Source organism: Flavobacterium esculini, from assembly GCF_048284325.1.
In the GTDB taxonomy this organism is placed as follows: Bacteria; Bacteroidota; Bacteroidia; order Flavobacteriales; family Flavobacteriaceae; genus Flavobacterium.
Genome location: NZ_JBLVPI010000006.1, coordinates 115,344 through 220,678, shown reverse-complemented (window position 1 = coordinate 220,678; position 105,335 = coordinate 115,344). Strand labels below are relative to the sequence as shown.

The 105,335-nt window shown below is 35.2% G+C and carries 64 protein-coding genes and 1 pseudogene (1 of these 65 only partly in view); 33 read left to right on the top strand and 32 right to left on the bottom strand.

Translation table 11 applies throughout. The annotated features are described in order from the left end of the window. A partial coding sequence (locus ACNQGG_RS07585) for a hypothetical protein (RefSeq protein ID WP_417962705.1) occupies positions 1–3,010 on the bottom strand: 3,010 nt, incomplete at its 3' end. A 576-nt stretch (positions 3,011–3,586) separates the two neighbouring features. Here ACNQGG_RS07585 and ACNQGG_RS07580 point away from each other — a divergent pair. After that, positions 3,587–4,651 (top strand): glycosyltransferase, encoded by a 1,065-nt coding sequence (locus ACNQGG_RS07580; RefSeq protein WP_417962703.1) that lies wholly within the window; start codon positions 3,587–3,589, stop codon positions 4,649–4,651. Between the two features lie 119 nt (positions 4,652–4,770). Here ACNQGG_RS07580 and phoU read toward each other — a convergent pair whose 3' ends face one another. The 8 genes from phoU to ACNQGG_RS07540 form a co-directional block, all read right to left on the bottom strand. Beyond that, complete coding sequence (gene phoU / locus ACNQGG_RS07575; RefSeq protein ID WP_417962701.1) at positions 4,771–5,448, bottom strand: phosphate signaling complex protein PhoU; 678 nt, start codon at positions 5,446–5,448, stop codon at positions 4,771–4,773. 69 nt (positions 5,449–5,517) lie between these two features. After that, positions 5,518–6,276 (bottom strand): phosphate ABC transporter ATP-binding protein PstB, encoded by a 759-nt coding sequence (gene pstB / locus ACNQGG_RS07570; RefSeq protein ID WP_417962699.1) that lies wholly within the window; start codon positions 6,274–6,276, stop codon positions 5,518–5,520. 44 nt (positions 6,277–6,320) lie between these two features. Further along, positions 6,321–7,265, bottom strand: coding sequence for a phosphate ABC transporter permease PstA (pstA, locus tag ACNQGG_RS07565; protein WP_417962697.1), 945 nt, complete (start codon positions 7,263–7,265; stop codon positions 6,321–6,323). Between the two features lie 2 nt (positions 7,266–7,267). Then, positions 7,268–8,515, bottom strand: coding sequence for a phosphate ABC transporter permease subunit PstC (gene pstC / locus ACNQGG_RS07560; protein ID WP_417962695.1), 1,248 nt, complete (start codon positions 8,513–8,515; stop codon positions 7,268–7,270). A 74-nt stretch (positions 8,516–8,589) separates the two neighbouring features. Further along, positions 8,590–9,423, bottom strand: a complete 834-nt coding sequence (locus tag ACNQGG_RS07555; RefSeq protein WP_417962693.1) for a phosphate ABC transporter substrate-binding protein — start codon at positions 9,421–9,423, stop codon at positions 8,590–8,592. 262 nt (positions 9,424–9,685) lie between these two features. Continuing rightward, positions 9,686–10,978, bottom strand: coding sequence for a porin (locus tag ACNQGG_RS07550; protein WP_417962691.1), 1,293 nt, complete (start codon positions 10,976–10,978; stop codon positions 9,686–9,688). Between the two features lie 157 nt (positions 10,979–11,135). Continuing rightward, a complete protein-coding gene (locus ACNQGG_RS07545; protein WP_417962689.1) occupies positions 11,136–12,248 on the bottom strand; it encodes a sensor histidine kinase in 1,113 nt (370 codons plus the stop codon). Positions 12,249–12,315: 67 nt separating this feature from the next. Beyond that, positions 12,316–12,999, bottom strand: a complete 684-nt coding sequence (locus tag ACNQGG_RS07540) for a response regulator transcription factor (RefSeq protein ID WP_035669540.1) — start codon at positions 12,997–12,999, stop codon at positions 12,316–12,318. 224 nt (positions 13,000–13,223) lie between these two features. On the opposite strand from ACNQGG_RS07540, the gene ACNQGG_RS07535 reads away from it, so the two are divergent. From ACNQGG_RS07535 to ACNQGG_RS07520, 4 genes are all read left to right on the top strand, one after another. Further along, the gene (locus tag ACNQGG_RS07535) at positions 13,224–16,001 is read left to right on the top strand and encodes a TonB-dependent receptor (protein WP_417962687.1); all 2,778 of its coding nucleotides are present in this window, start codon (positions 13,224–13,226) and stop codon (positions 15,999–16,001) included. Positions 16,002–16,139: 138 nt separating this feature from the next. After that, positions 16,140–17,342, top strand: a complete 1,203-nt coding sequence (locus ACNQGG_RS07530; protein WP_417962685.1) for a hypothetical protein — start codon at positions 16,140–16,142, stop codon at positions 17,340–17,342. 108 nt (positions 17,343–17,450) lie between these two features. Next, positions 17,451–17,789 (top strand): T9SS type A sorting domain-containing protein, encoded by a 339-nt coding sequence (locus ACNQGG_RS07525; RefSeq protein WP_416856159.1) that lies wholly within the window; start codon positions 17,451–17,453, stop codon positions 17,787–17,789. Between the two features lie 157 nt (positions 17,790–17,946). Then, positions 17,947–18,927, top strand: coding sequence for a LuxE/PaaK family acyltransferase (locus ACNQGG_RS07520; protein WP_417962683.1), 981 nt, complete (start codon positions 17,947–17,949; stop codon positions 18,925–18,927). Positions 18,928–18,960: 33 nt separating this feature from the next. On the opposite strand, the gene ACNQGG_RS07515 is transcribed toward ACNQGG_RS07520, so the two are convergent. From ACNQGG_RS07515 to tyrS, 6 genes are all read right to left on the bottom strand, one after another. Beyond that, complete coding sequence (locus ACNQGG_RS07515; RefSeq protein ID WP_417962681.1) at positions 18,961–21,306, bottom strand: glycoside hydrolase family 2 protein; 2,346 nt, start codon at positions 21,304–21,306, stop codon at positions 18,961–18,963. Positions 21,307–21,324: 18 nt separating this feature from the next. Beyond that, positions 21,325–22,407, bottom strand: coding sequence for a glycoside hydrolase family 53 protein (locus ACNQGG_RS07510; protein WP_417962679.1), 1,083 nt, complete (start codon positions 22,405–22,407; stop codon positions 21,325–21,327). A gap of 194 nt (positions 22,408–22,601) precedes the next feature. Next, positions 22,602–24,056, bottom strand: a complete 1,455-nt coding sequence (locus ACNQGG_RS07505; protein WP_417962677.1) for a RagB/SusD family nutrient uptake outer membrane protein — start codon at positions 24,054–24,056, stop codon at positions 22,602–22,604. An 18-nt stretch (positions 24,057–24,074) separates the two neighbouring features. After that, the gene (locus tag ACNQGG_RS07500; protein ID WP_417962675.1) at positions 24,075–27,209 is read right to left on the bottom strand and encodes a SusC/RagA family TonB-linked outer membrane protein; all 3,135 of its coding nucleotides are present in this window, start codon (positions 27,207–27,209) and stop codon (positions 24,075–24,077) included. A 545-nt stretch (positions 27,210–27,754) separates the two neighbouring features. Continuing rightward, the gene (locus ACNQGG_RS07495; RefSeq protein WP_417962672.1) at positions 27,755–31,834 is read right to left on the bottom strand and encodes a hybrid sensor histidine kinase/response regulator transcription factor; all 4,080 of its coding nucleotides are present in this window, start codon (positions 31,832–31,834) and stop codon (positions 27,755–27,757) included. Between the two features lie 331 nt (positions 31,835–32,165). Continuing rightward, positions 32,166–33,458 (bottom strand): tyrosine--tRNA ligase, encoded by a 1,293-nt coding sequence (gene tyrS, locus ACNQGG_RS07490; RefSeq protein ID WP_417962670.1) that lies wholly within the window; start codon positions 33,456–33,458, stop codon positions 32,166–32,168. 89 nt (positions 33,459–33,547) lie between these two features. On the opposite strand from tyrS, the gene ACNQGG_RS07485 reads away from it, so the two are divergent. Next, positions 33,548–34,549, top strand: a complete 1,002-nt coding sequence (locus tag ACNQGG_RS07485) for an NAD-dependent epimerase/dehydratase family protein (protein ID WP_417962668.1) — start codon at positions 33,548–33,550, stop codon at positions 34,547–34,549. On the opposite strand, the gene ACNQGG_RS07480 is transcribed toward ACNQGG_RS07485, so the two are convergent. From ACNQGG_RS07480 to ACNQGG_RS07470, 3 genes are read right to left on the bottom strand one after another with little or no spacing between them, the layout of a single operon-like run. Beyond that, positions 34,550–35,002: a DUF4296 domain-containing protein gene (locus tag ACNQGG_RS07480; RefSeq protein WP_417962666.1), complete on the bottom strand. Its 453-nt coding sequence runs from the start codon at positions 35,000–35,002 to the stop codon at positions 34,550–34,552. A 9-nt stretch (positions 35,003–35,011) separates the two neighbouring features. Next, entirely contained in the window at positions 35,012–36,352 is a 1,341-nt protein-coding gene (locus ACNQGG_RS07475; protein ID WP_417962664.1) for a dihydroorotase, read from the bottom strand. A gap of 12 nt (positions 36,353–36,364) precedes the next feature. Next, positions 36,365–37,090: a polyprenol monophosphomannose synthase gene (locus ACNQGG_RS07470; RefSeq protein ID WP_417962662.1), complete on the bottom strand. Its 726-nt coding sequence runs from the start codon at positions 37,088–37,090 to the stop codon at positions 36,365–36,367. Positions 37,091–37,195: 105 nt separating this feature from the next. Here ACNQGG_RS07470 and ACNQGG_RS07465 point away from each other — a divergent pair, with 105 nt between their 5' ends. The 3 genes from ACNQGG_RS07465 (at position 37,196) to ACNQGG_RS07455 (ending at position 39,344) form a co-directional block, all read left to right on the top strand. Continuing rightward, positions 37,196–37,867 (top strand): DUF4271 domain-containing protein, encoded by a 672-nt coding sequence (locus tag ACNQGG_RS07465; protein WP_417962660.1) that lies wholly within the window; start codon positions 37,196–37,198, stop codon positions 37,865–37,867. 13 nt (positions 37,868–37,880) lie between these two features. Beyond that, complete coding sequence (locus tag ACNQGG_RS07460; protein ID WP_417962658.1) at positions 37,881–38,630, top strand: uroporphyrinogen-III synthase; 750 nt, start codon at positions 37,881–37,883, stop codon at positions 38,628–38,630. 243 nt (positions 38,631–38,873) lie between these two features. Continuing rightward, on the top strand, positions 38,874–39,344 hold the full coding sequence (locus ACNQGG_RS07455) for an Lrp/AsnC ligand binding domain-containing protein (RefSeq protein WP_143387568.1): 471 nt from the start codon (positions 38,874–38,876) through the stop codon (positions 39,342–39,344). Between the two features lie 89 nt (positions 39,345–39,433). On the opposite strand, the gene ACNQGG_RS07450 is transcribed toward ACNQGG_RS07455, so the two are convergent. Both ACNQGG_RS07450 and ACNQGG_RS07445 read right to left on the bottom strand, forming a co-directional pair. Beyond that, on the bottom strand, positions 39,434–40,120 hold the full coding sequence (locus ACNQGG_RS07450) for a zinc metallopeptidase (protein WP_417962656.1): 687 nt from the start codon (positions 40,118–40,120) through the stop codon (positions 39,434–39,436). Positions 40,121–40,323: 203 nt separating this feature from the next. Beyond that, positions 40,324–43,338: a leucine--tRNA ligase gene (locus ACNQGG_RS07445; RefSeq protein WP_417962654.1), complete on the bottom strand. Its 3,015-nt coding sequence runs from the start codon at positions 43,336–43,338 to the stop codon at positions 40,324–40,326. A gap of 311 nt (positions 43,339–43,649) precedes the next feature. Between ACNQGG_RS07445 and ACNQGG_RS07440 the strand changes: the two genes are divergently transcribed. From ACNQGG_RS07440 to truB, 6 genes are all read left to right on the top strand, one after another. After that, a complete protein-coding gene (locus tag ACNQGG_RS07440) occupies positions 43,650–43,997 on the top strand; it encodes a winged helix-turn-helix domain-containing protein (protein WP_416856139.1) in 348 nt (115 codons plus the stop codon). Positions 43,998–44,049: 52 nt separating this feature from the next. After that, on the top strand, positions 44,050–46,617 hold the full coding sequence (locus ACNQGG_RS07435) for a TonB-dependent receptor (protein WP_417962652.1): 2,568 nt from the start codon (positions 44,050–44,052) through the stop codon (positions 46,615–46,617). A gap of 130 nt (positions 46,618–46,747) precedes the next feature. Further along, on the top strand, positions 46,748–47,623 hold the full coding sequence (locus ACNQGG_RS07430; RefSeq protein WP_417962650.1) for a cell division protein FtsX: 876 nt from the start codon (positions 46,748–46,750) through the stop codon (positions 47,621–47,623). 71 nt (positions 47,624–47,694) lie between these two features. After that, a complete protein-coding gene (locus ACNQGG_RS07425) occupies positions 47,695–47,937 on the top strand; it encodes a DUF3098 domain-containing protein (RefSeq protein WP_039108616.1) in 243 nt (80 codons plus the stop codon). Continuing rightward, positions 47,938–48,738, top strand: a complete 801-nt coding sequence (locus ACNQGG_RS07420) for an undecaprenyl-diphosphate phosphatase (RefSeq protein ID WP_417962648.1) — start codon at positions 47,938–47,940, stop codon at positions 48,736–48,738. It begins immediately after the preceding gene. Next, the gene (gene truB, locus ACNQGG_RS07415) at positions 48,738–49,436 is read left to right on the top strand and encodes a tRNA pseudouridine(55) synthase TruB (protein WP_417962646.1); all 699 of its coding nucleotides are present in this window, start codon (positions 48,738–48,740) and stop codon (positions 49,434–49,436) included. Before ACNQGG_RS07420 ends, truB begins: the two co-directional genes overlap by 1 nt. Before the next feature lie 361 nt (positions 49,437–49,797). Here the strand turns inward: truB and ACNQGG_RS07410 are convergent, their stop codons facing one another. After that, positions 49,798–50,400 carry a thioredoxin family protein gene (locus tag ACNQGG_RS07410; protein WP_417962644.1) on the bottom strand — a complete coding sequence of 201 codons (603 nt, stop codon included), beginning with the start codon at positions 50,398–50,400 and terminating at the stop codon, positions 49,798–49,800. 105 nt (positions 50,401–50,505) lie between these two features. Between ACNQGG_RS07410 and ACNQGG_RS07405 the strand changes: the two are divergent. The 3 genes and pseudogenes from ACNQGG_RS07405 (at position 50,506) to frr (ending at position 52,695) form a co-directional block, all read left to right on the top strand. Next, positions 50,506–51,285 (top strand): annotated as a pseudogene (locus ACNQGG_RS07405) (patatin-like phospholipase family protein). Between the two features lie 68 nt (positions 51,286–51,353). Continuing rightward, positions 51,354–52,061, top strand: coding sequence for a UMP kinase (gene pyrH / locus ACNQGG_RS07400; protein ID WP_417962642.1), 708 nt, complete (start codon positions 51,354–51,356; stop codon positions 52,059–52,061). A 70-nt stretch (positions 52,062–52,131) separates the two neighbouring features. Then, entirely contained in the window at positions 52,132–52,695 is a 564-nt protein-coding gene (frr, locus tag ACNQGG_RS07395) for a ribosome recycling factor (RefSeq protein WP_417962640.1), read from the top strand. Positions 52,696–52,837: 142 nt separating this feature from the next. Here frr and ACNQGG_RS07390 read toward each other — a convergent pair whose 3' ends face one another. From ACNQGG_RS07390 to ACNQGG_RS07340, 11 genes are all read right to left on the bottom strand, one after another. Continuing rightward, a complete protein-coding gene (locus ACNQGG_RS07390; protein WP_417962638.1) occupies positions 52,838–53,278 on the bottom strand; it encodes a LexA family protein in 441 nt (146 codons plus the stop codon). Further along, the gene (locus ACNQGG_RS07385) at positions 53,269–54,543 is read right to left on the bottom strand and encodes a Y-family DNA polymerase (protein ID WP_417962636.1); all 1,275 of its coding nucleotides are present in this window, start codon (positions 54,541–54,543) and stop codon (positions 53,269–53,271) included. Before ACNQGG_RS07385 ends, ACNQGG_RS07390 begins: the two co-directional genes overlap by 10 nt. A 387-nt stretch (positions 54,544–54,930) precedes the next feature. Then, positions 54,931–56,679 (bottom strand): RagB/SusD family nutrient uptake outer membrane protein, encoded by a 1,749-nt coding sequence (locus ACNQGG_RS07380; RefSeq protein ID WP_417962634.1) that lies wholly within the window; start codon positions 56,677–56,679, stop codon positions 54,931–54,933. A 28-nt stretch (positions 56,680–56,707) separates the two neighbouring features. Then, positions 56,708–59,899, bottom strand: a complete 3,192-nt coding sequence (locus ACNQGG_RS07375; RefSeq protein ID WP_417962632.1) for a SusC/RagA family TonB-linked outer membrane protein — start codon at positions 59,897–59,899, stop codon at positions 56,708–56,710. 20 nt (positions 59,900–59,919) lie between these two features. Next, a complete protein-coding gene (locus tag ACNQGG_RS07370; RefSeq protein ID WP_417962630.1) occupies positions 59,920–61,401 on the bottom strand; it encodes a fasciclin domain-containing protein in 1,482 nt (493 codons plus the stop codon). Positions 61,402–61,441: 40 nt separating this feature from the next. Beyond that, a complete protein-coding gene (locus ACNQGG_RS07365) occupies positions 61,442–63,244 on the bottom strand; it encodes a fasciclin domain-containing protein (RefSeq protein WP_417962628.1) in 1,803 nt (600 codons plus the stop codon). An 11-nt stretch (positions 63,245–63,255) separates the two neighbouring features. Continuing rightward, complete coding sequence (locus tag ACNQGG_RS07360; RefSeq protein ID WP_417962627.1) at positions 63,256–64,767, bottom strand: RagB/SusD family nutrient uptake outer membrane protein; 1,512 nt, start codon at positions 64,765–64,767, stop codon at positions 63,256–63,258. A 19-nt stretch (positions 64,768–64,786) separates the two neighbouring features. Beyond that, a complete protein-coding gene (locus tag ACNQGG_RS07355) occupies positions 64,787–68,065 on the bottom strand; it encodes a SusC/RagA family TonB-linked outer membrane protein (protein WP_417962625.1) in 3,279 nt (1,092 codons plus the stop codon). Position 68,066: 1 nt separating this feature from the next. Continuing rightward, positions 68,067–70,280 carry a fasciclin domain-containing protein gene (locus ACNQGG_RS07350; RefSeq protein WP_417962623.1) on the bottom strand — a complete coding sequence of 738 codons (2,214 nt, stop codon included), beginning with the start codon at positions 70,278–70,280 and terminating at the stop codon, positions 68,067–68,069. Positions 70,281–71,215: 935 nt separating this feature from the next. Continuing rightward, a complete protein-coding gene (locus tag ACNQGG_RS07345) occupies positions 71,216–71,932 on the bottom strand; it encodes an NUDIX hydrolase (protein ID WP_417962621.1) in 717 nt (238 codons plus the stop codon). Positions 71,933–71,954: 22 nt separating this feature from the next. Further along, positions 71,955–72,674, bottom strand: a complete 720-nt coding sequence (locus ACNQGG_RS07340; protein ID WP_417962619.1) for an NUDIX hydrolase — start codon at positions 72,672–72,674, stop codon at positions 71,955–71,957. 381 nt (positions 72,675–73,055) lie between these two features. On the opposite strand from ACNQGG_RS07340, the gene ACNQGG_RS07335 reads away from it, so the two are divergent. The 15 genes from ACNQGG_RS07335 to ACNQGG_RS07265 form a co-directional block, all read left to right on the top strand. Beyond that, positions 73,056–74,549 (top strand): xylulokinase, encoded by a 1,494-nt coding sequence (locus tag ACNQGG_RS07335; RefSeq protein WP_417962617.1) that lies wholly within the window; start codon positions 73,056–73,058, stop codon positions 74,547–74,549. Then, positions 74,549–75,871 carry a xylose isomerase gene (xylA, locus tag ACNQGG_RS07330; protein WP_417962615.1) on the top strand — a complete coding sequence of 441 codons (1,323 nt, stop codon included), beginning with the start codon at positions 74,549–74,551 and terminating at the stop codon, positions 75,869–75,871. The genes ACNQGG_RS07335 and xylA overlap by 1 nt, the downstream gene beginning before the upstream one ends. Before the next feature lie 49 nt (positions 75,872–75,920). Continuing rightward, positions 75,921–79,013, top strand: a complete 3,093-nt coding sequence (locus ACNQGG_RS07325; protein ID WP_417962613.1) for a SusC/RagA family TonB-linked outer membrane protein — start codon at positions 75,921–75,923, stop codon at positions 79,011–79,013. Between the two features lie 11 nt (positions 79,014–79,024). Further along, entirely contained in the window at positions 79,025–80,614 is a 1,590-nt protein-coding gene (locus ACNQGG_RS07320) for a RagB/SusD family nutrient uptake outer membrane protein (RefSeq protein ID WP_417962611.1), read from the top strand. A gap of 20 nt (positions 80,615–80,634) precedes the next feature. Further along, the gene (locus tag ACNQGG_RS07315) at positions 80,635–81,504 is read left to right on the top strand and encodes a hypothetical protein (protein ID WP_417962609.1); all 870 of its coding nucleotides are present in this window, start codon (positions 80,635–80,637) and stop codon (positions 81,502–81,504) included. A 207-nt stretch (positions 81,505–81,711) separates the two neighbouring features. After that, complete coding sequence (locus ACNQGG_RS07310) at positions 81,712–84,204, top strand: glycoside hydrolase family 2 TIM barrel-domain containing protein (protein ID WP_417962607.1); 2,493 nt, start codon at positions 81,712–81,714, stop codon at positions 84,202–84,204. Between the two features lie 151 nt (positions 84,205–84,355). Continuing rightward, a complete protein-coding gene (locus ACNQGG_RS07305; RefSeq protein ID WP_417962606.1) occupies positions 84,356–86,755 on the top strand; it encodes a glycoside hydrolase family 31 protein in 2,400 nt (799 codons plus the stop codon). 83 nt (positions 86,756–86,838) lie between these two features. Continuing rightward, entirely contained in the window at positions 86,839–88,842 is a 2,004-nt protein-coding gene (locus tag ACNQGG_RS07300) for a glycoside hydrolase family 97 protein (protein ID WP_417962604.1), read from the top strand. A 148-nt stretch (positions 88,843–88,990) separates the two neighbouring features. Further along, entirely contained in the window at positions 88,991–90,583 is a 1,593-nt protein-coding gene (locus tag ACNQGG_RS07295; protein WP_417962602.1) for a GH39 family glycosyl hydrolase, read from the top strand. Positions 90,584–90,610: 27 nt separating this feature from the next. Beyond that, positions 90,611–92,845, top strand: a complete 2,235-nt coding sequence (locus ACNQGG_RS07290) for a glycoside hydrolase family 3 C-terminal domain-containing protein (protein WP_417962600.1) — start codon at positions 90,611–90,613, stop codon at positions 92,843–92,845. Between the two features lie 57 nt (positions 92,846–92,902). Further along, entirely contained in the window at positions 92,903–94,411 is a 1,509-nt protein-coding gene (locus ACNQGG_RS07285; RefSeq protein ID WP_417962598.1) for a cellulase family glycosylhydrolase, read from the top strand. A 225-nt stretch (positions 94,412–94,636) separates the two neighbouring features. Beyond that, positions 94,637–96,586, top strand: coding sequence for a sialate O-acetylesterase (locus tag ACNQGG_RS07280; RefSeq protein WP_417962596.1), 1,950 nt, complete (start codon positions 94,637–94,639; stop codon positions 96,584–96,586). Positions 96,587–96,866: 280 nt separating this feature from the next. After that, positions 96,867–99,272 carry a glycoside hydrolase family 95 protein gene (locus ACNQGG_RS07275; protein ID WP_417962594.1) on the top strand — a complete coding sequence of 802 codons (2,406 nt, stop codon included), beginning with the start codon at positions 96,867–96,869 and terminating at the stop codon, positions 99,270–99,272. 411 nt (positions 99,273–99,683) lie between these two features. Next, on the top strand, positions 99,684–101,528 hold the full coding sequence (locus ACNQGG_RS07270) for an NPCBM/NEW2 domain-containing protein (RefSeq protein ID WP_417962592.1): 1,845 nt from the start codon (positions 99,684–99,686) through the stop codon (positions 101,526–101,528). 385 nt (positions 101,529–101,913) lie between these two features. Further along, positions 101,914–105,335: the 5' portion of a DUF4450 domain-containing protein gene (locus tag ACNQGG_RS07265; protein ID WP_417962590.1), read on the top strand. The gene runs 280 nt beyond the window's last position; 3,422 of the gene's 3,702 nt are visible here — the first part of the coding sequence; it begins with the start codon at positions 101,914–101,916; its stop codon lies beyond the right edge, outside the window.

The window sequence follows — 105,335 nt, the reverse complement described above, 5'->3', positions numbered from 1 at the left end:
CTGGTTGCGCATTCACCACAATCGAACTACTGTCTAACGAAGTACATCCTGAAACATTGGTCAACGTAAATGTATATGAATTAGCATTGGCTGTTACCAATCCCGTTCCTGAAATACTCACGACACTTGGCGTGAAAGTATAGGTGTTAGCGGCATTATAGGAAGCTATTTGGAATGAACCCGTAGCCACGGAACAGGTTGGTTGTGTTACCGCTCCCGCTGTCGGGGCGGCTGGTGTAACTGGTTGGGCATTGATTACTGTCGTTGTTGCTGCGGAATTACATCCACCTGTACTTTTGATAATAACATTGTGACTGCCTGTTGCTAACCCTGATTTGATGTTGCTGGCTTGAAAGGTGCTTCCATTATCAAAGCTATAGGTTTCGCCCGCTGTTTGTACCGCAACGGTTATCGTTCCTGTGGCTGTCGCACAAGTAGGTTGAGTTACTGCCGTTGCCGGTGTTGTGGGAGCAACATCTATCGTTACTGTAACAGAATTTAATAAGCTTACCGTACAGGAATTCCCTAATCTAATTGCTTTTATTGTAAGAGTAGTTGCACTGGTTAATGCAGCCGAAGTTAAAATTATACTACTTCCGGTTCCTAATTTGGATGACCCACTTATTGAAACTCCATTAAATAATTGATAAATAATTCCGCTTTCCGAGCTTTGAACTGTTACTGCGACGGTTGAACCTGGACAAATTAATGTTGAAGCCGGTGTAACTATTAAACTATTTGAAGGGTTAACACATACAACAGTTACCCCTGCCGAAGGATTCCCTTCACAATTAGTACCAGTAGCGGCTTTTGCAGTAACTACACCACCAGTATATAAATAGCAAGCGGTATCTAAACTACCAATTGTCCAAACTCCGCCTGAAACAGTTGTTGTTCCGCCAATTTGAAATCCATCAACATATAAACTGACAACATCTCCATTTGTACCTGTACCACTAACTGATGCAGAACATTCGTATATTGTAGTAGTGGTAATTGCTACTATATTTGATGATTTTGTACCAACAAATACCGAATTCGAAGCATCACTCAATGACAAACAACTTCCAGATGCTTTTGCGGTAATTGTACTTCCTAAAGCAATACTAATCCCCGTTGAAGCCGTCCAAGTTCCATTAGCTAGAACCGTAGTTGTCGAACCTTCTGCAACCCCATTTTCATACACTCGAATTATTGTACCTACAGCTTCTACAGATGTTCCAGAGACAGATATTACAGCAGCATTTGTACATATTGGTCCATTGATAACTGGAGTGATTCCTTTTCTTTGTATTACGACAGTAACCGATCCCACAGAGATACATTTACCTGAAATTATAGCAACTACAGATAGCGTTTGACATTCACGACCAGAAAGAGACAAGCTACCAATTGTCCATGCCCCACCTGATGTTGTGGTCGTGGTTCCAAGCTGCATTCCGTTTGACATTAAATTTACGGTAACTCCAGAAACATTGTCAGGAGCATTCATTGAACCCGAAATAGAAGTCGTTGAAGTAGAAATTGGTGCTGTTATTACAGTTGGATTTGCTGTAGCTGTTGCCGAAGAATATTGACAATCGTATGTCTTAGAAGACTCGCATTTTCCTGGTTCCTGATAGGTGAAAAAATACACTGTATTCCCAAAACAGTTTCCTGTTTGGCATTTAAACAGCACGTGTTGACCAACCGAAGTAGTGGTTACAGTATTTAAATTATTTGGTGATTCTAAAACCAAAGCTATTGGATCAATAAGAACTCCATTTGCATTATAACATCTCACAATAGTTCCTATTGGGCGACTTACTGTAAGATCATATCCTTTATTACCAGATATTTTTACAATATCTCCCGCTGCTGGCACCGTTGTTACGGAAGAACAACTAACTACCGTTACTGAATTACAATTTCCTATTGAAACTCCTTTACTTGGGGCCGTCGCCGTCGCCGTAATCACATTATTAGTAACAAGAGCAGGACTGATAGAACTTAGTATCCAAATGCCCGCACTTACCGCGGTTGAACCAATAAAAACTTCATCCTTATAAACATCTATAATTGTTCCATTAGCTTCCGTTGAAGTACCAGAAATTGATGTTGCTCCTGTGTTAATATTATTTATTCCCGGACAAACCGAACGATCTGGACAGATTACACCTGGTGCGCAAGGTGTATAATTATCAACAATATCTCCAAAACAATTTTCTAGAATACTACCGCAACTTGCATCATCTATACCTGCCAAATCAGAAGCTGACGATGAATTACATAAGGTGGATTTATTGGCAGCCATATTATCTACAATTGCCATTCGCATTTTTGTAGCTGGAGTTACACCAAATTGAGTTGTTAAATCACTAAAATTTAAAAAGAAATCATAAAAATAATCTGGATTACCACAACTCGTTGTAAGAGCTATTGATTTCTGATAATTAGTTGTTCCCACATATGAAATAACCGGAGTACAATTCATATTATTTACATCATATACAAAAACTCCAAACTTTGTGGATAATACAATCTCGATTTCAAAACCTGGGTTTGAACTTGAATAATTTGGATCTGCATTAGGCCCTGTCCCTCCAAATTTACCATCAGTATCAATGAGAATACTATAGCTTTTTGCATTGGGTGCTGTATTACCCATTCTCATCCTAAAAAGCCAATTGTTACTAGCGTCAACATATGACTGAACTGGATCTTGATCTCCCTGATCAACAAAATCAGTAAAACCGCAATCTGGCCCGGGTCCAAGATCACTATTTGGCTCAACCATTGGAAAAATAAGCGATGAGTATGGAATCTCACTCTGCAATTGATCGTCAGTTGTAAATCCAACACTAGTTAGAGACACGTAGCCATCTCCATTTGGATCAAGCACTGTAGCTCCTAAACCAGTTGCTGGTTCATATATAATTCCTGGCGTTTGTCCATTAACACTATTGAAAGTCAGTATAAAAAGTAGTGTGAAAAGAGAAAATATTTTTGTTATTGAGAATTTTGCATTCATACAGATATATTTGGAAAAGAAGATTTTGGGGACACATCGAAAAAATTCAACTAGCTTTCATTTACTGGCGAAGAACGAATCAAGGAAGATAAAAATAGCAACAAACTTAATTGCATTGTTTTTGAAATGAATAAACACTTAAAACTTTCTGAAATAAATTTTGTAGTTTTAATAATCATAATTAAACTATTATATTTAATTTAAGGCAATTTTATATTTTAATTAACCCCAAGATTAAAACTATTTTAAATACATCTGTATTTTAAAACAGATAGTAATTTATATTGTTATTCAAAAACTCAATTGAAAAAATGCGGCAAAAGTAACAATATTATTCCTACAAACTGATTATTTTCATAAATAATCGTTAAAATGCTTTTTTCATCGTTAATCTTCACTTTTTTAATTGATATCGATACAAATGACAACATCAAAAAAATAAAATTAACAGTATCAAAAAACAAATAAAAAATCCTGCAATATTTCAGATAAATTAATCTTTTGGTGCTATTTACTTAATACATCCAACACATTGTTTTATGTATCTTTCCGCTTAAAAAAATTACATAAACTACAATGGAATTTAGCACTACTCAAAAAAACATACTTGTTGCTCCATTAAATTGGGGACTGGGTCATGCTACCCGATGCATCCCTGTCATTAAGGCTTTACAAGACAATAATTACATCCCAATAATCGCTTCTGATGGTATTGCATTGGAGTTATTACGAAAAGAATTTCCATATCTAAAAACGCTTGAATTACCCTCATATGAAATAGAATATTCTAAAAATGGTAAAAATTTCAAATGGAAATTATTGCAAAATTGTCCGAAAATGATTGAAGCTATTTGGGCCGAAAAAAAATTAGTAAAAAAATGGATTAAGAAATATTCCATTGAAGGTGTAATATCTGATAACAGGCTTGGTATATTTAGTAAAAAGGTACCCTCAGTATTTATGACTCATCAATTGAATGTGATGACCGGGAATACTACTTGGATTACCAGCATGCTCCATATACATATCATAAAAAAATATACTGAATGTTGGGTCCCGGATTTAGAAGGAATTCCAAATTTGACGGGCAAATTAGGACATTTAAAAAAGGCTGATTTTGTGACAAAATACATTGGGCCTTTAAGCCGATTGCATAAACGTGAGACTCCCAAAAAATATGATTTGATGGTTATTTTATCTGGACCAGAACCACAACGTGGGATGCTGGAAGATAAACTAAAGATTGAAGTATTGAAATATAATGGGAATGTGGTTTTTATAAAAGGGACGATAGAAAAAGACCAAATAAAGGAACAAATTGAGAATATCACCTATTATAATTTTATGAATACGCGACAACTTGAACAAACTTTTAACGAAAGTAATACTGTACTGTGCAGGTCAGGATATACAACTATTATGGATTTAGCCAAGCTGAATAAAAAGGCTTTTTTTATTCCTACTCCTGGTCAATACGAACAGGAATATCTAGCAAAAAAATTAAAAAAAGAAGGATTGGTCCCGTATGCGGAACAAAACAATTTTAGAATCGAAAACCTTGAAGAAATTGAGTTGTACAAAGGACTGCCACAATTAGATACTGCATTAGACTGGAAAGCATTGTTTCAGGTTTTTGAATAGTATCAATAATTCCAATTTCTTTACAATAAAAAACACCCTAATTATAATACTTTCAAAGTATTATAATTAGGGTGTTTTTTATTGTAAAGAAATCTATAACTTAATTAGATTATCTTGGATTAATCCTCTGATTTTTTTTCTCCAAATTTCTCGTGTTTGATGATTTTAGCATTTATCATAAAATAAACATACTCTGCGATATTAGTACAATGTTCAGAAATACGCTCTAAATGCTTTAAAACAATCACAAGATTTGTTCCCGAAACTACCGTCTTAGAATTTGACTTCATTTCATTGATGATATTGTGTATCGCTTCATCACATTCATTTTTTATGGTATTGTTCAAAACAAAAATCTCCCCAATCGTATTTTCATCACGAGACAAGAAACATTCATTCGTTTTTATAGTAATCACCTCAACCTGTCTGGCTATATCCGTAATATTAAACTTAACAATTAAGTCATGTTTATCTTTAATATTCTTCGATTTTTTTATGATACTTATCGCCAAATCACCTATTCTCTCTATCTCATTGCTAATTTGCATAGCTGACATAATAAAACGCAAATCAGAAGCTACTGGCTGTTGCAAAGCAAAAATACTTTGGCAAATTTCATCAATCTTCACATCTAATTTATCAATCTTATTTTCTGTTTTTTTTATTTCCTTACCTTCAGCGAGAGGTTCTGACAGCAAAGAATTTACGGATCCACTCACTTGATTTTCTGCAAGTTTACCAATTTTAATGATTATATTCTTTAGTTTTTCTAGTTCTATTTCAAAGTGTGATGCCATGTTTTTTTATTTAAAAATTAAAAGATCAAAATACGCTTTTAGAAAGTCTATTTCTATTTATATTAACTTTTATCCAAATCTTCCTGTGATATAATCTTCAGTCTGTTTTTGTTCTGGTTTGGTAAATATAGTATTAGTTTTACCCATTTCAATCAATTCACCCATATAAAAAAATCCTGTATAATCACTAGTTCTCGCTGCTTGCTGCATGTTATGGGTAACAATAATTATTGTGTACTGCTCTTTCAACTCATGAACTAATTCTTCTATTTTTGATGTAGATATCGGATCCAATGCACTCGCAGGTTCATCCATAAGAATAATATCCGGGCTTACCGCCAAAGTTCTGGCAATACACAAACGCTGTTGTTGTCCACCTGAAAGACCCATTGCTGAATCATCCAAACGATCTTTCAATTCATCCCAAATAGCAGCCTGACGCAATGAAGTTTCTACGATTTCGTTTAACTGCGCTTTGTCTTTTATCCCATTTATTTTAGGACCATAGGCAATATTTTCATAAATAGATTTTGGGAAAGGGTTTGACTTTTGAAAAACCATTCCGATTTTTTTTCTAATATTTACTACATCTACATCCTTATTGTAAATATCTACACCTTCTACAAGCATGCTACCCGTAATTTTCACACTCGGAATAAGATCATTCATTCTATTGATACATCTTAAAAAAGTAGATTTACCACAACCAGAAGGACCTATTAATGCCGTCACTTTATTCGCCGGAATTTGCATTGAAATTTCCTTTAAGGCTTTCTTATCGCCATAATACAATGACAAATCCTTAACCTCTATTTTTACATCTCTCATGTTTTCTTTATTAAATCAAAAATAATTGCTGTTGTCTTTTAAGACTATTTTACTCTTCTTCTAATTCTTGATCTGATAATTACTGCCACAAGATTTAATGATAAAGTAAGAATTAATAATACTAATGTGGTTGCGAACTGTATAGGCATAGTTTTCTCTACGTCAGAAGATTGTGTGGACATAATATAAACATGGTAACCCAGATTCATAAATTGATCACTCAAAGACTCTGGCAAAGTGGCTAAATAATAGGCCGCACCAGTAAATAAAATAGGAGCTACTTCTCCTGCACCTCTACTTACTGCAAGAATAGTCCCTGTCATAATTCCAGAAATAGAACCTGGAAAAACTACTTTTTTTATGGTTTGCCATTTTGTTGCTCCTAATGCTAAACTGGCCTCACGCAACTCACGCGGAATCGTTTTCAATGCTTCTTCCACAGAAACGATAATTACTGGAAGTGTGAGTAATCCCATAGTCAAACTTGCCCAAAGAATATTAGGCTGTCCCCAATGCAATTCACCATCATTGAAAGCAGAATCCATTCCCGACCCAACAAATTGGATAAAAAATCCAAGTCCGAAAAGACCAAAAATAATAGAAGGTACTACTGCCAATGTGCGAATTGAAAATCGTACTGCTGCAGCAAATTTTGAATTTTCTTTGGCATATTCCGTTAAATAAATGGCTGTTATTGTACCAAAAGGAACTGCCGCTATCGACATAACAATTACTAATATAAAAGTCCCTATCAACGCAGGAAAAATACCCCCTTTTGTCATTCCGTCCGTTGGAAAAGAACTTATAAATTCCCATGAAAATTTTTCACGCCCTTGGTAAATAATAATACCTAAAATTATAAACAAGATAGCAATAATTAAAAGAACTGCGATTTGTGTCAATCCTACAACTGCATTTTCTTTAATATTCCCACCCGTTTTTTTAGTCTTATAAAACGAGTCTTCTGATACACTGATTGCTTTTTCCATGTTTATTTACCTTGGAATTTTTTAATTAATTTTCCTTTAACATAAAATTCTGCCACTGCATTTAATATAAATGAAAAAATGAAAAGCAAAGACCCAATAAAAAACAACACACTGTAATGGGTTTCCCCAAAAACAGTCTCTGCCATTTCTGAACCAATTGTTGCCGCAAAAGTACGTACACTTTCAAAAGGATTTGCTGACAAAAGTGCTGCGTTCCCTGTTGCCATCAATGCAATCATGGTTTCCCCAAAAACCCTACCTATACCTAATAATATAGCCGCAAAAATACCTGGAGTTGCAGCAGGAAGAATCACAAAAAATGCAGTTTGTGCCTTACTCGCTCCTAGCGCTAAACTGGCCTCCGTAAATGTTTTAGGGACTGCCGATAGTGCATCTTCTGAAATGGTATAAATAATTGGAATAGCTGCTAATGCCATAGCAACACCTCCAATAAAAGCATTCAATCGAGAATCATACCCAAAAATATCCTGAAAAAAAGTGGCCAAAACCATCATTGCAAAAAATCCAATCACCACTGATGGAAATGCCGCTAACATTTCGATAATAGGCTTTATGATTTCCTTTCTCCTATTAGACGCAAAACAAGAAGTATAAACCGCTGCTAATATTGCCAAAGGTCCTGCAATCAACATCGCAATTATAGTAACTTTTAAAGTTCCAACAAGTAATGCCAACAAACCAAAACGTGGATTATCAGAAACAGGAACCCATTCTGTGGAGAAAAAAGTACTCCAGGTTCTATCGGCTCCTTCTTTATTTTCTGTAACTTTTTCATCAATAATAATCTCCTTACCCGTTGCTGTTTCTGGGTTCAAATCTTCAGTTGGAGTCCCATAAGTTTCAGGCTCTAGTTCTTCCGAAGTTTGTGTTTCTTGAGTTACTGGATTTAAATCTTCAGTAGGCTCTCCATAGGTTTCAGGCTCTAGCTCTTCTGCAGGCGTTCCGTATGTCTCTGGCTGTATTTCTTCTGTTGAAGTTTCTGCTCCGTCGTAGCTTTCTGCTTTTACATCCGAAGTAGTTTGTATTTCAGTTTTTATTTTGTCTTTTTTACCAAAACTAAATAACGGCATTGATTCCTTAAAGACAAAAATAAATATCAAAAAGATAATGGCTATCGACAAAAAAGCTACAAAAGAAATAACTTTTTCGGCAAGGAACTCTGAAAGTCTAAATTGTTTTTTCAAACTCTCTTTGGTGAAAATTTGTTTACTTGGAAGTGGAGAATTCATTTAATTAATTTAAGAATTCATAAATTTAAAAAAATATCCCTCCATAATTAAATAGAGGGATATTTTTATAGTTTTTATTTTACAGGAAAATATCCTACTGTTGTAATCATCTTTTGACCCTCCGGACCCAAAATCCAATCTATAAAAGCCTTAGTATCACCTGTTGGCTTAGATTTTAAATACATATACAAGTATCTTGAAATTGGATATGTTTTGTTTTTTATGGTTGCAGCAGTTGGCAAATATCCCTTGCTTTTAGCATCTTTCTTTACTTTACAATCTTTTACACCTTCCGCATAAGCAGCTCCGCCATATCCAATACTATACTTGTCTTTTTTTACTGCATTCACAATAGCTGCTGTCCCAGGTAAGGTTTGACAAGTAGGTGAAAAATCAGTTTTAACTACATGCTCTTTAAAAAATTCAAAAGTACCTGAACTACTTTCTCTACCATACAATTGTATTTTGGCATCAGCTCCACCTACTTGTTTCCAGTTGGTTATTTTTCCGGAAAAAATATCACCTAACTGCTGTATTGTCAATTCTGAAACCGTATTTCCTTTATTAAGAAAAACAGATAAACCATCTTTTGCACAAGCAATCTCAATAGCGCTTTTTTTGTATTTCACTTTTATTTTTTCTAATTCAGACGGTTTTATAGGACGGCTTGAATTTGCGATATCAGTAGAACCATTGATTAATGCTGCAAGACCTACTCCTGATCCACCACCTGTTACCTGGATTGTTGTTTCTGGATGTTTCTTCATATATGCTTCTGCCCATTGTTGTGATAAAATCACCATCGTATCTGAACCTTTAATTGTTATTTTACTCAAAGAAGTAAACGAATATCCAATAGCCATTATGACTACTAAAAGGGAAGCTATTTTTAATTTTGTTGTTTTCATTTTAAAGCTCATTTAATTTTTTTACAAAAGTAAAGTTTTAAGGTTAACTCTGTGTTAAGTCAGTATTATTCAATCTTTATTATTTGATGATTTTTACAATGAATATACAATAAAGAAAAAGTCTCTTAACCAAAAAAATTATGAATTCTGAGTATTAAAGACACATTCTCAGAAGAATCCGGACAGAAATAGAAAAAAGGCCATTTCACGAGTTGTGAAATAGCCTCTTTTTATTTAACCAACTTATTTTTTAACTGTAAAACTAAAAGTTGAACTGAGCCTGCAATCTCAATAAATTCCCCCGTTGTCTATTATTTGGTAGCGCGCTATCTTCAAATGTTCTATCAGCAATTACCCATTCTGCCACTAATTCAAATGCTTTAATAGGCTGCCATTCTATTCCTAACTCGTAATCCCTCACTATATAGCTTCTGGCATCTTTTTCAAATTTCTTTCCACCATCATAATATTGGAATTTGGCAAAAGGATAAATATATTGATGCTTTGGTAAATCCCATTTGTAATTTAACGTCACATAACCTCCTTCTAAATCAGAAGATTTGACGGTATTAGTCATTTTATCATAGCGAGGTCCTTTCCCAATATTATATTCCGCTTGAACTCCGAATGGTTTAGGATAAAGAATAAACGAAGCTGCAACCCTTTGATCTAATGTATATAATTTATCTGCTGTAGTCACTCCTGTTGAAAGCTCATTAGTAAAAGCCCATTTACCAGTATATGCCTGTATACCAGGCTCTATAATTTGACCTCCAATCTCAAAAGGATAACTTATTCTTGTCACTACATGTAAATTTCTATTTGCTTCAGACTTATTGGCTGTTTGTCCATTATAAGCACCAAAAGCAAATACTCCATAATCTCCAGAACCCTTGTATCCATCTTTTACAAGCATTGCAAAACGATCTCTAATTTTACTTGGAGCCCAGTAAAAGAACACCCCTAAGTCTCTTTCATTTGCTACGGCACTATTCAAGGCATCGTTACGATCTAAAGTCAATCGGTTTTGACTGGATTGTAAATTCTCAAACCCAAAAGGAACTTTACTTTGTCCAACTCTTACACGAAATTCTTTATTAGCATCAAATGACAAATCAAAATACGCATCTCTAATTTGGGCAAAATTATTTATACCAGTCGATGGTGAGCTGGCAAAATCTGGCTGAATATAAACATATACATTAGGATGAACTTGTCCAGAAAAAACGATACGGGCTCTTCTTATAAAAAGACCATTATTTGATTTAGCATCGATTGCTGTTGATGTAGTTCCCCAAGATTTGTCACACTGATCACATGAAACCTTGTCATTAGAAGAAAGAAGTCCATTATATCTTACCTGAACATATCCTCTGATTCCTATATTATCGTACCAATGCTCTTTCTTAACCTTCGTTTTTTCTTCCGCTACATTTACCTTATTTATAGAATCCAAAACACGAACCACTTCTTTTGTGATTTCATCCTTCTTTACCTCTTGCGCATTAGTTATTACTGAAGCCATAACTAAAACTGCAAATAAAATTTTTTTCATTTTATTATATGATTAATTTTTTTGCAAAGGTGAACCTGTTATGTTAAGTCAATGTTAACAAATTATTATGTTGGTGATAAATTATCGTTCCGATAAGGTTTTCAATCCTATTTGTAGGATTTATTTACAATCATTTTCAGACTTACTTTATTTTATTTTATTGATTTTTAAGACTTTTACTATTTATTTCTTCAGGATCTAATTCAAGCTTTTTTAATCTTGCCTTTTCAATTGTAAAGGAAAATTCAGACCCAATTCCGAACTCACTTTCCACATATATTTTTTCTTTGTGTGCCTCTATGATGTGTTTTACAATTGCTAATCCTAAACCTGATCCTCCTTCTGAACGCGAACCGCTTTTGTCTACCCTATAAAAACGTTCAAAAAGCCTCGGTATATTTTGTTTTTCAATTCCTTCGCCATTATCAGTTATTCGAACCAATACCTTTTTCTTTGTCAAATTAACAATGGTAACTTCGGTAAAACCACTTTCTCTGCCATACTTAATAGAGTTTACAATTAGGTTTTCAACAACTTGCTGAATCTTATCTTTATCTCCATGCACTATAATAGGCTGTATGTGGTAATTTTCAAAAGCCAATGTGATTTTCTTTTTATCAGCTTTCATTTCCAATAAATCAAAAACGTTTTGTATCAACTCTACAATATCAAATTCAGAAAAATCAAGATTCAAATCACCAGATTCCAATTTGGTAATCATATCTAAATCTTCAACGATGTAGATTAATCTTTCTACTCCTTTCTCGGCACGCTTTAAATATTTTTTTCTAATATTTTTATCATCCATTGCCCCATCCAGCAAAGTAGAAATATAACCTTGAACGGTAAACAAAGGTGTTTTAAGTTCATGCGAAACATTTCCAAGAAACTCTCTCCGGTATTCTTCCCGAATCTGCAGCATTTCGATTTCCAGCTTTTTATCGGTGGCAAACTTCTTGACTTCACGCGTCAAGGTTTCCATATCAGTAGTAATAGGCTGATTTATAAAAGTGCTGGATTCCAATAGTGATACATCATCATATATTTTTTTGACGCGTCTATAAATAAACCGTTCGACGCGATATTGCAAAACCAAAAAAGAAAACAAATAAATAATTAAGAGACAAACAACTCCAAACAGCATCAAATTAGTTACTTTGGAACCAAAGAATAACAACACCATTAACATGACAAACCCAGTAGCAAAAAGACTAATGAATAAAGCAGACTTTATGGCAAACTTATATGTTTTCTTAAAATTTATTTTCATCTATTTCATACCTCGCTTTTAAAGCGATTTGAATTTTGCAATTTGTATTCTTATAAAAAAAATGTGTTTACACTTCAAATTTATACCCTACTCCTTTAATGGTTTTGAATAAATCTTCCCCAATTTTTTCTCGTAATTTTCTAATATGAACATCTATGGTTCTTCCTCCTACTACCACTTCGTTCCCCCAGACTTTATCTAAAATTTCGTCGCGTTTGAATACTTTTCCCGGCTTGGAAGCCAATAGATAAAACAATTCAAATTCTTTTCGCGGCAAGGCAATCTCCACATTATCTTTTCTAATCTTATATTCTTCCCGATTGATCTCGATCCCTCCTACGTTAAGTGTTTCGCTATTCTGCTCTTGTTCTTTCAAGCGTCTTAACAATGCTTTTACTTTACTGACTAATAGTTTTGGTTTGATGGGTTTTGTAATATAATCATCCGCACCAGCATCAAAACCAGCCACCTGAGAATAATCTTCACTTCTTGCTGTAAGGAAAGTAATAATTACATTATTCAGTTCCGGTATTTTTCTAATATTCTCACACGCTTCCATCCCATCCATCTCCGGCATCATTACATCCATGATAATCAGATCCGGCAATTCTTTCTTGGCTTTTATGATAGCCTCTTTTCCATTTGCTGCAGTAAATATCTGATAACCTTCCTGAGTAAGATTATACCCTACAATTTCCAAAATATCCGGCTCATCATCAACGAGTAAAATCTTTGTGTTTCTTTTTTTCATAATAGAAAAATTATATTAATCTGATGGAATTTACGCCTGAAATGCTCAGTGATTTTCAATTCCGATTGTAAATATAACAATAAAAGAACCGTTTAAAAATCCCGTTAACCGTAATTTAATATGTTAACAATTTATTAATGTTTGCAAAACTAAATAGTAATAATCAAGTAACTTTTACTTTACAAAACGAGCATTACTTTGCATAAAAAATAAAACACACAAAAATGAAATTTAGAATATTGTTTATAGCATTATTAATTACAACTTTTTCTTTTTCACAGAATAAAGGTACCGTTACCGGAACACTAACTGACAAAGATGCTAACAACCAATCATTGCCTTTTGCAAACGTACTTATAAAAGGGACCACTATAGGAACAAATACTGATATTGACGGTAAATATAGTATCGCAATAGCACCCGGAAATTACACCATTCAATTCAGTTTCGTAGGTTACGAATCTATAGAAACTCCTGTAACTATAGTCGCAAATGAAACTGCAACCATAAATCAAGCGATTGGCTCAGGAAGCTACAAACTGAAAGATGTAGTTATCAAATCTAATGTAAGTAGAGAAAAAGAAACCGCATTATTGCTAGACCAAAAACAAGCGGTAGTAATTAAACAAAGTATTGGTGCTCAAGAAATGGCTCGTAAAGGAGTTAGCGATGTTGAAGAAGGTTTGACAAAAATAACAGGAATTACTAAAGTTGACGGAAGAGGACTGTTTGTTAGAGGCTTAGAAGACCGCTACAACAACTTACTTATCAATGATTTGGCCGTTCCATCTAACAATCCATTTAAAAAAATAATCCCATTAGACTTATTTCCAACAGACATCGTTGGAGTTATTGAAACATACAAAACGTTCAATACCAATTTATATGGAGATTTCGCAGGAGGAACTTTTAACATAGCAACTTCTAAAGGATCAAAGAATTTAACCAAAATTAATTTTGGCGCCGGATATACCACTAACAACAATTTACGCAAATTCTTAACTTCCAAGGATGCTACTTCAACAGGAGATTTCTTTGGATTCTCAGGAAACGAAAGAGATTTTCCAAGTATATTGGGAAGCGTTCCAAGCAACCGAGTTTTAACAGCAGATGAGTCGTTGAAACAATTTGGTTCAGGATATGATGTAGAACAAAGTAAATCACCGCTTAACACAAGCTTTGGAATTTTAAATTCAGAAAAATTTATTTTTGGAAAAAATAATAATTCTTTACAGTATTTGATGTCATTTAATTTTGACAATAAATTTCAATACAGAGAAGGAGTAGATCGTTTTTTCAATATTGGTCAAGGAATATACGACAACAACTTGTACAATAAACAATATAAATATATTACAAACTCATCTGCTTTAGTTGCCTTAAATTATAAAACAGAACGATTAGACTTAACTTCTAATACATTTTATTTAAAATCAACCGAAAACATGATCCAAGACCAATTGGGTTACACTAATGCCGCTCCAGTAAATAATAACGCATTTATACGTTTAAATCAACTTACACAAACAGACTTTCTGAACTCCCAATTACTAGGGAATTATAAACTTTCGACAGACAATAGAAAAAACATTAAAGCAGGTATTTCATTCACTAAGACGAGTTTTCAATTACCTGATAGAAAATCATACAAAGGGGTTTTGTTAGATGAAAACACGACCGCAATTAGTTACACTGGAAATAGTTTATACAGACAGACTTTTGATGTAGATGGAAAATTCCACGTTTCAGGCATGCTAGAGTACAAGTGGAAGTTTGGTAAATCAGAATCAAAAGACGACCACAGACTTACTGTAGGATATAATTCTTATGTAAATAGCATGGAATCAAGTTTCAGATTTTTAGTTTCTGAAAGATTAAATTCTAATGCTGCAACATTTAATACGAATACTCCTGATGGCACTTTAGCAACAGCTTTGTCAAATGGTGGTTTTACATACCGTGAAGGAACGAACTCAACTTATAAAGCTAAGTTATTTGAATTTGTAAATGCGGGTTATTTAGACTTGGCATTGAAATTAAGCGAAGCATACGAATTAAATGTAGGAGTTAGAGTCGAACAAAGTAGTAGAGAAACAAAATTTAGAAATCCTGGATCTTTTGACGATCCATTTCAAAAAAAGACTGTTACTGGTCTTGACATCCTACCTTCTTTGAACATGAAATACAAATTTAACGATACTTCAAATTTAAGATTTGCTGCAGCAAAAACGATTACTAGACCGGTAATTATGGAGGCATATCCATTAGAGTTCGTAAACTTAGATGGAACTATTGAAAATGGAAATACCAACATTATCAATAGTGATAATTATAATTTCGATTTGAAATACGAATTATTCCCTACGGCTAAGGAAATGATTGCTTTTTCTGCATTTTCAAAATTAATTCAAAACCCAATCGAGAGATTATTTACACAGTCAGCAGGTAGTGGTGGACAAATTATAACCTATGACAACTCTGATAAAGCTGTGCTTTTAGGAGCTGAATTTGAATTTTTAATCCAACTTGATCGAATTTCTGAAAAATTAAAAAATTTATCAATGGGCTTTAATACTTCTTTGATGTATTCCAAAGTTACTATAAGCAAAAGAAATTCAGCTGAAACTAATCCTGACAGACAATTGCAAGGTGCTTCACCATGGTTAATTAACGCTGATTTAAAATATGACTTTGAATTTTCAGAGAATTGGACCAACACTATGTCTCTAGTATACAATGTTTACGGAAAAAGAATATTTGCAGTAGGAACTAATGGATTAGATCACTATTATGAACAACCTTTTAGTAAGCTAGATTTAGTGTGGACCAATAAAATAGGAAAGAACTGGGATGTTAAATTTTCTATAGATAACATTCTAAATCCAAAATACAGTATCAAATTAGGAGAGGATAATAAAATTCCAATTATTGAACAAGACTTAACTGTAAAAGATTTTAAAAGAGGGACAGGTTTTTCTATGAATGTATCTTATACATTTTAACATGTAATTCTTAACATTACGATAATAATTAAATAGCCATTTCATTACGATTTGATAACAATTTACTCAGGTTGTTCCAAGACATATGGAGTAATTTTACACAACGAAATTAACATTAGAAAATTAAAAAAAATTATTATGAAAAAATTAGCATTAAGCCTAGCTTTTATTGCATTAATCTTTACTTCTTGTTCAAGTGATGATACAGGAGAAACAGTAAAAACTCCAGTAACAGGAGAAATAACAGGTGATTTAACAGTATCTAAAACCTATGCGTTTGGTAATTATACCCTTAAAGGCTTCGCAAAGGTTGCTTCGGGAGTGATCATAACATTTGAAGCAGGTTCAACAATAACAGCTGATCCAAGTAATGGAGAAGATGCATTCGTAATTTTGAATGGTGGAAAATTAATTGCAATAGGTACAGCTACAGAGCCAATTGTATTTACAGCAACAACAAAAACCGCTGGATCATGGGGTGGAATTATTATGTACGGAGATGCTCCAATAGTGAACTCTGCAACAGCTGCTGCGCCTCAAACTGCTACATCTGAAGATGGTTTAGTTTTACCTTATGGTGGTTCTAATGCTGCTCACAACGGTGGAACATTAAAATTTGTAAGAGTAGAATATGCTGGTCAAGTAATTACTCAAAATAATAAAGAACAAAATGGATTCTCTTTTTATTCAGTAGGATCAGGAACTATATTAGAAAATCTAGTTTCTTACAAAGGTAATGATGATGGATTTGAGTTTTACGGTGGAACTGTAAGTTTAAAGAACGCAATCTCTTACGGAAACTCTGATGATGCTTTTGACTGGCAAGATGGATGGAGAGGTCAAGAAAGTACTAACTGGTATGCCTACCAAGAAGGTGCTGCAAACTACGGTATGGAAATTGAAGCAAAAGGTGTGAACAACGCATTTTTTCCAAAAGTAACTAATATCACTCTAAAAAGAGCTACAGGTACTGTAACAGAGGCACAAACTGAAATCCAATTAGATGCTATACAATTCAAAGCTGAAGGTAATGGTGATTACAGTAATATTCTAATTGATGGATACAAAAATCAAACAACTCCTACAGCTAAAAATGGTGGTGTATTGCAAATTAGAGATATAACTACATACAACAATCAAGTAGTTGGTGGTAAAATAAAATTGACAAACGTAACTATCAATAACTCTGATAACATATTTATATCTGGAGCTTCAACATTTACAGTTACTGCAGCTAGCTTTTCTCCTGCAGCAAATTGGGGTGTAACAACGACGGCAACAGGTGCAAGTTTAACAACTGGAAACTGGTCAACAGTAAACGGAGCAAGCCTAATCAAATAAGTTTAGAACTAAAATATTTTATATCAAACATCCTGAATTTCAGGATGTTTTTTTTTGTGGTACAATATTTGAAATATTTTTTATATATTTACATAACAAATATTTACCATGGCAAAAAACTACTTTTATATTACTATCTTATTGGTTTTTTTCTTTTCGATGAGCCTCTCCGCTCAAGAGAATAAGCAACAGCCAAGAACACAAGAAACTGCTTCGATAGAGGGATTGAGTTTGTACCCAAATCCCGTAAGCAATGGTAAGGTTTACATTTCTTCAAAAAACGACTTAGATAAAGAAATAATTATCTTTGATGTTTTAGGAAAAAAAGTACTCCAAACAATGATTAGTTCAAGAGAACTAAATGTCTCCAATCTTACTCCAGGTGTTTATATCATCAAAATAAATGAAAATGATGCATCTGCTACAAGAAAATTAATTGTGCGATAATAATTATCACTGACAAATTCAAAAGCTCCAATTCTGTTGGGGCTTTTTTTTTATAATAAAATGCTGCTGGTCTTCATCAAATGAAGTAAAGCGCTTGCAAAGACTTTGAGCTCTTAAGTGCCTACCAATTTTTTACTTACTTTTGTAAAAAAAATTCTTGATTACAACTACCGATATATTTGCCATTTCAAGCCAAAAGCAATTTGAAAAAATAGCCTTAAAAGTATTTCGCTTTCAATACGAAAACAACTTGGTATATCAGGAATTTTGTAATTTTCTAAAAGTCGATGTACAAAAGGTGAAATCATTACATCAAATTCCTTTTTTACCTATTCAGTTTTTCAAGAGCCATAATGTAGTTTCCAATACAGATGCCATCGAAGAAACATTTACCAGTAGTGGAACAACCGGAATGAGTACCAGCAAGCATTTAGTCACTGACGCTTCTATATATGAGGAAAGTTACCGAAAAGGATTTTCTCAGTTTTATGGAAACATCGAAGATTATGTCGTCTTGGCGTTGCTCCCTTCCTATCTTGAAAGAGAAGGCTCTTCTTTGATCTACATGGTTGAAGATTTGATTGCACTTTCCAATCATCCGGAAAGCGGTTTTTATCTGCACAATCATGACGAACTTATAGCGAAATTAATTGCTTTAGATCAGGCAGGACAAAATGTCATTTTAATTGGCGTCACTTATGCTTTGTTAGACTTAATTGAGAAATACCAATTCCAACTGCAAAACACCATAATCATGGAAACAGGTGGTATGAAAGGCAAACGAAAAGAAATGATTCGGGAGGAATTACACGAACAATTGTGTAAAGGATTTGGCGTTCCAGCGATTCATTCTGAATATGGGATGACCGAATTGCTTTCACAAGCCTATTCTTTAGGAAATGGCGTATTTGAATGCCCTTCGTGGATGCAAATCCTCATTCGCGATACCGAAGATGCTTTGACCTACATTCAAAACGGAAAAACGGGTGGAATTAACGTAATCGATTTGGCTAATATCAATTCCTGTTCTTTTATCGCCACGCAGGATTTAGGCAAAAAAAATCCCAACAACTCTTTCGAGGTATTGGGACGTTTTGATAATTCTGATATTCGTGGTTGTAACTTGATGGTTCTTTAAAGTTTATCACAATAACTCATACTATTTCCTGCCTTAATTAATTTTTAGAGTAGCTGATTCTAAATTTGCTCCCGAAACCTTTATCATTATCGGACTGTTTAAATTCTTAGTTTTAAGGATAATCGTCGCAATTCCTGCTTCGGCCTTTACCGGATTTTCTCCAATTAGTGCTGCATTTTCTCCGCTTAAAGCAAAAGTAACTTCGTTTGTTGCTGTTGGGATAACAGTTCCATTCGCATCGGTGATTTTAGCATATACAAAAACCACATCAGGCGAATTCGCATTGATTGCTTTTGACGAAACATCATAACTCAATTCGATTTTCATAGCGCTTTCAGGAGTTTTCACAACATTTGAAACCACTTTTTCTCCTTTGATAAATCCTTCGGCACGCAAGGTTCCGGGAACAAATTTATCCAGTTTAAAAATAAAGGGAGGATGTTGTAAAGCATCACTATTACCGTTTACAAATGGCTTTTCCTTAGACACCAAAGCATCGTTTAAATACAAGGCCACCTCATCACAATTACTATACACAGTCACATCCAAAGGAGAATTTCCTGTCCAATAATTAGCAATTTGCACCATCGGTCCTGAAACCAATTTTGAATCTAAAACCACATCGGCATTACGCTGGCTTTGGTAAAAAGAATAAGCAAATTTTGGAATTCTGAAAATATCGCTTATTCCGGAGCTCTCCAGATCATTACTGTATCCGCGATTGTAATCAAACATCACCCAGTTTGCTTCTCCAATTGTCTGTACTCCTTTTCTATTCGAATTTGCTGCTTCCTGAAAATTATAGGCTTGCTGTAACAGTCGTTTTTCTCCATTGCTACGTAACTGACGCGAAGTTCTTTCATCTTCTTTCAAATTTGAAAATTCCTTTTGATTGAATCCGGCATTCTGCGCATAATATTCCCAATCACCATATTCAGCTATAAATATTTTTCTGTTTCCTTTGCTGTATTTTGTCCAGTAATCAGGTGCTTTTGCGTGTTGACGTGCAGGAATAAACAAATCGTAATTAGCGTTGTCAATCCAACTAGCACTATAATTATGAGGGGAAGGCAATTCTTCTTTTAAGGCCTTGGATGCTTCTTTCATGAAATTTTCACTCATTTGCGTTTCATTCAGAGAGGCTTCCCAAAAAATAATACTCGGATGATTCCGATCTCTTCTGGCCATATCCCGAATATCTTTGATTGCATTTTTTTGGAAGGTTTCATTTCCAAAAAACTGCCAGCCCGTTAAACTGTTCATCACCAAGATCCCTAATTCATCACAAGCATTCAAAAAAGCTTCAGCATGCGGATAATGAGATAATCTTACGAAGTCAAAACCTGTATTTTTAATTTTCACCGCGTCGCGATACTGAGCTTCATCCGAAATCGCATAGCCTACATACGGATATTCCTGATGTTCATTTGTTCCTGTGATGTATAATTTTTCATCATTCAGATAATAACCATCCTCTTTCAGTTCTGATTTTCGAATACCCACCTTTTCCGAATAACTGTCAATGATTTTATTATTTGAAAATAACTGAACTTCCAAATGGTATAAATTCGGTTTTGAAATCGACCACAATTTTGGGTTGCTTACGGTAATGTTTTGGGTAATCACATTATCCGAATTGGCTTTAACAGAAAAAGCTTTCGATAGAAATTCAAATTTCTCTCCTTCATTATCTGTAAGAATAAATTTTAATAAAGCCTTTTTATTACCCGAAAATTCATTTTTCAAATGCACTTGAATGCATCCGTCAGCTTGGTCTTTATTGATTTTTTCAAAATTCACATAAATACCACCGCTTGATTTTTTATTGGCATGAACGGCATTGGTAATGTATAATTTATTGGTTTTAACCAAATATACATTTCTATAGATTCCGCCGTAATAATTAAAATCCAAATCCTTCAATGGCTTTCCAGGCAAAAACTCAGGATTATCCTCATTGTTCACTTTTACTTTGATGAGGTTCTCTTTATTTGTATTCAAAAAAGGAGTTGCATCGACTGTAAAAGGCAAATATCCTCCTTTATGATTGGTTACTTTTTGGTCGTTGATCCAAACATCCGCTTCTTGCATTACCCCTTCAAAATAGAGAAAAACTTTCTTGTTCTTGAAATCTCCAACTTTAAACTTTTTTTGATACCAAGACGTACCCTGAAACTGGTTATTAACTACCAAAGGTTCTATTTTTGCAGTGTGCGGAATCGTAACTTTCTCCCAATTAGAATTGTTATTTTCTTCTCTTCTAAACTCCCAATCCGAACCAAAATTGACTTTTGTTCTCGATTGAGCATTGGTTTTTTCAACAGAAAAAATCAAAAGAATTATCAGTGAAAAAATAATTTTATTAGTGATTATTTTCATAAGTTTCAATAATTATATTTATTTAAAAGCATCTAAGGCCGGTGATGGTTTCCCATCAGATTGCCATGCATTTAATTGATAGCCACTCCAACTTTTCTCTCCTTCTGGTTCCCAATAAATTACGCCAAGCCCTTTATTATTGGGTATATTTTTTACCGCATTAATTACGGCAACTAACATATCCTTGGTATTTTGGGCTAAGGTATAATCCCCTCCAACCTCAACAACCATAACTTCTTTATTGTATCTGGAAACCATATCATTGAGATTATTGGCTAAATCAGCAATAGTAGCTTTATAATCACTTTTTAACCAATACGGATAATAAGAAAGGCCTATTACATCGTATTTCACATTATTTGCCTTAGCATTATCAAAAAACCATCTGAATCTTCTATTATCATTTCCTTGATCAAGATGAACAATAACTTTAATAGCTGGATTGATTGCTTTTGTGGCATCATAGCCTTTATTCAAAAGTTGTGCGAGTTGAACGAAATTAGCCGATTTCCCTTCTGGCCATAACATGCCGTCAGGAATTTCATTCCCCACTTGTACCCATTCAGGAGTTACTCCAGCCGCTTTTAGAGAATTCAAAACTTCATACGTATGATTATAAACATCATTTAATAATTCCGTAAAAGAATGGTTTGCCCAAGCCGCGGGTTTTGTTTGTTTTCCAGGGTCGGCCCAAGTGTCACTATAATGAAAATCGATCATGATGCGCATTCCTAATTTTTGAGCACGAACAGCCATAACCACTGTTTCTGCAGGACTACAATGTCCACTTGCTTTGTCATTGGAAGGATTTACCCAAACCCGAAGACGAATCGTGTTGATTCCTCTGTCTTTTAGCAATTGCAAACAGTCTTTCTTTGTACCGTCTGTATCATAAAATTTATACCCTGTAGCTTCCATTTGGGGTAGCCATCCTACATCGGCTCCTTTTGAAAAGGCAAAAGTTGCCGGATTCGTTGGTATTGTTGGGACTGTTGGCGCCATAGGAGTTATTTCTGAATTTTGCGCATTACTACATGAAGAAGTTGCCAATGTCATTAATGCTATGAAAGTCAATCTTAATCGTACAAGTATTTTTTTCATATCTATTTATTAAAAGCCTACATTACAGCTACTATTTTTATTATTAAAATCATAAAAAACCTAATTTAAAAAAGGCATACTACTTTTTGAAATATTAAAATCCGAGAAATCATGTCGGTTATATTAAAAACCTGCAAAGCTTACTTTGCAGGAATCCCACTATTAACCAAAAAAATGAAATTTAAATTAAAGAATTAATACCCCTCATTTTGCTTAAGCCCTTCCGTTAGCTGAACTTGTAAAGCCGGTTTTGGAAGCCATTTGTTTTTTTCAGAAACATTTGGATATAAAGCGACATTCACTTCCACTACCATTTTCTTTCTGACTAAATCAAACCATCTCTTATTTTCAAAAGCCAATTCCCATGCTCTTTCAGCAATGACAGCTTTATCAAAATTGGTTTTACTCATTCCTGAAGGTAAATCAACACCTACATTCGGCACATTGGGATCCAAATGATTGGCTCTTCTTCTAACCATATTGATCGCTTTTAGTGCATCTGCTGAAGGTCCGTTTTCAGACATATTAGCCGCTTCGGCATAGGTCAGTAAAACTTCGGCATAACGGTACATCATGACTGCAGCTTCTCCATCGTTTCCAACTCCATCTCCGCCATCTCTATACTTCCCGATGAATGGCTGTTTTGGATTATTATCTAACCAAGTAGAACCATCCGTAAATTGCGTATGAAACGAGATATTTTTTCTATACCCATTTGGGAAAGCGTTATAAAATCTGGCTTCCGAGTGAAAGTCGCCCCATCCCCATTCAACAGATGGTCTCGTGGCGATATGCAAGTGACTGGCTGGCATCCATCCACCACTTGATATCCCGTAGAATGCAAAAATAGATTCTTTATTAGTGAATTTTTTAGACACCTTCCATAAATCCGCAAAATCAGGTTCTAAACTATACACTCCCATATCCATAACTTCCTTTGCTTTAGCTTTGGCCAACGCATACATGCTTTGATCCTCAATTGGCCAACAGGCCATAGTTAAATATACTTCTGCCAAAAGGGTTTTTGCAGCTCCTTTGGTCGCTCTACCTTTATCCGGGAATGAAACAGGCAGACTTTCTTCGGCAAATTTAAGATCTTCAATAATAAGCGCATAAATAGCTGCTACAGGAGATTGTCCTACTTTATCTGCTTTTCCTTGATTTTCGAAAGTAATCAGCGGCACTTCTCCAAAATATTGGGTAAGATGAAAATAATTGAAAGCTCTCAAGAATCGGGCTTGACCTTCAAATTCATTTATTTTTGCCTGTGCTATTCCAGAAGCTTTTCTTGCATTACCAATAATACTGTTGGCATTTGTTATGGACTTATAAAACATAGCCCACAATTTGTTGTTCACATCATTGGACGTAGTTTCGGTAAAATTATCATATTGCTGCCATCTGGGAGCACTTGCCCCAATATCCTCTGCTCCGGCTCCTCCACAAAGGGGATCTCCAAAATCGAATCCTGAATAAGCCCCGAAAAGCGGTTGGTACACCCCAATAACTGCTGACTCAAAATCTTTTTCACTACTAAAAAAAGTTTCAGGGGAAAGTAAACTGGATGGCTTTTCTTCAAGGTCGACACAAGCCGTAAACATGCTAAATGAAGCTATAGACAGTATCGTTATTTTTATTATCTTTTTCATGTGACTAATTTTTTATTGTTATAATTTTACGTTCAAGCCCAATGTCAATATTTTTTGAGTTGGGTACGTGGCTAAATCTATTCCTCCTCTAGTGTCCACACTAGTACTAGCTTCAGGATCAAATCCTGAATAGTTAGTAATAGTAAACAAATTAGTTCCCGTAGCGTAAATCTTAAAAGAACTTATTTTTAATTTATTGATTAACTGTTTAGGTAAATAATACCCAAGTGAAATGTTTTTGATACGTAAATAAGAACCGTCTTCAATCCATCTGCTTGTTTGTTGTCTTGGGAATTGTTTACTTCCTGTAAAAGAAGGCACATCGGTATTTTCATTTTGTGTACTCCAGCGATTTAATATTGCTGTGCTGGTGGCATCAGAATCGGATGTAGTAATATCAGTTCTAACTCTGGAAAGATTGTAAATATCATTTCCTTCCACCCCTTGCATAAAAACATTCAAATCAAAGTTTTTATACGTAAAAGAGTTATTCCATCCGTAGGTAAAATCAGGTTGTGCATTTCCTATGTTTACAATATCACTATCGTCAATAATATTGTCGCTGTTTTGATCTACAAATTTTGGCGCACCGGGAAAAGCTCCATATAAAGCAGCTTGTGTAGCTTCAGCTGTTTTCCAAACTCCCGCATATTTAATTCCTCTAAACAAACCTATTGGCTGTCCTACTTCCAGAAAAATGGTATTGTCAAATCCAGGCAGTCCTGCGCCTCCAAGAGGGATTTCTGTAAGACCTTCATTTAGAGCCACTACTTTATTTTTGTTTTTTGCAAAAGTAAATGCTGATTCCCATGTGAAATTATCAGTAACAACTGGTTTAATGCTCAGATACAATTCTATTCCTTTGTTTTCTACTTCACCTACATTTCTTAGTACATTTCCATTACCTCCACCTGCTTGAGGCAAGGGTACATTTAGCAACAAATCCTTTGTGCTTTTCTTGTAATAATCAGCAACAACATCAACTCTTCCATTAAAAAGTTTCAAATCAACCCCAACATTAGATTGTGTGGTTTCCTCCCATTTCAAATTTGGATTAGCTAAGCCTCCTAAAGAAACTCCAGTAGATAAATTCACTCCATTAATTGGATAAGAAGCGCCTGTATTTAAACTGGCGAATGATTGATAAGGAGAAATCGCTTGATTACCCGTAATTCCATAAGTTGCTCTTAACTTCAAGTTGGTGATCACTTTATTATCCTTTAAAAAATCTTCATTGGTTACATTCCAAGCTAAAGCGGCAGAAGGAAAATAACCCCATTTTTTATCTGCTCCAAAAACTGACGAACCATCGGCTCTTGCAGTTAATGTCACTAAATATTTACTTTTGTACCCGTAATTAATTCTACTTAAATAGGATTTTAAAGTTCTTTCATTTCTTGTTGAATAAGGCACTTGAGGATTAGAACCTAGCCCTAAATTATTATATGACACCCCATCTGTTAAAAAACTTCTAGAACCGGACCAATTTTCATTAAATTCCTCTGATTGCTGTTCGAATGCTGCTGTCAAATTCAAATTATGATCGTTAAATTGTTTGGTGTAATTTACCAAATTGGTATTTTGTAGGGTTAAAAATCTATTGTTTAAAATCCCTGCACTTTCAATATCTCCGCCATTGGTTGGTTTAGAATTCAAATACTCATTGTTTTCTCTATCTAACAATCTATATCCTCCACTAACGCTAAATTTCAAACCATCAATAATTTCATAATCAAGACCAATATTGACACTTGTTGTATTAACAAAATTGTCTCTTATTGGTTCTACTGCAAGGGCCAATGGATTGAAATTTGTTGGAGGGCCTGCTCCACCACCTGGCTGAGTATACTTTCCGTTGTCATCATACACCGATTTGGTAGGTGAAAAAATTAGTGAAGAGAACACAGGACTTCCTCCATTTCCCGGATTAAAAGAGTTTAAGGCCGTTGGATGATCTGTTTCTTTTGCCAAAAACAGATTCGTTTTTAATTTTAATTTTTTGGTAATATCTGCATTTAAGTTACTTCTTAAAGAATACCGTTGATAAGACGACCCTTTTATGATCCCTTGATTATCCAAGAGATCTCCTGAAACAAAATAGGTTAAAGCATCACTACCTCCACTAACAGAAATGTTGTGATTTTTTGAAATGGCATTTCTAAATATTTGATCTTGCCAGTCCGTTCCTTTCCCCGAAGCAAAACCTGAAATATCTGAACTAGAAAATACAGGGAATAAACTAAATTCTGCTCGGTTAGCGTTTACAGTGTTCGCATAATCTAATGGATTCATTAGGTCAATTTTATTTCTAACCTGATGTGAACTCATATAAGTACTATAACTAACGGTTGCTTTTTCTTTTTTACCGGTGTTAGTTGTAATAAGAATTACTCCATTAGCTCCTCTTGAACCGTAAATTGCCGTTGCTGAAGCATCTTTTAAAACTTCAACAGATTTAATGTCATTGGGATGCACGGAAGAAAGATCTCCGCCCTGAAAACCATCAATGATTACAAGAGGATTATTTCCTCCATTGATTGAATTTGCACCTCTAATTCGAATAGATGTTGATGAATTTGGTGATGCATCATTGTTTTGAACCGTTACTCCTGAAATACGACCTTGCAAAGCTTGATCTACTCTAGAGATAGGCAATGCCTGTAAATCTTTTGCTTGCACTGAAGCTACTGATCCTGTGATATCGCTCTTTTTTTGAGTACCATATCCTACTACCACGACTTCATTAAGACTTGAAGCATCTTCTTTTAATACTATCGAAAGGAATTTTTGCCCATTAACCGCGATTTCTTTATTAATGTATCCTAAATAAGAAACTATTAAAATCGCATTTTGATCCTCTACAGTTATAGAAAAATTACCGTCAAAATCAGATTGACTTCCATTCTTTTTGCCTTTTTCAACTATATTGGCTCCAGGCAATGACATTCCTTTACTGTCTAAAATAGTTCCTGACACCTTCCATTTTTCTTGTAACGGAGCATTTTTTAGATGTACTCCTTTACCATCCTTTTCAACTATTTTAGCATGCATACTGAACACAGAAGTTAATAGCACGAATGTTAAAATTTTTATTCTAAAATTCTGTTTAGAGAAGTTTAATAATAAAAACCCATTTGTTTCTGTTTTTTTCATAATTAATTTATTTGGTTGTTCTTAGTTAATTTGTTGTTTTTTTAAATTTTTTAAAAAATTTTCATTTCATGTTTGATTCAGTTTTGGATTAATTACAAGTGGTTCTAAAACGTTGCAATTTAGTTTTAGGGTTAAAAATCGAAGGGGAATTAATTCATCTTTATAGGGAGACAAAATCATTTTATTGGCATCAAAAGCCAGTAAAATTAAGGATCCAATAAAAAAAAGCTGTTTTTAAAATTATTTTTGTTTTTTTTCTTCGAAAAAATAGACCTGTCTTAAAACTAAAACAAATTAGAAATGCAACTTTACAAAAACTTCCATTTTAGTCTTTACCAAGTAAGTTTGAAGTATTAAACTAGGAAAGAATTAGTGTCAATTTTCTTTATGAAATGAAAATTGACACTATAATCTGGAATTATAGTAACCTGATAATATGCAAAAAATAGTTGGTGAATTTTAGGTTCCAATTGACACCGAATTTCTATTGGAATTAAAAAGTAAATTATATTATAATCTAAATAATCCTAGACCGCTATAATTTATTAATCGTTTAAATAAGAGGAAGGATTTTTGCCAAAGCGTTCTTTGAAGAGCTTGCTAAAATATTTACGATCCGAATATCCTACCAAATAGGAAACCTCAGCTACTGTATTTCCTTTTTTTAAGAGCAATTGTTTTGCCTTCTTTAATTTATATTCTCGAATATATTCTACAAGTGACATACCTGTTAATACTTTAAGTTTTTTATAAATTACGGAATGGCTCATGCCCAAATGTTTAACCACTACGTTTACAGAAAAATCATTACAATCTATATTTTCCTCAATTAACTTACCTAAATTTTGAAGAAATTCAAGATCCGATTTGTTTTTGGTTAAGTCCCCAATAGAAATAAAATCCTCTGAACGGAATATTTCATGTAATCGTGCCCTATTTTTTAAAATATTTTTAATTCTGGCCCGAAGGAGCGACTCATTAAAGGGTTTTGTAATATAATCATCCGCACCTGTTTCAAAACCTGCCATTTTATGTATGAAAGAAGCTCTGGCGGTTAAAAGTACAACCGGAATATGACTGGTGCTAACATTTGATTTCAAATTATGGGTCAATTCAATTCCATCCATGACAGGCATCATGACATCACTCACAATAAGATCGGGCATTTTCTCTAAGGCAATTTCCAATCCTTCTTTACCATTGGAGGCTTGTAAAACAGTAAACTCATCCGAAAAAAGTTCGACAATATAATTACATATATCTGGATTATCTTCTACAATAAGTAAGGTTTGTTCTTTGGTTACAGAAACGCCAACTGCATCAAGGGCCTGTTCTGTTATTTGTGTTATAGTTTTTTTGACGGTAAAATAATTCTCGATAAGTTCATCATTGGTGTCATTCCCCCCGATTTCATCCTCATTAAAATAAGAATTCCCTTTTTTCAATGTGATTATAAAGGTACTGCCGGAACCTTTTTTACTTTTAACGGCTATTTCTCCATGATGCAGCTTTATAATTTCATTTGAAATCGTTAAGCCCAACCCAAAACCGGCTCCATTGATAGTGTTGGAAGCATTGGCCTGATAGAAACGATTAAAAATTTTCGAAAGATGTTTCTTTGAAATTCCGATTCCTTCATCTACCAATTCTAGTTGTACTTTTTTATCCGTTTCTGTGATAGACAGCTTTATGGAGCCTCCTGTGTTTGTAAATTTTAATGCATTAGAGAATAAGTTATAGAGTACTTTTTCCATCTGGTTTTTATCAAACCACAATTCGATTATCTCGCTTGAGGATTCAAACTCAAATTTGATGTCCTTTTGAAGGGCAAATTCTTTAAACGACAGGTAAACCTCCTTGCTAAATTTGACCCAATCCTCTTGCACCACCTTCAGACTGATTTGTTGATGCTCCAACTTTCTAAAATCCAGAAGTTCATTGACTAGGTTCAGTAAATATTCTCCATTTTTTTTAATAGTACCAAAAGGATTTTGTTGATGAGCCTGAGAAAGGTCATTGGTTTTTAATAATTTATTTATAGAACTCAAAATAAGCGTTACCGGAGTTCTTATTTCATGAGAGATATTCGTGAAAAAATCTTGTTTCAAATTATAAAGTTCGATATCTTTTTCATGTGTGAATTTCTCGAATCTTAAATCCGCTTTCATTTTTTCCCATGAAATAATATATTTTATAAAAACATATAAGATTAGGATAATCAAAAAAGCATAAATCAAAAAAGCCCACCATTCTAACCAAAAAGGTTTTAATATTGTAATCCCTACAGCACTATATTCATCTGCCCAATTATCTCCTAATTCTCTGCTTCGCACTTTAAAAACATATTCACCCGGTGAAAGATTGGTATACGTTGCCGTACCGTCTTTACCTATCGATCGCCAATTTTTATCAAAATTGTCCATTTTTATCTGGTACTCACAATTGGCAGAGGATGGGAACAGCATTGCCGCAAACTCAAAAGTAATAACATCCTGGTCATATTCTAAAGTTACATTTTTAGAAAAAGCAATATCGTTTTTTAATATTTCATCTTCCCCCATTGCAACTTCTTTGTTGAAAAGTTTAAAACTTGTAAATTTTACTTTAGGGGTTATGTTTCGGGCTTTGATTGTTTCGGGATTAAATTGAACGACCCCTTTGGAACAACCAAAATACAACATCCCTTTTTCATCTTTAAAACAGGAATTGATATGATAATCCCCTTTAAGATTTGAAAAGCTGTTAAAGTTTTTTGTTTTATAATCATAATTAAAAATCCCTTGTTTGGTACTAAACCAGATTAATCCCCTGTTGTCTTCAATAATGGCCGTTACAGTCTGATAACGGACATTTTTAAATTTTTCGAAACGATTAATTTTTTTGGTCTTTTTATCCAAAAGATTAATTCCTTCCCCAGCGGTTCCAATCCATAAATTCCCTTTGGTATCTTTTAAAATACTATAAACATAATCACTGCTAATGGAGTTTTGATTGTCCCCTATACTTTTATAAACTTTAAAACGCTTGGTTTTGGTATCCAAAAGATCGACCCCACCACCAAAAGTAGCCAACCACATCAAATCACCGTCTTTTTGGAGCGCTATTACATTGTCACTACTTATAGAAAATGGATCTCCCGGATTCTTTTTATAACTTTTAAATTCTTTGGTGATTACATCAAAATAATTCAGTCCACCTCCCCAAGTAGCAACCCAAATATTATTTTTTTCATCTTCAACAATGTAACGGACATCATTATAACTTAAGGATTTTGGGTTAGCTATATCTTGTTTGAATTGTGTTGAAGCACCCGTTTTATAATTAAAATAAACCAGACCATTTACAAAGGTTCCAATCCAAAGATTCCCATCACGGGCTTCCTTTATATACTGAATATAATTATCTCCTATCGAATTCTTTCGCTCGCTATTATACTGCTTTACTGCTTTTGTCCCTTCTTGTAAAACGGTCAGTCCTTTTCCGTCTAATCCCATAAAGAAAGCATCCTTATTTTTATAGACAGACAATACGGAGATAGGAGCTTCGCCCTTAGCTGTGCTGGGCAAAAAAACATAGTCTGTATTAAAACTTAACACATCAACACCATTCCAGGCTGTCCCTAACCAAATGTTGGCACTATCATCTTCCATGAGATCGTATATGGCATTACTGGAAATTGAGGAGTCTAATTGGGAGTCATTGGTATAGTTAGCGACAATTGGCTTAACACTATTGATATTTGTTATTTTAAAAACCCCGTTACCATCTGTTCCAATCCATAACGCCCCATTTCGATCCCTTTTTATGCACCGTACGATAGTAATTGGTTTATCTATTCCGTATGTTTTTTTTTGAAAGCTTAAACTATTTACATTTAATGTCAGCAATCCTTTTCCGCTCGTACCTATTAGAATTTCATTCTTATTCAAACTACTTATAGAATGAATGTAATCCGGTGAGGTATTGCTTGAAGAATTGATACGTATAAACTCACCCGTTTTAGGCTCAAATTTATTTAAACCGCCTCCAAAAGTCCCTATCCAAAGATTTTTATTACCATCTTCATAAATGCTTCTAACGTCATTATGACTTATTGATTTTTTATTGTTGGCCTGAAACTTATACGTTTTAAATGTTTGTTCTGTTGTATTAAAAAAGGAAAGTCCATTTTTTGTTCCTATCCAGATTGTTCCTTTTGAATCTTCAAAAAGGGTATTCAATTCATTGGAAGGAATAGCGTTATTATCGCTGGAACTGTTTTTATAGGTAACAAATTTATCATTCGAAGGATTGTATAAATTCAAACCGCCTCCCAATGTGGCAATCCAAATTTTCCCTTTATGATCTATCAGCAAATCGGAGATATCATTGGCACTTAAAACACTATTTTGTTTATTGTATGTTTTTATTTTATTACCGTCATACCGATTCAAGCCATTTTCAGTACCTATCCAAACAAAGCCATTTTTTTCCTTTACAATACTTCTGACTCTGTCATTAGACAGTCCATTCGTTTGATTTATTTTATTAAATAGAACTTGCGACTGACCAAAACAAGGAGTAAAAACAGCAGATACTAAAAGGGAAAATAAGGTAAAAAAAGAGTGTTGTAGTTTAGTTTTCAATGTCAAATTTAATTTAAGAAATCCCTAGAAATAAATTATTGAAATGTATTATTTAGAAGAATATACTTTCTGAGAAGTTTGTTCTAATTAACAAATATACACATTTGAATCCTATGTCCGTCTTATTCTGTCAATAATGAATTTCAACCCTACTATTTTAGATAAAATGTCAAAAATACAATTTATCTAAATAAAATCGCAGCTTTTTTAGTCAAAAAAAATCCCAACAACTCTTTCGAGATACTGGGACATTTTGATAGTCTAGGTTATAATTTGATGATTTTATAAAGTTCAATTGTTAATTTGTTTAATCCGATAATCAATGTTTTGATTAAACAATCCTCAATACAAAATAATTTTTCTTTCCACTTTGCAACAATACAAATTGATTGTTGATTAAATCTTTGGCAGAAAGCACAAACTCTTCGGTAACTTTTTCCTTATTTACTGAAATAGAATTTGCAGTCAAAGCACGTCTTGCTTCTCCATTAGATTTCATAAAACCTGTTTTTTCATTCAAAACAGCAACAATATCAATTCCAGTTTCTATTTCGTTTCTGGTAATTTCTGCTTGAGGAACACCTTCAAAAACATCTAAGAAAGTCGCTTCATCCAATTGTTTCAAATCATCTGAAGTAGAATTCCCAAACAAGATATTTGAAGCTTTTATGGCATTTTCTAAATCTTCCGCAGAATGCACCATTACTGTAGTTTCTTCTGCTAAACGTTTTTGCAACAATCGTAAATGTGGTGCTTCTCTATGTTTTTCGGTTAGTACCTCGATTTCCTCTTTCGATAAGAACGTGAAAATTTTAATGTATTTCTCGGCATCAATATCTGAGGTATTCAACCAATATTGGTAAAATTTATAAGGAGAAGTTCGAGCCGAATCCAACCAAATATTTCCACCTTCTGATTTTCCAAATTTTGTTCCATCCGCTTTTGTAATCAACGGACAAGTCAACGCATAAGCTTTTCCCTGTGCTATTCTACGCACTAATTCCGTTCCGGTGGTAATATTTCCCCACTGGTCGCTTCCTCCCATTTGTAGTGTACAATTTTTATTTTTGTACAAATGTAAAAAGTCATATCCTTGAACCAATTGGTACGTAAACTCCGTAAATGACATTCCTTCGGCAGCTTCAGAAGACAAACGTTTCTTAACTGAATCTTTCGACATCATATAATTTACTGTAATGTGCTTTCCAATATCCCGAATGAAATCAAGAAATGAAAAATTCTTCATCCAGTCGTAATTATTCACTAGTTCTGCCGCATTAGCCGCATCCGAAGTGAAATCTAAAAAACGAGCCAATTGCCCTTTTATAGCTTCTTGATTGTGACGCAAAGTCGCTTCGTCAAGTAAATTTCTTTCATTAGATTTTCCTGACGGATCGCCTATCATTCCTGTTGCACCACCCACTAATGCTAATGGTTTGTGTCCAGACAATTGAAAATGTTTCAATAACATCACCCCTACTAAATGTCCAATATGCAATGAATCGGCAGTTGGGTCAATTCCCACATACGCCACACGCATTTGTTCCATCAAATGTTCTTCTGTACCGGGCATAACATCGTGGAGCATTCCTCTCCAAGTCACTTCTTCAATAAAATTCTTCATCTTTTTAATCAATTTGCACAAAGATAGTTTTAATTGCATAATTTGAAAATCTATCTCTATAAAATCGAACAATCTATTATCTTTACCAAATGATATTAGTCACTGGAGGAACCGGTTTAGTAGGTGCACATTTATTACTTCATTTAATTGAATCCGGAAGTATCGGGGGTGAAAAAGTGCGTGCTATTTATCGCGATGCAAAAAGCATCGAAAAGACCAAAAACCTGTTTAGTCTCTACCGAAAATTGGATTTGTTTGATACTATCGAATGGATTCAAGCTGATATCATTGACATTCCTGCTTTAGAAAAAGCTTTCGAGGGAATCGATTCTGTTTATCATTGCGCCGCTATGATTTCATTTGACCCAAAAGATGAAGATTTAATTCGGAAAATCAATATTGAAGGAACGGCAAATATTGTCAATTTTTGCATTGCCAATACTATAAAAAAACTGTGCTTTATCAGTTCAACTGCCGCCCTTGGCGATTTAGCTTCCCACGAAAAAGTGGTTACCGAGGAAACCGAATGGAATCCAGAAAAATCACACAATGATTATGCAATTTCTAAATATGGTGCCGAAATGGAAATTTGGCGTGGCCAGCAAGAGGGACTACAAGTGATCATTTTAAATCCTGGCGTTATTATTGGCCCTGGTTTTTGGGAACAAGGAAGTGGGCAACTTTTTGCAAAAGTTAAAAAAGGATTGTCATTTTACACTTTAGGAAGTACGGGATTTGTTGCTGTACCTGATGTTGTACGCATTGCAACTCAATTAATGGAAAGTGAAATTTATAATGAACGATTTACATTGATTGCAAAAAATATTGTTTTTCGGGATATCTTAAATAGCATTGCTGATTCCCTTCTCACAAAAAGACCAACCATTCATGCAAAACCATTATTTATGAAAATTTGTTGCAAAATGGATTGGATAGCATCGGCTATTTTTATGCAAAAAAGACGATTAACAAGTGCTACAGCTAAAGCATCTTATTCTAAAAATGAGTATTCCAATGAAAAAATCAAAAATGCTTTGAATACTGAGTTTTTAGATATTCATCAATACATTAAAGCAATTTCGATATTGTAGCTAAAGCCTTTTCCTTTGGTGGATTTCTAATGAATCTATCAGCTTGGTTGTTGGCGAAACTGGTTTTACAACAGGCTTTTTCTTCTTATTCTTATTCTTTTTGGCTTCCGCTTTAATTAAAGCAGCTACAACTTCTTTATTTTTAACCAACCTTGTATTTACCTGATCAACCATATTCACATATTCCTCATATTCAGAAGCATAATAGGCATTACTTTTAATAAATTGCACACTGTCAATTTTATACTTTTTATAAATATATTTTTTCGGATTTATTTTAAAAGTATCCAAAGAGGCTGGATTTTGGTATTTAATAGCTTCCAAAAGCGATAAATCATACATAATATTAACCATAACTTCTTTCTCTATAAGACGATTTGGTTCTTTTACCACATCATCCTTACAGCTTATGAGTATGGAAGTAATCGCTAAAAGTGATATTATTTTCTTCATCTTTGCTTTTTATCTGTCAAATAACAATCGTTTTCCAGCACGAATTTCTTTTACTTTGAAAGCTGTATACACTAATTGTCCGTTTACAAAAGTATGTGTTATTCTGGATTTAAAAGTAAATCCTTCAAATGGTGACCATCCACATTTGGCAAGAATATTTTCTTTTTTCACACTCCATGGCAAACCTGAATTTATAATAACCAAATCCGCATAATAGCCTTCTTTTATAAAACCACGCTTTTCAATTTTGAAAATTTTAGCCGGATTATGGCACATTTTTTCAACAATTTTTTCAATACTGATTTTACCTTGATGATGCGCTTCAAACATAGCTACAACTGCATGTTGCACTAACGGCCCACCAGAAGGGGCTTTTAGATACGGTAGTTTCTTTTCTTCCAGTGTATGTGGTGCGTGATCAGTGGCAATAACATCAATTCGATCATCAAGCAATGCTTCCCAAAGTGCTTTACGGTCATTGGCTGTTTTTACTGCCGGATTCCACTTGATTAAATTGCCCTTGGTTGCATAATCATCATTGGTAAACCATAAATGATGAACACAAACTTCGGCAGTGATTTTCTTGTCTTCCAATGGGATTTTATTGGTAAACAAATCCATTTCTTTAGCAGTCGAAAGATGAAATATATGCAAACGGGCACCCGTTTTTTTAGCCAAAGCAATTGCTTTTGAAGAGGAAATATAACAGGCTTCTTCACTTCGAATAAGGTGATGCACCGTTACCGGAACATCTTCTCCAAATTCTTCTTTGTATTTTTCTAAATTATTTTTGATAGTGGTTTCATCTTCGCAATGAACTGCAATAAGCATCGGCGTACTGGAAAATATTTTTTCTAGAGTAGCTTCGTTATCCACCAACATATTTCCGGTTGATGAACCTAAAAATATTTTTATTCCCGCAACATTCTTTGGATTTGTCTTTAGAACTTCTTCTAAATTATCATTTGTAGCACCCATCATAAAAGAATAATTCGCATAGGATTTCTCTGCAGCAATTTTATATTTTTCTTCTAAAATTTCTTGGGTTACCGCGTTGGGTACCGTATTGGGTTGTTCTATGTAAGAAGTAATTCCTCCTGCAACTGCAGCTTTAGATTCAGATTCTATATCGCCTTTATACGTAAGGCCCGGCTCTCTAAAATGAACTTGGTCATCTATAGCACCCGGAATCAGGTAATTCCCCTCGGCATCGATGATTTTACATTGAGAAGATTTAGCACTTATGCTTTCTGCAATTTCAACAATTAAGTCATCTTCAATTAGTACATCGCCTACAAAAATCGTTCCTTCATTTACTATTTTGGCATTCTTAATTAAAATCCTGTTCATCGTATCTTCTGCTTATAATGTGTTGACTAATTTTTTTAATCTAAGTGAAATAACTCCAAAAATAGCTTCTTTAATAATTAAATTACTCATTTTGGATTGTCCTTTTGTTCTGTCCGTAAAAATAATAGGGACCTCAACAATTTGGAATTTTTTACAATAGGTTCTGTATTTCATTTCAATTTGAAATGCATAACCCACAAATTTTATTTTATTTAAATTGATACTTTCAAGTACCTCTCTTTTGTAACATACGAACCCCGCTGTCGCATCATGGATTTCCATTCCTGTAATAAATCGGACATAAACAGAGGCAAAATACGATAGTAAAACACGGCTTAATGGCCAGTTTACCACATTCACACCCGTTACATATCGGGACCCAATTGCTAAATCGGCATCTCCCAGATGACAGGCATTGTACAATTTTTCTAAATCATTTGGGTTGTGCGAAAAATCAGCATCCATTTCGAAAATAAACTTATAGTTCCTTTCCAAAGCCCATTTAAAACCATGTACATAAGCGGTTCCTAACCCCGATTTCTTGGCTCTTTTTTCTAAAAACAGTCTGTCTTTATACTCAGACTGAAGCATAACTACTCGATCCGCAGTTCCATCTGGCGAATTATCATCAATAATAAGAACATGAAAAGGCTTGTGTTGTGAAAGCACGGTTCTAAGAATGCCTTCGATATTTTCAATTTCGTTATAGGTAGGAATTATAACAATACAATCGTTCATATTTTGAGTAATTTCAACGCAAAAGTAAACTTTTTATGCCATTTGATTCATAATAAATTTATAATAAAAAAGAATGATGCAAAAAATTAGTAATTTTGTATCCCTATGATTGAACATGTACTTCATCCAAGAATAACAGAAAATAAAGACTGGGCCACACTTTTATTTGTGTTGTCGTTTGCTATTATTGCTGTTACCAAATCCGTTTTCGAAAATCGTTTTGGTGATTTTGCAAATTTAATTTTTTCAAATAAATATACCAAAATATATAGAGACAGCAGTCATCTTAAAAGTGGCTTTACCGTTTCTCTGTTTTTTGTTCAGGTTATTTCATTTGCATTTTTTATTCAGCTTTCGCTAAGTCAGTTTGGATATGCCACAAAAACAGATTGGATCCTTTATATTCAAATAATCACCTTCCTTATCTTTTTTATTTTATCAAAATATCTGATAGAAAAAATTATTGGTACCGCATTCAATATGGAGGAATTTGTAGAACAATTTAACCTCCAAAAAGTTACTTACAGAACCTATATTGGATTATTTATACTTCCAATCAATATTATTCTGTTCTATTACGATACAATCTCAAGAAATATTCCATTATTTATTATCGCTATAGTATTGATAACAAGTATACTAACATATATTATTTCAATAAAAAACTATCAAAATTTAATATTCGGTAAGTTGTTTTATTTTATTTTATATCTTTGCGCTCTTGAAATAGCCCCTTATTATTTTATGTATTATTGGCTTACAAAAGGGAGCGCGTAGAAAATGTTAAAATATGAAAGTGAAAACAATTTTGGTGTCACAACCCGAACCTAAAGTGGAAAATTCCCCTTACTTTGAGCTTCAACAAAAGCATAAAGTTAAAATTGATTTCAGACCTTTTATTCATGTAGAAGGCGTTAATGCAAAAGAGATTAGACTTCAAAAAATCGATCTTAATCATTATACGGCAATTATTTTGACAAGCAAGAATGCTGTTGATCATTTCTTCAGAGTTGCTGACGAAATGCGTTTTAAAGTTCCTGAAGGATTAAAATATTTTTGCCAGTCTGAAGCAATTGCTTTTTACCTGCAAAAATATGTAGTGTATAGAAAACGTAAAATTTACGTAGGTCCTAAAGATTTTGCTGATTTATCTCCACTGATAAAAAAATACAAAGACGAAAAATTCTTATTACCTGCTTCAGACCAATTAAATGCAGATGCGCCAATAACGCTTAATGCATTGAAAGTGGACTGGACTCCAGCTATTTTTTACAAAACAGTAATGAGTGATTTATCTGATTTAGCAGATGTATATTATGATGTTTTGGCTTTCTTTAGCCCAACAGGTATCAAGTCATTGTTTAAGAACTTTCCTGATTTTGAACAAAACAATACCAGAATTGCAGTTTTTGGAAGTACAACTCAAAAAGAAGCTTTGGATCATGGATTACGAATAGATATTATGGCTCCAACTCCTGGAACACCTTCAATGACTATGGCTTTAGAAAAATATATAGCTGAAGCAAATAAAGGAAAATAGAAAATTACTTTTAGATACAATCAAAAGCCATTCGCAATCCGAATGGCTTTTTTTATGCAACAAAATTGACAATCCCATTATTTCTTATATGTTGATAAATACAAACCATATAAGAAATAGAAGTTCATTTGAGCCTAAAAAAAGCATAGTAATCTTATGTTTTTATTAACATTAATCGTTTTTTCCTTAAATTTGATTTTCAATTCAAACTAAATGTAATAGTTTAGTTTAAAATAACAACTTATGAAAATAAACTCCCTTATAGTAGAAATAGACGGTATCGATAAAGAAATTTTACGTGACCTGATGGAAGATGCCCGAAAACCAATCCTTCAAATCGCAAACAAAATAGGGATTTCAGGAGCTGCCATTCACCAGCGATTGCGAAAACTGGAGCAATCCGGTGTGATTTCTGGGTCCAAGTTCACGGTAAATCATAAGATTTTGGGATATAACACAATGGCCTTTGTTGGAATTTATTTGGACAAAGCTGCCCGAAATCCAGAAGCCGTAAGGGATTTAAAGAAAATTCCCGAAGTACTGGAATGCCATTACACCACAGGAAACTGGTCTATTCTAATCAAAATTATTTGTCGGGACAACGAACATTTAATGCATTTACTCAACACAAAAATCCAGGCTATCGAAGGCGTTTCCAGAACGGAAACCTTTATATCATTAGACCAACAAATTGACCGACAGATTCAATTGTAGTTTTTTGGTTAATCGTCAATTTGATTATTTTGTAAAAAAATCCGTCTCGTTTTTTAAACAAGACGGATTTATATTTTTTAAACGAAAAATTAATTTCTTCTTCCGCCCATATATATCGAAATATAATACAACAAGGTTGCAATAGAACCTAAAGCAGCAACCACGTACGTTCTGGCTGCCCATTTTAGAGAATCTTTCGCACCCGCTTGCTCTTGCTGTGTCAGCATTCTTTTATTTTCTAACCAAGCTAATGCACGATTACTCGCGTCATATTCTACTGGTAAAGTAATAATAGAGAACAAAGTTGTTGCTGCAAAAATCACGATTCCTACCAATAGTAATTGAGGAAAAGTTTTAATCATCAAAATACCAGCCAGTAGAATCCATTGCATATACGTTGAAGCTACGTTGACAATTGGAACCAATTGAGATCGCATGGTCAACCATCGGTATCCTACGGCATGTTGTACCGCATGACCACATTCGTGCGCCGCCACAGCAGCAGCAGCAGCATTTCGTTGATTATAAACCGCCTCGCTTAAATTCACTGTTTTGTCCAAAGGATTATAATGATCCGTTAATTGCCCTGCAACCGAGATTACTCGCACATCCCGAATTCCGTTATCGGCAAGCATTTTCTCGGCAATTTCAGCGCCGGACATTCCGTTTTGTAATTGTAATTTAGAATAATGTTCAAATTTGCTTTTCAGTCTTGAACTAACTAACCAGCTAAATAGCATAATTGCTCCAGCAAGAATCAAATAACTCATTCCCATATTTTTGTTTTTTAATTGTATTATTTAAGTTATAAAAGAATCATCAAAATCTGAACCAATTTTTTACAATGTCAATTTGGCATTCCTAAAATGGAAAGAAAAAAATCCAAATCCCAAAATAATTTTGGAATTTGGATTTTAATATATTACGTAGAGACGCACTGCAGTGCGTCTCTACGGTGCGTCTCTACGGGAATGAATACCTATCCCACCAAATTAATTATTTTCCCCGGAACAATAATCACCTTATTAGGCGTTCTTCCTTCTAATTGTTTGATGGTTCTTTCGTCTTTCATAACGATTTCCTCGATTTGTTCTTTGGTTAAATCCAAAGGTAAAACCATCGTAAAACGCATTTTTCCATTGAAAGAAACTGGATATTCTTTGCTGCTTTCCACCAAATGTTGCGCGTCGAATAGTGGAAAATCGACCGTTGCAATCGAACCCGAATTTCCTAACAACGACCATAATTCCTCAGCAATGTGTGGCGCATAAGGCGAAATCACAATCGCTAATGGTTCCAAAATTGCACGAGAATGACAGTTTTGCGTTGACAATTCATTCACACAAATCATAAACTGAGAAACCGATGTATTAAAAGAGAAACTCTCAATATCTTCTGCCACTTTTTTAATGGTTTTGTGTAATGATTTTAAGTTGTCTTTGATTGGTTTGTCATTGGTAACAATCAAACCATTTTCATCAAAATACAAACGACACAGTTTTTTCAAGAATCCAAAAACTCCCGAAATTCCTGCCGTATTCCAAGGTTTTGCTTGCTCTAACGGACCTAAGAACATTTCGTACAAACGCAACGTATCAGCTCCGTATTCACTACAAATATCATCTGGAGTTACGACATTGTATTTGGATTTCGACATTTTTTCGATTTCGTGGCCTACAATGAATTTACCGTTGTCTTCAGTTATAAAAACAGCATTATTATAATATTCTCTCCAGTTTTTAAACTTTTCAATATCTAATTCATCAGAAGCATTTATAAAAGAAACATCAGTATGTTTTGGGAACCAATTTATCCCATCATACACACTTATTCCACGTTCTGGAAAAAGATTATTTAAAGTATTCAAATAAATATTTTTAGTATTTTCTAATTCCTCTATGTCTCCCTTAACAATTTTATCATATTTGGATTTTGTAATAAAAAAAGACGGCCCCTGCTGAAGTATATCTACTCCTTCATCATAACTAGATTCAATTCCAAAAGAAAATTCATAAACAAACGCACTCATCCCCAAAATCATTCCCTGATTAATCAGTTTTTTGAATGGTTCTTCGGTAGGTGCAAAACCTTTGTCTTTTAGGAATTTATTCCAAAAACGAGAATACAACAAATGTCCGGTTGCGTGTTCGCTTCCGCCAATGTATAAATCTACGCTTTCCCAGTATGCTAAAGCGTCTTTACTGGCAAATTCGTTTTCATTGTGCGCATCCATATAACGCATCCAATACCATGAACTTCCCGCCCAACCTGGCATCGTGTTCAATTCAAGAGGATGAATTGTTTTATTGTCGACTAAATCCGTACTAACTACTGAATTCGTGTCTGTATTCCAAGCCCAAACCAAAGCGTTTCCTAAAGGAGGCAAACCTTCTTCGGTTGGCAAGTATTTCTCTACTTCCGGAAGGATAATTGGCAAATGTTTCGCATCAATCATTTGCGGCAAACCATTCACATAATAAACCGGAAACGGCTCTCCCCAATAACGCTGGCGAGAGAAAACAGCATCACGCAAACGGTAATTCGTTTTTCCTTTTCCTTGGTTTAATTTTTCCAGTTCTTCGATAACTTTCTTAGTGGCTTCTTTGTAATTCAATCCGTTTAGGAAATCAGAATTAGCGATAATCACATTGTCTTTCGAACCGCACGCTGCTTCAGAAATATCGACATTTGCAAAAATATTTTTAATGTCTGACATACCTTGTTGACCTTTGAAGAAATTCGCAAAAGCATAATCTCTTTCATCACCGCAAGGAACCGCCATCACAGCGCCTGTTCCGTAACCTGCCAAAACATAATCCCCAATCCAAACCGGAATCGGCTCTTTGGTAAACGGATGTTCCGCATACGCTCCGGTGAATACTCCCGAAATAGTTTTTACATCGGCCATACGTTCTCTTTCGGAACGTTTTGACGTTTTTTCTATATAGGCTTCCACTTCCGCTTTTTGTTCCGGAGTAGTGATTTGCACTACCAATTCATGTTCTGGCGCCAATGTCATGAACGTAACGCCGAAGATAGTATCAGGTCTTGTCGTGAAAACCGCAATTTTAGCTTCCGAATTTTGAACATTGAATTCTACAGTCGCTCCAACAGATTTTCCAATCCAGTTTCTTTGACTTTCTTTAATGCTTTCACTCCAATCAATATCGTTTAATCCTTGTAACAAACGTTCTGCATAAGCCGAAATTCGCATGCTCCATTGGGTCATTTTCTTGCGCACCACCGTAAAACCGCCACGCTCTGAAACGCCATTTACGATTTCGTCATTTGCCAACACCGTTCCTAATCCCGGACACCAGTTCACCTCAGTCTCGGCTAAATAGGTCAATCTGTATTGCAGCAAAATTCGCTCCTGCTGTTCTTTTGCGAAAGCGTTCCATTCATTTGCTGAAAAAGCTTCAATATTTTCATCGCAAATTGCATTGACGTTCGTATTTCCTACTTTCTCAAAGATGGAAACCAAAGTCGAAATATCTTCGGCTTTATCGCTATTTTTGTTGTACCAAGAATTAAATAATTGGATGAAAATCCATTGCGTATGTTTGTAATAATCCGAATTTGAAGTACGCACTTCTCTGCTCCAATCGAAGGAAAACCCAATTTTATCCAATTGCTTTCTGTAACCCGCAATTTTATTTCCTTCTTTATCCGTTCCTCCGTCAATATTTACCGAAGTGGTATCTTCCGGACGTTGACCCGTTTGAATGGCATATTGTTCCGCAGGCAAACCAAAACTGTCATAACCCATAGGGTGCAACACATTAAAACCTTGGTGTCTTTTATATCTGGAATAAACATCAGAAGCGATGTATCCCAGCGGATGCCCAACGTGTAATCCCGCTCCAGATGGATAAGGAAACATGTCAAGTACGTAATATTTAGGTTTTGTTGCGTTATTTTCGGTTTTAAACGTTGCGTTTTCTAACCAATATTTTTGCCATTTGGCCTCTATTTCGTTCGGATTGTATTTCATTCCTCTTTATATATTGTTTTTTAATGGAGTTATGCTATCGCTAACTCAAGTCATAATAGGTATTTATTTAACCCTTTCAGGGTTTTGAACCCTGAAAGGGTTGCACAAAAATTGAGTGGCAAATTTACGTTTATTGTACATTGTACCAAAGCTATTTCTTTGACAAAGAAAGAAATAAATAATTATTTAAAATTAAGTAAAAATACTTATGTTTGTAAAATAATATCTACGTACTTTAAATGTGTCAAATCTTACAAGATTTTATTTAGAAGGAGTTAGTTTCTTTTCATTATATTTTTTAAAACATACTGATGGAAGAAAATAAAAAATACATCATAGCAGTCAGAATCTGGATTGAAGAAGCTGACGGTCCTTTTTTAGGCATTGGAAAGATATGGTTGCTGGAGAATATCGCAAAAACGGGTTCTATCACTAATGCAGCCAAAGAAATGAAAATGGCGTATCGTCAAGCTTGGCAATTAGTGGAAGAAATGAACAAACGTGCCGAAAAACCACTGGTAGAAAAACTACTTGGTGGCAAAGGTGGTGGTGGCGCCAGATTGACAGAAGCCGGAGAAAGAGCCATTCAGACTTTTTATGCATTAGAAAAGAAAATTCAAGATTTTGCCCGAAAAGAAACATTGAATTTGAAATTTTAAAAAATTTGAACAGCAGTATTCTTTTTAAAACATACTGAAAAAAATACCCTTTATGAAATCAAGATTATATCTGATACTAGTATTATTAAGCTTAAAAAGCTTGGCACAATCCCAAAAAGAAAATTCAAAAACAAGCCAAGACAGCCTCAAAAAAGAAATGCTGAAAGAAGTAGTCGTTACCGCTTCCCGTACTCAAGAAACGTTTTTACGATCTCCTATAAGTATTGAACAATTAAAAGCTGCAGATGCAAAAAACATGGGTTCCCCATCCAGTTTTGATGCGCTCGAAAACTTAAAAGGAGTTCAAATTATCACACCAAGTTTAGGTTTTAAAGTCATCAACACGAGAGGATTTGCCAACACAACCAATGTGCGCTTTGCCCAATTAGTAGACGGCATAGACAACCAAGCGCCACATCTAGGGGCGCCCATCGCCAATGCGCTTGGTGCAAACGACCTTGACATCGATAAAATTGAAGTCATTCCCGGAGCGGCTTCTGCACTATATGGAATGAATGCCATCAATGGACTAGCGAATATTCAAACCAAAAACCCCTTTGAATATTTAGGATTGAGCATTCAGCAGTTAACTGGTGTGAATCATGTTGGACATGTAGACCGCTTCTCTCCACAGCTTTATAACCAGACCAATTTCCGTTATGCTAAAGCAATAAATTCCAGAACTGCTTTTAAAATAAATGGTTCCACAACTGGAGGAACGGATTGGGTTGCAGACAACAGAACCGATTTGACTCCAAATATAAATTCTTCAACCAATTTATATGGAGCTGATAATCCTGCTTTTGATGAAGTAAATGGTTATGGAAACGAATCGGCAAACCGAAGAACGGTAACCCTGAATGGGAAAAAATATATTGTAGCCCGAACGGGATATAGAGAAACCGACATTGCAGATTACAACATCCAAAACTATAAAGGTGATATTGGGTTGTATTTCCGTCCAAAAAAGGGACAGGAATTAGCCATAACGTATAAAGGCGCTTTAATCAATACGGTCTACCAACGTTCGAATCGTTTTAGATTAGAAGATTATACCTTACATCAATATAACATTGATTATCATACCAATATTTTTCAGATACGAACGTATTTAACCCAAGAGAACACTGGAAAATCGTACAACATGCGTTCACTGGCAGAAAACATGGATCGGGCTTTCAAATCGGACGACCAATGGTTTTCGGATTATACAACTGCTTACAAAAATGCAATAACCACTGGAGCTACCGTTGCAGACTCCCATAGAATGGCTAGAGCAGCCTCTGACCAAGGAAGATTTATTCCCGGAACCGATTCCTTTAACAATAAGAAAGACGAGTTAACCAACATCAACAATTGGGATTTTGGTGCCGCTTTGCGCGTAAAATCTTCTTTAGTGCATGCGGAAGGTTTGTTTAATTGGGATAAAGTTTTTGCTGACTTTTTCAAAAAAATCGACACACAACTCTTAAGTGGTTTTGATTATAGAACGTACATCATTGTTCCCGACGGAAATTACTTTGTAAATCCAGTTGATGATGGCAAAAACCTAACCTATGGAAAAACAGGGGGATTTACCCAGTTAAGCAAGGATTTATTTGACAAAAAATTACGTCTGAGTGCAACCGTTCGCGCAGACAAAGCAGATTATTTCGATTTGAAATTTACCCCTCGATTTACTGCTGTATTTTCTCCAAAAGAGGAAATCAACTTTAGAGCTTCTTACCAAAGCGGGTATAGATTCCCGAGTATTTTCGAAGGTTTTTCTAACGTTAACAGCGGTGGTGTAAAACGCGTGGGTGGATTACGCATCATGTCTAATGGAATTTTCGAAAATTCGTACACAAAAGCATCCATAGACAAATTTCAAGCCCAAGTAACCAGCGATATTAATACGCTTGGTCTAACACAGGCACAGGCAATCGACAAAAATAAAGCGATAATCCAGAAAAACCCATATACTTATTTACAACCTGAATTTGTTCGTTCTTTTGAATTTGGATTTAGAGGAGTTACCCTAAATCAGCGTTTGTTTATTGATGCCGATTTTTATTACAACTCCTATGAGAATTTTATCGCACAAGTTGAAGCAAGTATTCCTAACACAACAGATGTTGCACAAATACCAACAGCCCTTTATTCTAAAGCTACACAAAGTCGCTATCGTTTATGGACCAATTCTAAAAGTAAGATTTACAATTATGGTGGTAGTCTAGGATTGAAATACAAATACAGCGATGTGTTTTCATTTTTAGGGAATGTAACCTACACAAAATTAGACCGGACAGATGACAAAGATGGACTGGAAGATGGTTTTAACACGCCTAAATTCATTGTGAATGGAACAGTAATAACAGAACATTTATGGAAAAATCTTGGAGCAAGCCTAACCTATCGCTATCAAAATAAATACGATTATGTTTCCTTTCTTGTCAGTGGCGAAGTCCCTGCCTATTGGTCGATGGATGCGCAAGTAAATTATAATTTCAAAAAACCGGGGGTAATTGCTAAACTGGGAGGAACCAATTTTCTAAACAAAATGTATTATTCTATGTTGGGCGGGCCATCAATTGGAGGATTGTATTATGTATCATTGACTTGGAATGTTGGCAAAATCTAAAAAAAGAGTCATTAAAAGATTGGTTTGCTTTTGAAATTTACATTTATTGTACGAAAGTTAAAACTTTGAACGTTATTAACTTTAAATAAAGAAATTCTTTATTATTTTTACCCCATAATTTAAGTAAACTATGAGTTCTTCCTTTGATAAATTTCAAAAACGCAGGTTAATTTCCTCTTATTTTTCGGTTGTACTAAGTGTATTCTTGGTATTATTCCTATTAGGAATGTTAGGATTTTTCATTATAAATTCTAAAAAACTGGCTGACGATTTCAAGGAAAAAATTGCCATGACGGTGTTTTTCAAAAACGATGCTAATGACAGTATCTTGAAAACTTTTGGAACCGAATTAAAAACAGCTCCTTTTGCAAAATCATACGTTTATGTCACTAAAGAAGCTGCAGCTAAACAACATACTGATATCATAGGTGAGGATTTCATGGAGTTTCTTGGTGAAAATCCTTTGCAAAACTCTTACGACATTCACTTAAAAGCAGATTATGTAATCAAGGATAGTATTGCAAAAATTGAAACTCGCTTACGCAAAAATGCCATGATTTCGGATATTGTTTATGACAAACAATTAGTGAATCTGGTAAATGACAATATCAAAAAAGTGAGTATGTGGATTTTAATAATCAGCGGATTTTTCACCGTTATTGCTGTTTTATTAATCAACAGCTCTTTACGTTTATCCATACATTCGAATCGATTTATCATCAAAACCATGCAAATGGTTGGTGCTACCAAAGCGTTTATCAGAAAACCATTTGTGATGCGAAGCATAAAACTGGGAATGATTGGTGCAGGTTTGGCCGTTTTAGCGTTGATTGGCGTTTTGATTTACGTTCAAACTAATTTTCCTGACCTTGGTATTCTTGACGACAAATTATTGGTTGGCTTAGTTTTATTAGGTGTTTTGGGAATCGGTGTTTTGATTACTTGGCTAAGCACTTATTTTGCAACACAACGCTTTCTGAACTTAAGGACAGACGACCTTTATTAATTTTAGATTGCAGATTTAAAAAACAGCATTATAATTCAGCACTTTTAGATGCTGAAATAAATTCAGCATAAATGAAAAACGAAGAACAAAAACAAGAATTTCTTTTTGATAAAATAAATTATAAAATTCTATTGATTGGGATTGGAGTAATTGCTTTAGGATTTATTCTAATGTCAGGCGGCGGAAGTAATGATCCAAAAGTATTTAGTGAAGCAATATTTGATTTCAGAAGAATTCGTTTGGCTCCAACAACTGTTTTAATCGGTTTTGGAATCACTGTTTATGCTATTCTTAAAAATCCAAAAAAAGCATAAATGAATACATTACAAGCTATTATTCTTGCCATTATTGAAGGAATTACTGAATTTTTACCTGTTTCTTCAACTGGACATATGATTATCGCATCTTCTTTTTTTGGAATTGCACATGATGATTTTACAAAACTTTTTACGATTGTCATTCAATTGGGAGCTATTCTTTCGGTTGTAGTTTTATATTTTAAACGATTCTTTCAATCCTTTGATTTTTATTTCAAACTGCTTGTTGCTTTTATTCCTGCAGTAGTTTTCGGATTGCTTTTCAGCAAAAAAATAGATGCTTTGCTAGAAAGTCCGGTTACTGTTGCCGTTTCTCTTTTGATAGGAGGAATCATTTTACTAAAAGTAGATGATTGGTTTGCAGTCCCAGAAGTTGGTTCTCCAGTCAGTAAAGAAATCACCTATCTTCAAGCGTTTAAGATTGGTTTGTTCCAGTGCCTTGCCATGATTCCCGGTGTTTCACGGAGTGGTGCCAGTATTGTAGGCGGAATGTCTCAGAAATTGTCTCGAACTACCGCAGCAGAATTCTCCTTTTTTCTTGCCGTTCCCACCATGTTGGGCGCAACGGCAAAAAAATGTTATGATTATTACAAAGACGGATATGTATTGACGCACGATCAAATTAACTTTCTTATCATTGGTAATGTGGTGGCATTTATTGTGGCACTTTTAGCCATAAAATCATTCATCGGTTTTTTAAGCCGAAAAGGATTTAAACTATTTGGTTATTACCGAATTATAGCTGGAATCGTATTATTGATAATCCACTTTTTTATTCATCCCTTGACCATTATTTAATGACAACCGAAGATTTTTTAGAAGGACAAATCATACTCATTGACAAACCTTTGCATTGGACTTCCTTTCAGGCAGTGAACAAATTAAAATGGGCTTTGATTACTAAACTAGGGCTTCCAAAAAAGTTCAAGATTGGACATGCCGGAACTTTAGATCCTTTGGCGACCGGATTACTTTTAGTTTGCACCGGAAAATTCACCAAAAGAATTACGGAACTTCAGGGTCAAGCCAAAGAATATACCGGAACTTTTTATATTGGTGCAACTACGCCTTCGTATGATTTAGAAACTGAAATTGACCAGACATTTCCAACTGAACATATTAATGAGGTTTTAATTCGGGAAACCATAAAACAATTTCTAGGCGAAATCGACCAAAAACCACCCATTTACTCTGCTATAAAAAAAGATGGCGTACGCTTGTACGAGCATGCCAGAGCAGGAGAAACAGTAGAAATTGCAACTAGAAAAACAACTATACACGAATTTGAAATTACCAGAATTGCATTTCCTGAAGTCGATTTCAGAGTAGTTTGCAGCAAAGGAACTTACATTCGCTCGCTGGCTTTTGATTTTGGAAAAGCTATGAATTCAGGCTCGCATTTAACCGCTTTACGCCGAACAAAAATTGGTGATTATAATGTAACTGATGGAATGGATGCAGAAGCATTTGAACAAAGTCTAGTTCCTCGATTGTAATCAAAAAAGCAAAAACACATGACAAATTCAAAAAATGAACTTGCGATGTGTTTTTTCTAAAAATTAAAGTAGTTTTAATCCATACTTTTTTTGTTTACTTTGGCTGTGCCATTGGTTTTAATAATTTGTTACGTTTTTACCCCCAAATAGTAAGCACGATAAATAATCATAAAACCTTTCAAATAGCTTTTTCATAGCGATGTTTTTAAATTGAAAAATATTTTAAACACCAATAAAAAAGTAAATTAAACAGTAGACATGGTTGGCAGTCACTAAATTACAATTTTTATTTGATAAAACAAAATAAATAAATTTAATTCTTGTTTCATAAAGAAACGTCTAACTGTCCCTCTTTATACATTTAAAGATTCTGCATCACATCAATTACTTCCTGTTGCGTACTTAGACCTTTATCTTTTAAATACCATAATTGTAATTCTGTTTTGACTTTTTCATCAATAACTCCAAATTTCTTTTTATAATCATTTATCAAATCTGTTGCGCCTTTTGGTCTGGGTCCCCAACTGCCAAGTACACTTCCCGTTGCTCTGTCGATTATAATCAGTTTGGGAATTGCTTTCTTCTTATTGGTCAAAAACAGCTTCATCAGCTCCTCATTTTCGTCACGCAAAACAATTTTCAGCTCTATTTTATCCTCAGAAGCAATAGTCATCTGATTAAAAATAGGCAGTATTTGCGCAGCATCTCCACACCAACCTTCGGAAATAACCAGCCAAATGTATTCTCTTTTTAAATTTTTTATTTTTAAAATATTTTCATCCGGAATTTTTATCGTTTTATCCAAACGATCCATACGAGTTTCATTCAAAGAACTATAATGTGTCAAATTTTCTGATTGTTCATTCCCAGTTGATTTTCCTTCAAATAATAAATCAGAAACTAGTTTTCTATACTCCGAATACGAATGACTGTGAAATAATGCTCTAGCTACAGTTGTTTTCATGATAAAATATTTATTCACACAAAGTTACCATAAATTTGGATTTTAAAAATGACTTATATCAGTTTCCATTCCACAAAAAGAGTAATTTTATATCAAATATTTAGAATGGATTTAAAAACAAAATCGATAGGCCTTGTACTTTCTGGCGGAGGCTCTAAAGGTATCGCACATGCTGGTGCAATAAAATTTTTGGAAGAGAAAAACATCTTCCCTTCCCGTATTGCCGGAACAAGCGCAGGCTCAATCGTTGGTGCCTTATATGCGTGGGGGAAAACTCCCGACGAAATCCTGGAGTTTTTTAAGTCTATCTACCTTTTTCATTGGAAACACTTTACCTTCACAAAAGCGGGTTTAATTGATTCTGAATCTTTCAAAAGTTATTTTCATGCAATTTTCAAGGATGCCTTACTAGAGGAACTAAAAATTCCAATTCATATTACAGCGACTGATATGGTTAGAGGAAGACTAAAAATATTTGGTCCTGAAACAACCATTATTGATGCTATTTTAGCTTCATCAGCATTTCCCGGGATTTTGTCTCCGTACGAAATTAAAGGAAAATTATATAGTGATGGCGGCATATTAAATCATTTTCCCTCAGATATTTTACAAGGACAATGTGATACCGTCATTGGAGTATACGTAAGTCCTCTTCAAAAAATTGAAGCTAAAGACCTGAGTTCCATAAAAGCCGTAACTACCCGTGCTTTTGACATCCTTTCGGCAAATTCAAATATGCACAAATTCAACGTTTGCGATTGGGTTATTGAGCCTAAGGATTTGTGTCTCTATAGCACTTTTTAAACCAATAAGATTAAAATGGACGCCATCTTCAACATTGGCTATGAAGCTGCAAAAAAATCCTACGGAAAACTTAATTTATAAATTTTAAGCAACACTTTTTTTAAAAAACAGAATATGTCTATATTTGCACCAATCAACTCAACACAAAAATGAAATACAAAAGAATTCTTCTAAAACTAAGTGGCGAAGCTTTAATGGGCGACTTGCAATACGGAATCGACCCAAAAAGATTAGCTGAATATGCTGATGAAATCCAGCAAATTCATGAAAAAGGAGTAGAAATAGCCATTGTAATTGGTGGTGGAAATATTTTTAGGGGAGTTGCAGGAGCAAGTGCAGGAATGGATAGAGTGCAAGGTGATTATATGGGAATGCTGGCGACCGTTATTAACGGAATGGCTTTGCAAGGCGCATTAGAGGATAAAGGGATGAAAACTCGTTTACAAACCGCTTTAAAAATGGAATCAATCGCTGAACCTTATATTAAAAGAAGAGCAGTCCGTCATCTTGAAAAAGGGAGAATTGTAATTTTTGGTGCAGGAACAGGAAATCCTTATTTTACAACAGATACGGCAGCCGTTTTACGTGGTGTAGAAATTGATGCTGATGTAATCCTAAAAGGAACCCGTGTTGATGGTGTATATGATTGTGATCCAGAGAAAAATGCATCTGCAGTGAAATTTGACTTCATCACATTTGAAGATGTTCTTAAAAAAGGATTGAATGTAATGGATACCACAGCATTCACATTAAGCCAGGAAAATAAATTACCAATTGTAGTTTTCGACATGAATAAAATAGGGAATCTATTGAAAATTTGCGCCGGAGAAAACATAGGAACAATAGTAAATATATAGTTAACGATGCTGTGTTTTAGACTTTGGTTTTCTCCAAAAATCTAGAACTCAAAACCCAAAACCTAAAGAAATGACCGAAGAAATTGAATTTATATTAGATAGTACTAAAGAATCTATGACAGGTTCTATTGCGCATTTAGAAAAAGAATTTTTAAATATTCGCGCCGGAAAAGCATCTCCAGCAATGCTAGGAAGTGTTTTTGTAGATTATTACGGATCCGCAACACCACTTTCACAAGTGTCTAAAATCAGTGTTCCTGATGCCAGAACGATTACGCTGCAGCCTTTTGAAAAAAACATGCTACAAGTAATTGAAAAAGCAATTATGGTGGCAAACATTGGTTTCAACCCAATGAATAACGGGGATGTAATTATCATAAGCGTTCCAGCATTAACTGAGGAAAGAAGACGTGATCTTGCTAAACAAGCTAAAGTAGAAGCTGAAGATGCTAAAGTAGGTATTCGCAACGCAAGGAAAGATGCTAATACTGATATTAAAAAATTAGAAAAAGAAGGAACATCCGAAGACATTTGCAAAAGTGCCGAAGAAGAAGTTCAAAACTTAACCAATAGCTACATCCGTAAAATAGATGAGCTTTTAGTTTCAAAAGAAGCTGAAATCATGAAGGTTTAACTTTTAAACGTCTGAGCTAAATACAAGCTGGTTTTATTAGACAAAAACGATTAATTAAACAGTTTCAATATTCTTGAAGCTGTTTTTTTTTAATCTAAAGTCTTTTTGTTGTCACATTTAATTTGGAGCAGAGTTAGTGCTTTTAAATCTTTTTTATCACATAAGTTACAATTCCCCAAATGATTAATTGGTTTTCTTCGGTGACTTTTATGGGAGAATAATTAGAATTTTCAGGCATCAGATACAAACAATCTTTCTCGAGCTGAATGCGTTTTACAGTAAATTCTCCATCAATAAAACAAATCGCAATTTTATTGTTTTGAGGTTCCAGACTTCGATCCACAACAAGAACATCTTTGTCATTTATACCGGCATCAATCATCGAATTCCCTTTGACTTTGACATAAAAAGTAGCCAAGGGATTTTCACTTAGTTCTTTATTCAAATCGATATTTGTCTCCATAAAATCGGCCGCCGGAGATGGAAATCCCGCTGAAACGCCTTCGGACATGAAAGGAATTTTAAAGTCACTTTCAAAATCGGGCAGAAAGAATGTTAGCTTTTGTTTTTTATTTAATGGCATTTTATTTCGAGAATATCTTTAAAATTAGTGGTGTATTTAGGTGATAAATGCTTCTGGTTCATATCCCAAGTCAAACTTAAATTTTGTGTAGCCAATTTTACTTTTTTGTCTCCAATTTTATTATTGAGACGATCCATCACTTTCATTAACTCCAAATGTTTTGGATTTTCCTCATCAAACAACTGCAATTGTTTTCTATTTTCATCAATAAGTTCCGTAACAATAACGCCGGCTTTCTTGAATTTTATATTTTCATTTCCTTTGTATATTTCTTTCAAAATAGCAATTGCCGTATTTGAAATTGTCAAAGTAGAATTGGTCGCATAAGGCAACGTAATCGCCATATTAAAATAGTATTTTGACGTTTGCACGGTATGTTTATCGATGACTAGCATTACAATAACCGTATGACAGCAGGAGTTTTGTTTTCGTAATTTCTCGGCACAAACCGATGCAAAAGTGGCAATGCGTTCCCGCAACAAATCAAAATCAGAAATCTGTTTTGGAAAGCTTCGGGTAATGGCAATGCTTTTCTTTTGATCAACAAGAGGTTCTAAATCCAAAACTGATTTTCCCTCTAATTCGTATTTCAACCGGAGACCAACAACTCCCATTTCTTTCTTAATCCAAGATTCGTGTTGTGGAGCGATAAAGTCTAAAGCAGTGGTGATATTTCGCGCTTTCATCTTTTTATTCATGCGATAACCAATCCCCCAAACATCTTCAATTTTTGTCCATTTCAAAGCTTTGATGCGTTTTTCATCACTATCGATTACATAAACTCCAAAGGTTCTCTCTTGAAATTTCTTGGCTATTTTGTTGGCTACTTTTGATAATGCTTTAGTTTCCGCAAAACCAATACAAACTGGAATCCCCACCCATTTTTGCACACGGGTTTTCATTAGGACTCCATAATCATGATAATCGGAAACATTTTGACCATCAAAATTCAGAAAGGCTTCATCAATGCTGTAAATTTCGACATTAGGCGTAAATTGACCTAAAATCGACATCACTCGATTGCTTAAATCACCATAAAGGGCATAATTTGAAGAAAATAACTTTACCTCTTTCTCTTTAACCAGTTCCTTGATTTGAAAGGCTGGAGCTCCCATAGGAACCCCAACAGCTTTGGCTTCATTGCTTCTGGAAATCACGCAACCATCATTATTTGACAATATTGCAACAGACCTCCCAGCGAATTGAGGTTGAAAAACCCTTTCGCAGGAAGCGTAAAAATTATTACAATCGACTAAAGCATACATAATGCAAAATTACTCAATATGCTTTTATGCGAGTTAGTAATAAAAGTTAATTTTGGGATTGTTGATAAGTAAAAAAGATCGTTTGTATTATTACAAAAACACTTCTTCACAAAAAAGTTTTGATGGTTACATTTTATAGGAATTAATATTTACGATATATTAAGAATGAAAACAGACCATAAAATAACAAGTCGAGAATCTTCTAGAAAAATATAAAATACTCGTTTTTACAATAAAAAAAACTCGTTGGAAGTAAATACTTAAATTTACTTCCAACGAGTTTTTTTTATTGTAAGTTTTTTAACTCAAAAGCAATTGATGATAATCCTTAATTTACATTAGAAGGATTATAAACCATATTGCTTCAGATGAATATAATTCAATTTATTACCAATTAAATGGTAAGTACCAGTTATTTGGATTCATTAATTTAGCTCTTACTATAGCAGCCTCAGCATTACCTTCTTTATTCAATTTATCGTAGATTTTATCAGCCAAGAAAGCGGGATCATTTCTACGTCTAGCAACGCGCACTAAATCTTCCCAACGGTTTCCTTCGTAAGCCAAATTCAAAGCAGCTTCATCAATGATGTTATTTTCAATTGAAATTAAACTATCTCCTACTACTGCAGCTCTTGTTAAATATGCACGGCCTCTAATACCACCACCACGATACCAATTAGCTCTATAGTAAGGAAATTCTCCTTGACGAGCATCAAAATCATAAGGAAAAGCTTTCTTAGTCTGCATAGCATTAGTCACATCAGCTGAAGCGCTATTAAGTGCCCCACGATTATAAGCTGCTTTTATACCATAATTTAAAATGGCATCAGCGATTCGATGTTGATTATCTCTATTAGCAGCTTCTGCATAACGTAAATGTAATTTTTCAGCACGGTACAAAAACCAATCTCCATCCGTTTTAAACTGATCGAGAGCAGTTTCATATCTGTAAAGGTATTTCATGATAACAGGATCACCGCTTACCATCTTGTAAGTAAATTTTGAACCACGAGCATCATAAGGGATACCGTTAGTTTGGGCTTGACTATTCCATAGATTCATAGCACGTTGCGATGGTTTAGCCACATAATTACCAGACATTTTCGAAAAAATAGCGATAAAAGGATTTGCAGGGGCAAACTTACTATCAAAAGGCAATGACCAAGTCCATTCGGTATTCCATACAGCATCTTTACTTCTAGCAAATATAGACCTCCAACCTTGAGTATCGGTATTAAGCAAAGTAGTCACATCAGGACTTCTTGTGTAATTAACAAGTAAATCATTATTACCACTACCCGCAAAATTACTTATGCGATACACCTCATAACGCTCCGTATCACTTCCGCTAGTAGATGCAGTCTCCAAAACGATTTTATAATGTGAAGCCGCTTTTAAATAGTCTCCTTTCCAAAGTTCTAAATCTCCTAATAGACACTCCTTATTAATAAAGAATTTAGCCGTATTATACCCATCAACAGTAATTACTAAACTACTTCCTGCTTCATATTGCTTTTTATAAGTTAGTCCTTCAGTGAAAGCAACCAGCTTATCCACAAGTTGACTAAGAGGAATTCTTGGATATTTACTTACATTTTTAACATCATCTAAAGTTTCAATAGGCTCTGTGATATAAGGTACACTTCCAAAGTGGATTCCTAATTGCAAGTAAACCCAAGAACGAATGCATCCTACATCAGCATAACGTTGCTCATACTGTGATTGCGTAAATTTCTTTTTGGCAAGCATGATATCGAAATTTTTTAACGCATCATTACAATTTTGAATTACTTCATAAAATTGTTTCGGATTAATATATGGATTTTCTGCCGTTTCATTATGCTCAGACAATTCCTTTAAATAAGGACTTGAATTTCTTGTTGTAGTCATTAAATCCGCGCGCATTTCGTTAAGCATTACGTGCTTTTCTGCAAGAGCCATAAACTTACCATAAATTCCTATTACGGCAGCATCAGCATCAAATACATCTCGATATACTTGATCTCCCGTAAGCTTATCTTCGGGTAGTACATCCAGATAGTCTTGACAAGAGCCTAGGCTAAGTAGCAGCACCATAACTGATAGTATGGATATGATGCTTGTTGTTTTTTTTGTTTTAATTGTTGTTATCATCTGTATGTTATTTCTGTAGTATAAATAATTAAAGTCCTAGACGCAGTCCTAGTTGCAATGTTCTGAACTGAGGAGCTAAACCTATATCTGTTCCTTGACCGAATATAGATGATGTAGCACTGAATTCAGGATCATAACCAAGATATTTAGTAAACGTAAATAAGTTGTTAGCAGTTGCATAAAGCTTGATATATTTAACGTAATTCATGTCGTTTACAGCAAAATTATATTCCAACACTACCGTTTTAAGTCTTAAATAAGAACCGTCTTCAATCCATCTGTTTGAAAATTCAGCATTCCCTATTGGATCTCCCCAAGTTGCTTTTGGAATATCTGTTTGTTGTCCTTCTACTCTCCAACGATTAGCTACAGCTGCACTTTGGTTTTCGTATCCACTCATTTTTTCCAGATTGTAACGCAATCCATTATAAATATCATTCCCAATCGAGAAATTAAACAACCCTTGAAGACTAAAACGCTTGTAAGTAATATTAGCTGAGAAACTACCCATTACATCTGGATTAGGATTCCCAATGACCATACGGTCCTTGTTATCTATTACCTTATCATTATTAGTATCTGTAAATCGCATATCACCAGCTGTAAAAGGAACTAATTCACCATTTGACAAACGTTTGTTTAAACCTGCTGCAGTAGCTTCGGCAGCAGTACTATATACTCCGGCACTATTTAAACCATAGAATAAATTAGCATCTTTACCTACTGATGTCAAATAAGTAGCTCCAGCAAATTGAGTAAGTATATCACCACTTGGCAAGTTTTGAATTTCGTTTTTGTAACGACTTAAATTCAAATCAAAATCAAAAGTAAAATCAGCTGAATTTACAACACGTGCTTTCAATGCTAATTCGCCCCCTAAAGTACGCATTGCCCCACTATTGGAAACAACATAATCAAATCCACTTGTATTACTAACTGTTTCATAAGTAATCATGTTCTGAGTTTTATTGTAAAACACATCAAATGATGCATTAATGCGCTCATTCAATATCCCTAAATCAGCACCTAAATTAAGTTTTTTTACCGTTTCCCATTCTAAGTTTGGATTTCCAATATTCCCCCTTACCAGACCTTGTACGCCCAATAAATTTTGAGAAACATAGTATTGTTGTGCAGTAAAGTTTCCTATATCATCATTACCGCTATGACCATAACTAGCTCTAAGTTTTAAATAATCTATAGCCTTTAAATTTTTCATAAAGCTTTCAGATGATACTAACCAAGCTCCCGTTATGGAAGTCATAAGTGCAAATTTATCAGCCCCATTTGACTTTTCATCTCCAAATCTACTTGATCCATCAACCGCATAACTTGTTGTCAAGAAATATTTGTGACGATAGTTGTAATTTGCACTGGCATAAATATTTAACCAATTCCATTCTCCTAATACTCCTCCCACTTGACGTAGCAAGTTAGATCCAGCACCCACACTTTTAAAATCATCCGTAGAAGAATTGTAACCTAAACCTAAATCACTTTCTGATTTATTACTTTGCGTTCTAATTCCAAAACGAGCCTCTAAGTTGTTGTCATTATTGAAATTTTTAAAGTAGTTAGCATAAGTATCCGTATAAAGACCTTTGTAACTTTGAACTTCACTTCCTGAACGATTCGTTCCTATAGCAGTGGGAAGAACAACATTAGCCACTCCAAAATCTGGAATAAAGAACGTTTCTCTTTCCTTATTAAATGTTAATCCTAAGATAGAACTAATATTCCAAGCCTTATTTAAAGCATAGTTGAATTTAAAATTACCAAAGAAGCGGTAATTATTGTTCGTTCCAAAACCATTCTTTAAAATCGCATTTGGGTTACTTACATTAAAATAATCTACATCAGCCAAATTTGGCGATACTTGACCAGCGTCATCAACATTATGGTGATATAAAAATGGTGACTTAGTAAGTGCTAAATACATTGGGCTTGTTTTGTAAGCAAATCCTTGATCCCATTGATTTTGAATATTATTGATAAAAGATAAATTAGCATCTACAGTAAGTTTCTCCGTTAATCTTAATGCTGCATTTAAACGAGTACTGGATCTTTTTGTATCGGTTTGTTGAACAATCCCCTTACTGTCAAGATACCCTACAGACAAACCAAACTTTGCTATATCATCTCCTCCACGAACTTTTAAAAAATAATTTTGATTTGTACTTGCCTTAAAAACTTGATCTTGCCAATTCGTATTATTGTGATATTTATAATACCCTGCAGAACCTACATTATCATTCATATAAGGCAAATCAGCAATCTGCTGTTGTGATAGCCCACGAGAGGCTTCTAATTGAGATAGATGCGTACGGTAGCCATTTGCATCAAGCAAGGGCAACTGATCAGGAGCTTGATTTACTCCTCCATACATAGTAAAATCAATTTTAGTGGATAGTTCTGTAGCACGAGTAGTAGTAATATTAATTACTCCATTAGCTCCTTTTGTACCATAAAGAGAAGAACCATCTTTAATAACAGTTACATCCTCTATGTCTTTAACATCTATATTAGTTAAAGGAGAAGAAATATTATTTTGTATAATTCCTGAGCCATAATCTTCATCATCATAGATCATTCCATCTACAATAATCAAAGGTTTGTTAGTCGCATACAATGAATTAAAACCTCGCAGCGATAAATAGGTACCCGCTCCTGGAGTTCCAGAGTTTCTAACCGTGTTTAACCCTGCCACTTTCCCTTGAAGAAACCCCCCAATAGATTCATTTACAGGACTGGACCATTGATTTTTTTTAAAATTAACAACGCTATTTGCACCCGTATTATCATATTGTATTTTGTCTCCAGATGGAAGATTAGCTACTTGATAAGCAGGAGCATAATAAGGCTCACTTAGGAATATTTGTATTCCTGATTCTTGTTTTTTTAAAGCATATACTTTAGCTTGAAAATCTCCACCACTTATTTTAAGTATTGCTTCTAAATTTGGCACCCTGATTTCAAAGCTACCATCATCATTCGTAATGGCTGCCGAAAATCCCTCGACTGTAATGTTAATTCCTGATAAAGCAACTTTGGTTTTTGCATTTTTAACAACGCCTTTAACTAAAATACCTTTTACTTTTTTATTTATGGTTGGGATTGCAGTAGTAGTTGAATCCTGAGCCTTTTGTGCATACAATGGCACATAAAGTTCCCCGGCAAAAAACATGCTTACTAGGCAGGTTAGTTTTATAATTTTTAGCATAACTAATTTTTTATAGAATATTATTTAAGGACAGGAACAAATTTCAAATAATCAAGAGTGAGGGAGTTGTTCCCGTTTGTGGTAGTATTAGCAGCGATTAATGAAATCAAATCGATATTACGCGCCTTAGTTAGTGTAAAACTACCAATAGGAACTTCTTCATAAAAATTAGGCTGAACACTTATAGGACCTATAACACCAATAAAATCAGAAAAAGTTACAATATTATTGGTAATTGTATATTTCCCATTAAAACTTAAACTCTGTTGCACCACATTGGTTTGAAAATCATTTATGGCTCTCCAAGAGACTTTATAAGTAGTACTGTATAAATCTTTAGCGTCATAATTCAACATAAATGATGCCGTACCTGAGTTTTGTACGATGACATCATTGAATAACAAACCTAATGGATCTAACGGATTTTTTTTATCGCGATAATAAATCGCACTACGTCCTCCATTAAAATAACTAATATTCTTTTCTCCTTCAATTTTTGTAGTAACTAAACGTTTATCTAGACGAACATCTACTTTTTTCATGATATAAACTACACCATTACTTAACTGTATTGGTTCACCTACAATTTGTGTTTTGTCAATAGGAACCTCAACACCAAATCTTGAAGTTAAAGTTGCCGGCAATTCATTCAACTCATACTTTTTAGGAAAAGCCATATCTCTTAATGTAAAATACTTAGAATAAATTGCTGTAGAGTCAATAGCCGGATTATTAGATGTCTTAATCAAATAAGGTTTCATCTTATCCACTTCAGCATTATATCCCGCATCTTGCATCAAGAATACAGTATAAGAATTTTTCTCATTATTCAAATTATACACATTTCTCAAATACGAATTAGATAATGAATCTGCAAGATACCCAGGAGCTGAACTTGCTTTAGCGTCACTATCAGCTTTATAAATACTAAAACTTTTTAAGAACAATAAGTAGTCACTAGTTGCCGATAAACCTGCTTTAGAATTGATATACTGCCAAATGTTCAATTTAGGAGTAAGTGCTTTATTAATGATGTGAAACACTCCGTTAGCCGCATAGTGATCAGCTGTTACAATAGTAGCGTCATCAATCATAGTACTTCCTTTGAATGTTAAGTATTTATCACTGAACATTTTTATTTGTGTTTTCTCCCCACTTCTTATAGAAGAATAAGCGGTTAAAGCAATATGATTTGCAACAAATTGTTTAAGTCCCTTAGCATCATTAAGAATGGATTTATCCAACTGGTAGATAGCCTCATTAGTAGGAGCAAAAACGGTATATGTCTTAGATTCAGACAGGATTTTGTCATATCCCGTTTGAACGAGTAACGCTCCAAACAGGGATACTTCAGTTGTATTTGTAATTGCCTCGCTCAGATTTACACCTAGATTGGCATCGTCATTATTTTCACGATCATCCCAAGGATTAGAACAAGAGACTAAGGCTATAGTTAACAAACTAACCAATAGTCTTTTATAATTTAAATTTAATACGATCATTTTTACTTGATTAAGTTTGTACTTGTACACTTTTATAATTTTAATAACCACTATTACTATTATCGCCGTTTGTGGCTTCTGCTCTTTGAACTAAATTACTAGTCCCTGACACTGGAAAACCTTTTTTAAATTTTGGCCATATTTGATCCATTTCTACTGGACGAAACTCGACCATATCGAATCTATCTGCATCACCTGCACTACAACCTGAACAAGCGTCTGTAACAAATTTAATTTTATGCCTTCCTGTTGTAGGTACTTCTACAATGCCTACCAGTCTACAATTCATATTATCTGCTTTAACAAATGGAAATATATAACGCTTGTAACCTTGCGACTCTAACACTCTATCAGTTATTCCCGTTGTAGTAGACGAAGGATCATTTGCTGTTTCTAAATGATTGATAATTCTAGAGGTTTGTACACCATCAAAAAACACCTTTGTATTAGTAGAGCCTTTAGAAGAAGGTGCACGATAAGAAACCCATATTTTATAACGGCCTTTAATAATTACCGGGGTATTAAATTCAATATCATTCAAACCTCCTGTACCAGTACGAAAACGAAAAATATTAAAAAGATCCCCATTAACTGCTCCACCATTAGGTTGCCATGACATAGTATATGTTTTATTTCCTGTCCAGGTAACATCCTTAAGTCCTCCTAATACAAAACCAAAAGACACTCCTCCAACTTTTCTGTAATTAGCAACATTTGCAGCCATTTCTGGTTGATTACATAAATCAAAATAAACTGGTGATGCAACACGCTTTTTAATTGAGAAATTTCCATCCACATAATGCAATACTCCATTAGAAGAAGTCTCGTCACTACTTTTTCTTACAACACCAACCCCTTTTTCAAGTACTCCATTAAAAATATCCTCATTTAATAAAATATCTTGTTTAACTAATTTTGAACTAATTACTTCCAACGGAGCCTTTGTAACAAACACTGGAGTTGTTGCAAAATCAGCTAAATAACTCAAACCTGGTATTATACGATATTGTACATACAAATTCAAACTATCTGTTAGATTTGTTGGATTTCCTAAATGGCTGTATCTTAGTTTTAAATTAGCCAAAGTATTTAATTTAATTTCAATATTATTATTTTTAGGATTTTTCCATGTAGTATTTTCAAATACTACATTAGATTGTGCTAAAACTGTTAAAAAACTACCAACTTTATTAGCATCATAAGTAATCGGTTGGTTTAGTTTCTCAAACCATCCAGTAGCTTTTAAAACTTCAGTAAACAAAGATAGATTTGGATCAGCTTCTATAGTCTGTGCCAACGTTTTATTGGCAACACGTAACACTTTATCAATAACATGTATCACACCATTCCCAGCTTCTACGTTAGAAGCTAGAATATTTGACGTTTTATTGATAGTTAAACTAGAAACTTCATTGATATTTTCTGCCCCAGTTATTAAATACTGCCCAAATAAAGTAGGCGTTGCAATTTTTCCATCAGTAAAATCAGTAGTGCCAATTTTTTTATCTAAAATGTGCAGTTTAGCTATATTTTGTAAATCTACTAATGGCACGTCCTTTAATGAAGTAGCGCCAACATCTTTTAAATATTGCTTTACAGCATCATTAGTAGGAAGAAATAAGGTGTACGTACCGTAAGTATTCATAAATGAAGCATAATTGGTAATATCCAAAATTTCTAAAAACATCGAATAATCTGGATTAGCTCTTAAATATTCGGTTATATTAAGAGTATCATCAGTACTTTGTTTTATTTTTTCAGGTGTACAGTATTGAAACACTATAGCTATAAAAAACACTAAAGTAAGTCTCAACAGGCTAGGCAATCTTAAAAATCTTTTCATGACTTATTTTTTTATTTATAAAATGGATTTTGTACAAGTGCTTTATTAGTATAAAGTTCATACGTATTAATAGGTAAATAGTGACTGTTTGAATCCCTTAATTTTGCAATAATTGATTGTTGTAGATTTGCTGGTGCAGTTGCGACAGCTAAATCAATTAACAATTGTTTGCGTTCGTATTTATTAGCTCGAGCAACACGCAATAGATCATACCAACGTTTTCCTTCAAAAGCAAATTCACGGGCACGTTCCGCTAATATATAATCAATAATACCATTAGTATCACTTGCACCAACAGTTTGTGATGTTTGTGCAAGGGCTTTACGGTTCGTACGAATATCAGTAATATTCTTAATTGCAGCTAGCCCGTTATCTACCCCTCCTATTCTTGCTAAAGCTTCCGCTTGCATCAAGATCACATCAGCATACCGATACACAAACCAATGCGTATCTGAGTCTTGTAAGGCCTTACGATCCTCACCATTTAAACCAGTGAATTTATAAATTTCGCCTGTTGCGCCAACCAATGATGCTCTATCCCCACGAATGTCTTTTTTATTAACAGGATCATCAAAATCAATTCCAAAAACATTATCCATCAAAAGTGCATCAGCCTTAAATTCTGGTCTTTGTAAAAACATATTATGAAATGGTCCTCGATTAGATGTAGTGTATTGAAATTCAAAAATACTTTCAGTCGAATTTCCTCTAGCAAACACGGTATTAAACCAAGTACTGGCCGCTGCTTCTATCAATTTAAATTTTCCTGAACCGGTCACCTTTTTTGTAGCTGCCAGCGCTGATGGATAATCTTCTGTCCATAAATAAACATCTGCTAACATGGCATTAATAGCGTAAGTTGTAATACGCCCTTTGTTTGAGGCATTATCTCCATAATCTTCAACAGCATATTCATCAGCTTGTTTCAAATCTTTAATTACCTGTGCAAAAACTTCACTTTGTGTACTAGTTGCTATTTGAAAATTATCCTGATCACTTAAAGTAGCCGTTAATTTTAATGGTACATCTTTAAAAGTACGAGCCAATGTAAAGTACAAATACCCTCTAATTGCCAATGCTTCCGAAAGAAAATGTTTTAATTGTTTATCCGTCAAGGTTGGATCCTCATTTTTAACCGCAGGTGCTAAATCAATTACTGTATTACAATAATTAATCGTTCTGTAAAATGCAGCCCAACTAGTTAACTCATTAGATGGAAGAATATTAGTATTCATAATATCTCTTTCGTCCTCGGTTACAAATATATCTTCAACCACCATACCACCTCTCAATTCCCCATACATAAATAAATATTGAGTCATTGTTAAATCACCCACTCCCGGAGGAGAGCTTAGCATCGACGCGTAGATCCCAGTCACAGCAGCCTGTATATCCTCTTTAGTTTTCCAGAATTCATCCCGTACAATTCCGTCTTGAGGACGTAGATCTAAATAATTATCGCACGAACTTGCCGAAACGAAAAGGATAAAGATTGCTAATATTGTTTTTATTTTAGTTTGCATAAATCAAATATTTTTTATTTTAAAAACGAGTTGTAAGACCAAATGTGAAACGTTTAGTAGGTGGTGTACTAGCATTGTCTACAGCAATACCAAAAGGACCTTTTCCCATACTTACCTCAGGATCTTGACCTCTATATTTTGTAAAAGTGTACAAGTTATCCGCTGTTAGATAAAACCTTAAATCTTCTAAATTTAATTTTTTTAATAAATTCTTTCCTAAATTATAACTAACTGTAACGGAACGAAGACGAACAAATGAAGCATCTTCTACATAACGATCAGAACCTAACCAATTATATCCCGCACCATAAACAGCTCTTGGCATATTAGTCACATCACCTGGATTGCGCCATCTTGCTAAAACAGCTGTACTTTGATTACTATATCCATACATGTTTGTAGTTCTCATGTCAGTTCCATTAATAATATCGTAGTTTAGACGGTACGTAAAGAATAGTAATACTTTAAATTGATTATTAAAACTTACTGACGGTCCAAATCCTCCTGTTAGTTTAGGATTACTATTTCCTAAATACACTACGTCACGACTATCAATGTTTCCATCTTTATTGATATCTTCATAAATAGCGTCTCCTGGTTGAAACACATAATCCGTATTAGGGTAATTGAAACGCATCAATACTTCTTGACCATTAGGTCCTACAATAACATTCCCGCTACGGTCTCTGGCTTTTGTTGCATCAAGATCAGTATAAACGCCTTTAAATTTATATCCATAAAACGAACCAAAAGGATTATCAACTTGAAGAAAACGCTTAAACTCCCCATTTCTATCGGTGTTTCCACTTTCACTAGGATAATACTCAGAAATCTCTTTAATAATATTTTTATTACCCGAAATATTAAAATTAAAATCTACTTTCCATTTTCCTGATTTATACGGAGTAGCATTCAAACCTATTTCCCATCCTGTGTTTTCCATAGATCCCACGTTTTGGTCTGATATATTATCAAATCCTGAAACGGTACTTAAAGCAAGATTTTCAAAAAGCAAATCTTTAGTAGTATTTTGATATATTTCGGCATCAATAGACAAACGTTTTTTAAACAATTGCAAGTTGAAACCTAGGTTTTTACCCACTATTGTCTCCCAACGTAAATTACTCAATTCCATATTTGTTGGGACAACTCCATTAACTCCTAAATATTGACTATCATAGTTATCATAAACATTAAAATAACGATAATCATAACGAGGTGCTCTACCGGAATGTCCATAACTAAGTCTCATACTTAAATCATCAACAAAATCTAATTTCTGCATAAATGGTTCCCCTGAAATTCTCCAACGTGTGGATACAGAGGGAAAATAACCATATCTGTTATTAGCACCAAATTTTGAATTACCATCAGCACGCAAACCAACATTCACAATATAACGATCTAACAAACCATATTGAGCACTTATCACTGCACCAACATTCCTAGATTGACTATTATTCGTAGACAAAGTTAAATCCGAATTTTGTGTCCTGGACGGATTTGACGGATCTGTCAATAGCGACGAAGCCGTATTTGACGTTAATGCCTGATGCGATGTATAGCGATAATCATTAGATTGTAATGACAAAACCGTTTGAAAAGTTTGATCTTTCCCTATCGTTGGGGTATAAACAAAATTCGTCTTTGTAATAACATTAGAGGCATCAATATCAGCATCAGAAGCTCTATTCACTACTGTTTCAGTAAAAGGACGACCCGTTGCATTTTGTGGCAAAAATGATCTAGCCTTGGTATTGTTAAAATCAAATTGAAGGTCAAAAGTCGACATTAAAACTTTAGGAATAATATCTACACTCAAATTAAAGTGAGGAACTACACGAACTCCAACTTGATCATTAGTCGCATACTCAGCCATAGCTAGCGGATTGTAAGTTCCAGGATAAGTCCCCTGAACATTTGAAGCTGGTGAGAAATAATTTGGAGTAAGATTTCCCATTGCATCATACTCATAAATACTCATATTTGGCATTTTAGTATAGGCAACTCCTCTTAGTCTGTCATCACTATCCTTTGAATTAGAATAATTACGTTGGGTATCAGTATACGTATAAGACAAATCCGTTTTAAACTTAATACGATCTGAAACTACGTAGTCTAAGTTTAATCTGGCATTCATTCTTTCTAAACCAGTACCTACAGTCACCCCTTTTCCTTTATAATAACCCACTGAGGTGAAATATCGTGCTTTTTGTCCACCCCCTTGTAATGATAAATTGTGTTCTCCCGTAAAAGCTGCTTGAGAAATAGCATCTACCCAATTGGTATTTTGACTATAGTTCTTATAAAAATAAACTTCTTGTGGATCGTATTGAAATTCTTTAACCGTTAAAGTATTCAAAGGCACTCCGTTTCTGTTCATAAATTCTTCAGGAATCAATTGTGAGTACTGATCTCCATTTAACATTGGAATAGTTGGAGGCAACTCAGCATAAGTTCCTTTAAAAGTATAGGTGATTTTTGGCGCGCTAACTCCCCCACGTTTAGTGGTAATCAATAAAACTCCACTGGCAGCACGAGCCCCCCAAATAGCAGTAGCAGCAGCATCTTTTAAAATAGTAATCGTTTCTATATCTGAAGGTGCAATATTTAATAAAGCAGCATACCCTTGTTCGTCAGCAGAACCAAAGTTGAAATCTGCTGGAATTGAAGTTTCGAATGGCATACCATCAACCACTACCAAAGGGTCAGAAGAACCAGTGATAGAAGAAGTACCACGAATACGTATTTGCATACCAGCACCTGGATCCCCACTGGTGGCTGTAATATCCACACCAGGCAAACGCCCTTGTAAAGCTTCATCAATAGATGCTGCTTGCGTATTTTCTAAATCCGCAGCATTGATACTAACAGCACTGGTTGTTCGGTCACGATCAGCAATTTTCATTAATCCATTATCGGATGCCTTTGCAGAGATAACAACGATCTCCTTTAGTGATTCAATACTGGAAACCAATTTAATCTTAATAGATTGTCTGCCATTAAGAGGCACACTTTGAGATTTATAACCAATCGTTGATATAAATAATTTATTCTTTGGATTTACACGTATTGCAAAATTTCCATCAGCATCAGTTATCACACCCCCTACAGTACGATTCTCGCTATCCTGTTCTACAACAGTTGCTCCAGGAATACTTAGATTATCCCCTGCATCTAATACCTGACCACGAACCAAAGTAGCAGTAGTAGGCTGTTGTGCTAATGCAGGTATTGCTGTCAGCAAAATAAGGGCAATTGTAAAACTGTAAAATATATTTGTAATTTTTTGTTTCATTTTATTCCGTAAATTTAAGATAGTTGTCTACTAAATGGATTAAGGATCTATCTGCGAGGTTATTACTGCTGAGTGAAATAAAATTAGCAGCTAAATTATTTCCTGAATTATCTTTAAACGATAAGGTCCCAGGTGTGCTACTTATTTCAACATAAGTTTTATCCCCACGAGTATTTTTTCTTAATGTTTCATACAGCCCAGTAACAAGTCCGTCACTTGAAGCTGTCTTATTAGATATGATATGGTAACGGATAAAATCAGCAATCAAATCTCTTTCTCCCTGATTTGTTGTAGCTGGATTAGCAGGAAGTATTCCAGCCGTTACTGCTCTTGCAATAGCTGCAGTATTGGGCACTATAAAAGTATAAGAGGTACCTAAATCAACTCCCTCAATTTTACCAGTACTTGCGGTATATATGGAAGAATTTAGTAGATATAGATAAAAGTTATTAAATTGTGTATTACTGGCTGCTAAACGCTTAATTACCAAACCTTGTAACTCCTCCGAATATTGAGGTAGATTATCTACATAATAAGCTATTCCATTTTGTTGCACTTCTTTTCCCGTAACATTAACAGCAGTAGCACCAGGAATAACATTACCTGCTGCGTAAATTTTGTTATTGCTCCATTTTATATATTCACCCGGAAGATCACTATCTCCCGTACGAATAATTCCTGAAGTAGTGGCAATATTATTTAACTCCCCATTAGGTGTATAAACGATACAATTGTAAAAAAGTCTTAATAATCTATTTCTAGCATTACTTCCTGTTATAGTTGCTCCATTTGCTGGAGAAACATAAACCCAATACAAACGGTTAGCATCATATTCATAACCTAGGCTTCTCAATATAGCATCCGATGGCAAGAAAATCGTAAATTTTTTATTTATATTGCTAATCATTTCCTTGTAACCTGAACCGTCATTATATATTCTAGTTGCAAAACTATACTTTGGATCTAAATAAGCCGAAGTATATACACTATAAAATAAATTTGATTTTTGAACTATGTTAGAACCATAAAAAAATCCGTTACTTAAAACTTTTTTATCGGTGATATTACTATTAAAATCAAATCTTAAATCCTCTTTTAAACCATTAATAAAATTTCCTTTTATACTTGGCCACACCGCACCTTGCACCATGTGCGCATTTATCAAATCTTGAAAAACATATCTAGGCAGTTTATCAAGCGAAGGGTAATTCTTAAGCAAAATAGTGTTTTTAAAAGTTTCAAAAGCAGCATTTTCAGGCACAATCATAGTATAAGCATCAGCTTGACCATCATTATCTTCTGCTTTTAAATAATTCTCATTATTAGGTGCAAATACTAAAGAAGGATCATAGACCTTAACGAAAACATCATCAGATTTTCCACTATAATTACGATAAGTGGTTGTAGCAGTTTGATTAAAAACATAACTAACTAAATTATCTTCTATAATTTTACGAAAAACACTGTAATTACTATTTTGTTCCAGATACTGATCTATATTCTCTAATGGAAGATTTACTTTATCTAACTCATGAATAAATCCATTTTCGGCAATAACATCCGCCTCAATTACTTTTGAATCTAAAACATTAAATCCTGAATATTCTTTATTAGGATAGAAATAATTATAATCATAAGAGCTTAAACCTTTAGCTATAAAATATTCCTTTGTAAAATAAGTAACATACTTATTGTTATTATCTCCAGAAACATAACTGAAAGAACCATTACGGTTAGAACCTACTATCACTTTTGGTTGACCGTTTATCGTTTTAGTCAGAAATCCATCATAAAATGCTGTTCTTCTTCGAAACGCATTATCTAATACCCATCCTTTTGATGATTGATAATCTGAAAGCTGCCCTTCTCGAAACGCATTATACACAAGAGCATATCTTACAATCTTAGCAGCTGTAGCTGAATCAATGGCTGTCACGTTTGAAATTCCTTTTTCTTGAAAGAATTTTGTAAACGCCTCATCATTAGGAGCCAGCATAGTCCAATATCCTGCTTTGCTCAAAATATCTTTGTAACCCGCTTTTCCTATTAAAGCAGTCAGGTTGCTGAAATTGCCACGTGCTTCGAGTCGTTGATAAATAGGAGCTTCAAGTCCTTCTGGACGCGCATAGTACTCGTCAAATACGTCTTGACTACAACTGGCTAAAAGAGCCAGAAACGGAAGGACAAGTAAATAGTAGTGTATTTTTTTCTTCATTATAGATTAACTTATAAAATTGTGAACAAACATTTATATTTTTTTTAACTCTTTTTACGAATATTTAACATTTTCAAATTTATGAGTTCACCTTACCACATCTATCCTGTTCTATCCTGTTTTTTTATGTTATATAAAAAAAAGCTAATTAAATATTAATTTCATAATCTATTAACTGTTATTTTAACAATATGAAAACCCTTGTGTTCATTAGGATTTTGACTATTCTTCCTATTAAGTTTTAAGCGTAAAAACAACACTTAAACAATTTAACATCTATTTTGCAATTCGGAAATTTAACATATAAATAGAGTAATTATAGATTTTAAATTTTTCCTAAAAGTGAAAAAATAAATTTAATAAGATTTTTACCCTCTTATTGAGTATATTTGTCAAAACGACCTTTATAAAGATAAGGGCTTTCCAACTTGTTCTCTAAAATTATGTAAATCAAGTTGCTTATCGTCTTTCTAAAAAACCTTAAATAAAACATCAAACTGTTACATCTAATCAATTATCATTTTTTAATTGAACTCCTATAAATTAGCAGACAGAAATAAACACTTAAATTTTATAATACAACAAGGGTCATGGAGGTTCTATTCAAGGACAAGAATATTTAAAGTCTCTCAGACGTTTTTAGTGCATAAAAAGGTTGAGAATTTATTGCACAAGAAAAAGGAAGAATAGCTATACCCTTAAGGAGGCATAAAAAGTATTGTTTTCGAGAATACACAAAATACAAATACATTTGAAAGTCACACTTCGGGAACTTTATTATATAAATTAAAATTTAGATTACAAAAGTCATTTATGATAATTTTTGACATGAGTTGTTCCCAAAAAGAAGTCAACCTTAAAATAGCCAATGGTATCGAACCACTCAAAGACAGCATGTATTTTTTAAATCTGTTGGGACTTTTAATTAAATGATTTTAAAACTCAAAGTTAAAACCTTTCAGAGTCAGTTTTTCGTAAATTTCTGGATCAAATTTATACAATTGTGCTGCTCGATGTGAAACATCTTGTTGTTTTTCATCTAAAGCAACTAGTAATTTCATGTGTAAAATTTTTCTGCGAAAATTTGATTTGTCTAATTCGATTCCTAATATTTCTTCGTAAAGATGCATTAATTGTAATAATGTAAATTTCTCGGGTAAAAGATTAAAGCCAATGGGAGCCTTACGTACCCGATTGCGTAATTGCATCAAGCTAAAGTCCAAAATATCATTGTGGTCAAAAATTAAATTTGGTATGTCGTTAATTTTATACCATTTAGCTTCCTTTAGGGTAAGACTGGCTTTTATATTATAATCTTCTCGGTTTACCAATGTGTAGTAGGCAATGGTTACGACTCTTCTTCCGGGTACACGATTTGGATCTCCAAAAGCTTTCAGTTGCTCTAAATAGATGTTGTCAAGACTAGTTAGTTCATACAATATTCGTTGAGCAGCGTAATCAGCACTTTCCTCTTTTCGTAACCAACCTCCAAGAAGCCCCCATTTTCCTATACTTTCTCCTTCTGCATGTTGTACTAAAAGAACTTCAAGACTTTCTTTGTTAAATCCAAATATTACACAATCAATGGTGATTCCATCAATATCTTGAATACTATTAGTTTTGGTATTGTTTTTAGACGATGGAAATGTCATTTATTGATTTTATAAGCGATTGTCAAAACTCGAAATTGAACCCTTTTTGAGTTAGTTTTTCATAAATTTTGGCATCAAATTTATACAACTTTGCTGCTCTATGGGAAACATCTTGTTGCTTTTCATCCAAAGCAAGCAGTAACTTCATGTGCAATATTTTTCTACGAAAATTAGATTTATCCATTTCTACTCCCAAAACCTCCTCATAAAGATGCATGAGTTCCAATAACGTAAATTTTTCGGGTAAAAGATTAAAACCGATAGGAGCCTGACGTACCCGGTTACGCAATTGTTCTAAGCTGTAACCTAAAATTTCATTATGGTCATAAATCAAATCCGGTATTTCATTAATTTTATACCATTTTGCATCAGATGCAGTAAAACCAGCCTTTACATTATAATCCGCTCTTTTAATCAAAGCATAATACCCAATTGTAATAACCCTTCTTAACGGGAAACGATCTGGATCTCCAAAAGCTTTCAATTGCTCTAAGAATATATTATCTAATCCTGTAAGTTCTCCCAACAATCGATGGGCAGCATTATCAATACTTTCTTTCTTTTTTATCCAACCTCCCGGAAGCCCCCATTTTCCTTTACTGATACCCTCAGCATGTTGCACCAAAAGAACTTCTAAAATTCCGTTGTCAAAACCAAATATCACACAGTCAATCGTAATTGCATTCATCGCTGATTGCTCTACAATTTTTAAGGAATCAGTATCGGTATTTTTTTCAACCATTGTTTAGAAATTTGAATGAAATATAGAAAAAAATTAAAAAATGAGATTTATTTTCTTTCTGTGTTTTATGAGCTGAATGCTTTTTTTGTAAATATTTAAAAAAATAACAGAATTATTAGCACATTATTTTTTAAAAACTCATTTGCAGTTAAAATTAAAAAAAAATAATTTTTATCAGATATCACTGTCCTTATACGATGCAAATGTATAATAATACCCTCAATTAATTATCAATTACAAATTTTTAAACATAAAATAGTGTTAATATAAAAAAAATGTTTTACACTTGTAGTCAAATTTACCATAAGCATATGGTTAATTTGACTACAAGTTTTAAAAAGTAAACATAAACAACAATACAACCCCTTAAAAACAAGTAATATGTATTTTTTAGGAATAGATTTAGGAAGCTCTTCGATAAAACTATCGGTATTTGATCCCGAAAAAGGAATTACTGTTGGTTCAGTAACTGTTCCGGAATTTGAGATGGATATTATTGCGCCTAAATTTGGCTGGGCTGAACAAGATCCTAATTCTTGGTGGCAAAATGTTAAGAATGGTATACAAATTTTAGGAACAAAACAGCATATCGATTTAAAACAAATAGCAGGAATTGGTATAGCCTATCAAATGCATGGTTTGGTTTTAACCGATGAAAAATTGAATCCTGTGCGTCCTTCGATTATTTGGTGCGACAGCAGAGCTGCAATCATAGGTAGTGAGACATACAATCGTATGGGACCGGAATACTGCCAACAACAAATTCTGGGAAGTCCGGGGAATTTTACAGCTTCTAAATTAAAATGGGTTCAAACCAATGAACCAGAAATTTTTGAAAAAGCGACCTACATGATGCTTCCAGGCGATTTTATAGCCGCAAAACTTTCAGGTATTCCACAAATCAGCACTTCTGGATTATCAGAAGCCGCTTTATGGAATTTTTCAAAAGGAAGTTTAGCTACCGAAATACTTCAAGAGATGGGACTTCCAGAAAAAATCATTCCTGAAATCGTACCCAATTTTGGATACCAAGCCACAGTTCATCCTGATATAGCTTTAGAATTAGGTCTTGATAAAAACACTAAAATAACGTATCGAGCTGGAGATCAACCTAACAATGCATTATCGTTAAATGTATTAAAACCGGGAGAAATAGCTACAACAGCAGGAACTTCAGCAGTAATTTATGCGGTAAGCGACAAAGACATCTATGACAAAGAAAACCGCATTAATACGTTCTTGCATGTAAATAATACGGAATCTCAAAAAAATAATGGGGTGATGCTTTGCATTAACGGTTCGGGTATTTTGTACCAATGGTTACGAAAAATCATGTCTGTTGACAAAGCAAATCTAATAGCATATGACACGCTTAATGCTGAAGCCGCAAAAGCTGAAGTAGGAAGCAAAGGCCTTCGCTTCTACCCTTTCGGGAATGGTGTAGAACGTATTTTCAATAACAAGAATGCCACTTCAGGGATTCAGAATTTAAATTTTAACATCCACCAGTCCGGACACCTCGTTAGATCAGCTTGTGAGGGAATTGTGTTTGCCATGAATTACGGTTTTGATGTCATGAAATCCGTAGGAGCATCTGGAGATATTGTCAGAGCAGGGAATGCCAACTTGTTTTTAAGCCCTGTTTTCAGAGAAATTTTTACCAATACAACACAAACCACTTTAGAACTCTACAACACTTCCGGAGCCGAAGGTGCAGCACGCGGCGCAGCCTATGGTTTTGGATTTTATGCTTCCCTTGATGAAGCTTTTAAAGGGTTGAAATGCATCGAACGAATTGAACCCAATCATTCGCTGACTTCACAATATCAAGACCAATATCAAGAATGGAAAAATCATATTAAACTAGAACAATAATGAATACAACTAAACAATCTTATTTCAAAAACATCAATACCATAAAATTTGAAGGTAGAGAAAGTGATAATCCTCTTGCTTTCAAATGGTATGACGAAAACCGTGTGGTTGCAGGAAAGACATTAAAAGAACATTTACGTTTCTCTATGGCATACTGGCATACACTATGTAATACTGGAGGAGATCCATTTGGCGCTGGAACAGAAACCTTTTCTTGGAACAAAAATGAAAATGCAATTCTGAGAGCCAAAGACAAAATGGATGCAGCTTTTGAATTCATGAGCAAACTAGGATTACCTTATTATTGTTTTCATGATTTAGATATCGTAGACGAAGCACCAACCTTGGCAGAATTTGAGAATCGGGTGCAAACTATGGTGGAATATGCCAAACAAAAGCAACAAGAATCTGGGATAAAACTGTTGTGGGGAACTTCAAACCTATTCAGTAATCCTCGTTATATGAATGGCGCTTCAACCAATCCTAACTTTGATGTTGTTGCTTATGCAGGTGCTCAGGCTAAAATTGCTATTGATGCAACTATTGCTTTAAGCGGTGAGAATTATGTTTTCTGGGGAGGTCGTGAAGGATACATGAGCCTTTTGAATACCGATATGAAAAGAGAATTAGATCACATGGGTCAATTCTTGACTACCTGTAAAGATTATGCTCGTAAAGAAGGTTTCAAAGGAACTTTCCTTATTGAACCAAAACCGATGGAGCCTATGAAACATCAATATGATTTTGATGCAGCCACTACTCTAGGGTTCCTTAATAAATACGGACTTCAAGATGATTTCAAATTGAACTTGGAAGTAAATCACGCTACTCTAGCAGGTCATACTTTCGAACATGAATTACAAGTTGCAGTAGATGCCGGAATGTTAGGAAGTATTGATGCGAATCGTGGTGATTATCAAAATGGCTGGGATACCGATCAATTCCCTGTCAATGTTTATGAAATTACTCAAGCCATGTTAGTCATTTTAGAAGGTGGTGGAATTCAAGGTGGTGGAATCAACTTTGATGCAAAAGTACGCAGAAACTCTACCGATTTAGAAGATAAATTCATTGCACACATTTCTGGAATGGATGTTTTTGCCCGAGGTCTTATCTATGCAGATCATATTTTACAAAAAACAAATTATAAAAATCTACGCGAACAGCGTTACGGATCATTTGACAGTGGCAACGGTGCTAAGTATGAAAAAGGAGAACTCTCTTTAGAAGCACTTAGCGAAATAGCACGTGCAAATGGAGAACCTCAACAAATAAGTGGAAAACAAGAATTATTTGAACAAATTATTGCCAACGCATATTAGTCTATTAAAATTACCATTAACTAACCAAATTAATCAATTCTTAATTATTATGAAAAGAAAATATTGTACATCGACAATGCTTCCCTTTTGTATGGCGCTACTATTCAGTGTATTTATGCTGCAATCAGGTTTTGCACAACAGCGATCTCTTACCGTAAGCGGAAAGATAACATCTAGTAACGACGGCATGGGCATTCCCGGAGCAAGTGTTGTAGTAGAAGGCACCAATAAAGGCGCCACAACAGACTTTGACGGTAAATATCAAATTAACGCAGAATCCGATGCTGTATTAAAAATCAGCTATATGGGTTTTAAAACACAACGAATATCGGTAAAAAACCAGTCAGTAGTGAACGTTAGCATGCAAGTGGAATCAGCAGATCTTAAAGAGGTTGTTGTAATTGGATATGGTTCTCAGAAGAAAAAAGTTTCCACAGCAGCGACTTCGTTAGTAACTGGAAAAGACATCCAACAAGTTGCCAGTCTTGATGTTGTTAATGCCTTACAAGGACAAAGTTCCGGGGTATCCATCACATCAACTTCCGGACAACCGGGAGCTGGTATGGTAGTAAATATTCGTGGTGTAGGGACCGCAGGAAACAGTTCTCCTCTTTATGTTGTGGATGGAGTTGTTGTAGACAACGGTATCGGATATTTAGATCCTTCTTCTATTGAAAGAGTCGATATCCTTAAAGATGCCTCAGCAGCATCAATTTATGGAGCCAGAGCTGCCAACGGAGTTATATTAGTAACTACTAAAAAAGGTAAAGATGGCAAAATGAATGTATCCCTGAACAGCTATACTGGATACCAGCAGATTGCCAAAAAATTAGACATGCTAAATTCAAATGAATATGGTGTTATCATGAATGAGGCGCGAGTAAATTCTGGTTTTACACCTTTGTATTCTGCATCGCAAATAGCGGCACTTCCTAACCACGATTGGCAAAACGATTTATTCAATAACGGAGCTGCAAAACAAAATCACTCCTTAATGATTACAGGTGGTGATAAAAAATCTACCATCGCTACAGGTTTATCGTATTATGGACAAGAAGGTCTTATTGGTAGTCAAACGAACCAGTCACAATACGATCGTATCACTTTCAATGTGAACACCACATCTGATGTTATAGAAAATCATTTGAAAATTGGAGAAAATTTCTCTTTTGCCAATATCAAAAGTAATGGGGTTTCTGACCAAGGTCTTTACAATAATAGTATCAGAAGTTTTTTAAACGCATCTCCATTAGACGCTGCTTATAATGCTGATGGAAGTTTTGCCACTTCAATTATTGCTGCTGATGTTTTCAATCCGGTAGCTTCTCTATATCATAATAATTTTAAAGAAGATAAAATAAATCGATATGTAGGAAATATTTTTGCGGAAGCAAAATTCATGAAAAATTTCACGTTCAAAACTAGCTTTGGAGTGGATATGTCGGATAGTTCTTATCGTTCTTTTAGACCCGTATATAATGAAACGCTTTTTGACAATAATCTTATCTCAAGTGCTACCCAAAGCTCTAATAAAAGTTTAGGATGGTTATGGGAAAACACTTTACAATATAAAGCTTCTATCAATGACATCCATCATTTTGATGTATTATTAGGAACTTCTGCTAAGTCAAATACTTCCGAAAGTATGGGTGCTACGGGTAAAAATTTAACTTTCAATGATTTCACCCATGCCTATTTAAGCAATGCAACAGATAAGACATCAAACACTGTAAATGGAGAAAGATATGATTATAGACTTCAATCTTATTTTGGGAGATTATTATACGATTATGACAATAAATACTTATTCACGGCAACAATAAGAAGAGACGGTTCTTCTGAATTTGGTTCTAATAATAAATACGCATACTTCCCTGCGGTATCAGCCGGATGGAATGTAGATCGTGAAAATTTCTTTCCAAAAGAAAGTATCATCAAAAACCTTAAAATAAGAGCCAGTTGGGGACAAAACGGTAATGATCAGTTTTCAAAACGATTTGCATACATGTCTACCATAAACTCGTATGATAAAAACTATCATTTTGGAACAGGTGCGAATGAAACATTATACACCGGTTCAAGTCCGGATGCACTTTCTAATCCAGATTTAAAATGGGAAACATCTGAGCAAACTGACTTTGGTTTTGATGCTACATTATTTTCAAACCTTACTTTAACATTCGATTATTATAACAAAACGACCAAAGACTGGTTAGTACAAGCATCTATTCCTGAAATTGCTGGAGCTACGCCTCCATACACTAATGGTGGAGATGTTAATAACAAAGGAATTGAAGTAGGATTAGGCTATAGAACTAATTTTGGGAAAGACTGGTCATTTTCTATAAACGGAAATATATCTCATAATAAAAACGAAGTGCTTCGTGTTGCCAATTCTGAAGGCATAATCCATGGTGATACTAACCTTCTTTTTCAAGGTTTAGATGAAATGAACCGTGTACAAGTGGGACAGCCTATTGGTTATTTTTACGGACTAAAAACAAATGGTATTTTTCAAAATGCAGCCGAAGTTACGGCGGGAGTTCAACCTAATGCAATGCCTGGTGATGTTAAGTTTGTAGACTTAAACGCTGACGGAAAGATTGATGCAAGTGATAAAACTAATATTGGAAATCCAAATCCTGATTTCACGTATGGATTAAACATGGAACTGTCATACAAAGCTTTTGATTTATCTATTTATACCTATGGCGTTTCAGGAAACCAAAATGTTATGGGAATTCGTAGCATCGAACGTCCCTACTCAAATTTCACAACAGCTATCTTGAATCGTTGGACAACAGAGGGAAGTTCTAATTATACTCCAAGAGTTACTTATGGTTCCGATGCAAACGGAAATTACACCAAAATGTCCGATTTATATGTTCAAGACGCAAGCTTCTTTAGAATTAAGTCTGCTACATTAGGTTGTGATTTAACGAAACTAACAAACAAGTTAAACTTCTTTTCGAAATTTAGATTATATGTTGCCGCAAACAATCTATTCACTTTTACCAAGTACAAAGGAATGGATCCAGAAATTGGGTTTGGAAACACAAACCAATCATGGGCAAAAGGGATTGATGTAGGGTACTACCCACAGCCAAGAACCTACATGATGGGACTTAATGTTAACTTCTAATTATCAAAAAAATGAAAAATTATATTAAACTATTTACTGCATCAACCCTATTAATATTAAGTTCTTGCTCGAATGATTTTTTAGACACTACACCTGTAACTGAAAAAGTTTCAGAAAATTTCTATACAACTCCGAAAGATGCCCTTGAAGGACTCGTTTCAATATATGATGTATTGCAACAAGAAGGAGGCTGGGCTGGTTTCCAAATGATTTCAGAAGAAGCTTCAGATAATTGTTTTGGAGGTTTTGGAACTGCTGATGGAATAGCTGTTTTAGACTGGGATCGTTTTAAAAACAATTCCGATCCAGAAATGAATAATGTTGTTTGGCAAACGTGCTACAAAGGAATATACAGAGCCAATATTTTATTAGAAAATTTGGATAAAGTAAATTGGGGAACTGACACTGCACTTAAAACAAAATATGAAGCCGAAGCTCGTTTTTTAAGGGCTCATTTCCATTTTGAATTAGCAAGAGTTTTTGGAGATATCGTTCCACTTGACCATACCATAAGCACAAGTGAATTTAATTCTCCAAGAGTAGCCCCAGAAGTTACCTATGCCTTAATTGCCAATGATTTAAAATTTGCCGCTGCTAATTTAGGTACCGATAATTATTCCCAAGTAGGAAATCCAAATTACGGTCGCGTTACTAAATGGGCTGCAGAAGCTTACATCGCTAAAGCATTTTTATTCTACACGGATTATTATGACAAAACTGATTTGGCAGGTGTAATTACTAAGGCAGAAGCTATAACTAGCATCAACGATGTTGTAAATACTAGTGGCCATGCTTTGATAGCTGATTATTCTCGCCTATGGCTTGCTGCATCACTCGCAAATTATGCAGGTGAAGGGAATACAGAGATGGTTTGGGCCATTCGCTATAACGCAAGTGGAAAAGGAGACTGGAATCTACACGAAGGAAACCGTTTATCCGTATTAATTGCACCACGTGGTGGAAACATAGGACGCTATGCTTATGGTTGGGGTGGACTTCCTGTTACTCCTAGCCTTTATAATGCATACGAAGTTGGAGATACCCGTAGAAATGCTACAATCATCAATTTTGCAGGAGAAGGATTGAATTTTGATCCGGCACCAAATAAAAGAGACCAACGTCAATATACAGGATATGCTTGGAAAAAATATTGTCCGGTTACCAATGAAGCTGGAGTTGCAGACGTAACTGCAAACGGTGGAAATTTCCAAATTGACAATGTCGAAGATTATGCAGTAATACGATTTTCGGATGTATTGCTAATGGCTGCTGAACTTAATCTTGGTACTAATGCCGGTTTTGCAAAAACCTGTCTTGATAACGTTCGTGATCGTGCTTTCCAAAATACGACTCACCGTGTTGCAGCAACTTTACCTAATATCATGAAGGAACGTCAATTAGAACTTGCATTAGAAGGGCAACGCTACTTTGATTTAATCAGACAAAGTATGTCAATAACTAAAACCGCTATTGACAATGTAAATAACAGTGATTCTCAATTTAACGTAACATTTAGAACGGAAACACTAGGTCTATTTGCATTACCTCAGTCACAAATCGTACTTTCTAACGGAGCAATAAAACAAAATCCAGGTTGGTAATAACCTTAAAAATAATGACTATGAAAAATATATTTTTAACATTAGTAGCTATAATTGCAGTCGGTTCGTTATTTTCTTGCGAACCGGTAGAAGACCGTAACAGCCTTCCTGCCATGACTCTTCAGTCCTCAGACCTTAATTATACGGCTGAAGCAAATGGGAATGTCATCAAATTAAAAAACCTAACTCCAAATGTTATCCCCTATTGGAGTTATGTTGATTCAAAAGGAAATGAATTGGGACATTCGAACCTTAATGAATTAACTATTCCAATGCCATTTGCCGGTACTTACACTATTAACTTTTCCGCTTATACAAAAGGCGGTTCAGTAACAGCTACAAAAACGGTAACCATCTTAAAAAATGACCAAACTTTATTTAGTGATCCCAGATGGGCAATGCTTACTAACGGTATAGTTGGAAAAACATGGGTATTTAATATGGTAACAGAAAGTCCATTTGCATTTGTTGGTGGTGGATATATAAACAAGACTGTAGAAGGAGATTGGGCTTGGTATCCAGGCAGTATCAATGACGTTTCTTGGTCAGGTATAGAAAATAAAGATTGGGGAGAAGTTACTTTCGACCTGAACGGTGGTTATAATGTAAAAGTCAAACAAACTTCATTGACTACAGGAAGTACCGTAAAAACTACGAAATCCGGAACGTACAATTTTAGTCTTACAAATGGCTCTACAAATGATAGAATCATATTAAACGGAGGAATAGAAATGCTACATCTTAATGCCTATTATAATGAGACTATGTCAGGATTCTCATTTTCTAATGTTAGATTAATAGAGCTTACTTCAACTTCTTTAAGATACGCTGCAATTCGTAACGACGGGGTACAAGTTGTTATGAATTTAATACCAAAAACTGGTAATTAAACTAAACTGGTTTAGTTCTAAAATAGAATAAAAGTATTGAGACTAAGATTTCTTTAACGGTATCTAATCTCAATACTTTACTCTAATACTAGTATAATAACCTCCTCTTTTTTAACGAAATTTGAAAACGGTTTAAAATAATTTATACTATCGATAAGCACTATTTCCATGTATTTATCGGTAGTTTAAATACATAATTAATTCATCATGAACAAAAAGAAAAATTTCAACCATTTTCAAAAAATACTTATTCTACTTGGGATTATTATCACTTTGGCTCTTAATAGTAACAAAGGCAAAACTGATTTAAATTCCAGAAAAATCAAATTTAATTCTGGTTGGAGTTTTCATTTGAATGACAGCATAAAAGACAAGGATACCATTAATGCTGCTACATCATGGAGAACTTTAAACCTTCCGCACGATTGGAGCATTGAAGGTAAATTTGACGAAAAAAGTCCCGCAGGTTATGGTGGCGGCGCTCTTAATGGTGGATTGGGCTGGTACAAAAAAACATTTAAAGTTGCCACTGCAAATAAGACTAAAACAACTTCAATAATTTTTGACGGGGTTTATAGAAACAGCCAAGTCTGGATTAACGGACATTATCTTGGCAAACGCCCAAATGGGTATATTGGTTTTCAATATGACCTTTCTCCTTATTTAAACTACGGAGATAAAAACAATGAAATCATTGTCAAAGTTGACAATTCAAAACAACCTAATTCGCGTTGGTATTCCGGTTCAGGAATATTTAGAAACGTATGGTTGGAAACAACCGACAAATTACATGTTGAACAATGGGGAACTTATATTACTACCCCAAAAGTAACTTCGAAAAGTGCTTCGGTACATTTAGAAACCACTTTAAAAAATCAATACACGGCTTCAAAAAGCGCTACTATTCTAACTACAATTTTTAAAAATGACACTAAAGTAACTTCGGTTACCCAAAATATAAGCATTGCTGCAAATGTAAATCAAGTTCTAAATCAAGATATTCTTGTAAACAATCCAATTTTATGGTCTGTTGAAAAACCGGAATTGTACACTGCAGTTACAACCATTAGCATAAACAACCAGATTATTGACCAATACAAAACCACTTTTGGAATCAGAAGTTTTAAATTTGATCTGAATAAAGGGTTTATTTTAAATGGAAAACAAGTCAAAATCAAAGGAGTTTGTCTGCATCATGATTTGGGACCCTTGGGATCGGCAATCAATACACGCGCCATCGAACGCCAATTGCAAATCATGAAAGACATGGGAGTAAACGGCATCAGAACTTCTCATAATCCGCCTGCTCCAGAGCTTTTAGACCTTTGTGACAAAATGGGTTTTATTGTTATGGACGAAGCATTTGATATGTGGAAAAAAGCCAAAACCAAATTCGACTACAGCCTTGACTGGGACAAATGGCATACCAAAGATTTACAGGATCAAATTCTTAGGGATCGCAACCATCCAAGTATATTTATGTGGAGTATCGGAAACGAAATTCCAGAACAATGGAGTGAGGAAGGTGTCGTAATTGCCAAAGAATTATCTGCAATCGTAAAAAAATTAGACACCACACGATTAGTGGCTGCCGCCATGAATCCTGCCGTAAATATGAATATTGATGCGGTAACTTTGCAATTTGAAAAGTCTAAAACCTATTTCAATAAATTAGCAACTTCGGGGGCTTTGGATATTATAGGTTATAATTATGCCCATCAAACTTTTGAATACCATCAAAAAAACTTTCCGAATGTTCCTTTCATAGCCACCGAAACCACTTCGGCATTGGAAACCAGAGGGCATTATGAATTTCCTTCCGATACAATCAAAGTATGGCCTGTTCGCTGGGATTTGCCTTTTACAACCGGAAATCCAAACAATACCGTATCCGCATTTGACCAAGTAAGAGCGCCTTGGGGTTCGACCCACGAAGCCACTTGGAAAGTGATAAAAAAATACGATTTCCTTGCAGGAATGTACATCTGGACGGGGTTCGATTATATTGGTGAACCAACTCCTTATGAATGGCCATCGATTAGTTCCTATTTTGGAATAGTAGACTTGGCGGGTTTCCCCAAAGATGTTTATTATATGTACCAAAGTGAATGGACGGACAAAACGGTGCTGCACCTTTTTCCACATTGGAACTGGAAGGAAGGTCAAAACGTAGATGTTTGGGCATATTATAACAATGCCGATGAGGTAGAACTTTTCCTTAACGGAAAATCAGTTGGCATTCGAAGCAAAAAAGGAGGCGATTTACATGTGATGTGGAGAATTCCTTTTCAAGCGGGAACATTAAAAGCTATTTCTCGTAAAAACGGAAAGACAGTTTTAGAAACCGAAATCAAAACAGCTGGAGCTCCTGCCTCTTTAAAACTGTCTCCAGACAGAGCAACCATCAAAGCCGATGGAAATGATTTGTCTTTCGTAACAGTGGATATTACCGATGCAAATGGTGTGCTTTCGCCAAATGCCAATAACGAAATTCAATTTTCATTAAAAGGAAACGGAAAAATTGTAGGTGTTTGCAGCGGTGACCCTGTGAGTCATGAATCCTACAAAGGAACCAAACATACAGCCCTAAACGGAAAATGTTTGGTCGTAATTCAAGCTGGAAATCAAGCTAAAAAACTGGAATTGACTGCCAGTGCCAATGGTTTGAAAAGCAGTGTAACGACAATTAAGGTTCAATAAAAGGAATATAGTTTAGGCTGCTTTTATAAGAGCCTTAGGCTCGACACATTTTGTAGGGATGGACTTTAGTCCGTCCATAATTTAGTCCGGCTATCTTTTATTTTTAAGCTAGTTAAAGGGTAAATCAATTGAAAAATAAAAACAAACAAAAATGAAAAAAACACAACTATCAGTACTATCCATATTCATGGTATTTGGACTTTTTGTGACTCCAAAAGGAGTTGCTCAAATACAAAATGCCGATGTTTTGAACGCACCAATGGATATCAGCAAAGATTTTCAGAATTATCTAAACACGTTTTATTTTGCTGATGAGTTAACCAGTTTTGATCCTGCAACAGGAAAAGGGACTATAAAATATTTGCGTTATAATTATCAAACGCGTCAGGCTTTTAACAATATGATGATGAAGCCAGGTGTTGTTCCTGCCAATGAATTCCCTGCTACCGAGTATGCTGCTTCCCCTGAATTACCTTTCCAAATTCAGTTTGTATCGGATCGTTCCATTCGTATCAAAACGACTTCTGGACCACAATTTCATCCTGAGGCAGCCTCTTTGATGCTTGTTGACGGAGTTGCTCCAAATCATCCGGAATTATGGAAATCTTCTAAAATCGAAGGCGGTTATAAATACACGAGCAAACATGGATCTGTAGAAATTTTGTCAAAACCATGGCACGTAAAAATTTATGACGAAAAAGGTAAGCTATTAACGAGCACACTTCATGATTCTGATTTTAAAAACACGTATACACCAACACTTCCGTTCTCGTTTGTGCGCAGAAGCAGCGATTATTCCAGAAGTATGGGAGCGGCTTTCAGCTTAGAGCCAGACGAAAAGATATTTGGTTGTGGAGAATCATTTACCCAATTCAACAAACGCGGACAAAAAGTGGTTTTATGGACCGATGATGCCAATGGTATCCAAAACGAAACCATGTACAAACCAGTTCCGTTTTATATGAGTAGTCGTGGGTATGGAGTTTTTATGCACCACTCTACTCCTATCACTGTTGATTTTGGGAAATATTTTGGAAGTGCCAATGAAATGTATATTGGCGATGATGAAGCTGATTTGTTTTTCTTCATTGGGGAACCAAAAGAAATACTGGATGAATACACTAATTTGACCGGAAAAGCAGCAATGCCGCCACTTTGGTCATTTGGTTTTTGGATGAGCCGTATCACTTATTTCTCTGAAAAAGAAGGACGTCAAGTTGCCAAAGATTTACGCGCCTATAAAATCCCAACTGATGTAATTCACTTTGACACCGGTTGGTTTGATGTAGACTGGAGAAACAATTATGAGTTTTCTAAAGACCGTTTCCCGGATGCCGTAAAAATGATGTCGGACATGAAAGACGATGGTTTCCATGTATGTTTATGGCAATTGCCTTATTTCTCTCCAAAAAATACGTTGTTCAATGAAATCATGGACAAAAATCTAGCGGTAAGAGACCGTAAAGGTAACCTTCCTTATGAAGATGCAGTTTTAGACTTTTCGAACCCTGCAACAGTGACTTGGTACCAAGCTAAATTAAAACATTTATTTGACCAAGGAGTTTCTGTATTCAAAGTAGATTTTGGAGAAGCTGCACCACCAGACGGAATTTACCATTCAGGTCGTACCGGTTTCTACGAGCACAATTTATACCCATTGCGTTACAACAAAGCCGTTGCCGAAATTACCCAAAAAGAAAAAGGATATACATTAATCTGGGCTAGAAGTACTTGGGCAGGTAGCCAAAGGTACCCATTACATTGGGGTGGCGATGCCGAAACAAGTAATGGTGCAATGTCAGCGGAATTAAGAGGAGGACTTTCATTAGGATTAAGCGGTTTCAGTTTTTGGAGTCATGACGTAGGAGGATTTGCAACCAAATCACCAGAAAATTTATACCGCAGATGGGCACCTTTCGGGATGTTAACTTCACATGTGAGAAGTCATGGTGAGCCTCCGCGCGAACCTTGGTTGTACAGTAAAGATTTCTTGGAAGGATTTAGAAACGCCGATAATATGCGTTACGAATTAATGCCTTATATCTATGCGCAAGCCAAAGAAAGTTCTCAAAAAGGATTGCCGATGATGCGTGCTTTGTTCCTTGAATATCCAAATGACCCGGGAGCTTGGTTGGTTGACAATGAATATTTATTTGGATCCAGTATGTTGGTCGCTCCTTTATTTGAAGAAGTAACCGAAAGAGATGTCTATCTTCCGGAAGGGACTTGGATTGATTACCAAACCAAGCAAGTCTATCAAGGTGGATGGCATAAAATCAAAGCTGCTGCGATTCCAATCGTAGTTTTGGTTAGAGATGGTTCTGCAATTCCTCATATTGCATTGGCACAATCCACAAAAGACATGGACTGGAGTAAATTAACCTTAAAAGTATATGCTACAGATGCTACCAATACAGCGACTGCTAAAATATTCTTACCAGAAACTGACGCCGTACAAACGATTACAGTTTCTAAAAAAGGAAACAATTTTGAAGCAACATCAAATCCATTAACTGGAAAAACCACTTTCAAAACCGAGTGGGTAAAATAAACAAGTTGAGTTAGTTTTAAATCGGGGAGTTAAGAGTTACTTAATTCCCTGATTTATAAAAAAGACAATTAAGAAATAATACGATGATAAAAAGACTGATACTTCCTGTTCTATTACTTTCAGTAGCTATAGGTAACGCTCAAGGCAAAAAAGCAAAATCCTACGAATTGACTTCTCCGGGAGGGCAAAATAAAATCAAATTTGAACTCGTAAATAGCGCTCCAAAATATGCGGTATCTCATGGAAAAACAGAAGTTATCACACCTTCTGATTTGGGTTTTTTATTAAAAAATAATGAAAATTTCAGTTCTAATTTCGAAATTACGGGCGTAAAAAAATCAACTTTCGATGAAACTTGGCAGCAGGTTTGGGGAGAAAAGAAAAACATTAGAAACCATTACAATCAGTTAGTGGTTCAATTGCAACAAAGAAACAAACAAAAACGCAAACTGGAAATTCAGTTCCGTGCTTTCGATGATGGAATTGCCTTTCGTTATGTATATCCGAAACAAGGTACAAAAGACAGTATTTTCATCATGGATGAAAAAACAACTTTCAATCTGAAAGAAGATGGAAAAGCATGGTGGATTCCTGCTTACAAAGAAAATCGGTATGAGTATTTGCATCAAAATTCAAGTATAAATGCGATCGATACCGTTCACACACCGTTGACAATCGAAAGTAAAAGTGGTTTGAAATTGAGTTTTCACGAAGCAAACTTGATTGATTATGCCAGTACAACATTGGTAAACAACACTGGAACACAATTAAAAACAGACTTAGTGCCTTGGGCTGATGGGGTGAAAGTAAGAGTAAAAGACACCTTCACTTCTTCTTGGAGAACTATTCAAATAGCTGAAAAATCTGGGGACTTGATTGATTCTTATTTAATTTTAAATCTTAACGAGCCTAACAAAATGGATAATCCATCGTATGTGAAGCCTTATAAATACTTCGGAATTTGGTGGGCAATGCATATCGGGAAATACACTTTCTGGGAAGGGGATAAGCAAGGGGCAACTACTGCTCATGCAAAAGAATATATTGACTTTACTGCCAAAGAAGGTTTGCATCATTTATTGATTGAAGGTTGGAACAAAGGATGGACGCCTGCTTGGTATGAAAATAAGATGCATATGTTCAGTTTCACTCAAAGTGCCGATAATTTTGACTTGGAAAAAGTTGTTGAGTACGGAAAAGAAAAAGGAGTTGAGCTAATTGGATACCACGAAACGGGTTCAAATTTGATTAACTATATGAAACAAATCGATGCTGGTTTTGCTTTATACAAAAAACTAGGAATCCACACCGTAAAAATTGGTCACGTAGGTTCTAAATTAAATATGAAAGAATGGCACCACGGACAATTTGGAGTGAATTATTTCAGATATGTTTTGCAAAAAGCTGCCGAATATGATTTAGCCGTTTTCTATCACGAACCAATCAAAGACACTGGAGAACGCAGAACTTACCCAAATATGTTGGCTAGAGAAGCGGCTAGAGGTCAAGAATACAACGCTTGGAGCGAAGGAAATCCGCCAAGCCATGTTGTTATCTTGCCATTTACTAGAATGTTATCTGGACCAATGGAATATACGCCTGGAGTTTTGGATGTTGAAATCAAACAAGGATATCCTGGAAAAAGAGTTCACGGAACAACAGCACAGCAATTGGCAATGTATGTAACATTTTATTCGCCTATCCAAATGTTAGCTGACCTTCCTGAAAACTATGCAGTACCAGCTTTCCAATTCCTAAAAGACGTTCCTACTGATTGGGCAGATACCAAAGTATTGAACGCTGAAATTGGACAATACATCACCACCGCTCGAAAAGACAGAAACAGTGAAGATTGGTATTTGGGAAGTATCACCAATGAAAAAGCCAGAGATTTAGCTATTCCATTGACGTTTTTAGATTCGAAAGTTACGTACGAAGCACAAATCTATGCTGATGCCGAAGGTACCGATGAAACACACAATCCATCTGCAGTAGCAATTTCTAAAAAAATAGTAAAGGCTTCAGATGTTTTGAAATTGCATTTAGGTGGTGCCGGTGGAACAGCTATCCGATTCAAAAAATTATAATTTATGATAAATTCAAAGGATTAAAATCTTTTGCTACAACATATTACGTCTACAACAAACTCTTACATCGTCTGTTACAGCAGTAGGCTCGGACAATTTTGTAGGGCTGGACTTTAGTCCAGTTTTTAAAACAAAGGAAAATTTCCAAATGAAAAAAAATTTATTTACCCTAATTTTTCTATTCCTCTTAACCCATATTTCGATATTTGGGCAAGATGTAAATGTCACAAAATCGACAGTTTACCGAACCATAAAAGTCGATTATAATAAATCCGTGGGAGAATTGAACACCATGTTCAAAGAGTGTATTGGAGCAGGAAGAGCCAATGAAGGATTGCGAGCCGATTGGCAGCAACAGTTGGCTATGGCAAAAAAAGAATGCGATTTCAAATACATTCGAATGCATGGTTTATTGTCTGATGATATGGCCGTTTACCGAGAAGATAATAAAGGAAATCCGGAATACAATTACCAATATATTGACGCTTTATATGATTTTCTTTTGAGCATCAAGATGAAACCATTCGTGGAATTAGGTTTTATGCCTTCAGCATTGGCGAGTGGAAATCAAACCATTTTTTGGTGGAAAGGCAATGTAACACCCCCAAAAGATTATAAAAAATGGGAAGACTTAATTCGTAATCTAACCCAGCATTTTACAGAACGCTATGGAGCCGATGAAGTGAAAACTTGGTATTTCGAGGTTTGGAACGAACCCAACTTATCACCAGGTTTTTGGACAGGTACTCAGGCCGAATATTTCAAATTGTATCAATATACCGCAAAAGCCATCAAAAGTGTAAATGCAGCGTACAAAGTGGGTGGCCCTGCTACAGCTGGAGCCGCTTGGGTTCCTGAAACGGTCGAATTTTGCAGTAAAAACAATGTGCCGTTGGATTTTATTTCAACACATACTTATGGTGTAAAGCAAGGATTTTTAGATGAATTCGGAACCTCCGGCACCGTTTTGAATAAAGAGGAATCGAGTATAAGCGGAGATATAATTAATTCGCGTAAGCAAATTTCGAACTCGGCTATGCCAAAATTGGAATTGCATTACACGGAATGGAGTTCGTCCTATACACCGGCCGACCCGATTCATGACAGCTACCATTCGGCTGCCTATATTCTTCAAAAACTGAAACAAGTAGGAAACGCTGCAAACTCTATGTCGTATTGGGTTTTTACCGATATTTTCGAAGAAGCGGGTCCGCGATTTACGCCTTTTCATGGAGGATTCGGATTACTGAATACGCAAGGAATCAAGAAACCAGCCTATTTCTCTTATTATTTGCTAAACAAATTAGGAAAAACAGAACTTCAAAATGCCGACACCTCATCTTGGGCAACCAAAAATTCAAAAGGAGATGTACAGTTGCTTTTTTGGGATTTCACCAATACACATCCTGGAGATTCAGTTAACAACCAAAAGTATTATGTACAGGATTTACCATCCAAACCAAAAGAAACTATAAAAATTGAAGTTACTGGGCTCCAAAAAGGAAAATACACTTTAGAAATATATAAAGTGGGCTATAAAGTGAATGATGTTTACACGGATTATTTAGGACTAAATAAACCAAATCAGTTGACTAAACAACAAGTTGATAACCTTAAAAACAAAAATAACGGTGCGCCAATTGCAACAGAAAAAGGAACTATCGATTCAAAAGGAACTTATAGTAAGGATTTTAATATAAATGAAAATGATGTGCTGTTGCTGAATTTTGTAAAGCAATAGTTTAAAAAACCCAAAAAACACCTGTTTATGAAATATAAAATAATCACATTATCCATCACATGTTCAGTAATGCTTTTGGCTGGATTCAATGCGAATTCTCAAATAGTTAAAAATAAAAAACAAACAAAAACGCTAATTGCAAATTCTTTAAGCACTAAATACGATGCCGAAATTGACAAGTTGATTTCAAAAATGACCCTTGAAGAAAAAATAGGCATGCTACATGGCAACAGTATGTTTTCAACCGGTGGCGTAAAACGCTTGGGTATTCCAGAATTGAAAATGGCAGATGGTCCATTAGGCGTTCGTGAAGAAATCTCTCGTGATAATTGGTCAGCAGCAGGTTGGGACAACGATTTTGCAACATACTATCCCGCTGGTGGAGGTTTGGCTGCAACTTGGAATACTGATTTAGCCTATACATTTGGTAATAGTTTAGGTCAGGAACTCCGTGCCAGAGACAAAGATATGTTACTGTCCCCTGCGATTAATATTGTCAGAACACCACTTGGAGGCAGAACGTATGAATACATGTCAGAAGATCCGTTTTTGAACAAAAAAATTGCAGTGCCATTAATTGTTGGTTTACAAGACAATGATGTGATGGCTTGCGTAAAACACTTTGCTGCAAACAATCAAGAAACCAATCGTGATTTTGTTGATGTACAGATTGACGAACGCACCCTTCGCGAAATATATTTACCAGCATTTGAAGCGTCTATAAAAGAGGCTCACGCTTACAGTGTCATGGGAGCTTATAACAAGTTTAGAGGCGAATATTTATGTGAAAACGATTATATGTTAAACAAAATATTGCGTGATGAATGGGGTTTTAAAGGTGTCGTAGTTTCAGATTGGGCGGCTGTTCATACTACTGTGAAAACGTTGAAAAATGGATTGGATATTGAAATGGGAACTCCAAAACCGTTCAACGAATTTTTCTTGGCCGATAAATTAATCGCAGCAACTAAGGCTGGCGAAATTTCAGAAGCCGAAATCAACATTCATGTAAAACGAATATTAGGAACCTTATTTCAAGTAAAAGCAATCGGAGCTAAAGACCGTTCAAAAGGCAGCATTGCAACCGAAGCACATTATCAAGATGCCTACAAAATTGCATCGGAAGCTGTAGTTTTATTAAAAAATGAAAACAACGCTTTGCCATTAAAATTGGATGGCGTAAAATCTATTGCTGTTATTGGAAACAATGCAACTAAGAAAAATGCTTTGGGCGGATTTGGCGCAGGAGTTAAAACCAAGAGAGAGATTACGCCTTTGGAAGGTTTAAAAAACAGATTGCCAAGTTCCATCAAAATCAATTATGCCGAAGGCTATTTAGAGCGTTATGAAGTAAAAAATAAAGGAAATCTAGGAGATATTACCATGAATGGTCCGGTAACAATTGACCAATTGGATCCTGCTAAATTAGAGGAAGCTATAGAAGTTGCTAAAAATTCAGATGTAGCCATTGTTTTTGCAGGTTCAAACCGTGATTATGAAACGGAAGCTTCTGATCGTAGAAACTTGAATCTCCCTTTCGGGCAAGAGGAATTGATTAAAAAAATAGTTGCCGTTAATTCAAAAACCATTGTGGTTTTGATTGCCGGAGCTCCTTTTGACATTGAAGAAATAAAAAACAAAACATCGGCTTTGGTTTGGAGTTGGTTCAATGGTTCCGAAGGTGGAAACGCCTTGGCAGATGTAATATTAGGAACAGTAAATCCTTCTGGAAAATTGCCTTGGACAATGCCTAAAAACATTATGGATTCACCAGCACATGCTACAAACAGTTTTCCTGGCGACAAAACGGTCAACTATACCGAAGGAATTCTGGTAGGATACCGTTGGTTTGACACTAAAAAAACAGAGCCTCTTTATCCTTTTGGATACGGATTATCCTACACCTCTTTTACTTTCGACAATGCTAAAACAGACAAAAAAGGATACAGTGTGAACGAAACGATTACAGTTTCAGTAACCGTTAAAAATACTGGAAAAGTGGATGGTAAAGAAGTAGTACAATTGTATACTTCTAAATCGGATTCGAAAATTACCCGTGCTGCCCAAGAATTAAAAGGCTTCCAAAAAGTATTGGTTGCTGCTGGGAATTCTCAAACCATCACAATTCAGGTTCCAGTAAAAGAATTGGCATACTATAATGTTGCCACTAAAAAATGGACTGTTGAGCCCGGAAATTATACTTTAAAATTAGGAAGCTCTTCTCGTGATATTAAAAAAGAAGTTGTGGTAACTATCAAATAAGAATCAACCTAACACTAATTATTTTCTTCTTTATTTAAAAACTCGAAAATCTATAAAATGACAAAAACAGTAAGTAACCACGTATTCCCTTTAATTTTAGGTTTATTCTTATTAGCAATTTGTGCTTGTAGTAAAGACACACCAGCTGAAGTGGTATTAGCTAAATCGCTTACTGTAGACACCAACAAAATAGAGTTTCAAAGCATAGTAAATAGTGTTGGTGTGACTATTACAAGCAATGTTGATGCTTGGACCATTAGTAGCTCAGATACAAGTTGGATAACGTTGAGCCAAGTCTCGGGAAATTCAGGTACAACATTGGTTAATATAGCAGCCTCAGAAAATACAAGTAGCGCTGTACGCTCAGCAGTTATAACCATAAAATCAAGCCAGGCAGCCTCAGTTCAAATTAATTTGACGCAACTTGGAGCTGCACTTGTTGTCGCAACCGAACTTTATCCAAGCTACAACACAAATCCTATTGCAGCCGATGCGTCTGGAATGAGTAGTACTGCTGTTCAACTTGCTGCCAAAATAAAATTAGGTTGGAACATTGGAAATACACTTGAAGCAACTGGCGGAGAAACCGCTTGGGGAAATCCAAAGGTTACAAAAGCATTGATTGATTTGGTTAAAGCAAATGGTTTTAATGCCATTCGAATTCCTTGTTCTTGGAATCAAAATTTAGCCAATACCAGCACTGCTCAAATAAAAACAGAATGGCTAAATAGAGTTAAAGAAGTCGTTCAATACTGCGTCGATAATGACATGTATGTAATTGTCAATATCCATTGGGATGGCGGATGGCTTGAAAATAATTGTACCGAAGCAAAAAAAGTAGAAAACAATGCCAAACAAAAAGCCTTTTGGGAACAAATTGCAACTCAATTACGTGGTTTTGATGAGCATTTACTTTTTGCCAGTGCCAATGAACCAAATGTAGACAACGAAACTCAAATGTCGGTTTTAACATCGTATCACCAAACATTTATTGATGCGGTTCGTGCTACAGGAGGTAAAAATGCATATCGTACATTGGTAGTTCAAGGACCATCGACAGATATTGACAAAACCAGCAAATTGATGTTGACTTTGCCAACCGACAATGTTGCGAATCGAATGATGGTTGAAGTTCATTATTATACTCCCTATCAATTTTGTCTGATGGACAAAGATGAGACTTGGGGTAAAATGTTTTACTATTGGGGAGCCAATTACCATTCTACAACCGATACTGCACGTAATGCCACTTGGGGAGAAGAAGCCGACTTGGATAAACTTTTCAAATCAATGAAAACCCAATTTGTTGACAAAGGAATTCCCGTTGTCTTAGGAGAGTTTGGAGCTATTCGACGTAATTTAACTGGCGACGCGTTGACTTTGCATCTCAATTCAAGAGCCTATTTTCTAAAATCTGTTGTAAAACAAGCTAAGGCTAATGGTCTAATTCCGTTCTATTGGGATGCTGGAAACTTGGGAGTAAATACCATGTCTTTATTTGACAGAAGCAATAATACTGTTTTTGATTCACAGGCATCAACCGGATTGCTCGATGGTTTGAAATAAAAACTGATAGCTATATTCTAAAACAAATAGTATTAAATTTAACCACATAAGAAATAAAAGGTCATTTAAGCTAAATGTAAAAAGCAAAACTTATAGGTACTTATATTTCTTATAGGTGTACCCTTTTCATAGCGGCGGTTTTTATTATATTTAGCTGTTTAAAAGAAATGAAAGTTGACAATGCTGTTTGTTTTAGAATTAAGCCTAATTTTTAAAATATAAAAAATGAAAAAAAGTATCGTATTTCTTTTTCTGATTTCTAGCATAATGGCAAATGCCAATGTCAGAATGCCTTTATTGTTTTCTGACGGAATGGTTTTACAACGCAACAAGGCAATTCCGGTTTGGGGTTGGGCTGATGCCAATGAAAAAATCGCAGTCCATTTCAATAAACAAACCAAAACCATTAAAGCCGATGCAACCGGAAAATGGATGGTTCAATTGGATTCTGAAAAAGCAGGCGGTCCTTTTGAATTAACCATTACAGGAAAAAACAAAATCGTCATAAAAGATGTTTTGGTTGGCGAAGTTTGGATTTGCAGCGGACAATCCAACATGGAATTTCAAATGTATAAAACCCTGAATTTCGAGAAAGAAATCAGCGATTCTAACTATCCTATGATTCGCCATTTTGGTGTTGCCCAAGATTTGAGTGGTACACCAAAAGAGGATTTAAAAGCAGGAAAATGGGCCGTTTGTAGCAAAGAAACGGTGCGTGATTTTACGGCTGTGGGTTACTTCTTTGCCAAAAAATTATATGCCGAATTAAAAATTCCAATCGGAATCATAAACACCTCTTGGGGAGGAACTTGCGTAGAGACTTGGACAAGCCGTCAAGCATTCGAAAAAAATACTGAGTTTAAAGATATGATTGCCGATGTGCCCATGCTGAATATGGATTCCATCTCCAAATTGTATGCAAAAACAATGAGAGAAAGAGTCGAAAAAATTCAAGGAACCGCAGTAAGTACCGCCAACGAAACCAGTTTTAAAGAATTAGGATTTAATGATGCGAGTTGGGCAGAACTTAACGTCCCTGGATTATGGGAAAACCAGCCGTTAGGTGATTTGGACGGTGTCGTTTGGATGCGAAAAACAATAACCCTTTCGGCAGAAGATATTAAAAACGGAACAACTTTAAGTTTATCAAAAATTGATGATGAAGACATCACTTATATAAACGGAATTGAAGTAGGAAGAAATACCCTTTGGGATGCCAAAAGAGTCTATACCGTTCCGACAAATATATTGAAAGAAGGCAAAAATGTTATTGCCGTAAGAATTGTCGATAACAGTGGCGGCGGTGGAATATATGGAGAATCATCTGATTTGAAACTGACTCTTGGCAGCAAAATAATTCCTTTGGAAGGAAAATGGAAGTACAAAGTGATTGTTGTAAAAACCGCTTTATCTCCCAATAGTTTCCCTTCGTTGTTGTACAATGCGATGATCAATCCATTAATTCCGTATGCTTTTCAAGGCGTTTTATGGTACCAAGGCGAAGCCAATGTGTGGAGAGCCAAACAATACAAAAAAGCATTTCCATTAATGATAACCGATTGGAGAACAAAATGGAATCAAGGCGATTTCCCTTTTTATTTTGTACAATTATCCACCTTCAATGAGTTCAACAGAAACAGTAAAAACGGCAGCCGATGGGCAGAACTTCGCGAAGCGCAAACTCAAACTTTGCAATTGCCAAACACAGGAATGGCGGTAACAACAGATATTGGTAATGCCAAAGACATTCATCCCACAAACAAACAAGATGTTGGAAAACGATTGGCTGCGATTGCTCTGAATAACGTTTATGGCAAGAAAATGGTTTATCGCGGACCAACCTATAAATCCTTAGAAATAAAAGGAAACCAAATAATTCTAACCTTTGACAACATCGGTAGTGGATTGTCAACGGCTGATAATACCGAAAACGTAAAAGGATTTGAAATCGCAGGTGCTGATAAAATTTTCTATGCCGCGAAAGCGATTATCAAGGATAATAAAATAATAGTTTCCAGCGAAATGGTACCAAATCCAATTGCGATTCATTACGGTTGGGCAGATGATGATACGGAGATAAACCTTTTCAATAAAGAAAAATTTCCTGCATCTCCTTTCCGAACCGATGATTGGGAAATGATTACAGCAAATGAAAAATATAAAGTCAGCAAGTAAATAGTATTATTGGGGCGTGACCCCATTTATAAAAGGCGCTCTCAATAGGCCGCTCAGTTTGCGCCTTTCATAAATGCGGTCGGGCTATTCGCACTACTTCGGTAGTTTGCTGCTATCCCTCACGCACAATGTCATAAAGTTAAGCGTTTATTTGTCATTCCGACGAAGGAGGAATCTCTGTTTGTTGCTAACGTTTGTTGAGATTATTACTTAAATTAATGACATTGCCTTCACGCGAGAAACCGGTAAAAGTATATTTTAAACAATTAAGCATCTATAAATGAACTCAAACTTCTTAAAAAAACTGCTTTTAGTTTTCATCTGTTCCTCTTTCAGTGGAAAAGTTATAGCACAATCCAATCATATTCTGTGGTACAACCAACCAGCTGATTTTTTTGAAGAAAGTCTGGTTTTAGGAAATGGAAAAATGGGAGCAACGGTTTTTGGAGGGGTAAATTTGGATAAAATTTATTTGAATGATATCACACTTTGGTCAGGAGAACCTGTAAATGCCAACATGAATCCTGAAGCGTATAAAAACATCCCCGCAATTCGGGAAGCATTAAAAAACGAAAACTACAAACTAGCCAACGAATTGAATAAAAAAATTCAAGGTAAAAATTCCGAGTCGTATGCGCCACTGGGAACTATGGAAATTAATAGTCATCATTCTGGGAAAGCTTCCAATTATTATAGAGAATTGGATATTTCTAATGCAGTAAGCAAAGTCAGTTATGAAATTGATGGTGTAAAATTTACTCGTGAATATTTTATTTCGGCACCAGAGCAAATCATGATAATCAAATTGACAAGCAGTCAAAAAGGAGCTTTAAATTTTGATGTGAATTCTAATAGTTTATTAAAATTCAAAACAGAAACTAAAAATAATGTACTTACAATGAATGGTTTTGCGCTTATTCACGAAAACCCAAGTTATCAAGTGGTGCCGTCTTTTCTTTTGGAAAAAGACAGAGGAACACGTTTTACAACGCTGATGAAAATTAAAAACACGGATGGAACAATTGTTAGTACCGATACGAGTTTGGGATTAAAAAACGGTACCGAAGCCTTAATTTATGTATCAATTGCAACGAGCTTTAATGGCTTTGACAAGAATCCTGCTAACGAAGGTCTTAATGATAAATTGATTGCATTAGCCAATTTGAACCAAGTATTTGTAAAATCATTCGACAAACTAAAACAAGCTCACATTTCCGATTATCAAAAATTCTACAACCGAGTGATTTTAGATTTAGGAAAAACAACAGCACCAAACTTACCAACTAACGAACGTTTATTACGTTATTCGGAATCGAAAGAAGATAAAAATCTAGAAGTTTTGTATTTCAATTACGGACGTTATTTGTTGATCAGCAGTTCCAGAACCAAAGGAGTTCCTGCCAATTTGCAAGGCCTTTGGAATCCTCATCTAAACCCGCCATGGAGTTGTAATTACACCATGAACATCAATCTCGAAGAAAATTATTGGCTTGCTGAAAACACAAATCTTTCCGAATTGCACCTCCCGCTTTTGAGTTTTATAAAAAACCTTTCAGTAACGGGTAAAGTGACCGCCAAGACATTTTATGGCGTCAATGGCTGGGCTGCGGCTCATAATTCTGATATTTGGGCGATGACAAATCCTGTTGGAAACTTCGGAAAAGAAGACCCAAGTTGGGCGTGTTGGAACACGGCAGGAGCTTGGTTGAGTACGCATATTTGGGAGCATTATGCTTTTACTCAAGACAAAAACTATTTAAAAAAAGAAGGATACTCTATTATGAAAGGAGCATCTCAGTTCTTCTTAGAATGGATGATATCCGATAAAAATGGTTATTTAATCACATCTCCGTCCACTTCTCCGGAAAACAAATACATCGCACCCGATGGTTTCATTGGAGCCACGATGTACGGCGGAACTGCAGATTTGGCGATGATACGAGAATGTTTTGATAAAACGATTAAAGCTTCAAAAGTGTTAAATGTGGATGCTGAATTTAGAGCAAAACTTGAAACCGCACTTTCAAAATTCTATCCGTATCAAATAGGAAAAAAAGGAAACCTGCAGGAATGGTATTTTGATTGGAATGACGAAGACCCAAGACACCGCCATCAATCGCAGCTATTCGGACTTTTTCCTGGAGACCACATTACACCATTAAAAACTCCAGACTTGGCCAGTGCTTCCAGACAAACGCTTGAAATAAAAGGCGATGAAACAACGGGTTGGTCAAAAGGATGGCGCATTAATCTTTGGGCAAGACTTTGGGACGGCAATCATGCTTATAAAATGTTCCGTGAATTACTTCGATATGTAGATCCCGATGGAAAGAAAACAGAAAAACCAAAAAGAGGTGGCGGAACGTATCCTAATTTATTTGATGCACATCCTCCGTTTCAGATAGACGGAAATTTTGGAGGGGCTGCCGCAGTAGCCGAAATGTTGGTTCAATCTAATGAAAACGAAATCAGATTACTCCCTGCCCTACCCGATGCTTGGGAAAGTGGTGCCATAAAAGGAATTTGTGCCAGAGGAGGATTTGTAATTTCGATGGAATGGAATGGTAAGATTTTGAAGAAAGTAACTGTTTTTTCTAAAAATGGGGGAAATACAACACTTATTAATGGCGATAAAACCAAAAAAGTTACCTTGAAAAAAGGACAGAAAATAGAATTAATCTGGTAAAAAATAATCCTATAATTTGGTAAGATTTCCAAAACCTTACAGGCATGATTTTTTAGATTCAAACACCTATAAGCAAAAAAAGACCTTGGAGGAAAAATTCAATATTTAAATCGGGACGGAATTAATTCCGTCCCGATTTATTTTTCCCATTGTTTTTATTTGATTCCATTTTGCATATATGCTTTGTTTTGAGTTAGCTTACAATAGAAACATTTGATTGTTTATAAACTCCTAAATTTAAGAAATAACGCACCCAAAAAAGTATTAAATCAAACTTAAATTACAATACTCCTATTTACAACCCATTTTTTTTTATCATGTTCATTTGTTTATATGTCTTTTTTTTAATTAAATTTACAAATGTGAAAAATACACTTATACGCAAATTGCAATTACAAAAAAATCACACTAATGATTCGATCTAAATTTTACAAAATAGCACTCTCTATCTTACTCTTTTCTGTAACCTGTTATTCCGTTCAGGGGCAAACAAAAAAAGATTTTCATGATTGGGCAGCAACTCCTCCTATGGGTTGGAACAGCTGGGATTGCTTTGGCCCAACAGTTACCGAGGCTGAAGTAAAAGCCAATGCCGACTATATGTCCAAATATTTGAAATCGTATGGATGGAATTATATTATAGTCGATATCAGATGGTATGTCGGTAACGATAAATCACACGGATACAACGAAAAAGACCCTGATTATGTGCTGGATCAATACGGCAGGTTTATGCCCGCAACAAACCGTTTCCCTTCGGCGGCGGGAGGAAAAGGCTTTAAACCCTTGGCAGATTACCTTCATAATAAAGGGTTGAAGTTTGGAATCCACATTATGCGCGGCATTCCCGTAATAGCTGTAAAACAAAACTTGCCCATTAAAGGCACAAATTTCACAGCCAAAGATATTTACTCTGAAAAAGACCAGTGCAGCTGGTTGCACGACATGTACACGGTAGTTCCGGGCAAGCCGGGCGCACAGGAATACTATAATTCGCTTTTCGAATTGTATGCCTCTTGGGGCCTCGATTTTGTCAAGATTGACGACCTTTCTTCCCCGATTTATTTTGAAGGAGAAATCGATATGATTCGCAAAGCCATTGACCGTACAGGGCGTAAAATTGTATTGAGCACCTCTCCAGGAGAAACCCCAATTGCACACGCCGATCACGTTCAAAAAAACGCAAATATGTGGCGTACCGTTGGCGATTTTTGGGACAGCTGGCAACAATTAAAAGATCATTTTGAAGTCTTTGAGCGTTGGAACAAATGGCGCGCTTATGGTGCGTATCCTGATGGCGATATGTTACCGCTTGGGCGAATTGGCATTAGAGCAGAAAGAGGAGATCCTCGGATGACCGCCTTTACCAAAGACGAACAATATACTTTGATGACCTTATGGAGTATTTTTAAATCCCCGTTGATGTTTGGTGGAAATCTTCCCGACAACGATCCCTTCACGCTTTCGTTGCTGACGAATAAAAATGTGTTAAAAGTGCTCAACGAAAGCACCAACAACAAACCGCTTTTCACGGATAATGACAAAGCTGCTTGGATAGCTGACGAACCAAAAACAGGAGCTAAATACTTGGCGGTTTTCAATACCACCGATCAAAAAATGATCTCCGAAGAAAAAGCAGTTTGGAACAGCGGATTAATAACCAAAGCAACTCTGGGTCAAAGCGCCACATTAGATATTGCTATTTCGGGAGCCAAAAAATTGTATTTAGTGGTCAATGATGGCGGTGACAAAACCGATTGGGATCACGCCAATTGGATTGAACCAACGCTATATAAAGGAAAAGATTCCCTCAAATTGACCAGCTTAAAATGGATAAAAGCAACATCGGGATGGCAAAAGCCAAAGGTGAACCAAAGCGTTTCTGGCAATGCTCTTACTGTAAATAAAGTTAAATATGAAAATGGTATCGGTACACATTCGAATTCCATTATAGAATTTGACATACCTGAAGGCTATACTCGTTTTAAAGCGCTTGTTGGTTTGGATGAAGCCTGTATTTCTCAAAATGTAGGTGCCACAGTGAAATTTTTCGTGTTTACCGAAAATCCTTCTGGACCCCCACCACCGCCGACTGCAAAAATTGCTATAAACCTGAAAAACTTCGGACTTTTGGATAAATATTTAATTACCGATTTATGGTCAGGAAAAGTAGTTGGCCAATTTTCAGGTGAGTTTGCTCCTAAAATCAATTCGCATGGAGCGGGCTTGTATAAAATAGTTAAAGTGTCGAAATAGCTGGTTTTGTAACATAACGCTGAAAAATAATTGGTAGAAATAAACTTAAATTCTTTTTGAACTTTTCCGTATGATTCGTTCCGATTCAATTATTTTAGTTGTTATTTCGTTTTTATCCTTGTTTAAAAAAGCTTCAAAGTAAACCATGGCAGCTAGACAGCCTAGTTCTTCGCCTTTTTGATTTATGGTCGAAATGGAAAGCGCAATAGTTTCTGTAAAAGGTTCATTAGCATAGCCAAAAATTCCAACATCTTGCGAAACCTTCCTGCTTCAAACCAATCATTGAGATGTACAACGTAATTTAAACATACAATGTCAATGTAATAAATAGCACTAAATAGATGAAATTAGCACAATCGTATCTTCGAATAAATATTTTATCCATATGATGACATTTGTAAATAAAAAGAATATTGTAAGCTGTCTTGCAACAATAATGTTGCTTGTAACTTCATTACAAACTTTTGCGCAAGAACTTTATCCTCTAAAAAAAACGGATCGCTTGTGGCACGGCGAGCAACAGGAACTGCGCTACAAACCGGATGGTACTGATTTTGTTATTACAAACGGGAACAGACTTTTTACCCGTGCCCTCTATGGCACCCATACCGCATTTAGGGTAGAAACCGGTGACAGACCTGAATTTGCTTTATATATGCCTAGAATGGGAGGCAATTTTAAATTTGGCATAGCCACTGGCAATACTAGCAAATGGCTTACCACAGCAAAAACAATTACTGCCAGATACAGAGCCGGTTCTATGCTTTATATCATAGAAGATCCAATACTTGGAAACGGAAAACTTTTACTGGAAATATTAGCCATGGCAGGTGCTGAAGGTTTTATTGTAAAAGCCCGCATGCAGGATATAAAAACACCGGTTACATTATTTTGGGCTTTTGGCGGAGCATCGGGTAAAAAATTTAGCCGTGATGGTGACATGGGGCCTGACCCTGAATCGAACTTTTATCTAAAACCAGAAAATTGCAAGGATAATATTTATACGATTGAAAAGGCTGGTTTTAACTTAAAATACGGTACAGGTTTAGAAATAGGACAAGATGGACGCTATTATGTAGAAGACTTAAATCAGAAATCTAAAATAGTAAAAGAGCAAGTATTAGTTGGAACTTTTCCTTCGGATGCAACACTAAAAATAGCTGATGCCACTAAATTAGCTACACCGCAGGATTTTTATGACTCGAATGTAGCGAATGCCCCGGCTTTAGCAGGTAAAATAAATGCTGCGACCAATGCCAATTATTATTTCACTATCCACAATCCAGCTACAAAACCTGCCTTTAATTACAGTGAAGCACCGCAACTGTTTGCACAGGCAAAAACAGCGAGAAAATCAATTGCCGACCGCATTACCATCAATACGCCCGATCCTTACATCAACACCATTGGAGGAACCTTGGCCATAGCATCCGATGCTACTTGGGAATCCCCTTCCTATATGCATGGTTCTATTGGCTGGCGCATGCGATTGAATGGCTGGCGCGGAGCTTACACGGCTGATGCACTCGGTTGGCACGACCGTGCTAAAACGCATTTAGAAAGCTATGCTAAGTCACAGCTAACAAGTCCTGCGAGCGGCCTTGTTATTCCAGATACGTTAAACCATTTGTCCCGAAGCCTTGAAAAATTAGGGGTTGGCATGTTTACAAGCGGTTATATCAGCAGAAATCCTAATGGTGAAAAATTAACAGCACACCATTACGATATGAATCTGGTATATATCGACATTTTGCTGCGCCACTACGAATGGACGGGTGATATGGTTTTTCTAAAAGAAACCTGGTCAGTACTAAAACGTCATCTGGAATGGGAAACCCGTAATTTTGACTCTGATAGAGATGGTTTGTACGATGCCTATGCCGCCATTTGGGCCAGCGATGCATTGCAGTATAGCGGCGGCGGCGTGGCGCATTCATCGGCTTATAACTATTTTGCTTTTACAAAAGCGGCACAAATAGCAACTATCCTTGGAGAAGACCCATCAACTTACCGTAATGAAGCTGATAAAATTTTGAAAGCAATGAATGCCCAGTTATGGATGAAAGACAAGGGTTCTTTTGCCGAATATAAAGATGCACTGGGCAACCGACTATTACATCCCGCTCCGGCATTATGGACAATCTACCACAGTATGGATTCTGAAACGATGACTCCATTTCAGGCTTATCAAAGTTTGCGTTATATAGACAATGAAATACCACATATCCCTGTAAAAGCAAAAGGACTTGACGATGACGGTTATTACACGCTCTCCACCACTAAATGGATGCCTTATGAATGGTCATTAAACAATTCGGCATTAGCTGAATCTATGCATACTGCACTTGCCAACTGGCAGGGAGGCCGTGCCGATGAAGCCTATAAATTATTTAAAAGCGAGGTACTGGTCTCTATGTACCTTGGCGGAAGCCCCGGAAATTTTGTACAGATCTCGCATTATGATGCCATACGCAATGAAGCCTACCGAGATTTTGGTGATCCAATCGGTATGTTTTCAAGAGCTTTGGTAGAAGGCCTTTTTGGTATTGTTCCAAATGCCTTGAGCAATACGCTTACCATTCGGCCCGGCTTGCCATCTTCCTGGAATTACGCCTCCTTTTCTACACCGGATATTTCGTTTGATTTTAAACGCAGTGGTGAAACTGATGTTTATACACTGGTACCTAAATTACCGCAAAGCCTTAACTTAAAATTCCAAGCTATTGCAAAAGGTCAGGTAAAAAATATTACTATAAACGGCAAACCCGTTAGCTGGAAAAACAGAGATTCGGCAGTAGGCAAGCCAGTAATTGAAATTAACGCACCAGCATCTGACAAATATGTTATCAACATTACCTGGCAAGGAGCCAAACCAGTACTGCCAGCTGCTGAAAAAACATATGCAATCGGCAGTATAATTGATGAGAAATTTGCAGACGCGAAAGTTTTAAGTGTCAATGACCCACAAAATGCGTTGACGAATATTAAGACCAAAGCATCCAGTTTTTCGGCTAAAGTAATAGCACTTACAGGAAATTACACCGTATTTGTGCAATTACAACAAGGACAATTATCGTGGTGGATGCCAATTTCTATTACTATAGAAAAAGCAGTTAGTTTAGTTACCGGAAAGGATTCTGAAGCAAACAGCAACAGTTTTGCGTTGCAGAATAATACAAGCAGTTCTGTAAAAGCAGTCGTAACTGTTAACGGATTTAGCACATCACTTAACATTCCTTCAGGTAAAATTAGTAACGAGGTGGTTGTGCCGGAAAATAACCTGATAACCGGAACAAATCAGGTAACTATCAAATTGCAAAACGGAGAAACTGTTACAGAGTCATTATACAACTGGCCGGCAACTGCTAAAGGAAAATTAGAAACCGTGAACATTACAGGACATTTTAACGATAAGGTAACCCAAATTTTCAAGAACAAATACCTCACACCAAGGCCACAGGTTACTACTTTACAACTGCCGTGGCAAGGAATAGGCGATTGGCCGCACTCTTTAAGAACATTTGATGTAGACGATAGTGGGTTGCGTAAATTAGCCGGAGAAAAAAACACTATTACGCTTCCGCAGGGCATTCCATTTTCTACTCCCGGAACAGATGGTGCTAACAATATTCTATTCACTTCACAATGGGATAATTATCCAAAAGAGAAATCAATTCCGCTTACAGGCACTGCTTCCCACGCATGGTTTTTAATGGCCGGTTCCACCAACCCGATGCAAAGCCAGTTTGATAATGGCGTTATAATTGTTGAATATACCGATGGAACAACGGATTCACTCGTGTTGCG

Excerpts from the sequence above, each read along its gene's own strand:
- ACNQGG_RS07580 (WP_417962703.1), top strand. The coding sequence starts at position 3,587 with ATGGAATTTAGCACTACTCAAAAAAACATACTTGTTGCTCCATTAAAT.
- phoU (WP_417962701.1), bottom strand. The coding sequence starts at position 5,448 with ATGGCATCACACTTTGAAATAGAACTAGAAAAACTAAAGAATATAATC.
- pstB (WP_417962699.1), bottom strand. The coding sequence starts at position 6,276 with ATGAGAGATGTAAAAATAGAGGTTAAGGATTTGTCATTGTATTATGGC.
- pstA (WP_417962697.1), bottom strand. The coding sequence starts at position 7,265 with ATGGAAAAAGCAATCAGTGTATCAGAAGACTCGTTTTATAAGACTAAA.
- pstC (WP_417962695.1), bottom strand. The coding sequence starts at position 8,515 with ATGAATTCTCCACTTCCAAGTAAACAAATTTTCACCAAAGAGAGTTTG.
- ACNQGG_RS07555 (WP_417962693.1), bottom strand. The coding sequence starts at position 9,423 with ATGAAAACAACAAAATTAAAAATAGCTTCCCTTTTAGTAGTCATAATG.
- ACNQGG_RS07550 (WP_417962691.1), bottom strand. The coding sequence starts at position 10,978 with ATGAAAAAAATTTTATTTGCAGTTTTAGTTATGGCTTCAGTAATAACT.
- ACNQGG_RS07545 (WP_417962689.1), bottom strand. The coding sequence starts at position 12,248 with ATGAAAATAAATTTTAAGAAAACATATAAGTTTGCCATAAAGTCTGCT.
- ACNQGG_RS07540 (WP_035669540.1), bottom strand. The coding sequence starts at position 12,999 with ATGAAAAAAAGAAACACAAAGATTTTACTCGTTGATGATGAGCCGGAT.
- ACNQGG_RS07535 (WP_417962687.1), top strand. The coding sequence starts at position 13,224 with ATGAAATTTAGAATATTGTTTATAGCATTATTAATTACAACTTTTTCT.
- ACNQGG_RS07530 (WP_417962685.1), top strand. The coding sequence starts at position 16,140 with ATGAAAAAATTAGCATTAAGCCTAGCTTTTATTGCATTAATCTTTACT.
- ACNQGG_RS07525 (WP_416856159.1), top strand. The coding sequence starts at position 17,451 with ATGGCAAAAAACTACTTTTATATTACTATCTTATTGGTTTTTTTCTTT.
- ACNQGG_RS07515 (WP_417962681.1), bottom strand. The coding sequence starts at position 21,306 with ATGAAAATAATCACTAATAAAATTATTTTTTCACTGATAATTCTTTTG.
- ACNQGG_RS07510 (WP_417962679.1), bottom strand. The coding sequence starts at position 22,407 with ATGAAAAAAATACTTGTACGATTAAGATTGACTTTCATAGCATTAATG.
- ACNQGG_RS07505 (WP_417962677.1), bottom strand. The coding sequence starts at position 24,056 with ATGAAAAAGATAATAAAAATAACGATACTGTCTATAGCTTCATTTAGC.
- ACNQGG_RS07500 (WP_417962675.1), bottom strand. The coding sequence starts at position 27,209 with ATGAAAAAAACAGAAACAAATGGGTTTTTATTATTAAACTTCTCTAAA.
- tyrS (WP_417962670.1), bottom strand. The coding sequence starts at position 33,458 with ATGAAGAATTTTATTGAAGAAGTGACTTGGAGAGGAATGCTCCACGAT.
- ACNQGG_RS07485 (WP_417962668.1), top strand. The coding sequence starts at position 33,548 with ATGATATTAGTCACTGGAGGAACCGGTTTAGTAGGTGCACATTTATTA.
- ACNQGG_RS07480 (WP_417962666.1), bottom strand. The coding sequence starts at position 35,002 with ATGAAGAAAATAATATCACTTTTAGCGATTACTTCCATACTCATAAGC.
- ACNQGG_RS07475 (WP_417962664.1), bottom strand. The coding sequence starts at position 36,352 with ATGAACAGGATTTTAATTAAGAATGCCAAAATAGTAAATGAAGGAACG.
- ACNQGG_RS07470 (WP_417962662.1), bottom strand. The coding sequence starts at position 37,090 with ATGAACGATTGTATTGTTATAATTCCTACCTATAACGAAATTGAAAAT.
- ACNQGG_RS07465 (WP_417962660.1), top strand. The coding sequence starts at position 37,196 with ATGATTGAACATGTACTTCATCCAAGAATAACAGAAAATAAAGACTGG.
- ACNQGG_RS07460 (WP_417962658.1), top strand. The coding sequence starts at position 37,881 with ATGAAAGTGAAAACAATTTTGGTGTCACAACCCGAACCTAAAGTGGAA.
- ACNQGG_RS07455 (WP_143387568.1), top strand. The coding sequence starts at position 38,874 with ATGAAAATAAACTCCCTTATAGTAGAAATAGACGGTATCGATAAAGAA.
- ACNQGG_RS07450 (WP_417962656.1), bottom strand. The coding sequence starts at position 40,120 with ATGGGAATGAGTTATTTGATTCTTGCTGGAGCAATTATGCTATTTAGC.
- ACNQGG_RS07445 (WP_417962654.1), bottom strand. The coding sequence starts at position 43,338 with ATGAAATACAATCCGAACGAAATAGAGGCCAAATGGCAAAAATATTGG.
- ACNQGG_RS07440 (WP_416856139.1), top strand. The coding sequence starts at position 43,650 with ATGGAAGAAAATAAAAAATACATCATAGCAGTCAGAATCTGGATTGAA.
- ACNQGG_RS07435 (WP_417962652.1), top strand. The coding sequence starts at position 44,050 with ATGAAATCAAGATTATATCTGATACTAGTATTATTAAGCTTAAAAAGC.
- ACNQGG_RS07430 (WP_417962650.1), top strand. The coding sequence starts at position 46,748 with ATGAGTTCTTCCTTTGATAAATTTCAAAAACGCAGGTTAATTTCCTCT.
- ACNQGG_RS07425 (WP_039108616.1), top strand. The coding sequence starts at position 47,695 with ATGAAAAACGAAGAACAAAAACAAGAATTTCTTTTTGATAAAATAAAT.
- ACNQGG_RS07420 (WP_417962648.1), top strand. The coding sequence starts at position 47,938 with ATGAATACATTACAAGCTATTATTCTTGCCATTATTGAAGGAATTACT.
- truB (WP_417962646.1), top strand. The coding sequence starts at position 48,738 with ATGACAACCGAAGATTTTTTAGAAGGACAAATCATACTCATTGACAAA.
- ACNQGG_RS07410 (WP_417962644.1), bottom strand. The coding sequence starts at position 50,400 with ATGAAAACAACTGTAGCTAGAGCATTATTTCACAGTCATTCGTATTCG.
- pyrH (WP_417962642.1), top strand. The coding sequence starts at position 51,354 with ATGAAATACAAAAGAATTCTTCTAAAACTAAGTGGCGAAGCTTTAATG.
- frr (WP_417962640.1), top strand. The coding sequence starts at position 52,132 with ATGACCGAAGAAATTGAATTTATATTAGATAGTACTAAAGAATCTATG.
- ACNQGG_RS07390 (WP_417962638.1), bottom strand. The coding sequence starts at position 53,278 with ATGCCATTAAATAAAAAACAAAAGCTAACATTCTTTCTGCCCGATTTT.
- ACNQGG_RS07385 (WP_417962636.1), bottom strand. The coding sequence starts at position 54,543 with ATGTATGCTTTAGTCGATTGTAATAATTTTTACGCTTCCTGCGAAAGG.
- ACNQGG_RS07380 (WP_417962634.1), bottom strand. The coding sequence starts at position 56,679 with ATGATAACAACAATTAAAACAAAAAAAACAACAAGCATCATATCCATA.
- ACNQGG_RS07375 (WP_417962632.1), bottom strand. The coding sequence starts at position 59,899 with ATGCTAAAAATTATAAAACTAACCTGCCTAGTAAGCATGTTTTTTGCC.
- ACNQGG_RS07370 (WP_417962630.1), bottom strand. The coding sequence starts at position 61,401 with ATGATCGTATTAAATTTAAATTATAAAAGACTATTGGTTAGTTTGTTA.
- ACNQGG_RS07365 (WP_417962628.1), bottom strand. The coding sequence starts at position 63,244 with ATGAAAAGATTTTTAAGATTGCCTAGCCTGTTGAGACTTACTTTAGTG.
- ACNQGG_RS07360 (WP_417962627.1), bottom strand. The coding sequence starts at position 64,767 with ATGCAAACTAAAATAAAAACAATATTAGCAATCTTTATCCTTTTCGTT.
- ACNQGG_RS07355 (WP_417962625.1), bottom strand. The coding sequence starts at position 68,065 with ATGAAACAAAAAATTACAAATATATTTTACAGTTTTACAATTGCCCTT.
- ACNQGG_RS07350 (WP_417962623.1), bottom strand. The coding sequence starts at position 70,280 with ATGAAGAAAAAAATACACTACTATTTACTTGTCCTTCCGTTTCTGGCT.
- ACNQGG_RS07345 (WP_417962621.1), bottom strand. The coding sequence starts at position 71,932 with ATGACATTTCCATCGTCTAAAAACAATACCAAAACTAATAGTATTCAA.
- ACNQGG_RS07340 (WP_417962619.1), bottom strand. The coding sequence starts at position 72,674 with ATGGTTGAAAAAAATACCGATACTGATTCCTTAAAAATTGTAGAGCAA.
- ACNQGG_RS07335 (WP_417962617.1), top strand. The coding sequence starts at position 73,056 with ATGTATTTTTTAGGAATAGATTTAGGAAGCTCTTCGATAAAACTATCG.
- xylA (WP_417962615.1), top strand. The coding sequence starts at position 74,549 with ATGAATACAACTAAACAATCTTATTTCAAAAACATCAATACCATAAAA.
- ACNQGG_RS07325 (WP_417962613.1), top strand. The coding sequence starts at position 75,921 with ATGAAAAGAAAATATTGTACATCGACAATGCTTCCCTTTTGTATGGCG.
- ACNQGG_RS07320 (WP_417962611.1), top strand. The coding sequence starts at position 79,025 with ATGAAAAATTATATTAAACTATTTACTGCATCAACCCTATTAATATTA.
- ACNQGG_RS07315 (WP_417962609.1), top strand. The coding sequence starts at position 80,635 with ATGAAAAATATATTTTTAACATTAGTAGCTATAATTGCAGTCGGTTCG.
- ACNQGG_RS07310 (WP_417962607.1), top strand. The coding sequence starts at position 81,712 with ATGAACAAAAAGAAAAATTTCAACCATTTTCAAAAAATACTTATTCTA.
- ACNQGG_RS07305 (WP_417962606.1), top strand. The coding sequence starts at position 84,356 with ATGAAAAAAACACAACTATCAGTACTATCCATATTCATGGTATTTGGA.
- ACNQGG_RS07300 (WP_417962604.1), top strand. The coding sequence starts at position 86,839 with ATGATAAAAAGACTGATACTTCCTGTTCTATTACTTTCAGTAGCTATA.
- ACNQGG_RS07295 (WP_417962602.1), top strand. The coding sequence starts at position 88,991 with ATGAAAAAAAATTTATTTACCCTAATTTTTCTATTCCTCTTAACCCAT.
- ACNQGG_RS07290 (WP_417962600.1), top strand. The coding sequence starts at position 90,611 with ATGAAATATAAAATAATCACATTATCCATCACATGTTCAGTAATGCTT.
- ACNQGG_RS07285 (WP_417962598.1), top strand. The coding sequence starts at position 92,903 with ATGACAAAAACAGTAAGTAACCACGTATTCCCTTTAATTTTAGGTTTA.
- ACNQGG_RS07280 (WP_417962596.1), top strand. The coding sequence starts at position 94,637 with ATGAAAAAAAGTATCGTATTTCTTTTTCTGATTTCTAGCATAATGGCA.
- ACNQGG_RS07275 (WP_417962594.1), top strand. The coding sequence starts at position 96,867 with ATGAACTCAAACTTCTTAAAAAAACTGCTTTTAGTTTTCATCTGTTCC.
- ACNQGG_RS07270 (WP_417962592.1), top strand. The coding sequence starts at position 99,684 with ATGATTCGATCTAAATTTTACAAAATAGCACTCTCTATCTTACTCTTT.